Annotated in this window: 91 protein-coding genes (2 of these 91 only partly in view); 37 read left to right on the forward strand and 54 right to left on the reverse strand. The window is 72.1% G+C overall.

Annotated features, from left to right (window positions below):
- On the reverse strand, nucleotides 1-609 hold the start of the coding sequence (hemW, locus tag ABZT47_RS01935; protein WP_354835057.1) for a radical SAM family heme chaperone HemW. It extends 609 nt beyond the left edge of the window; 609 of the gene's 1,218 nt are visible here — the first part of the coding sequence; its start codon is at nucleotides 607-609; its stop codon lies beyond the left edge, outside the window.
- 174 nt (nucleotides 610-783) lie between these two features.
- Nucleotides 784-2,610, reverse strand: coding sequence for a translation elongation factor 4 (gene lepA, locus ABZT47_RS01940; RefSeq protein WP_354835447.1), 1,827 nt, complete (start codon nucleotides 2,608-2,610; stop codon nucleotides 784-786).
- A gap of 375 nt (nucleotides 2,611-2,985) precedes the next feature.
- On the opposite strand from lepA, the gene rpsT reads away from it, so the two are divergent.
- The 5 genes from rpsT (at nucleotide 2,986) to ABZT47_RS01965 (ending at nucleotide 11,774) form a co-directional block, all read left to right on the forward strand.
- Nucleotides 2,986-3,258, forward strand: coding sequence for a 30S ribosomal protein S20 (gene rpsT / locus ABZT47_RS01945; RefSeq protein WP_354835059.1), 273 nt, complete (start codon nucleotides 2,986-2,988; stop codon nucleotides 3,256-3,258).
- Between the two features lie 432 nt (nucleotides 3,259-3,690).
- Nucleotides 3,691-7,011, forward strand: coding sequence for an FtsX-like permease family protein (locus tag ABZT47_RS01950; protein WP_354835061.1), 3,321 nt, complete (start codon nucleotides 3,691-3,693; stop codon nucleotides 7,009-7,011).
- Nucleotides 7,008-9,707 (forward strand): FtsX-like permease family protein, encoded by a 2,700-nt coding sequence (locus ABZT47_RS01955; protein WP_354835063.1) that lies wholly within the window; start codon nucleotides 7,008-7,010, stop codon nucleotides 9,705-9,707. Before ABZT47_RS01950 ends, ABZT47_RS01955 begins: the two co-directional genes overlap by 4 nt.
- Nucleotides 9,708-9,741: 34 nt before the next feature.
- Nucleotides 9,742-10,722 carry an ABC transporter ATP-binding protein gene (locus ABZT47_RS01960; RefSeq protein WP_354835065.1) on the forward strand — a complete coding sequence of 327 codons (981 nt, stop codon included), beginning with the start codon at nucleotides 9,742-9,744 and terminating at the stop codon, nucleotides 10,720-10,722.
- The gene (locus tag ABZT47_RS01965) at nucleotides 10,719-11,774 is read left to right on the forward strand and encodes an ABC transporter ATP-binding protein (protein ID WP_354835067.1); all 1,056 of its coding nucleotides are present in this window, start codon (nucleotides 10,719-10,721) and stop codon (nucleotides 11,772-11,774) included. The genes ABZT47_RS01960 and ABZT47_RS01965 overlap by 4 nt, the downstream gene beginning before the upstream one ends.
- Before the next feature lie 23 nt (nucleotides 11,775-11,797).
- Here the strand turns inward: ABZT47_RS01965 and holA are convergent, their stop codons facing one another.
- Nucleotides 11,798-12,766 carry a DNA polymerase III subunit delta gene (holA, locus tag ABZT47_RS01970; protein ID WP_354835069.1) on the reverse strand — a complete coding sequence of 323 codons (969 nt, stop codon included), beginning with the start codon at nucleotides 12,764-12,766 and terminating at the stop codon, nucleotides 11,798-11,800.
- A 245-nt stretch (nucleotides 12,767-13,011) separates the two neighbouring features.
- Between holA and ABZT47_RS01975 the strand changes: the two genes are divergently transcribed.
- Nucleotides 13,012-13,539, forward strand: a complete 528-nt coding sequence (locus ABZT47_RS01975) for a hypothetical protein (RefSeq protein WP_354835071.1) — start codon at nucleotides 13,012-13,014, stop codon at nucleotides 13,537-13,539.
- 630 nt (nucleotides 13,540-14,169) lie between these two features.
- Here ABZT47_RS01975 and ABZT47_RS01980 read toward each other — a convergent pair.
- From ABZT47_RS01980 to ABZT47_RS02010, 7 genes are all read right to left on the reverse strand, one after another.
- Nucleotides 14,170-16,311 (reverse strand): ComEC/Rec2 family competence protein, encoded by a 2,142-nt coding sequence (locus ABZT47_RS01980; protein WP_354835073.1) that lies wholly within the window; start codon nucleotides 16,309-16,311, stop codon nucleotides 14,170-14,172.
- A 576-nt stretch (nucleotides 16,312-16,887) separates the two neighbouring features.
- On the reverse strand, nucleotides 16,888-18,027 hold the full coding sequence (locus ABZT47_RS01985) for a ComEA family DNA-binding protein (protein ID WP_354835075.1): 1,140 nt from the start codon (nucleotides 18,025-18,027) through the stop codon (nucleotides 16,888-16,890).
- A gap of 454 nt (nucleotides 18,028-18,481) precedes the next feature.
- Nucleotides 18,482-19,087: a TIGR03086 family metal-binding protein gene (locus ABZT47_RS01990; protein ID WP_354835077.1), complete on the reverse strand. Its 606-nt coding sequence runs from the start codon at nucleotides 19,085-19,087 to the stop codon at nucleotides 18,482-18,484.
- 511 nt (nucleotides 19,088-19,598) lie between these two features.
- Nucleotides 19,599-20,453 carry a DegV family protein gene (locus ABZT47_RS01995; RefSeq protein WP_354835079.1) on the reverse strand — a complete coding sequence of 285 codons (855 nt, stop codon included), beginning with the start codon at nucleotides 20,451-20,453 and terminating at the stop codon, nucleotides 19,599-19,601.
- A gap of 225 nt (nucleotides 20,454-20,678) precedes the next feature.
- Nucleotides 20,679-21,902, reverse strand: coding sequence for an amidohydrolase family protein (locus tag ABZT47_RS02000; RefSeq protein ID WP_354835081.1), 1,224 nt, complete (start codon nucleotides 21,900-21,902; stop codon nucleotides 20,679-20,681).
- A gap of 816 nt (nucleotides 21,903-22,718) precedes the next feature.
- A complete protein-coding gene (hflX, locus tag ABZT47_RS02005; RefSeq protein ID WP_354835083.1) occupies nucleotides 22,719-24,125 on the reverse strand; it encodes a GTPase HflX in 1,407 nt (468 codons plus the stop codon).
- Nucleotides 24,126-24,304: 179 nt separating this feature from the next.
- Complete coding sequence (locus tag ABZT47_RS02010; protein WP_354835085.1) at nucleotides 24,305-25,060, reverse strand: DUF4097 family beta strand repeat-containing protein; 756 nt, start codon at nucleotides 25,058-25,060, stop codon at nucleotides 24,305-24,307.
- A 164-nt stretch (nucleotides 25,061-25,224) separates the two neighbouring features.
- On the opposite strand from ABZT47_RS02010, the gene aceB reads away from it, so the two are divergent.
- From aceB to ABZT47_RS02035, 5 genes are read left to right on the forward strand one after another with little or no spacing between them, the layout of a single operon-like run.
- Nucleotides 25,225-26,814, forward strand: a complete 1,590-nt coding sequence (gene aceB, locus ABZT47_RS02015; RefSeq protein WP_354835087.1) for a malate synthase A — start codon at nucleotides 25,225-25,227, stop codon at nucleotides 26,812-26,814.
- Nucleotides 26,811-28,286: an FAD-linked oxidase C-terminal domain-containing protein gene (locus ABZT47_RS02020; RefSeq protein ID WP_354835089.1), complete on the forward strand. Its 1,476-nt coding sequence runs from the start codon at nucleotides 26,811-26,813 to the stop codon at nucleotides 28,284-28,286. Before aceB ends, ABZT47_RS02020 begins: the two co-directional genes overlap by 4 nt.
- Entirely contained in the window at nucleotides 28,286-29,569 is a 1,284-nt protein-coding gene (locus ABZT47_RS02025; RefSeq protein ID WP_354835091.1) for an FAD-binding oxidoreductase, read from the forward strand. Before ABZT47_RS02020 ends, ABZT47_RS02025 begins: the two co-directional genes overlap by 1 nt.
- Nucleotides 29,570-29,582: 13 nt before the next feature.
- Entirely contained in the window at nucleotides 29,583-30,842 is a 1,260-nt protein-coding gene (locus tag ABZT47_RS02030; protein ID WP_354835093.1) for a heterodisulfide reductase-related iron-sulfur binding cluster, read from the forward strand.
- Entirely contained in the window at nucleotides 30,839-31,579 is a 741-nt protein-coding gene (locus tag ABZT47_RS02035) for an IclR family transcriptional regulator (RefSeq protein ID WP_354835095.1), read from the forward strand. Before ABZT47_RS02030 ends, ABZT47_RS02035 begins: the two co-directional genes overlap by 4 nt.
- A 73-nt stretch (nucleotides 31,580-31,652) precedes the next feature.
- On the opposite strand, the gene ABZT47_RS02040 is transcribed toward ABZT47_RS02035, so the two are convergent.
- From ABZT47_RS02040 to ABZT47_RS02070, 7 genes are all read right to left on the reverse strand, one after another.
- Entirely contained in the window at nucleotides 31,653-32,294 is a 642-nt protein-coding gene (locus ABZT47_RS02040; RefSeq protein WP_354835097.1) for an IS3 family transposase, read from the reverse strand.
- 125 nt (nucleotides 32,295-32,419) lie between these two features.
- Nucleotides 32,420-33,442 (reverse strand): sigma-70 family RNA polymerase sigma factor, encoded by a 1,023-nt coding sequence (locus tag ABZT47_RS02045; RefSeq protein WP_354835099.1) that lies wholly within the window; start codon nucleotides 33,440-33,442, stop codon nucleotides 32,420-32,422.
- A gap of 90 nt (nucleotides 33,443-33,532) precedes the next feature.
- The gene (locus ABZT47_RS02050) at nucleotides 33,533-34,072 is read right to left on the reverse strand and encodes a Rieske (2Fe-2S) protein (RefSeq protein WP_354835101.1); all 540 of its coding nucleotides are present in this window, start codon (nucleotides 34,070-34,072) and stop codon (nucleotides 33,533-33,535) included.
- 430 nt (nucleotides 34,073-34,502) lie between these two features.
- Complete coding sequence (locus ABZT47_RS02055; protein ID WP_354835103.1) at nucleotides 34,503-35,087, reverse strand: CHRD domain-containing protein; 585 nt, start codon at nucleotides 35,085-35,087, stop codon at nucleotides 34,503-34,505.
- 731 nt (nucleotides 35,088-35,818) lie between these two features.
- On the reverse strand, nucleotides 35,819-36,631 hold the full coding sequence (locus ABZT47_RS02060; RefSeq protein ID WP_354835105.1) for a VOC family protein: 813 nt from the start codon (nucleotides 36,629-36,631) through the stop codon (nucleotides 35,819-35,821).
- A 135-nt stretch (nucleotides 36,632-36,766) separates the two neighbouring features.
- Nucleotides 36,767-37,717 carry an SPFH domain-containing protein gene (locus ABZT47_RS02065; protein WP_354835107.1) on the reverse strand — a complete coding sequence of 317 codons (951 nt, stop codon included), beginning with the start codon at nucleotides 37,715-37,717 and terminating at the stop codon, nucleotides 36,767-36,769.
- Nucleotides 37,718-37,866: 149 nt separating this feature from the next.
- A complete protein-coding gene (locus ABZT47_RS02070) occupies nucleotides 37,867-38,451 on the reverse strand; it encodes a hypothetical protein (RefSeq protein WP_354835109.1) in 585 nt (194 codons plus the stop codon).
- A gap of 176 nt (nucleotides 38,452-38,627) precedes the next feature.
- On the opposite strand from ABZT47_RS02070, the gene ABZT47_RS02075 reads away from it, so the two are divergent.
- The 3 genes from ABZT47_RS02075 (at nucleotide 38,628) to ABZT47_RS02085 (ending at nucleotide 41,277) form a co-directional block, all read left to right on the forward strand.
- A complete protein-coding gene (locus ABZT47_RS02075) occupies nucleotides 38,628-39,308 on the forward strand; it encodes a response regulator transcription factor (RefSeq protein ID WP_354835111.1) in 681 nt (226 codons plus the stop codon).
- Complete coding sequence (locus tag ABZT47_RS02080) at nucleotides 39,305-40,600, forward strand: HAMP domain-containing sensor histidine kinase (protein ID WP_354835113.1); 1,296 nt, start codon at nucleotides 39,305-39,307, stop codon at nucleotides 40,598-40,600. The genes ABZT47_RS02075 and ABZT47_RS02080 overlap by 4 nt, the downstream gene beginning before the upstream one ends.
- 200 nt (nucleotides 40,601-40,800) lie before the next feature.
- The gene (locus ABZT47_RS02085) at nucleotides 40,801-41,277 is read left to right on the forward strand and encodes a PepSY domain-containing protein (RefSeq protein ID WP_354835115.1); all 477 of its coding nucleotides are present in this window, start codon (nucleotides 40,801-40,803) and stop codon (nucleotides 41,275-41,277) included.
- A 266-nt stretch (nucleotides 41,278-41,543) separates the two neighbouring features.
- On the opposite strand, the gene ABZT47_RS02090 is transcribed toward ABZT47_RS02085, so the two are convergent.
- The 8 genes from ABZT47_RS02090 to miaB form a co-directional block, all read right to left on the reverse strand.
- The gene (locus ABZT47_RS02090) at nucleotides 41,544-42,260 is read right to left on the reverse strand and encodes an HNH endonuclease family protein (RefSeq protein WP_354835117.1); all 717 of its coding nucleotides are present in this window, start codon (nucleotides 42,258-42,260) and stop codon (nucleotides 41,544-41,546) included.
- Nucleotides 42,261-42,780: 520 nt separating this feature from the next.
- On the reverse strand, nucleotides 42,781-45,069 hold the full coding sequence (locus ABZT47_RS02095; protein WP_354835119.1) for a tetratricopeptide repeat protein: 2,289 nt from the start codon (nucleotides 45,067-45,069) through the stop codon (nucleotides 42,781-42,783).
- Between the two features lie 97 nt (nucleotides 45,070-45,166).
- Entirely contained in the window at nucleotides 45,167-46,015 is an 849-nt protein-coding gene (dapF, locus tag ABZT47_RS02100) for a diaminopimelate epimerase (protein WP_354835121.1), read from the reverse strand.
- Between the two features lie 11 nt (nucleotides 46,016-46,026).
- Nucleotides 46,027-46,950 (reverse strand): tRNA (adenosine(37)-N6)-dimethylallyltransferase MiaA, encoded by a 924-nt coding sequence (gene miaA, locus ABZT47_RS02105; RefSeq protein ID WP_354835123.1) that lies wholly within the window; start codon nucleotides 46,948-46,950, stop codon nucleotides 46,027-46,029.
- The gene (locus ABZT47_RS02110; protein WP_354835125.1) at nucleotides 46,950-47,477 is read right to left on the reverse strand and encodes a methylated-DNA--[protein]-cysteine S-methyltransferase; all 528 of its coding nucleotides are present in this window, start codon (nucleotides 47,475-47,477) and stop codon (nucleotides 46,950-46,952) included. Before ABZT47_RS02110 ends, miaA begins: the two co-directional genes overlap by 1 nt.
- A gap of 109 nt (nucleotides 47,478-47,586) precedes the next feature.
- Complete coding sequence (locus tag ABZT47_RS02115) at nucleotides 47,587-48,285, reverse strand: hypothetical protein (RefSeq protein ID WP_354835127.1); 699 nt, start codon at nucleotides 48,283-48,285, stop codon at nucleotides 47,587-47,589.
- A 230-nt stretch (nucleotides 48,286-48,515) separates the two neighbouring features.
- Nucleotides 48,516-49,703, reverse strand: coding sequence for a CAP domain-containing protein (locus tag ABZT47_RS02120; protein ID WP_354835129.1), 1,188 nt, complete (start codon nucleotides 49,701-49,703; stop codon nucleotides 48,516-48,518).
- A 1,045-nt stretch (nucleotides 49,704-50,748) separates the two neighbouring features.
- Complete coding sequence (miaB, locus tag ABZT47_RS02125; protein ID WP_354835131.1) at nucleotides 50,749-52,242, reverse strand: tRNA (N6-isopentenyl adenosine(37)-C2)-methylthiotransferase MiaB; 1,494 nt, start codon at nucleotides 52,240-52,242, stop codon at nucleotides 50,749-50,751.
- A gap of 194 nt (nucleotides 52,243-52,436) precedes the next feature.
- Between miaB and ABZT47_RS02130 the strand changes: the two genes are divergently transcribed.
- From ABZT47_RS02130 to ABZT47_RS02150, 5 genes are all read left to right on the forward strand, one after another.
- Entirely contained in the window at nucleotides 52,437-53,192 is a 756-nt protein-coding gene (locus tag ABZT47_RS02130) for an amino acid ABC transporter ATP-binding protein (protein WP_354835133.1), read from the forward strand.
- 328 nt (nucleotides 53,193-53,520) lie between these two features.
- Nucleotides 53,521-54,378, forward strand: coding sequence for a glutamate ABC transporter substrate-binding protein (locus ABZT47_RS02135; protein WP_354835135.1), 858 nt, complete (start codon nucleotides 53,521-53,523; stop codon nucleotides 54,376-54,378).
- 61 nt (nucleotides 54,379-54,439) lie between these two features.
- On the forward strand, nucleotides 54,440-55,123 hold the full coding sequence (locus ABZT47_RS02140) for an amino acid ABC transporter permease (protein ID WP_354835137.1): 684 nt from the start codon (nucleotides 54,440-54,442) through the stop codon (nucleotides 55,121-55,123).
- Nucleotides 55,120-55,998 (forward strand): amino acid ABC transporter permease, encoded by an 879-nt coding sequence (locus ABZT47_RS02145; protein ID WP_354835139.1) that lies wholly within the window; start codon nucleotides 55,120-55,122, stop codon nucleotides 55,996-55,998. The genes ABZT47_RS02140 and ABZT47_RS02145 overlap by 4 nt, the downstream gene beginning before the upstream one ends.
- Before the next feature lie 174 nt (nucleotides 55,999-56,172).
- Nucleotides 56,173-58,077: a prolyl oligopeptidase family serine peptidase gene (locus ABZT47_RS02150; RefSeq protein WP_354835141.1), complete on the forward strand. Its 1,905-nt coding sequence runs from the start codon at nucleotides 56,173-56,175 to the stop codon at nucleotides 58,075-58,077.
- Nucleotides 58,078-58,312: 235 nt separating this feature from the next.
- Here the strand turns inward: ABZT47_RS02150 and rny are convergent, their stop codons facing one another.
- Nucleotides 58,313-59,932, reverse strand: coding sequence for a ribonuclease Y (rny, locus tag ABZT47_RS02155; protein WP_354835143.1), 1,620 nt, complete (start codon nucleotides 59,930-59,932; stop codon nucleotides 58,313-58,315).
- Nucleotides 59,933-60,387: 455 nt separating this feature from the next.
- Between rny and ABZT47_RS02160 the strand changes: the two genes are divergently transcribed.
- On the forward strand, nucleotides 60,388-61,356 hold the full coding sequence (locus tag ABZT47_RS02160; protein ID WP_354835145.1) for a TIGR03557 family F420-dependent LLM class oxidoreductase: 969 nt from the start codon (nucleotides 60,388-60,390) through the stop codon (nucleotides 61,354-61,356).
- 125 nt (nucleotides 61,357-61,481) lie between these two features.
- Here the strand turns inward: ABZT47_RS02160 and recX are convergent, their stop codons facing one another.
- From recX to ABZT47_RS02180, 4 genes are all read right to left on the reverse strand, one after another.
- On the reverse strand, nucleotides 61,482-62,501 hold the full coding sequence (gene recX / locus ABZT47_RS02165; RefSeq protein WP_354835147.1) for a recombination regulator RecX: 1,020 nt from the start codon (nucleotides 62,499-62,501) through the stop codon (nucleotides 61,482-61,484).
- Between the two features lie 123 nt (nucleotides 62,502-62,624).
- Nucleotides 62,625-63,716 carry a recombinase RecA gene (gene recA, locus ABZT47_RS02170; RefSeq protein WP_354835149.1) on the reverse strand — a complete coding sequence of 364 codons (1,092 nt, stop codon included), beginning with the start codon at nucleotides 63,714-63,716 and terminating at the stop codon, nucleotides 62,625-62,627.
- A 385-nt stretch (nucleotides 63,717-64,101) separates the two neighbouring features.
- Nucleotides 64,102-64,296, reverse strand: a complete 195-nt coding sequence (locus ABZT47_RS02175) for a DUF3046 domain-containing protein (RefSeq protein ID WP_354835151.1) — start codon at nucleotides 64,294-64,296, stop codon at nucleotides 64,102-64,104.
- 167 nt (nucleotides 64,297-64,463) lie between these two features.
- Nucleotides 64,464-64,952 carry a VOC family protein gene (locus ABZT47_RS02180; RefSeq protein WP_354835153.1) on the reverse strand — a complete coding sequence of 163 codons (489 nt, stop codon included), beginning with the start codon at nucleotides 64,950-64,952 and terminating at the stop codon, nucleotides 64,464-64,466.
- 120 nt (nucleotides 64,953-65,072) lie between these two features.
- Between ABZT47_RS02180 and ABZT47_RS02185 the strand changes: the two genes are divergently transcribed.
- Nucleotides 65,073-69,803, forward strand: a complete 4,731-nt coding sequence (locus ABZT47_RS02185) for an ATP-dependent helicase (protein ID WP_354835155.1) — start codon at nucleotides 65,073-65,075, stop codon at nucleotides 69,801-69,803.
- An 11-nt stretch (nucleotides 69,804-69,814) separates the two neighbouring features.
- Here the strand turns inward: ABZT47_RS02185 and ABZT47_RS02190 are convergent, their stop codons facing one another.
- Together ABZT47_RS02190 and ABZT47_RS02195 are read right to left on the reverse strand one after the other, a co-directional pair.
- Nucleotides 69,815-70,480, reverse strand: coding sequence for a M15 family metallopeptidase (locus ABZT47_RS02190; RefSeq protein ID WP_354835158.1), 666 nt, complete (start codon nucleotides 70,478-70,480; stop codon nucleotides 69,815-69,817).
- 235 nt (nucleotides 70,481-70,715) lie between these two features.
- Nucleotides 70,716-71,912: an ROK family transcriptional regulator gene (locus ABZT47_RS02195; RefSeq protein ID WP_354835160.1), complete on the reverse strand. Its 1,197-nt coding sequence runs from the start codon at nucleotides 71,910-71,912 to the stop codon at nucleotides 70,716-70,718.
- Between the two features lie 220 nt (nucleotides 71,913-72,132).
- On the opposite strand from ABZT47_RS02195, the gene ABZT47_RS02200 reads away from it, so the two are divergent.
- Genes ABZT47_RS02200 through ABZT47_RS02215 form a run of 4 tightly spaced genes read left to right on the forward strand, consistent with a single transcriptional unit; the run spans nucleotide 72,133 to nucleotide 76,869 of the window.
- Nucleotides 72,133-73,473: an extracellular solute-binding protein gene (locus ABZT47_RS02200; RefSeq protein ID WP_354835162.1), complete on the forward strand. Its 1,341-nt coding sequence runs from the start codon at nucleotides 72,133-72,135 to the stop codon at nucleotides 73,471-73,473.
- 2 nt (nucleotides 73,474-73,475) lie between these two features.
- Nucleotides 73,476-74,492 (forward strand): sugar ABC transporter permease, encoded by a 1,017-nt coding sequence (locus tag ABZT47_RS02205; RefSeq protein WP_354835164.1) that lies wholly within the window; start codon nucleotides 73,476-73,478, stop codon nucleotides 74,490-74,492.
- Nucleotides 74,489-75,340: a carbohydrate ABC transporter permease gene (locus ABZT47_RS02210; RefSeq protein ID WP_354835166.1), complete on the forward strand. Its 852-nt coding sequence runs from the start codon at nucleotides 74,489-74,491 to the stop codon at nucleotides 75,338-75,340. The genes ABZT47_RS02205 and ABZT47_RS02210 overlap by 4 nt, the downstream gene beginning before the upstream one ends.
- A 47-nt stretch (nucleotides 75,341-75,387) precedes the next feature.
- The gene (locus ABZT47_RS02215) at nucleotides 75,388-76,869 is read left to right on the forward strand and encodes a glycoside hydrolase family 3 N-terminal domain-containing protein (RefSeq protein WP_354835168.1); all 1,482 of its coding nucleotides are present in this window, start codon (nucleotides 75,388-75,390) and stop codon (nucleotides 76,867-76,869) included.
- Nucleotides 76,870-76,984: 115 nt separating this feature from the next.
- On the opposite strand, the gene ABZT47_RS02220 is transcribed toward ABZT47_RS02215, so the two are convergent.
- Together ABZT47_RS02220 and ABZT47_RS02225 are read right to left on the reverse strand one after the other, a co-directional pair.
- Nucleotides 76,985-78,670 carry a substrate-binding domain-containing protein gene (locus ABZT47_RS02220; protein WP_354835170.1) on the reverse strand — a complete coding sequence of 562 codons (1,686 nt, stop codon included), beginning with the start codon at nucleotides 78,668-78,670 and terminating at the stop codon, nucleotides 76,985-76,987.
- Nucleotides 78,671-78,788: 118 nt separating this feature from the next.
- A complete protein-coding gene (locus ABZT47_RS02225; protein WP_354835172.1) occupies nucleotides 78,789-79,967 on the reverse strand; it encodes an ROK family transcriptional regulator in 1,179 nt (392 codons plus the stop codon).
- Between the two features lie 246 nt (nucleotides 79,968-80,213).
- Between ABZT47_RS02225 and ABZT47_RS02230 the strand changes: the two genes are divergently transcribed.
- Genes ABZT47_RS02230 through ABZT47_RS02240 form a run of 3 tightly spaced genes read left to right on the forward strand, consistent with a single transcriptional unit; the run spans nucleotide 80,214 to nucleotide 83,362 of the window.
- On the forward strand, nucleotides 80,214-82,097 hold the full coding sequence (locus ABZT47_RS02230; RefSeq protein WP_354835174.1) for an endonuclease/exonuclease/phosphatase family protein: 1,884 nt from the start codon (nucleotides 80,214-80,216) through the stop codon (nucleotides 82,095-82,097).
- A 20-nt stretch (nucleotides 82,098-82,117) separates the two neighbouring features.
- Complete coding sequence (locus tag ABZT47_RS02235) at nucleotides 82,118-82,567, forward strand: Rrf2 family transcriptional regulator (RefSeq protein ID WP_354835176.1); 450 nt, start codon at nucleotides 82,118-82,120, stop codon at nucleotides 82,565-82,567.
- A gap of 3 nt (nucleotides 82,568-82,570) precedes the next feature.
- Entirely contained in the window at nucleotides 82,571-83,362 is a 792-nt protein-coding gene (locus ABZT47_RS02240; protein ID WP_354835178.1) for a DNA-formamidopyrimidine glycosylase family protein, read from the forward strand.
- 91 nt (nucleotides 83,363-83,453) lie between these two features.
- Here the strand turns inward: ABZT47_RS02240 and ABZT47_RS02245 are convergent, their stop codons facing one another.
- From ABZT47_RS02245 to ABZT47_RS02270, 6 genes are all read right to left on the reverse strand, one after another.
- A complete protein-coding gene (locus ABZT47_RS02245) occupies nucleotides 83,454-83,819 on the reverse strand; it encodes a helix-turn-helix transcriptional regulator (RefSeq protein ID WP_354835180.1) in 366 nt (121 codons plus the stop codon).
- A gap of 253 nt (nucleotides 83,820-84,072) precedes the next feature.
- On the reverse strand, nucleotides 84,073-84,570 hold the full coding sequence (locus tag ABZT47_RS02250; protein ID WP_354835182.1) for a nicotinamide-nucleotide amidohydrolase family protein: 498 nt from the start codon (nucleotides 84,568-84,570) through the stop codon (nucleotides 84,073-84,075).
- Nucleotides 84,567-85,172: a CDP-diacylglycerol--glycerol-3-phosphate 3-phosphatidyltransferase gene (pgsA, locus tag ABZT47_RS02255; protein ID WP_354835184.1), complete on the reverse strand. Its 606-nt coding sequence runs from the start codon at nucleotides 85,170-85,172 to the stop codon at nucleotides 84,567-84,569. The genes ABZT47_RS02250 and pgsA overlap by 4 nt, the downstream gene beginning before the upstream one ends.
- Nucleotides 85,169-86,581 (reverse strand): 30S ribosomal protein S12 methylthiotransferase RimO, encoded by a 1,413-nt coding sequence (rimO, locus tag ABZT47_RS02260; RefSeq protein WP_354835186.1) that lies wholly within the window; start codon nucleotides 86,579-86,581, stop codon nucleotides 85,169-85,171. The genes pgsA and rimO overlap by 4 nt, the downstream gene beginning before the upstream one ends.
- Before the next feature lie 126 nt (nucleotides 86,582-86,707).
- Complete coding sequence (locus ABZT47_RS02265) at nucleotides 86,708-87,451, reverse strand: RodZ domain-containing protein (protein WP_354835189.1); 744 nt, start codon at nucleotides 87,449-87,451, stop codon at nucleotides 86,708-86,710.
- Nucleotides 87,452-87,550: 99 nt separating this feature from the next.
- The gene (locus tag ABZT47_RS02270) at nucleotides 87,551-90,106 is read right to left on the reverse strand and encodes a DNA translocase FtsK (protein WP_354835191.1); all 2,556 of its coding nucleotides are present in this window, start codon (nucleotides 90,104-90,106) and stop codon (nucleotides 87,551-87,553) included.
- A gap of 164 nt (nucleotides 90,107-90,270) precedes the next feature.
- Between ABZT47_RS02270 and ABZT47_RS02275 the strand changes: the two genes are divergently transcribed.
- Nucleotides 90,271-91,779 carry a sodium:solute symporter family protein gene (locus tag ABZT47_RS02275; protein ID WP_354835193.1) on the forward strand — a complete coding sequence of 503 codons (1,509 nt, stop codon included), beginning with the start codon at nucleotides 90,271-90,273 and terminating at the stop codon, nucleotides 91,777-91,779.
- Nucleotides 91,780-91,847: 68 nt separating this feature from the next.
- On the opposite strand, the gene ABZT47_RS02280 is transcribed toward ABZT47_RS02275, so the two are convergent.
- Entirely contained in the window at nucleotides 91,848-92,033 is a 186-nt protein-coding gene (locus ABZT47_RS02280) for a tautomerase family protein (protein WP_354835195.1), read from the reverse strand.
- Nucleotides 92,034-92,109: 76 nt separating this feature from the next.
- Here ABZT47_RS02280 and ABZT47_RS02285 point away from each other — a divergent pair, with 76 nt between their 5' ends.
- On the forward strand, nucleotides 92,110-93,078 hold the full coding sequence (locus tag ABZT47_RS02285; RefSeq protein ID WP_354835197.1) for a sugar kinase: 969 nt from the start codon (nucleotides 92,110-92,112) through the stop codon (nucleotides 93,076-93,078).
- A gap of 380 nt (nucleotides 93,079-93,458) precedes the next feature.
- On the opposite strand, the gene ABZT47_RS02290 is transcribed toward ABZT47_RS02285, so the two are convergent.
- From ABZT47_RS02290 to ABZT47_RS02330, 9 genes are all read right to left on the reverse strand, one after another.
- Nucleotides 93,459-94,223: an IclR family transcriptional regulator gene (locus tag ABZT47_RS02290; RefSeq protein WP_354835199.1), complete on the reverse strand. Its 765-nt coding sequence runs from the start codon at nucleotides 94,221-94,223 to the stop codon at nucleotides 93,459-93,461.
- A 107-nt stretch (nucleotides 94,224-94,330) separates the two neighbouring features.
- On the reverse strand, nucleotides 94,331-95,077 hold the full coding sequence (locus ABZT47_RS02295) for an SDR family oxidoreductase (protein ID WP_354835201.1): 747 nt from the start codon (nucleotides 95,075-95,077) through the stop codon (nucleotides 94,331-94,333).
- The gene (kduI, locus tag ABZT47_RS02300) at nucleotides 95,077-95,889 is read right to left on the reverse strand and encodes a 5-dehydro-4-deoxy-D-glucuronate isomerase (protein WP_354835203.1); all 813 of its coding nucleotides are present in this window, start codon (nucleotides 95,887-95,889) and stop codon (nucleotides 95,077-95,079) included. The genes ABZT47_RS02295 and kduI overlap by 1 nt, the downstream gene beginning before the upstream one ends.
- 111 nt (nucleotides 95,890-96,000) lie before the next feature.
- Nucleotides 96,001-96,804, reverse strand: a complete 804-nt coding sequence (locus ABZT47_RS02305) for an IclR family transcriptional regulator (RefSeq protein ID WP_354835205.1) — start codon at nucleotides 96,802-96,804, stop codon at nucleotides 96,001-96,003.
- Nucleotides 96,805-96,845: 41 nt separating this feature from the next.
- Nucleotides 96,846-97,595 carry an NAD(P)-dependent oxidoreductase gene (locus ABZT47_RS02310; RefSeq protein WP_354835207.1) on the reverse strand — a complete coding sequence of 250 codons (750 nt, stop codon included), beginning with the start codon at nucleotides 97,593-97,595 and terminating at the stop codon, nucleotides 96,846-96,848.
- 74 nt (nucleotides 97,596-97,669) lie between these two features.
- Complete coding sequence (locus ABZT47_RS02315) at nucleotides 97,670-98,821, reverse strand: enolase C-terminal domain-like protein (RefSeq protein ID WP_354835209.1); 1,152 nt, start codon at nucleotides 98,819-98,821, stop codon at nucleotides 97,670-97,672.
- A 106-nt stretch (nucleotides 98,822-98,927) separates the two neighbouring features.
- Nucleotides 98,928-100,244 carry a sugar ABC transporter substrate-binding protein gene (locus ABZT47_RS02320; protein ID WP_354835211.1) on the reverse strand — a complete coding sequence of 439 codons (1,317 nt, stop codon included), beginning with the start codon at nucleotides 100,242-100,244 and terminating at the stop codon, nucleotides 98,928-98,930.
- Between the two features lie 27 nt (nucleotides 100,245-100,271).
- Nucleotides 100,272-101,153 carry a carbohydrate ABC transporter permease gene (locus ABZT47_RS02325; protein WP_354835213.1) on the reverse strand — a complete coding sequence of 294 codons (882 nt, stop codon included), beginning with the start codon at nucleotides 101,151-101,153 and terminating at the stop codon, nucleotides 100,272-100,274.
- Nucleotides 101,154-101,164: 11 nt separating this feature from the next.
- The gene (locus ABZT47_RS02330) at nucleotides 101,165-102,067 is read right to left on the reverse strand and encodes a sugar ABC transporter permease (protein ID WP_354835215.1); all 903 of its coding nucleotides are present in this window, start codon (nucleotides 102,065-102,067) and stop codon (nucleotides 101,165-101,167) included.
- 250 nt (nucleotides 102,068-102,317) lie between these two features.
- Here ABZT47_RS02330 and ABZT47_RS02335 point away from each other — a divergent pair, with 250 nt between their 5' ends.
- Together ABZT47_RS02335 and ABZT47_RS02340 are read left to right on the forward strand one after the other, a co-directional pair.
- Entirely contained in the window at nucleotides 102,318-103,238 is a 921-nt protein-coding gene (locus ABZT47_RS02335; RefSeq protein ID WP_354835217.1) for a 5-dehydro-4-deoxyglucarate dehydratase, read from the forward strand.
- 125 nt (nucleotides 103,239-103,363) lie between these two features.
- Entirely contained in the window at nucleotides 103,364-104,683 is a 1,320-nt protein-coding gene (locus ABZT47_RS02340; protein ID WP_354835219.1) for a pectate lyase, read from the forward strand.
- 150 nt (nucleotides 104,684-104,833) lie between these two features.
- Here ABZT47_RS02340 and ABZT47_RS02345 read toward each other — a convergent pair whose 3' ends face one another.
- Nucleotides 104,834-106,519, reverse strand: a complete 1,686-nt coding sequence (locus ABZT47_RS02345; protein ID WP_354835221.1) for a ribonuclease J — start codon at nucleotides 106,517-106,519, stop codon at nucleotides 104,834-104,836.
- Between the two features lie 247 nt (nucleotides 106,520-106,766).
- On the reverse strand, nucleotides 106,767-107,681 hold the full coding sequence (gene dapA, locus ABZT47_RS02350; protein ID WP_354835223.1) for a 4-hydroxy-tetrahydrodipicolinate synthase: 915 nt from the start codon (nucleotides 107,679-107,681) through the stop codon (nucleotides 106,767-106,769).
- Between the two features lie 479 nt (nucleotides 107,682-108,160).
- Between dapA and ABZT47_RS02355 the strand changes: the two genes are divergently transcribed.
- A complete protein-coding gene (locus ABZT47_RS02355) occupies nucleotides 108,161-108,901 on the forward strand; it encodes a GntR family transcriptional regulator (protein ID WP_354835225.1) in 741 nt (246 codons plus the stop codon).
- Between the two features lie 261 nt (nucleotides 108,902-109,162).
- On the opposite strand, the gene ABZT47_RS02360 is transcribed toward ABZT47_RS02355, so the two are convergent.
- A complete protein-coding gene (locus ABZT47_RS02360) occupies nucleotides 109,163-110,359 on the reverse strand; it encodes an EamA family transporter (RefSeq protein WP_354835227.1) in 1,197 nt (398 codons plus the stop codon).
- A gap of 145 nt (nucleotides 110,360-110,504) precedes the next feature.
- Here ABZT47_RS02360 and ABZT47_RS02365 point away from each other — a divergent pair, with 145 nt between their 5' ends.
- From ABZT47_RS02365 to ABZT47_RS02380, 4 genes are all read left to right on the forward strand, one after another.
- Entirely contained in the window at nucleotides 110,505-111,923 is a 1,419-nt protein-coding gene (locus ABZT47_RS02365) for a PLP-dependent aminotransferase family protein (RefSeq protein ID WP_354835229.1), read from the forward strand.
- 46 nt (nucleotides 111,924-111,969) lie between these two features.
- Nucleotides 111,970-113,004 (forward strand): CGNR zinc finger domain-containing protein, encoded by a 1,035-nt coding sequence (locus tag ABZT47_RS02370; protein WP_354835231.1) that lies wholly within the window; start codon nucleotides 111,970-111,972, stop codon nucleotides 113,002-113,004.
- A 94-nt stretch (nucleotides 113,005-113,098) separates the two neighbouring features.
- On the forward strand, nucleotides 113,099-113,683 hold the full coding sequence (locus ABZT47_RS02375) for a GNAT family N-acetyltransferase (RefSeq protein ID WP_354835233.1): 585 nt from the start codon (nucleotides 113,099-113,101) through the stop codon (nucleotides 113,681-113,683).
- Nucleotides 113,684-113,929: 246 nt separating this feature from the next.
- On the forward strand, nucleotides 113,930-114,799 hold the full coding sequence (locus ABZT47_RS02380) for a 1,4-dihydroxy-2-naphthoate polyprenyltransferase (RefSeq protein ID WP_354835235.1): 870 nt from the start codon (nucleotides 113,930-113,932) through the stop codon (nucleotides 114,797-114,799).
- Nucleotides 114,800-114,944: 145 nt separating this feature from the next.
- Here the strand turns inward: ABZT47_RS02380 and dapB are convergent, their stop codons facing one another.
- Nucleotides 114,945-115,343, reverse strand: partial view of a 4-hydroxy-tetrahydrodipicolinate reductase gene (gene dapB / locus ABZT47_RS02385; RefSeq protein WP_354835237.1) — the 3' portion only. The gene runs 339 nt beyond the window's last position; the window shows 399 of its 738 coding nt (coding positions 340-738); its start codon lies beyond the right edge, outside the window; it ends in the stop codon at nucleotides 114,945-114,947.

Consider the following 115,343-nt stretch of genomic DNA (forward strand, 5'->3'; position numbering starts at 1 on the left):
GTCGTCGTCGGTCTCGCCCGGCGTGCTGTAGATGAGGTCGAGGTTGACGTGCGCGAACCCGGCGTCGCGGGCCTCGCGCACGGCCTGGGCCGGGCGGCCGGGGGTGTGCCTCCGGTCCAGGACGGTGAGCACGTGCTCGGCCGCGCTCTGCATGCCGAAGCTGACGCGGGTGAACCCGCCGGCGCGCAGCCGCTCGAGGGAGGCGGGATCGACCGACTCGGGGTTGGCCTCGGTGGTGACCTCGGCGCCCGGCGCCAGCCCGAACTCGCCGTCGATCACCCGGAGGATCTCGGTGAGATCGCGGGCGGGCAGCAACGTCGGCGTGCCGCCGCCGAAGAAGACGGTCTCCACCGCGAGCTCGGCCTCACCCAGGACCCTGCGGGCCAGCCGGATCTCCTCGATCGCGGTGGCGGCATAGTCGGCGCGCGAGGCCCCCGGGCCGAGCTCGGCCGCGGTGTAGGTGTTGAAGTCGCAGTAGCCGCAGCGGGTGGCGCAGAACGGCACGTGGACGTAGAACCCGAAGGGCCGCGAGCCGAGACCCTTCAGGGCTTCGGCGGGCAGCTCGCCCGAGGTGGGAACGGCGTCGCCGTCGAGAAGTACGGAAGGCACGCCCCCAGTCTGCCGCCCGCGGAGGCGTGCCCCCGCACCGCCTGTGGACAGGTCACGGACGACGCAGGAGAGATGTCCCCGATGTCCGGCCTGCCGGCCGCCGCCTGTGGACAACCGCGGGGCTCTGGGAGAAGACCGCCCCGTCGCCCCTCGCGGTGGGCGGCGGGGCGGAGGTCACTTCTTGGCGGCCTTGTCGGCGGCGCCGCCGCTCTCGGTGGAAAGGGCGGCGACGAACGCTTCCTGGGGGACCTCGACGCGGCCCACCATCTTCATGCGCTTCTTGCCTTCCTTCTGCTTCTCCAGCAGCTTGCGCTTACGGCTGATGTCACCGCCGTAGCACTTGGCGAGAACGTCCTTGCGGATGGCGCGGATGTTCTCACGGGCGATCACGCGGGCGCCGATCGCGGCCTGGATGGGCACCTCGAACTGCTGGCGCGGGATGAGGTCCTTGAGCTTCTTGGCCATCTCGACGCCGTAGGCGTAGGCCTTCTCGCGGTGGACGATGGCGCTGAAGGCGTCGACCGCCTCGCCCTGGAGCAGGATGTCGACCTTGACCAGGTCGGCCTCCTGCTCGCCGGAGGGCTCGTAGTCGAGCGAGGCGTATCCGCGGGTGCGCGACTTGAGCTGGTCGAAGAAGTCGAAGATGATCTCGCCGAGCGGCAGGGTGTAGCGGATCTCGACGCGGTCCTCCGAGAGGTAGTCCATGCCGAGCAGGGATCCGCGGCGGCTCTGGCAGAGCTCCATGATCGCGCCGATGTGGTCGGCGGGCGAGAGCAGCGTGGCCTTCACCACCGGCTCGTAGATCTCGGCGATCTTGCCGGGCGGGAACTCGGAGGGGTTGGTGACGACGTTCTCCTTGCCGTCCTCCATGATCACTCGGTAGATGACGTTGGGGGCGGTGGAGATCAGCGAGAGGTTGAACTCGCGCTCGAGCCGCTCGCGGACGATCTCCATGTGGAGCAGGCCGAGGAAGCCGCAGCGGAACCCGAAGCCCAGGGCCGCGGAGGTCTCGGGCTCGTACACCAGCGCCGCGTCGTTCAGCCGCAGCTTGTCCAGGGCCTCGCGCAGCTCGGGGTAGTCGTCGCCGTCGATGGGGTAAAGACCGGAGTACACCATGGGCCTCGGGTGCTCGTACCCGCCGAGGGCCTCCTGCGCCGGGCGCGCGGTGGTGGTGACGGTGTCGCCGACGCGGGCCTGCCGGACGTCCTTCACGCCGGTGATCAGGTAGCCGACCTCGCCGACGCCGAGCGACGTGGAGGGCACCGGCTCGGGCGAGATGACGCCGATCTCCAGCGTCTCGTGGGCCGCCCCGGTGGACATCATGATCGTGCGCTCGCGCTTGGAGAGCTGCCCGTCGATGACCCGGACGTAGGTGACCACGCCGCGGTAGGTGTCGTACACCGAGTCGAAGATCAGCGCCCGGGCCGGGGCGGCGGCGTCGCCGACGGGGGCCGGCACGTGCGCGACGACGTGGTCGAGCAGCTCGCGGACGCCCTCGCCGGTCTTGCCCGACACCCGCAGCACGTCCGAGGGGTCGCAGCCGATGAGGCCCGCCAGCTCCTCGGCGTACTTGTCCGGCTGGGCGGCCGGCAGGTCGATCTTGTTGAGCACCGGGATGATGTGCAGGTCGGCGTTCATCGCCAGGTAGAGGTTGGCCAGCGTCTGGGCCTCGATGCCCTGCGCGGCGTCGACCAGCAGCACCGCCCCCTCGCACGCCTCCAGCGACCGCGACACCTCGTAGGTGAAGTCGACGTGGCCGGGCGTGTCGATCATGTTGAGCACGTGCCCGTCCCAGGGCAGCCGGACGGCCTGCGACTTGATGGTGATGCCGCGCTCGCGCTCGATGTCCATGCGGTCGAGGTACTGCGCGCGCATCTGCCGGGCGTCGACCACACCGGTCAGCTGCAGCATCCGGTCGGCAAGCGTCGACTTGCCATGGTCGATGTGCGCGATGATGCAGAAGTTGCGGATCAACGCGGGGTCGGTCTGGCCAGGGTGGATGCGCACCGGGGTCCGTTTCGGCAGGATTGACGATGGATCGGGAGGCTGGCGGGCCAGCCGCCACCCATGGTGGCACGCCCGGGTGGTCACCCAGGCAGCGTCACCCGGACAGCAGATGCGCGGCAACACGCGCCCGGAGCCGCCGGCCGAATGGGCCCGCCGGCTACGCGGGCGTGTCGGTGCCGCGCTTCGCCCTCCAGTTTACCGGGCACCAAGACCGTCGAGCTCGTCACTGCGCTAGGATGACGGCGCAGGCGTATGCCATGGTCTGTCGATTTGAGGGCGGCCACGGCATGTTGGTAACCTGTTCACCTGCGTGTGGCGCGCCCTCTCTGCCCGCGCGCCCCATCCACCGACTTTCACCGAGGCTTCTTCGTGGCGAACATCAAGTCCCAGATCAAGCGCAACCGGCAGAACGAGAAGGCCCGGCTGCGCAACAAGGCCGTCAAGTCCTCCCTGAAGACGGCGGTCCGCAAGTTCCGCGAGGCCGCCGAGCAGGGCAACGCCGAGGACGCGCTCGTCCTCATGCGCGCCGCCTCGCGTCAGCTCGACAAGGCTGTCAGCAAGGGCGTCATCCACAAGAACCAGGCGGCCAACCGCAAGTCCGCCATCGCCAAGCGCGTCGCCGCTCTGCAGACCGCCGAGTGATCCGCTCGGGCATCCGCCCGAGCGATCAGGCAGTCCCGCACGTACGGGAATCCCACAACGCCGTGTCCAGGTAGGACGCGGCGTTTTGGCATGCCCGCCCTCCACCACGCGTGTACGTCCCGGGCTGTAAGCCCTGATGCCCAGACGGCTACGTCCCGGGCGTGAAGGCGGTGACGGCCGGTACGGCGTCCACGGCAAGACCGGAAGGCCGCCGCGACGGGCGTCTCACGCAGGCCGACGGTGTACGGCGTCCGCGGCACGGGCCAACCGCCATCCGCCGACGTTACACCTGGGATTGTCCCGATTTCGGTATAACACGGCCGTTGCCAGGTGATATCGGGTCCGTCACCTTCCCTTCCCCATAGCCCTTACCCCACAAAACCGCTCGTAAGGTGCATAAGACGCGAACGGCGCAGGTGGAAGGCGGGCTTCATGCGGGGGCGGACACCTTTGGTGCTGCGGCGTGCCTTCAGTGAGCCTCTGCTGTTGCTGGCGGCGTTCGGCTCGATCCTGCTGGCCACCACCACGCTGGTCGCGCTCACCATGTACGCCTCCTCCATCGCGCAGGTCGGCGTGCGCCGGGCGATGGAGACGGCCTCCCCCGACCTCACCGCGATCCGCGTCACCGCGCCCGTCCAGCAGGCGACCTACCAGCGGATCGACCGGTCGGTCCGCGACCGGCTGGCCGCGCACGTGCGGGACGGCGGCGCCGAGGTCCCGCAGCGCCTGACCTTCAGCGCCCGCTCCGACTCCTACGCCATGCCCGGGCAGGAGCGGCGCCGGCAGCCCGATCTGACCCGGTTCGGCGTCTACGACGGCATCGAACGGTCCGCCCGGCTGGTCACCGGCGCCTGGCCGCGTCCCTCGGAGACCGGGACGGTGGAGGTCGCGCTGTCCGAGCCCGCCGCCCAGGCGATGAACCTGACCGCCGGAAGCGGGTTCACCGTCGTCGGCCGGCTGGACCACAAGCCCGTGCGCGCGAAGGTGACCGGGGTCTTCCAGCTCCAGGACCCCTACTCCGACCGCTGGAACGGCGAGGACCTGCTCCGCAAGGGCACCGACCGGGGCAACTACACGACCTACGGCCCCCTGATGGTCCCGCGTGCGACCTTCCTGGCCAGGTTCACCGCCACCAGCATCGCCGCCACCTGGACCTCGGTGCCCGACCTGCGCCGCCTGCCGCCCGAGCGCCTGCGGCCGTTCGCCGCCTCGGTGTCCGCCGTCGGCGAGGACCTCCAGCGCGACTGCCGGCCCTGCACGACCTTCACCCGGCTGCCCGACATGCTCACCCAGCTCGACCAGGCCGCGCTGGTCGCCCGCTCGACCATGCTCGTGCCGGTGCTGCAACTGCTCCTGCTCGCCGCGTACGCGCTGGTGCTGACCGCGCGGCTGCTGGCCGACCACCGGCGCATGGAGATGGCGCTGCTGCGCTCGCGCGGCGCGGGCAGCCTGCGCCTGACCGTCCTCACCGGCGCCGAGGCACTGCTGGTCGCCGTCCCCTGCGCCGTCGTCGCGCCGTTCCTCGCGCCCGCGCTGCTGAGCCTGGTCAACGCGATCCCGTGGATCCAGGCGGCCGGGGTGCGCATCACCCCCCGGCCGGACGCCGCCACCTTCGCGATCGCGGCCGGCGTCGCGCTGGCCTGCGCCGTGCTGCTCGCCCTTCCCGCGCTGCGCGGCGCCCGCCGGACCTACGTCGAGGAGCAGGCGGTACGCGGCCGGGGCGAGCGGCAGGGACTGCTGGAGCGGGCCGGCGGCGACATCGCGCTGCTCGCGATCGCCGCGCTCGCGATCTGGCAGCTCCAGCACTACGGCGCCCCGGTGACCGCCACCACCGGCGGCGACCTCGGCATCGACCCGCTGATCGTCACCGGCCCGGCGCTGGCCCTGCTGTGCGGCGGGATGCTCGGGCTGCGGCTGGTGCCGCGCGTCTCCCGGCTCGCCGAACGGTTCACCTCGCGGCGTCCCGGGCTGGCGCCCGCGCTCGGCGCCTGGCAGGTGAGCCGCCGTCCGCTGCGCTACTCCGGGCCGGCCCTGCTGCTGACCATGGCGGTGGCGATCGGCGTGGTCTCGATGGCCACCGCCGCCACCTGGCGGACCTCCCAGCGGGACCAGGCCCGCCACCAGGCCGCCGCGGACCTGCGCGTGTCCGGCCCGGTTGAGGCCGCCGAGCTCGGGCCGCTCGGCCGCGGGGCCACCTACGGGGGGCTGGCCGGGGTGAGGGCCATCAGCCCCGTGTACCGGGCGGTCACCTCCTTCTCCGGCGCCAACCCCACGCTGCTCGCCGCCGACGCGGCCAAGCTGGAACGCCTGCTCATGCTGCGTCCCGACCTGTCCTCCGCCTCGGTACCGACGATCGCCGCGCGCCTGACCGCCGGACGGCCCGCGGCGCCCGGCCTGCCGCTGCCCGGCACGCCCAAAAGCCTGTCGATGACCGCGCGGTTCGGCGTGGACGTGCCCGCCGACCGGGCCGGGCACGACGGGCTGCGGATCCAGGTGCTGCTGTCGGACGCGCTCGGCGCCCACCGCGAGGTCCAGATCGGGCCGCTGCCCGCCGACGGCCGTCCCCACCCCGTCACCGTCGACCTCGCCGCCCTGGCCGGGCGGACGGGCGCTCTCAGTTACCCGCTGAACCTGCGCGGGTTCCTCATGGACGTGCCGGTGCCCGCAAGCGGCAGCGGGCTCACGCTGACGCTTTCGGGCGCGCGGACCGACACCGGCGCCCCGGTGGTCCTGCCCGAGGCGCTGCGGTGGGGCCCCGTCCTGCGCGGGGAAGGCCACGTCGACGCCTCCAAGATCACCGCCACCGGCGGCCCGGCGCTGCTCTCGCTCGCCGTCCCGGCGCCCAAGGCGCAGAAGCCGCCCCGGCAGAGCGACCCCGAGCACCTGGCCGTCGTCGCCGCGCCCGCCGCGCTACCCGCCGCCGACCTGGCCCCGCACCTGGACGGCTCCGCGGGGGCGATCTTCCGGCCGGTCCCGGTCGTGCTCACCGCCGACCTCGCCTCCGCCCAGAACCTCACCGAGGGCAGGACCGCCACCATCAACATGGAGGGCGAGCAGCTGAAGGTCCAGGTGGCGGCCATCGTCGCGTCGATGCCTGGCACGCCGGCGGGGACGCCCGCCATCCTCGCCGACCTGCCGACCATGCTCACCAGGGACGTCTTCGCCGCCCGGGTGCCGCGCGCGGCCGGAGAGTGGTGGATGGCCACCCGAGACGGCGACACCGCCGCGGCGGCGACCGAACTGGCCCACCACCCCGAATGGGACCAGACCGTGGTGGACCTCGGCTCGCTGACCCAGCGGCTGAGGGACGACCCGCTCGCCAGCGGCCTGCAAGGCGCCCTCATCCTCGGCTTCGTCGCCGCGCTGATCTTCGCCGTGCTCGGCTTCCTGGTCAACGCCGCCGTGGCGGCGCGGGAGCGGACCGCCGAGTTCGCGATCCTGCGCGCCCTCGGCATGAGCTTCCAGCAGATCTTCGGCCTGCTGGCCGTCGAGCAGACCTTCCTCATCGGGCTGTCGCTCGCGGGCGGCACGGTGCTGGCCATCGCCGTCGCGAGCCTGGTCGTCCCGCACATCGTGCTGACCGGGCAGGCGGTCTCGGTGACCCCGTCGGTACTGCTCGACATCCCCTGGCCGGCCACCGCCGCCCTGCTCGCCGTGGTCGCCGCGCTGCTGTTCGCCATCGTGGGCGGTCTCGCCCGCTCGCTCCGCCGGCAGGGTCTCGGCCGGGCACTGCGGATCGGAGAGGACCGATGAACCCGCTGCTTCTCCTCAGGGTCCACCGGGGCGCCGCGACCGTACTGGCGCTGCTGGCGCTGAGCGCGACGCTGCTGGTGTGCGCGCTGCCCCGGGCGTTCGAGCGGTCCTACGACGACGCCCTGCACGGCGTCCTGGACGACACCGCGGCCAGCCTCACCGACGTCACCGTCGAGGTGCGGGCGCCCAGCACCAGCGCGCTCGGCACTGAAAACGCCTTCGCCGCGGGCGACCGGCACTTCCGCGGCCTGCTGCCCGCCCCGGTGGCGCAGGTCATGGACCACGGACCCGGCGCCGACAGCCACTACGGGGCCAAGACCATCGGCACCCCGGTCGCGGGCCGCCTCGAAGGCGGTGCACGCCCGTACCAGTACGTCGACATGGCCTGGCTGTCCGGCGCCGACCGGCGGATCCGGTACGTGGCGGGCGCGCCGCCCGGGGCCCCGGTCACCCTCGCCCGCGTCCCCGGCCGCCCGGAGCTCACCGACGTCACGCTCTTCGAGATCGCCCTGTCCAAGCAGGCCTCCGACAAGATGGGCATCCCGATCGGCGCCACGCTCATCCTGGGCAACAGCCGTCCCTCGCTGGCACGGGTCACCGGGCTGTACCAGGCCCTGAACCCCCGCGACCGCTACTGGCAGCACAACAACGACCTGCTGACCGTGACCGTCCTGCGCCAGCCCAACTTGGACACCGAAGAGCTCTACATCACCGGCCTGACCAGCCCGCAGTCGCTGGCCAAGCTGAGCGGCGAGGCCCGGGCGCTGAGGTACCTGTGGGTCCTCGGCGTCCAGAACAGGGCGCTCACCGCCCGCAACGCCGCTCCGGTGATCGACGGCATCGGCGCATACCTGCGGACGATCGTCACCGACGCCAACGGGCCCATCACCTACGACCCGCAGATCCGCATCGCCCCCTACGACCTGGACACTGCGCTGCCGCAGGTGCTCGGAAAGTTCCTCGACCGGCTGAGCACCGCGCAGACGCTCATGTTCCTCATCCTGGGCGGCCTGATCACGGTGGCCGTCGGCGTCCTGGCCCTGGCCGTGCAACTGCTGGCCGAACGCATGCGGAGCGGCCTCACCCTGGCCCGGGCCCGCGGCGCGTCGCTGCGCCAGATCGTCCTCACCGGCACCGGCGCCGTCAGCCTGGCGCTGGTCCCCTCGGTGCTGGCCGGCTACTGCCTGACGTTCGCCTTCCCCGGGCCCGCCACGCCGATCGTGCACGTCGGCCCGCTGCTGATCACCCTGGTCACGATCGCGTTCACCGCCGCCCGCCTGGCCGCCGGCCACCGCAGTCCGATCGAGGACCGCCGCGACGACGTGGTCGCGCGCCGCCCGTCCCCGCGCCGGATCGCCCTCGAGGTCGTGGTGGTCGTGCTCGCCCTGGCCGGCGCCTACCTGCTGCGCACCCGCGGGCTCACCACCCAGGCGCTGCGGCAGGGCGCCGACCCGTTCCTCATGCTCGTGCCCGCCGCGCTCACCGTCGCCGCCGCCCTCATCACGCTGCGCTGCTACCCCTACCCGCTGCGGCTGATCGTCTGGGCCGCCGCCCGTGCGCGCTCCGCCGTCCCGTTCGTCGGGCTGACCCTGGCGGCCCGCGCCAGATCGGTCACCTCGCTGCCCGTGCTGATCCTGCTGCCCGCGCTGACCGTCTCGGTGTACGGAGCGGTCGTCGGCGGCGCGCTGGAGCAGACGCAGCGGCTGGCCGCCTGGCAGGCCACCGGGGCCGCCGCCCGGGTGGAGGCGTCCGCCGAACTGCCCGCCGACGTCGTCGAACGGGTCCGCCGCGTGCCCGGCGTTCAGCAGATCCTCCCCGCGGACAAGGGCATCGCCCAGGTCGGCCTCGGCGGCAGGACGGCGACCGTCGTGGCCGTCGACCTCGACGCCTACCGGCGCATCCTGGCCGGAAGCCCGCTGGACCCCCCGCACGCCGCGCCCGGCCTGCCGGGCGCCGCCATCCCCGCCCTCGTCTCACCCGACCTGGCCGGCATGAGCTCCTTCGAGATCGGCTGGCACGTCCGCATGAAGCTCACCAAGGCTGGCGTCATCCGCGAAGGGCTCCCCGGCGTGAGCTTCACGGTGAACAACCTGATCGTGGTGCCCTACGACGCCTCGAAGCGGGCCGGGTTCCGCACCTTCACCACCATGCTGCTCATCGCCGGCCAGGACATCGACGGCGCCAAGCTGAAAGCGGCCACGGGCAACCGTCGCGACATCCTGGTGTCCACCTTCGACGAGTCGCTGCGCCAGGTCACCGCGACGCCGCTCGCCGGCACGATCATGACCAGCTTCCGCGTCGTGACCGCCGCCCTGGCCGTGTACGCGCTGCTCACCGTCATCATCGCGCTGGTGATCGGCGCCGCCGAGCGGGCCCGCGCCCTTTCCTACCTGCGCACCCTCGGCCTGTCCGAACGCCAGGCGTCCGCCCTGACCGTCCTGGAGATCACCCCGTTGATCCTGCTCACCGCGTGCGCCGGGCTGCTGCTCGGCCTCGCGCTGCCCGCCGCGCTCGGGCCTGCCATCGACCTCAGCGCCTACGCCGGCGCCCTGACCGTCGGCGACTACCGGCTCAGCCCCACCACACCCGTCCTGCTCGCCGCCGGACTGGCCGCCGTGTCCGTGCTGGGCGCGTTCCTGCACGCGAGGTTCGGCGCCCACCGCTCCCTCGGCTCGGCCCTGCGAGTGGGCGAATGACCGCCACACCGACACCGCCCACCGGGGAGGCACAGTGAACACACCGGGCGCAGTGAACACCGGCAGCATGGACAGCGCCGGCACGATGGACACCCCGACGCTGTCGGAGCTGGAGGAACAGGCCGGCAAGGCCGGGCCCGCGTTCGGCGAGCACGCGCACATCCTGTGCGACAACCTCGTGCGCATCTACAAGACCGAGGGCGTCGAGGTGGTCGCCCTGCAGGGGCTCGACCTGCTCATCGAGCAGGGCGAGCTGATCGCCATCGTGGGCGCGTCCGGCTCGGGCAAGTCCACGCTGCTCAACGTGCTGTCCGGGCTGGACGTCCCCACCGCGGGCGTCGCACGGGTCGCCGGCACCGACCTGCTGTCCATGACCGCCAAGGACCGCCTGCGCTACCGGCGAGAGATCGTCGGCTTCATCTGGCAGCAGACGGCGCGCAACCTGCTGCCCTACCTGACCGCCCGGGAGAACGTGCGGCTGCCCATGCGGCTCGCCGGCAAGCGCGCGGGCGCGGCTCGCGCCGACGAACTGCTCGAACTGCTCGGCGTGGCCTACTGCGCCGACCGCAAGCCGACCGAGATGTCCGGAGGCGAGCAGCAGCGGGTGGCCATCGCCGTCGCCCTGTCCAACTCCCCGCAGGTCATCCTGGCCGACGAGCCCACCGGCGAGCTGGACACCGAGAACTCCGAACAGGTCTTCGCCGCGCTGCGCCGGGCCAACCGGGAGCTCGGCGTCACCGCCGTCATCGTCACCCACGACGCGCTGGTGTCGGAGCAGGTCGACCGGACGGTGGGCATCCGCGACGGGCGGACCAGCAGCGAGACGCTCCGCCGCGCCTCCTCGGACGGAAAGATCATCGCCGAGGAGTACGCGGTCCTCGACCGGGTGGGGCGCCTGCAGCTCCCCAGGGACTTCACCAACGCCCTGGACATGGAGCGCCGCGTGCGTCTGGAACTCGAACGCGACCACATCGGCGTATGGCCGGACAAGCCACAACCGGGGGACTCCGAATGACCACCCAGCCGAACGACCCCGCCCCCCACGACGCCACCCCCGGCGGCCGGGCTCCCCGCCACGACGCCGGCGCGCCCCGCCACGAGGCCGGCGCCCACGGCAGCGGCGACCACACCTCGCCGGAACCCGCCGCCGAACCCGCCCCCGCCCCCAAGGCGCCACCGGCCCAGCACGCCACCCCCCACACAGACCACCCGCCCAGCGGCCACACGGGCGAAGCACTCGACGGCCACCCGATCGAGACACCCAGCAACCGCACGGGCGAGGCACCGAGCGGCGGCACGTACGAAGCAGCGCGCAGCCGCACGGACCAAGCACCGAGCGACGACAGGGGCGAGGCGGCGACCGATGGCCGCACGTCGGAGGCGCTCGTCCTCGTCCGAGGGCTGCGCAAGGTCTACAACAGCGGCCCCAAGGAGGTCGTGGCCCTGGACGAGGTCTCCTTCGAGGCCTACCCGGGCGAGCTGATCGCGATCAGGGGACGCTCCGGATCGGGCAAGACGACTCTGCTCAACCAGATCGGCGGCCTGGACCGCCCCGACGGCGGACGCGTCGTCGTCGCCGGGCGCACCGTCACCGAACTGGCCGAATCAGGACTGCTGGAGCTGCGCCGGGACGTCATCGGCTTCGTGTTCCAGTCGTTCGGCCTGATCCCCGTCCTGTCGGCGGCGGAGAACGTCGGCGTGCCCATGCGGCTGTCCCGCGTCCCGGCCGCCGAACGCGACGATCGGGTGCGCATGCTGCTGTCGCTGGTCGGGCTCGAGAAGCACCGGAACCAGCGGCCCTACGAGCTGTCCGGCGGTCAGCAGCAGCGCGTGGCGATCGCGCGGGCGCTGGCGAACCGTCCCAAGCTGCTGATCGCCGACGAGCCGACCGGCCAGCTCGACTCGCAGACCGGCCGCCAGATCATGCAACTGCTGCGCGCCCTGGTCCGCAGCGAAGGAGTGACAGCTCTGGTCGCCACGCACGACCCGGCCCTCATCACCCTCGCCGACCGAGTCCTCCACCTCCACGACGGCGCCTTCACCGCCCCCATCCCCACCCCGGCCTGAGCCTCCCAGGGGGCCGTGGTCGGTCAGCGGCCGGTGCGGCTGGCGACGATGAGCTGCACCATTCGCTCCAGCGCGTAGGCGGGGTCGGTGCCGCCGCCTTTCACCTGTTCGTCCGCGGTGGCGACGGCCTGTACGGCGCGGGCGAGCCCCTCCGGGCCCCACCCGTTGAGCTGGCGCTTCACGCGGTCGATCTTCCAGGGAGGCATGCCGAGATGGCTCGCCAGCTGCCCGCCGCGCAGGTTGCGCGGAGCGCCGCCCACCTTGGCCAGCGACCGCACCCCGCCGGCCAGCGCGCTGACGATCAGCACGGGGGCCACACCGGTGGCTAGCGCCCACCGAAGCTGTTCCAACGCCTCGCCCAGCCGCCCCTCGACCGCCTTGTCGGCGACCGTGAAACCGCTGACCTCGGCCCGCCCTCGGTGGTACCGCGCGACGGCCGCCTCGTCGATCGCCTTGCTGGGGGTGTCGAACGCGAGCTGCCCGCAGGCCGCGGCGAGCTCGCGCAGGTCGTTGCCCACCGCGTCGAGCAGCGCCTGGGCGGCGTCGGCGCTGATGGTGCGTCCGGCGTGCCTGATCTCGTTCTTGACGAAATCGAGCCGCTCGCCGGGCTTGGTGATCTTGGTGACGGTGACGACGGCCGCACCGGCCTTCTTGACCCCTTCGACCAGGGCCTTCCCCTTCACCCCGCCTGGATGCACCAGGACGACCACGGCGTCCTCGGACGGGTTCTTGGCGTAGGTGACGATCTCGGCGATGACGTCCTTGCCCAGATCCTGCGCGGATCGGAACACGACGACGGCCCGGTCGCCGAACAGGGACGGGGAGGTGAGCCTGGTCAGCTCCCCCGGCTCGACCTTGCCGCCGAACAAGTCGTGGACCTTGGTCTCGGGGTCGTCCGCCCGCGCGGCCGCGACGACCGACGCCACGGCCCGGTCGGCGAGCAGCTCCTCGTCTCCGACGACGAGGGTCACGAGTGCTGGTTGCGTCGCCATGCGAGCAGCATCCCACGGCCGCGAGCCCCAGCGGCAACCGACCGGAGACCACCCGGCCGCACCCCGCACGGGCGACCGGACCAAGACCTTCCGGCCGATGACGGCGGCCTGGAAACCTGCCCGCCCCAAGTGTCTGCGAACGGCGAAAAAGAAAAATCAGACGGGAATCTCCGCCGCGCCGATCGGAGCGGCCGACACAGAATCGGCGTGCGTCATCGAGTTCAGCTTCAGGCCCCCTGCCGTCCTTGCTGGCCGCGACACTGCTGGCCGCCGCCGTCGGTGTGTTCGGCCTGGTGGTCTGCGCCCTGGCGCTCGCGGTCGCTTCGTCCGGTTCCGCCGCGGATCCATGGCTCAACGCCGGCACCGTCACCGCAGGGAGCGTTCTGGTGCAGATCGTCGGCCAACTGGTGGGCACCGGGCTGGGCCTGCTGGTGCGCTCGCCTGTGATCGCGTGCCTCGCCACCCTCGCACCGATGGGCCTGTGGTGGGCGCTGGGCGCCGTCGACTTCCTCCGCCCCGCCCAGGCGTTCACCCCGTACGCCACCCTTCGCAGCCTGCTCTCCGGCCACATGAACCCGCTGACATGGACAGTGGGTCGCGGTCCTGCTGATCTGGGGCGTGGGCCTGAACGTCCTCGGCGCGGCCCGGCTGAGGCGGAGTCAGCAGCCGACACCGCGAGCGGAATACGCCTGAGCCCGCGTAACGCCCTCCTCGAACTGACGCGAGCCGACGCCACCGGCCCCACGACGCGAAATACGCCGCAGCCCGCGTAACACCTTGCTCGAACTGACGCGAGCCGGCACCACCGGCCCCACGACGCGAAATACGCCGCAGCCCGCGTAACGCCCTGCTCGATCGGCGTGAACCGGCGCCACCGGTCCCACGATAGGGAGAAGGATCGCCGGAGGGGTGGGCCACCACACACGAGCAAGACGTCCAACCGGCGATTTCCCATGTTCCGGCAAAGCCTGGATCCCACGACTCACGGCTGTACCACCGGTAACGCTGCAAGTCATCAGCAATCCAACTGCAGGTAGTGTCGGGCAAGTTGGTAGCAACGGACAACGGAAGAGGAGGTGAATTCCACCATGAACAAGCGCCGTCACAGCTGTCCTCGCTGCGGAGCGATGCTCGACGAGGGTCCCATCCTGTACCGCTGCGCTCCCTGCCGTCGTTCGGTGTATGCCGCCGACCTCGACACCGAGTTCCACACCGAACACACCACCGCACTCCGCTGACCGCCATTCCAGCAGCGGTCGTCGAAGACGCCCCATGACCGCTCAGGCTCCGCTCGCCGACACCGCGCCCGGCCGCGAAGAAGCCCGGCGCGCCACCTTCAAACGGCCGCGGACAAACGGCCGCGGATGACGATCAGGTCTGAACGACGGCGAAAGACGATCGTCTCAACGGCCGTGGGTGACGATCGCCAGGTGTCCGGCGTCGGAGATCACCGCCACGTCGCCGTGCTGGTCGGTGCGGTAGACGCGCATGCCGAGGTCGTGCAAGCGGCGCATCGTCACCGGCGCGGGGTGTCCGTAGTCGTTGTCCGCGCCGACGCTGATCAACGCCGCCCGGGCGCCCGTGGCGGCCAGGAAGTCGAGATCTTGGCGTGCCGACCCGTGGTGGGGCACCTTGAGGATGTCGACCCTGGGCAGGCCCTGGCGTAACAACTCGGCCTGCGCCTCGATCTCGACGTCCCCGGACAGCAGGGCCGACCCGGACGCCCATCGCGCGTGGACGACGATGCTGGCGTTGTTGGCCATCGAGCCCTCGCCGGGGCCCGCCGACATCGCCTCCGGCGCCGGTCCGACGATGCGCAACTCGACCGGCCCGAGACGCCAGCTCATGCCCGGCGAGGCCACCCACTCGGGCACGTGCCGACGGCCGAGGTCGGTGGACACCCGCGCGCTCTCCTGATGAGGCTCATGTCCCGGACTGACGACCACGGCACCGACCCCTCTGCCGCGGAACACCCCGTCGAGCCCTCCCACGTGGTCGAGGTGCGGATGGGTGAGGATCACCAAGGGCACCTGTTCGACGCCCAGCGTGCGCAGGCAATGGTCGACGGTGACCGGGTCGGGCCCGGCGTCCACCACCACGGCCCTGCCGGCCCCCGCCGACAGCACGAGTGCGTCTCCCTGGCCGATGTCGCAGCTCACCATGAGCCACCCCCGCGGCGGCCAGGGCGCGACGGCCGGACGGACGAAGATCAAGGCGACCGCCAGGCCCACGGCGACGGCGCACGCCACCAGCCGCAGAGCCGCCCGGCGCAGCACCATCCACCCCACCACGGCCAGGACGACGAGCAGGAAGAGGCCGATCACCCCGCCGGGCCACGGAATGGCGGCCGCCGGGACGCCGGCCACCTGGCGGGCCACCACGATGATCCAGCCGACGGCGTACCCCGCTGGACGGACGAGCCATCGCGCGGTCTCCAGGTGGACGGGCGCCACGATGGACGCCGCGAACCCCAGGACCGTCGCCGGGGCCACCGTCGGCCCGGCGAGCAGGTTGGCCGGGATGGCTACCGGTTCGAGCTCCCCCGCCATCAGCACCAGCAGCGGAGTGACCGCGGCCTGCGCCGCGCAGGGCACCGCTATCGCCTCGGCCGCCCAGCGTGGCATCCGCCGGGACATGCGCTCGCGCCATCGGGGCGCGAGCGTCAGGATGCCTCCGGTGGCGAGGACCGACAGCGCGAAGCCGTACTCGGCGGCGAGCGCCGGGTCGAACATGACCAGCCCGAGCACGGCCGCCGACAGCGCGGTGACACCGTCTCCGGCGCGTCCGGTGCCGAGCACGACGGCGGCCACCGAGCCCATGACCAGCGCCCGCAGCACGCTCGGCGAAGGGCGGGCGACCACGGCGAAGCCGACCATGGCGGCGATGGTGAGCACCGCCCTCACGGCCAGCGGCAGCCCGGCGACGCGCCCGAACGCGAGCACCATCCCCGCCACGATGGCCAGGTTGGCTCCGGAGACGGCCGTCAGGTGGCTCAGGCCCGCCGTCTTGAGATCGTGCCTCACCTGCTGGTCCAGGAGGGACACATCGCCGACGACCAGCCCCGGGAGAAGTCCGCGCTCGGCCGGGGGCAGGACGGCGCAGGCCTGCCTCAGCCCGTCACGAAGAGCCGCTGCGGCTCGCTGCGGCGGCGACGGGCCGCTGAGCACCTCCGGCGGCTTGCCGGCGAGGATGACGGCGGCCGTCAAGACCTCGTCGTCCGCGGGACCGAGCCTGCCGTGGACGCGGACCCGCTGACTCGGCAACAGGGACGCCCACTGCGCCGGTCCCTCAGCGAACACCACCACCGGCGCCGACGTGGTGAGGCGCATGCCGAAGGCTTCCACCCGCTCGACGGAGCCCTCGACGATGACCCGTTCGCGGCGTACCAGCCCTCGCCGGCCGGGCAGGACGCGGGGGTCGGCCGTCAGCGACATCTCGACCGTGACCACCGCCCGCTTCCTGGCGAGATCGGCGACCGGCCCGGAGGTCACCGCATGGACCCGGAGGGCGACCGACCCCGAGAGGGCGGCCACGCACCCGAGCACGCCAAGGAGCGTGTACCTCCATCTGCGCCACCTCCCTCGCCCCGGCGTCTCACCGCCTCTGCCAGCGGCAGCGCGCAGGGCGGCGGACGGGCGACGACCGGCGACGATAACCACCACCAGCAGGATCAGGGCAGCGCAGGCCACGCCGAGACCGACCAAGGCCGGACATCGCAAAAGCACACAAGCGGTCCCCCACGCCGCCAACGCCGGCACCGCCAACCGCCACTCCCCCTGCCCAGCCGACCTCTCATCCCCAGGCACCCCTCGCAGCTCTGAGCCCCACGCCGCCCACCCCCACACCACCGACCGCCACCCCTTACGACCGACCGAACTCTCATCCCCGGGCGCCCCCCGCAACGCCGAGCACCACGCCACCCACCCCCACACCCCCCCACCGGGACGCCCTATGGCCGGCCGAACTCTCGTGCTCACGCGCCCCCCACAGCGCGGAGTTCCAGGCCTGCCACGCCCGTACCACCGACCGTGCCTTCCGATGGTCAGCCGAACTTTCGTGCTCGCGTGGCTCTTCGGGAGCGGACACCATCTCGCGTGGTTCCGCGCAGCGGCGGAAGGCGGTCATACGCGCACCTTGTCGCGCAGTTCGGCGAACTTGCGGTCGCCGATGCCGGTGATCTGACGGAGCTGGTCGACGCTCTGGAAGCCGGCATGGCTCTGCCGGAAGTCGATGATGCGGCCGGCGAGGACCTCCCCGACTCCTGGCAGGTCTTCCAACTGGCCGGAGGTCGCGGTGTTGAGGTCCACCGGCATGCCGGGAACGGCGGCGGGATCGACGGGCTGGACGGGAAGGCCCCCGGCGCCGTGGGGACGGCCGACCACGATCTGCTCTCCGTCCACGAGCCTGCGGGCGAGGTTGAGCTCACCGGTCGTGGAGCCGGCCCGGACGCCTCCCGCCGCCGCGAGGGCATCGGCCACCCGGGAACCGCTGGGAAGGGCGACGACGCCGGGCTTGCGCACCTTCCCGATCACATGGACGAGCACCTGGACGGCCACCCCGGCCCCTGTGGAGGGACCACCCAGCGCCGCACCGGACGTGGAGGTCAGAGCAGTGAGAGCGCTGGACGCGGAACTCCCGGCGGACGATGCACCCGACATGGGGCCTGCTGCTGAGGAAGCACCGGGCACGGGAACCCCGGTAAGCGGGGCACCGGGCTTGGAGCCTCCCGCAGGCCGAAGACCAGACGCGGCCGTCACGGCCGGAGGGGCGCCGGACATGGAGTCGACGGCCGGCAGGGCGCCGGATGGCATCGGAGGGCTGAGCGGCTCGACCTGCGGGCGGGAACGCCATGCGTAGACGCCCGCGACCAGGGCCGCCACAAGGCCGAGCACGAGCAGCACCCGGACGCCCGGACGGCCGAGGTCGAACCGCGCCCCGTACTCGGTGACCAGCCCGGCCAGCCGGGCGCGCGAGGTCAGAGCCGGCAACGGCTCGGAGCGCACGCGCCCGGCCGGAGCGGCCTCACCCTGCGCGGCCTCACCCTGCGCGGCCGCGCCGTGCGGAGCCGCGCCGTGCGGGGATTCACCGATGTGGGGCGACGGGCTCACGCTGCTCCTTCCGGGGGCGTCGTACTGCTCGGGCTCGGCATGGTCGTCGTGAGACGGCGGGGACGGGTGCGGGCATCGCCGGCCGAGGGGACTGAGAGCATGCAGGCGCGACTCGCCGACGTCGCTGCGCAGGAACCGGTCCGCTGATCTCACGTGGGCGACGTTAGGCCGCCCTGCGGCCGGCCATCCGACGCGAACGGCATTCTGTGGATAGAGCCTCGGGAAATGCCCGGAAGCGAGTCACAGACAGCACGAGTTGCCGGAGGACACGAAGATGCGCCGGGAGCTAGGCCGCCGCCACAATCGCAGATAGATCTGATGAGGTGGATGAAGCCGCATATCAGGTGCGGTTGGCCGGCTGGAGAGAGCCGAGCAGGCTTACGTCCACGTAGGTGCGGGTTACGTCCACGGAGGTGGTGTATGCGTTTCCGCTGGTGGTCAGCGTGGCGTCGTGAAATGAGCACGGCCATCGCGTGATTCGAACGAGGCCGAAGAGCAGGTCGGAGGAACGTCAGCGCACAATTTCCGCGTACCTGCGCCTTTGCGGCACAACACGAAAGGGCGGTGAAGGCGCGGCGAACCGCAGGTCAGAATGCTGGCGGCGAGGTCAGGGGCGTCGGCCCATGATGTTCAGCAGCCGGGCCTGCCGCGACGCGGTGGGGCCGGGCGCGCCATCGGGAGCGGCGAAGAACCGGTGGGTCGTGTGGTCACTGACGGGAGTCTCGGCCAGACCGGCGTAGATCTCGGCGAGATGGTCATCGACCCACGCCACGAGGCCGGCGTCCAGGACGTCGTCCGCCTCGACGGAGCGAGCGAGATCCCAGGTGTGAATGACGGTGTCCGCCGTGCGTACGGCGAGCGCCTGTCCGCCGGTCACCGGGCCTAGCGGGTAATCGAGCACCCGATCGAGGGCGCCCTGCCGGGCGAACGCCCCCGCGCACTCCCCCACCGACCGGATGTAGGCGCCGACCGGATCGTCACCCAGGACATCGGCTTCACGCAGCCGCAGGAACTCCTCCCTGGTGCCGCCCCGCAACAGGCCCACATAGTTGAGGTTGCCCCCCGCCATGTGAGCGACGAGCTGACGGACACTCCAGTCGGTGCAGGGCGTGGGCAGGCGCCACTGCTCAGGCCGTACCGCCCGCAGCCTCCGCTCGAACTCCGCACTGGCCAGGACGAAACGGTCGACGATCCCGTCGAATGCGTGGTTCACAGGGACGAGTCTGCTGACGCGCCAGAACCGACGCTGGCAGGAATCAGACCTCGCAGCGCGGGACCGTGGGCTTTGACCATTCAACTTCACCGCCGGCGCCACCAGCGACACGGTGATCGAATGCCGGCCATTCCGCTGCCCATAGCGGTGCGGCCATTGATGGCCGGCCGGGCATCAGCGTGAGCCATGAAGACCTCCGGCCGGTGAAGACGGCTTTCCCACCACCTCCGGGGTTCTCCCGTTGATCGACCACCTGCGCTACCGGGCGACCAACCCGCTGACCGAGTACGGCTACCCGTGAGGCGCGTGGCCGGTCAGGCGTTCGGAGGAAGTCCCTCCCAGAAGCCATGGGATGCGGGCCGTGGATGGCGAACCCTGAGCGGCAAGCCCTAAGCCGAAAGCCATGGATGCGAGCCATGAGTCGCAGGCCGTGGGCGGCGGACAGAAGACGGCAAGCCATGGGTGTAGGCCGTGAGTGGCAGGCCCTGGGGGCGGACCGTGCGTGGGGAGGTCAGGTGGTGAGGGCGGGGGCTATGGTGATGCCGAGCATTCCGGGGCCGACGTGGACGCCGACGGCCGCGCCCACCTCCACCACCCGCAACCGACCGAGGGCCGGGATGCGTTTGGCGAGGTGGTCGGCGAGCGTGCCGGCGCGGCCCGCGGCGACGAGGTGGTGGACGGCCACGTCCACCGGATCGTCGCCCGCGGCGCGGACGGCCAGATCCTCGAGTCGCGCGATGGCCCTGCCGGAGGTGCGCACCTTCTCGAGGGGGGCGATGGTGCCCTGGGTGATGTGCAGCAGCGGCTTGATCGACAGGGCGGAGCCGAGGAGGTTGGCGGCGGCACCGATGCGGCCTCCCCGGCGCAGGTGTTCGAGGGTGTCCACGTAGAAGAAGCTCTTGGTGGCCTGGGCGCACGCCCTGGCGGCCTGCGCGACCTCGGTGCGCGTACCGCCCTGGCGGGCCTTCCACGCCGCGGCGAGCACCGGGAAGCCGAGCCCCATGGCGAGCGACCCGCTGTCCACGACCTCGACCGGGATGATGGCGTCGGCGGCCGCGATGCGGGCCGACTCCACCGTGCCGGACATCTCAGCGGAAAGGTGGACCGACACCACGCCGGTCGCGCCCTGGGCCGCGGCCAGTTCGTACGCGTCGGCGAAGCGTTGCGGCGCCGGGCGGGACGTCGAGACCGGCGACCACTGGCGGAGCGCTCCGGCGACGCCCTCGGCATCGATCTCGGCCACGTCGTCGAGTGCGCGGCCTCCCACGACCACCTGAAGCGGGATCACGGTGACGCCGAAGCGCCGGATCTCCTCGGCGTCGAGGTAGGCCGTGGAATCGGTGACCACGGTGACCGCTTGCGACATGACCGAAGGTTACCCGCCGCCACATCACGCATCGCCGGTGGAGGCCACCTTGCGACGACCGGCCCCCAGGCCGTCAGGAGAGGACACCCCGCGACGGCCGGATGCGCCGTACCGCCGCTGGACGCCCTCTGCGATGGCTGGGGGTGTCAGACCGCCGGTGGCGGTCGTCCCATCACGACCTGGGGCACCGGGCCGGGGCCCATGGGTCGAGCGCGGGGCCGGGGGCTACTGGACGGGGGTGCCGCCGCGCCAGACGCGGCGGGGTTTGAGGCCGAAGCCCCAGGCGAAGGCGCCCTCGTGGTCGGCGTCCCACTGGACGATGTCGGCAAGGCGGCCCGGGGTGAGCACGCCGCGGTCGGGAGCGCCCAGGACGGTCGCGCCGCCGAGTGTGGCGGCGCGGAGTGTGGCGGCGCGGAGGGCGTCGCCGACGCTGATGCCGAACGCGGCCACCGCCAGGCTGATCACCAGCGACATCGAGGTGATGCCGCAGTGGCCGGGGTTGTGGTCGCTGCCGAGGGCCACCGTGACGCCCTGGGCGAGCATCCGGCGGACCGGAGGCAGGTTGCCCTGCTGGAGTGCCGTTCCGGGGCACACGACCGCAGGGACGCCGTAGCGCGCGAGAAGCGCGATGTCCTCGTCGGTGGTGTTGTGCAGCAGGTCGGCCGACGCGCAGCCGAGTTCGGCGGCGAGCTGGACGGCGCCGCGGCGCTTGTGGGCGCCGGCGTGGATGCGCGGCAGCAGGCCGACGTTGCGGCCGGAGGCGAGCACCCAGCGGGCCTCGTCGGTGGTGAAGTGGCCGTCGTCGCAGTAGACGTCGACGCTGTCGGCGCCCGCCGCCGCGGCGTCGGCGCACCAGGAGCCGACGGCCTCGACGTAGTCGCGCTGGCGGCCGAAGTACTCGGGCGGCACCACGTGGGCCGCGAGGAAGGTGACGTGCACCCGCGGCATCATCGGCTCTTTCTCGAGCTCGCGCAGCAGCCGCACGTCGGCCAGTTCGCCGTCGCGGGTGAGGTGGTAGCCGGTCTTGGCCTCGACGGTGGTGGTGCCGTTGAGGATCCAGTCGCGCAGGCGCTCGCGGACGCCGTTGCAGAGCGTCCACGGGTCGGTGCCGCGGGTCACGGTCACCGTGGAACCGATGCCGCCGCCCGCCGCAGTGATCGCGCTCGGCGTGGAGCCGCCCGAGCGCATGGCCAGCTCGGCGTAGCGGTTGCCCGCGTACACCGGGTGGGTGTGCGCGTCGATGAGACCCGGCGTCACCAGGGATCCGCCGAGGTTCTCGACGTGATCGACGTCCGTGATGTCGTCCACGACACCGGGCACGCTCTGCGGCAGATCGGCGGCACGGCCGACCCATGCGATGCGGTCGTTGTGAACGAGGATCGCGGCGTTGCTGCAGACGTCGTTGCCGGTCCAGAGCCGGCCGATGTTCGTGAGAAGCCTGACCGTCATGGCATCACCGCCCGGCCCAGGGCCGTGGAAGCATCCGGGAACGCCGCCGGAGCCCAGGTGGTGCCGGGCGCCACGCCCGCTGGGTCCGCTCCGTTTCCGGACGTCATTGGGGGGTCTCCTGATCTCATCCGCACTGGTGTGCGATGACGGTATCGTCCGGATCTTGGCCGGGCGATTTCAGTTCAGTTACGTTATTTCACAGGTCGGCTCGCTGTACAGGGTTATTGAGAAGAACGGCGGTTCGTCTCCCCTGCGGCGCGTCGAGGCCCTCTGCACCCCGGCATGTCAGTATCCGTCCCCGGGAACGCCTGGTGCCGACCTATGCCCCTGCTGTAGCAGCAGTCACACGCGTCATCATGCGAAACCAGCGCCAGAATGTCTTGTCAGGGTGCCCATATCGTAGCAATAATCAAGCCCCGCGGGCCACAGGCACCTTCCTGCGCCTTTGCGAAGTTTCTCTCCCGCGTCGCGCTTCTGTACCTTTTCGGATACTTCATCACGACATCAAGCCGGGACTCCCGTCTCCCCCCGGACGACGGGACGATCTGCGATCGCCGCGCGAAGGCTCCGAGCGAACGCCGCGCCAAGCCCTCCCCGGCACGCCGACCCGGCTCATCGAGCCTCCGCCGCAGGCCGCCGAGAGCCGTTCACGGCTATCGTTGACCTTTCAACAGAATAGCAGCACGATCTCCGCACCGGGCGGAATCACGCGAGAACGGACCGAGCCGGCCACCGCGCGCAGCGGGCCGGGCCGCTCCCGTTCCACGCCCGACCTGCGGCCGGGAATCCCGGCCGGGGACAGAGCCCCGGCCGAGATCAGACGGTTTCGACCGGCTTGGCGGTGCGCTCGAGCTCGGCGTGCAGGCCGGCCGGCACGTGGGCGTGCAGGATGGTGCCGTCCCCCGTGTGGTGGACCGAGTGCACCTCGCCCTCCTTGTGGGCGCGGGCGATGAGGTCGCCGCGCTCGTAGGGCACCAGCACGTGCACCTCGTGGTCGAGCCGGGGCAGCTCGCGCTCGATCACGGCCATCAGCTCGTCCAAGCCCGCGCCGGTGCGGGCGGAGACGACCACGCTGTGGCGCTCCCGCGTGGCCAGCCGGGCCAGCACCACCGGGTCGGCGGCATCGGACTTGTTGACCACCACGATCTCGGGGATGTCGCCCACCCCGTCGATGTCGGCGAGGACCTCGCGCACCGCGGCGATCTGGGACTCCGGATCGGGGTGCGAGCCGTCCACGACGTGCAGGATCAGATCGGCGTCGCCGACCTCCTCCAGCGTGGACCGGAAGGCCTCGACGAGCTGGTGCGGCAGGTGCCGGACGAACCCGACGGTGTCGGCCAGCGTGAACAGCCTGCCGTCGGGCGTGCGGGCGCGCCGGACCGTGGGGTCGAGCGTGGCGAACAGGGCGTCCTCCACCAGCACCCCCGCGCCGGTGAGCCGGTTGAGCAGGGACGACTTGCCGGCGTTGGTGTACCCGGCGATCGCCACCGCCGGCACCTCGCGCCGCGACCTGCGTGAACGCATGGTCTCGCGGGCCGTCGACATGCCGCTGATCTGCCGGCGCAGCTTGGCCATGCGCTCGCGGATGCGGCGGCGGTCCAGCTCGATCTTGGTCTCACCGGGGCCGCGGCCGCCGATGCCGACGCCTCCGGCCGCCCGGCCGCCGACCTGGCGGGACAGGTTGCCACCCCAGCCTCGCAGGCGCGGCAGCAGGTAGCTGAGCTGGGCCAGCTCGACCTGGGCCTTGCCCTCGCGGCTCTTGGCGTGCTGGGCGAAGATGTCCAGGATCAGGGCCGTGCGGTCGATGACCTTGACCTTGACGACCTCTTCGAGCTGGCGGAGCTGACCAGGGGTCAGTTCGCCGTCGCAGATCACGGTGTCGGCACCGGTGGAGGCCACGATGTCGCGCAGCTCGACCGCCTTGCCCGAGCCGATGTAGGTGGCGGAGTCGGGACGCTGGCGCCGCTGGATGAGCCCTTCCAGGACCTGCGACCCGGCGGTCTCGGCCAGCAGCTTCAGCTCGGCCAGGGAGTTCTCGGCGTCGACGACGGTGCCGCCGGTCCACACTCCGACCAGGACGACCCGCTCGAGGCGAAGCTGGCGGTATTCGACTTCGGTGATGTCCTCGAGCTCGGTCGAGAGGCCGGCGACACGCCGCAGGGCCTGCCGCTCTTCGAGGTCGTAGTCACCGTTGACGAGATCTTCGTCGGACTCGTTATACATATACGTCTTCTCTGTGGCTATGGTCGCGCTCCTCAGCGCTCGTGGGTCACCGCTCGCGGTCGACCGCTCCGCTTAATTCAACACGGGGACCCCTCTGCTGTCTTCCCCCGATGGTGCCACGCCGGTCCCGGCGGTTCACCTGGTTATCGCCCCGCCCCTTTTCCCCGTGCGCAGGCGGCTCAGGTGGTGGCGAGAACCTTGGCGTCGCCCGACCCGGTCTTGACGACGATGGTGCGCGGCGAGGAGTCGTCGTCGGTGACGTCGATCTTCTTGTCGCCGGAGCCGGTGCTCGCGGTGACGTTGTAGGCACCCTTGGGCACGCGCACGGTGCCGGTGCCGGAGCCGGTCTGGACGTCGACCTTGTCCGGCGTGGCGGCGAAGCGCAGCTCGACGTCCCCCGAGCCGGTCTTGGCGGCCGCCTGCTTGGCGCCCAGCTCGTTGGCGTCGACGGTGCCGGACCCGGTGTCGGCGGTGACGACTCCGGACAGCGAGCGCAGCGTGATGTCGCCCGACCCGGCCCGGACCTTGACCTCGACCCCGCGCGGGACCTCGATGAGGTAGTCCACGCCGCAGCTCCACCCTGAGCGGCAGGTGTAGTCGAGGGTGAGGGTGTCCCCTTCGACCGGGTGCCGCGTGACGGGTTTGTCGCCCTTCCAGTAGAGCTTCTCGGTCACGTGGTACCCGGCGCGGTCGGACTCGGTCACCTCGATGTCCCCGGCGCCGCTGTCGACGCGGAGCACGGGGGCCTTGCCGGTCACGTCGTAGGAGTTGGTCTGGTTCTTGGTGGGCGAGGCCAGGTCGGTCACGCCGCACCCGGTGAGCAGCAGCCCGGCGCCGAGCACGGCCCCGGCGGCCAGGACGCGTCCCGCCCTCGCCGGCAGGAGTGCGGGGCGGGTACGGGGGGAGGTGTCGGTGGGGGAGGTCGGATTCTTCATGGTCCAAGACTGCTGGCCGCGGGCGTGCGGGCCCATCGGGGAAGGCCCGGAGACAACCCTTGGCGATCCCTCAGGGTTGCCGGGCGTTGACCCCCGAGACGGGCACCCGGTAGCGTCGATTCCACAATCTAGAACTGTTTTTCCGCATTATGGAAAGGATGGCCATGGAAGGCGTTGAGATCACCGGCCCCTCGCTGGACCGCTTCGACCAGATCCTCACCCCCGAGGCACTGCGCTTCGTGGCCACCCTCCAGCGCGAGTTCGAGGGCCGCAGGCGCGAGCTGCTGGAGGCCCGGCGGGCCCGCCAGGCCGAGTTGTCCGCGGGCGGCACCCTGGACTTCCTGCCCGAGACCAAGGCCGTCCGCGAGGACGAATCCTGGCGCGTGGCCGAGCCCGCCCCCGGCCTGGTCGACCGCCGGGTCGAGATCACCGGCCCGGTCGACCGGAAGATGACCATCAACGCCCTCAACTCCGGCGCCAAGGTCTGGCTCGCCGACTTCGAGGACGCCAACTCCCCGCTCTGGGAGAACGTCGTCAACGGCCAGCTCAACCTGCGCGACGCGCTCGACCGCGCCATCGACTTCGAGTCGGGCGGCAAGCGGTACGCCCTGCGGCCCGACGAGGAGCTCGCCACGGTCGTCGTGCGGCCGCGCGGCTGGCACCTGACCGAGAAGCACGTGCTGGTGGACGGCGAGCCGTTCTCGGCCTCGCTGTTCGACTTCGGTCTCTACTTCTTCCACTGCGCGCAGCGGCAGATCGACAAGGGCAAGGGCCCGTACTTCTACCTGCCCAAGATGGAGTCCCACCTGGAGGCCCGGCTCTGGAACGACGTGTTCACCCGCGCGCAGGAGCTGCTCGGCGTCCCGCACGGCACCATCAGGGCGACCGTCCTCATCGAGACCTATCCGGCCGCCTTCGAGATGGAGGAGATCCTCTACGAGCTGCGCGACCACTCGGCGGGGCTCAACGCCGGGCGCTGGGACTACCTGTTCAGCGTGATCAAGAAGTTCCGCACCCGCGGCCGCGAGTTCCTGCTGCCCGAGCGCAACGCGGTGACCATGACGGCGCCGTTCATGCGCGCCTACACCGAGCTGCTGGTGCGCACCTGCCACCGGCGCGGCGCGCACGCGATCGGGGGAATGGCCGCCTTCATCCCCTCCCGGCGCGACCCAGAGGTGAACAAGGTCGCCCTGGAGAAGGTCCGCGCCGACAAGACCCGCGAGTCCGGCGACGGGTTCGACGGGTCCTGGGTGGCCCATCCCGACCTGGTGCCGATCTGCCAGGAGGTCTTCGACTCCGTCCTGGGCGAGCGGCCGAACCAGCTCGACCGGCTCCGCGAGGACGTCGTGGTCCCGGCCGCCGATCTGCTGTCGGTGTCCAAGACGCCCGGCGACATCACCGAGGCGGGCCTGCGCAACAACGTCGACGTGGCCCTGCGCTACCTGGCCGCCTGGATGGCCGGCAGCGGCGCGGTGGCCATCCACAACCTGATGGAGGACGCCGCGACGGCCGAGATCTCCCGCTCGCAGATCTGGCAGTGGGTGCACAACGACATCGAGCTGGCCGACACCGGTGAGGTGGTGACCAAGGAGCTGGTCGAGCGGGTCATCTCCGAGGAACTGGACAGGATCCGCCAGGAGCCCGGTTTCGACCAGGCCCTGTACGGGCAGGCGGCGGAGCTGTTCACCGAGGTCGCCCTGGACGACGACTTCGCCGAGTTCCTCACGCTCCCGGCGTACGCTCGGATGCCATGACACCGGCACCGGCCGAGCCGTCCGGCCGACTCAGCGCCCTGGTGGACCGCCTCACCTCCGTCCTCGGGCCCGACGGGGTGATCACCGATCCCGTGCGGCTGCGCACCTACGAGTGCGACGGGCTGACCTACCACCGCGCGACCCCGGCCGTCGTCGTGCTGCCCGAGACGGCCGAGCAGGTGGCGGCGGTGGTCAGGCTCTGCGACCGCACCCGCACCCCGTTCGTGGCGCGCGGCTCGGGCACCGGACTGTCCGGCGGGGCCCTGCCGCGCGCCGACGGCGTGCTCATCGTGACCTCCCGCATGCGCCGCATCATCAAGATCGACATCGAGAACCGCCTGGCGGTGGTGGAGCCGGGCGTGACCAACCTGGCGATCAGCGAGGCGGCCCGCCCGTACGGCTACTACTACGCGCCCGATCCCTCCAGCCAGCAGGTGTGCTCGATCGGCGGCAACGTCGCGGAGAACTCCGGCGGCGCGCACTGCCTGAAGTACGGCTTCACGGTCAACCACGTCCTGGCGGTCGAGCTGGTCGCCCCGGACGGCGAGATCGTGGAACTGGACGCGATGGACCCCGGCTACGACCTGCTCGGGGCCTTCATCGGCTCCGAGGGCACGCTGGGCATCGCCACAAAGATCACCGTACGGCTGTCGCGGATCCCCGAGACGGTGACCACGCTGCTGGCCGCCTTCGCCACCGTCGAGGAGGGCGGCCGGGCGGTGTCGTCCATCATCGGCGCCGGCATCGTCCCCGCGGCCATCGAGATGATGGACGCCCTGGCCATCGAGGCCGCCGAGGCGGCGGTGCGGTGCGACTACCCCGCGGGGGCGGGCGCGGTGCTCATCGTCGAGCTGGACGGCCCCGCCCCGGAGGTCTCCCACCAGTTCGCGCAGGTCGAGGCCATCTGCCGCGACACCGGCGCCTTCGAGCTGCGCGTCGCCGACGACCCGGCCGAGCGCGCCGCCATCTGGCGGGGACGCAGGTCGGCGTTCGCCGCCGTGGGGCGCATCAGTCCCGCCTACCTGGTGCAGGACGGGGTCGTGCCGCGCACCGCCCTGCCCGAGGTGCTCGCGGGCATTGAGCGGCTGTCGCGGCAGTACGGCATCCGGGTCGCCAACGTCTTCCACGCCGGGGACGGCAACCTGCACCCGCTGGTGCTGTTCGACGACGCCGAGGAGGGCGCGGGCGAGCGGGCCGAGCTGGTGTCGGGCGAGATCCTCGACCTGTGCATCGAGCACGGCGGGTCGATCACCGGGGAACACGGCGTCGGGGTGGACAAATCCCGGTACATGCCGAAGATGTTCACGGCGGACGATCTGGACACCATGCAGCTCGTCCGCTGCGCCTTCGACCCGAAGAACCTGTCCAACCCCGGCAAGATCTTCCCCACCCCACGGCTGTGCGGCGAGGCCCCGGGCGTGCGCAAGGGCGTGCATCCCCTGGTGGCCTCCGGAGAGGCGGAGCTGTTCTGATGCCCCTTCCCCCCGAGGAGGCCCTGGCCGCGAGCGGCGTGGAGGTCCGCGCCGCCACCCCTGACGACGCGGCCGCCCGCGCGCCCGGCCTCGGGCGGCTCGCCCCCCGCTGGATCGCCCTGCCGGAGACCACCGGCCAGGTGGCCGCGCTCATGCGGGCCGCCGCCGAGCACGGACTCGCCGTCGTCGCCACGGGCGGGGGCACCAAGCTCGGCTGGGGGGCGCCCCCCGACCGGTGCGACCTGCTACTGTGCACCCGCCGCATGGACCGCGTCCTGGAACACGCCGCGGGCGACCTGGTGGCGCGGGTGCAGGCCGGCGTGCCCACCGAGGCGCTCGCCGGCGCGCTGGCCTCCTCGGGCCAGGAGCTCGCCCTGGACGTCCCCGTCGAAGGGGCCACCGTCGGCGGCACGCTCGCCGCCGCCACCGCCGGCCCCCGCCGCCTGCGGTACGGCACCGCGCGCGACCTGCTGATCGGCATCACCGTCGTGCTGGCCGACGGCACCGTCGCCCACTCGGGCGGCAAGGTCGTCAAGAACGTCGCGGGCTACGACCTGGGCAAGCTGTTCACCGGCTCCCTGGGCACGCTGGGCGTCATCACCGAGGCCACCGTCCGCCTCCACCCGCTGCCGGCCGCGCGCGCCTGGATCGGCGTCACCGTCCCCGGCCCGGACGCGCTCCCCGACCTCGCGGCCCTCGCCGGGTCCCAGACCGAGCCGAGCGCCGTGGAGATCGACCGGCCCTGCGCGGACGGCCCGCTGACCGTCGCCGCGCTGTTCGAGGGCGTCGCGGCCGCCGAGCGCGCCAAGGCCGCCGGCGAGCTGCTGGGCGGCGCCCCGGTCGCCTCCGAGCCGCCCCCCTGGTGGGGCCGGCTGCCCGGTGAGGAGTTCCTGCTGGAGCTGCGCGTCCGGCCCGCGTTCGCCGTTCCCGCGCTGACCGCGGTGGCCCGCGCGGCCCGGGAGGCCGGCGACCTGCCGGTGCACGTGCGCGGGTCGGCCGCCTCCGCCGTCCTCCACCTCGCCCTGCCTTCCGACGCCGCCCCCGCCCGCGCGGGGACGTTCGTGTCGGTTCTGCGTTCCGACCTGGCCGCGCACGGCGGCAGACTGGTGGTGTGGACCGCACCGGCGGACGCGGCCGACCGGCTCGACCGCTGGGGCCCGGCCGGGGCCGCCACGCTCATGCGGCGGGTCAAGGAACGCTTCGACCCCGGCGGCCGCCTGTCACCGGGCCGCCTGCCCACCGGCGGGCCGCCGCCTGAGGCCGGGAGCGGGGAACGCGCGTGAGGAGCCGACGGTGATGAACCCCGAGTTGATCAACGACTGTGTGCACTGCGGGTTCTGCCTGCCCACCTGCCCCACCTACGAGCTGTGGGGCGAGGAGATGGACTCCCCGCGTGGACGCATCCACCTGATGAAGCAGCACGTCGAGGGCACCCCGATCACCCCTGAGATGGCCGGCCACTTCGACGCGTGCCTGGGGTGCATGGCGTGCGTCACCGCCTGCCCCTCGGGGGTCAAGTACGACCGGCTGATCGAGTCCACGCGGGCCGAGGTGGAGCGGGCGCACCACCGCCCGCCGGCCGAGCGGGCGTTCCGCGCGCTCGTGTTCGCCCTGTTCCCCTACCCGCGGCGGCTGCGGGCGCTGCGCCTGCCGCTGCGGCTGAGCCGCAGCCTCACGCCGCGGCTGCGCCCCCTGCTCGAACGGGTCGACCCCCGGCTGGCCGCCATGGCCGAGCTCGCGCCGCCCGTCCCGCGCCACCGGGCACGGCTGCCGCGGCGGGTGGCCGCGCGCGGCGAGCGCCGGGCGACCGTCGGACTGCTCACCGGATGCGTCCAGGGCGAGTTCTTCCCCGGCGTCAACGCCGCCACGGCGCGTGTCCTGGCGATGGAGGGCTGCGACGTGGTCATCCCGCGAGGTCAGGGGTGCTGTGGCGCGCTGTCGGTGCACTCCGGCCGTCCCGAGGAGGCGGCGAGGTTCGCCCGCCGGACGATCGAGACCTTCGAGCGGGCGGGCGTCGGCACGGTCGTCGTCAACGCCGCCGGTTGCGGGTCCAGCACCAAGGAGTACGCCGACCTGCTCGCCGACGATCCCGCGTGGGCCGCGCGGGCGCGGGCCCTGCGGTTCGCCGACCTGGCCGAGTACCTGGCCGAGCTCGGCCCGATCGCCGAACGGCACCCGCTGCCGATCACGGTCGCCTACCACGACGCCTGCCATCTGGCGCACGCCCAGGGCATCCGCGCGCAGCCCAGAGCGCTGCTGGCGGCCGTCCCGGGGCTGCGGCTGCGGGAGATCCCGGACGCGGCGATGTGCTGCGGCTCCGCCGGAACCTACAACCTGTTCCAGCCGGTCGCCGCGCGCGAGCTGGGCGACCGCAAGGCCGCGCGGGTGCTCGGCGTCGGGGCCGACCTGCTGGTCTCGGCCAATCCCGGGTGCACCATGCAGATCGCCGCCGCCGCCCGCCGGCGAGGCGAGCACATCCGTGTCGCCCACACCGCCGAACTCCTCGACGCCTCCCTGCGCGCCCTGTCCCCCGTGACCCTCGGCCGGGCGCGATGAGCACGGTCCAGAGCGTCGACCGGGCCCTGGACGTGCTGGAGGCGCTGGCCGACCAGGGCGGGGAGGCGGGGCTGTCGGAGATCGCGGCCCGCACGGGGCTGCCCTACGGGACGATCCACCGGTTGCTGCAGGCGCTGCTGAGCCGGGGATACGTCCGGCAGGAGTCCGACCGCCGGTACGCGCTGGGCGGCGCGCTGATGCGGCTGGGCGGAGCGGCCGAGCGCATGGTGGGCGTGTGGGCGCAGCCGTACCTTTCCAAGCTGGTGGCGCTGTCCGGCGAGACGGCCAACCTCGCGGTGCTGGAGGGCGACTTCGTGGTGTACGTGGCCCAGGCGGCCTCCCCGCGGCGGCTGCGGATGTTCGCCGAGGTGGGCAGGCGGGTCCTGCCGCACAGCACCGCCGTCGGCAAGGTGCTGCTCGCCGACCGGCCGGACGCGGCCGCCATCCTTGCGCGCACGGGCCTGCCCCGCCGGACCGAGCACACGATCACGACGGTCGAGGCGGTGCTGGCCGAGCTGGACGCCGTGCGGTCGCGGGGGTACGCGATGGACTTCGGCGAGGAGGAACTCGGCGTCCACTGCCTGGCGGTGCCGGTGCGGGACGGGAGCCGGGTGATCGCGGGCATGTCGATCTCGGGACCGGTGGAGCGCATCGAGGCGCTGGACCGCGAGGAGCTGGCCGAAGGCATGCGCGAGATCGCCGCGGACTTCGGGCGCGAGATCTTCCCGGCCCACTGACACCGGGCCGCCCGGGGCCGGGTCGTCCGGGGCCGGGTCGTCCGGGGCTGGGTCGTCCGGGGCGCCTGGCGCCTCATGCTGAGGGGCGGGGCCCGGGGCGGGCGCGGGCCGCGGACGAGGGCGAGGGCGAGCCGTGGGCGCCCCGCAGGCCGGCTTCGCGCATGAGCCGTTCGACGCGCTTGCGGCTGACCTCTTCGCCCAGATCCGACCGTAGTTTGGCGTAGACGCGCGGCGAGCCGTAGGTGCCGTCGGAGTCGGCGTGTATCCGCCGGATCATCTCGGTGAGTTCTTTGTCCCGGAGGGCGCGCGGCGGCTCCGGACGCCCGAGCCAGTCGTAATAGCCCGATGTCGACACCCGGAGCAGCCGGCAGGCCACCGCGACCGGAACACGGCCGTCGGCGAGCTTACGGATCAGCGAGTAGACCACCTTGGGGGAACGCTCTCCCAGGGCCAGTTCGACCGCCCGCCTGAGAACGTCGTTCTCCGTCTCCAGCCGCTTGTTCCGGCCACGGAGCTCGGCGAGCTCCTTCCTGACTTCGCGGGCCGGCCGATCCCCGGTGCCGGACCTCGCCTCGGCGGCGTCCCGTTTCAGCCATGTCCGAAGACACGAGCGGCTGATGCCGAGCTCTTTCGCGAGCCTCAGGTGCGATATGTCACCTCGGCGCGCGAGTTCGACCGCACGGCGGCGCAACTCGGGGGGGTGCGGAGGGGGCATGGGCGGTGTGATCTTCTTCTGCTGAGTGCCTGCGGGGCGTCCCAGGGCGCGCACGCGTGCATCCCCCGGTCATCTGACACAGACAAGATGCGTCGCTCACGCGGAGAGTTCGATTTCCGGATCGGTCAACGTGCGGAGTTCCCGGCGGGACGCGGATGGACGAGCCGGATCTTCCGGACCCGATCCGCGTGCAGGAAGTTCACCCAGACGACGGTGGGCGGGCAGTGGAAGGGATCGTCGGGCGGGTTGATGAGGTCGTTCTCCCAGATGACCACGTCACGGCCGACCACGAGGTCGCCCAGGCGCTGCTGCACACCGGCCTCGAGATCACGGTTCATCGCCCCCAGCAGCCAGCCGAAACCCGGCGTGGTCTCGCCCTTCACCGTGGTGATCTCCACCGCGGGCGAGCAGAGATCCGTCAGCGCCTCCGCGAACGAACCGCTTCCGGCCGCCCGCAGCGTCTCCTCGGCCTGCCTGCGGCGCCTGGTCTCCTGGGCGGCCACGTCGTCGTGGGCCAAGCTCGCCGTCGCCAGCAGTGCCTGCGACAGCTTGGCCCGCGCCTGGCTGAGCCGGCTCCGTACGGTGCCGACGGGGATGCCGCACACTTCCGCGATGTGCTCATAGGCGGTGACCTGGGTGAAGTACCGCAACATCGCCACCAGCCGCAGGCGCGGCGAAAGCTCGTCGAGGGCGTGCCAGACCCAGTCCCGCTGGACGTGCCGTTCCAGCAGTTCCGCCGGATCGGGCTCCTCGCGTGGGAGGACCAGCCTCTCCACCGCCTCGACGGGCATCGCTCTGGTGGCGCGCAGGTGCATCCGGCAGACGTTGCGGACGATCGCCCGCAGCCACGGCCCCAGGGCATCGGGATCACGAAGATCCCCGATACGGCGCAACGCGATCAGGACGGCTTCCTGGACGGCGTCCTCGGCATCGGGACCGTGCCCGAGGATGCTCATTGCCACCGCCCGCATGTCCGCCTGGTGCCTGGCCAGCAACAGGCCGAGCGAGCAGGCGTCGCCGGATTGGGCCTCGCGAACGAGATCTGCGTCGGCGAACGTGACGGTCCCTCCATATCGGTCAGGTCGGTGACACCGCGACACTGTGCCGAACGCCCGCCGATCTCGCCTCATGGGTCGAGACCGGGACATGGACACGGCCGCGGTGCTCACATGGAGTGCCGGAGCCTTATGACCGGCGGCCGTGCCGCGTCCACCGCGACGGACGGCGGCCCGCCTGGTTCAGGCGAGCGAGATGGTGTCGCCGTCGACCTTGATCGGAATCTCGGTCAGGGGTCTGGTGGCCGGGCCGCCCATGACCTTACCGTCGAGCCAGAACATGCTGCCGTGGCACGGGCAGTTGATCATCCCGGAGGAGACGTCGTCCACCAGGCACCCTCGATGTGTGCAGACGGCGCTGAAAGCCCGGAACTTGCCCGCGGCGGGCTGAACGATGACGATCTTGTGGTCCGGGAAGACCTTGCCGCCGTCCTTCGGGATGTCGGAGGTCTTGGCGAGGCTGGTACCGCTCGTCATGGCGGTGGGTGGGGTGGCGCCCCCGCTAGGTGCGGAGGCACCGGAAGAGGAGGAGCCGATGTCGGCGCTGATCGCGCCTTTGCCGGCGCAGGCGGCCAGGACGGTCGCCAGGCCGGCGCCTCCCACGCCCACGATGGCGGCCCGGCGGGAGGCGCCCGCCGCGGCATCCGTCGTGGACGGTACCTCTCGCCGGTCATCGGTCACGGCGCTGAGCGCCTGGCATTCCTGACCGGACTTCGTGCACATACGGTGGTCCTCCAGGTGCTTCCCCTCCGTCGGTCGTGACGCGTGCCGGAGCGGCGTCCCGTGACGGCCAGGGGTGTGTCGGATGGTCGTTCGACTCTCGTCCGAGGTCATCGCGCCTGAACGGCGGCTCCTGAGCGGAACGTCGAGCGGAACACTGAGGAGCTTGCCGGAGTCCCCGTGAAGGTGACCACGTACTTTTCCACACTTACCGGACTGTCCGAAAAGCCGTTACCTGCCTGGGCGCGATGACGGAGGCGAAGAGTCGCCTCGGGGCGGCGACCGGGCTTGCCGGCGCCGCCCCGAGCCTTCCACGCGCGGCGGGAGTCACCCGATCATCGGAAGTCCTCCCCTGCCATGGCATACGCCGTGCGCATCCGCGACACGCCGTGGCCGGAGCCCGTGTACGTGGCCCGGCGGTCCGGGAAGCGGACTACCAGCGCCTGCCCGTGTGCAGCTGGCCACGCACCGCGCCGTCGGGGAACTGGGCGGTGTGCAGGTTGGCGTACCACTTCGTCGGGTGGTTCTTGATGTCCCTGAGCAGACTGCTGCCGGCCACGGCGGAGCCGCGCGCGATGTTGCCGCGGATGTCGCCGCTGGACAGCAGGTTGATGACCACAGGGCCGTTCACGCCCGCCTTGCCCCGGTGGATGTGGAAGGCCGTCGGCCTGCCGGTCCTGCTCCACTGGACGATGTAGTAGATCCGCTTACCGCTGATGCGGAAGCGGGCCACCGCCCTGCCGTCACGGTCATTGACCTTCTTGCCCGGCTCAGGCACCTCGTTGCGGCCCAGAAGCCCAGCCTCGAAGTAGTACTTCCTTGACGAAGCGGACGTCGCCGTAGTGGCCGTGTGGGCCGTGTGGGCCGTGGCCGCGAGAGTGTGCGCGGCCGACTGGGGGGCTGCGCCGGCGGGCGCGGCGATCACCGCGCAGGCGGCCGTCCCCGCGACCGTCCCGGCCGTCACTCCGACCATGAGCCGCCGCCACGAAATGTGCCTGTTGCCGATCTGTTCGCCCATGTTAACCATAATCCTCTCCACTGTGCCATGAGTTGTCTGTTTTGTCGCTGCGGACAGCAGAGAAGACAATAGCGGTACTTCTTGACATAAGGCACGTGATCAACGCCACATGGCTCACCATAAGACCATTCCCCGCGGAAAGGCCCGCGCCGTCATCATCGATCGCCCATACGCCTGACCTGGGGAAAGCCTCTCAGAAAGTGATCCTTCTGGACAGTTTTCCTAGAATGATCTTCATTTCGTCCCATGTCCGCTGGTGTCACAGAAGGCCGCCCACCCTCGTAAAGCGCTGGGCGACGCGAGAATATCCCCCGATTCTCCGGACACCTGCCTTGAGGCCATTTCGGCAAGGATGCGGGGGGCGAGGATGCGTCGCTTTTCCGGCGTGATGGACGATCGACGGAAAGGCGTGGAATTCAGGAGGAGAACGAATCGGCTCGAATTCCGTTGCGTCGAGACCTGGGCCACCTCGGGATGAACCGGCCAAGGTCGTCCTCCACAGAGATCGCCGCGCCCACCCCTGCAGACGACACTCCCGCGGGGAGAGCACGGTCCCGTCCCCGGCGAAACGGCTCGGGCCGTCCGCCCGGCACCGCGAGATGACCTCAGCTCAGATGTCCGTGCCGCGGGGGGAAGGGCGGGGCCGGGCCCGCCGGACCTCCCGATGTGTCTCCGGGCGGCCTGGCGGGAACGATCGGACGCCCCCGCCACCGCCACCGCCGGAGCGGGTGTCAGACGGAGGAGAAGGGCATGGTGCCGACAGGGTGTTCGTTGTAGGGGTGCTGGCACAGGGCGAAGTCGGCGCCGAAGGGATCGGACACGACGGCGACCGGCCCGCTGCGTGACTCGTACTCGGGGATGTGCACCGACCCGCCCGCCCGGACGACGCGGGCGACCGCCTCGGCGCAGTCGTTCACCCGCAGGTACAGCATCCAGTGGCGGGGCACCCATTCGTACTCGTACGGGACGCGCAACCGACCGCAGACCGGTACCTCCCGGACCTTCCAGATGACGTAGTCGTAGTCGACCCCGTCGCCGACCTGGCACTGGCTGTAGCCGAAGATCGAACGGTAGAAGTCATCGGTCACCCGGGCGTTCCTGGCGTTGACCTCGTTCCAGCACATGGCGCCGACCTCCCCGTACAGGCGCGACCCGATGTGGGTGCCCGGCTGCCACAGTCCGAACAGCGTGCCTTCGGGGTCGGCGGCCTGGGCGAACCGTCCCTCTCCGGGCAGGGTGGTGGGGAGTATGACCAGCTTGCCGTCGTTGGCCTCGACCCGCACGGCCGAGGCCTCGACATCGGAGGTCGCGAGGTAGGTGTTCCAGGCCGGGTCGACGTTCTGCAGACCGACCGCCGGCGGGGTGATGGCGGCCACCGGCACGTTGTTGACCAGGCACATCGTGTAGTGCCAGACCTGGGGACCGAGATCGCGACAGGTCCACCCGAAGACGTCCGCGTAGAAGCGGGCGGCTCGCGGGACGTCGTGCGTGGTGAGCTCCGGCCAGCAGGGCGCGCCGTCCGGGTAGCGCCAGCGCTCCGACATCACGATTCTCCCCCCAGAAACGGTGCCATGCCCTCAGGGGCATACTTCCATCCACGCCGGACCGTGCTCGCGCCGGACCCCCAAGCTTGCCACTATCTGGACATACCCCCACAAATCAACGCATATGCCGTGGGGTCAGCGTGACTGGGGGGTGATGTTGATGGAGCCGTTCTGCGGCACCGGCACCACCTGCACCCTGCCGTCCTGGATGGCCTTCCAGAGGATGGCGCCCTGTGGGCCGAGCACCTTCACCAGGTCCTTGATGGACTCGAGCTCGGTCTTGACCTTGGTGTTGATCTGCTGCTGAGCGAGATTCTGCTGCTTGGCCGCCTGCTCGGCGGCGAGGGCGTCGATGAGTGTCTGCGGCGGCTCGGGCTTCTGGATGGTCAGCACGACATCCCCGCAGTCACCCGAGCCCGCGAAGTTGGGCTGACAGAAGTAGTCGGCGCCGGCGGTCTCCTTGATGAACTGCCGGGCCAGCTGGCCGACCCGCTGCTCCCACTGCTGCTTGGCGTCGGGATCGTTGAACAGCTTCTTCCACTCGAACTCCTGGGAGGCGGCGTCCATCGCGCGGTCGAGGGGCTGCTTGAAGTAGAAGTTCAGCATGCGCCGCCAGCCGTCGGAGGACTGGGAGCCCTCGAAATACGACCCGTACTTCAGCCCGATCTTCTCGTGGAAGCGGCGCAGGGTCTCACACGAGGTGTTGAGCGTGAACGTCGCCGACCCGGCGACCTCCATCTCCACGTTGTCCTTGGAGACGATGGTGATCGGCTTGGACTCGGCGTCCGGCGAGCCGGAGAAGTCGAAGGTGCGCTGCCCGAACGGATAGGAGTAGGAGGTGTCGCCCGGGCCGAGGTAGACGGCGCCGCTGGAGGGGTTGATGCACTTCACGAACTTGATCGCCTCGAAGGGGCCCCCGGCGTAGTGCAGCCTCACCTCGTCGGGCGCCGTGCTCACCTTGGTGCACCCTGTCGCGACGAACCCCAGGACCACGATGGCGATCACCGCGAGCAGGACGCCCCGCAGCAGTAACCGTCCGCGCCTCCCGCCTTGCGCGGCGTCACCGGTGCTTTTACGTGCGTTCATCGGCCACCCAATCCTTACTCAGGCTTTACGGTCGGCCGATCCTAGAACACCGGGCCCGAGCGGCGGAGCCACTCTCGAGCCCCTGTGGACAAGCGCCTCCCGCCGCCCGGCGCCTGTGGACGAGCGGCCCGGAGCGCGGAGAGGCGGCCTCAGTCGATCTTCACCCGGGAGACGGGCCTGCCACCGGAACAGTGGACCTCGATCTCGGTCCTGGACTCCCCCTCGAACCGCACCCGCACCTTGTCCCGAGGTCCGCGCTCGGCGTCCTTGACCTCGTAGCCCTGGGCCGGCGTCCACGACAGCAGCCTCACCAGGCCGTCCTCACAGCGGGCCACCACCACTCCCCCTCGCGCCGCGATGACCTTGCTGGTCCCCGCCGGCATCGACGGCGAGGCGACCGGGCCGGACGGCGAGGCGGACGGGGTGGCCGACGGAGTGGTGGAGGGCGCCGGTGAGGCGGCCCCTGACCCGGGGGACGAAGCGGCGTCCGGCGAAGCGGCGGCCTGGGCCGCGGAAGAGGACAGGGCCGCGGCAGGGCCGTCGGACGGCGACGGGCCCGCAGAGAGTGGTGCCGCGGCGTCCAGGGAGCGCCGCACGTCGGCGGGCGAGAGCGCCCTGGTGGCCGAGCCCGTGACGGCGTCCCCGAGGAAGGTGGTCACGACGACGCCGGCGCCGGTGGCCACGGCCGCGGTGACCAGCCAGCCCCCCACCACCAGAAGCGGCCGCCGGTTCACGCCGACCGCCCCCTCAGGTCACCCACGCCCGTGGAGGTGTCCTCGCGGCCGTTCACGTGTGCCTCCGTGGTCGTGGACTCATACGGCCGATGTTCCCTGGCCGAACCCTAAGGCCGGGTTAAAGGCGACATAACACGGTTCATACCTGTGAGCCGGACCGGTTAGCGTAACCGCTCATGGCCACTGTCCTGCTCGTCGAGGATGACGCGACGATCCGCACCGCCCTCATGCGAGGTCTGCGTGACCGCGGTCACGCCGTGTCCTCCGCCCCGACCGCGCTGGAGGGGCTGCGCATGGCCGTCGCCGAGCGTCCCGACCTGGTCGTCCTGGACCTCGGCCTGCCCGACCTGGACGGGACCGAGATGCTGCGCATGCTCCGGGCGGTCAGCCGGGTGCCGGTGATCGTGGCGACCGCCCGGGACGGCGACGCCGAGATGGTCCGCCTGCTCGACGCGGGAGCCGACGACTACGTGGTGAAGCCTTTCAGCGCGGCCCAGCTCGACGCCCGCGTCCGCGCGGTCCTCCGGCGCACCGCCGAGAGCCGCACCGACACCTCGGTGACGGTGGGCCACCTGCGACTGGACCCCCGCAGCCGCGAGGCCGTCCTCGCCGGAACCCCCCTGGACCTCACGCCGCGCGAGTTCGACCTGCTGCACTACCTCGCGGTCCGCTCGGGCCAGGTGGTCACCAAGCGGGAGCTGCTCACCGAGGTGTGGCAGGTGCCCTACGGCGGGGCGGACAAGACCGTCGACGTCCATCTGTCGTGGTTGCGCCGCAAACTTGGAGAAACCGCCCAGGAACCCCGCTACCTGCAGACCGTGCGCGGCGTCGGAGTGAAACTGGTCGAGCCGTCATGAGGCGCTGGCTCGCCCTGCTGGTCGCGGCCACCACCTCACTGGTGTTCATCGCGCTGCTGGTGCCGCTCGCGCTGCTGGTCCGGGCGCTGGCCGAGAGCAGCGCGGTCACCCAGGCGACCGCCGAGGCGCAGTCGGTCGCGGCGGCGGTCGGGACGGCGGACCTCGCGGGACTCACGCTGACCGCCGAGCGCACCTCCGCCGCGAGCGGGCACGCGATCACCGTGTTCCTGCCGGACGGGCGGCTCGCGGGGGCGCCGGCGCCGCGGTCGGCCGCCGTGGAGCTGGCCGCGCGCGGGCAGAGCCTGACGGCCGAGACTCCGGCGGGGCTGGAGGTGCTGGTCGCGGTGCAGGGAGTGCCCGGCGGCACGGCGGTGGTCCGGGCGTTCCTCGGCGAGGACGACCTGCACCGCGGCGTCCGCGAGGTGTGGCTGGGCATGCTGCTGCTCGGGCTCGCGCTGATCGGCGTCGGCATCCTGGTGGCCGACCGCCTGGCCCTGGCGCTGACCCGGCCCATGAGCGGGCTGGCCCGCGTGTCGCACCGGCTGGCCGCGGGGGACCTCAAGGCGCGGACCACCCCCGGCGGGCCCGCCGAGGTGCGCGCGGTGGGACTGGCCCTGGACCATCTCGCGGGACGCATCAGCGACCTGCTGGCGGAGGAGCGGGAGACGGCCGCCGACATCTCCCACCGGCTGCGCACGCCCCTCACCGGGCTGCGACTGGAGGCCGAATCGCTGGCCGATCCTGAGGAGGCGACGCGGCTCGGCGTCCGCGTGGACGCGCTGGAACGCGCCGTGACCTCGGTCATCACGGACGTGCGCCGCCGCTCGCGCGAGCAGGCGAGCTGCGACGCGGCCCAGGTGGTGGCCGAGCGGGTGAGGTTCTGGTCGGTGCTGGCCGAGGACCAGGGACGGACCACGGAGGTGGACGTGCCGCCGGGGCCGCTCACGGTGGCCGTGAGCGCGGCGGAGCTGTCGGCCTGCGTGGACGCGCTGCTCGGCAACGTCTTCGCCCACACCCCCGAGGGCGCGGCCTTCTCCGTGCGGCTGGCGCCCGCCGAGGGCGGCGGCGCGCGGCTGGAGATCGCCGACTCCGGTCCGGGGTTCCGTCTCGCCGTGGAAGACGGGCATCTCCTGGAACGGGGCAGAAGCGGCGCCGGCTCGACGGGCCTTGGCCTGGACATCGCCCGGCGCACCGCCGAGGCGTCCGGCGGTTCCCTGTCCCTGGGATCCGCCCCCACCGGCGGCGCCCGGATCACCCTCCACCTGGCCGCTCCCACCTCACCGGTCACCTGACGCCGCGACCGCGAACGCCCACCAGGTTCCCCGCCGCACAGCGGCGCCGAAACCGCCGTCTCTCCGCCGCAGCGGCGCCGGATTCGCCGCCTTCCGCCCCGCCGCCCGGCCCCTCGGACGAGAGCTCGGCGCGTCGGTCTTAGGGGGGCCTTAACGTCGCCGCAGCGCGGGGTTAGGGCGGACGGCGGGAGCCTTGGCGCATGACGAACACACACCACTTCGGCAGGACCGCCAGACTCGCCATCGCCGGCGCCGGGATCGTCGCCGTCCTCGGCACCGGAGCCGTCGCCGCCTCGGCCGCATCGGCCCTGGGAATCTCCTCCGGGAGGACCTCCACCGGCGCCCTGACCTCCACCGGGACCGGCGGGAGGACCGCCTCGACGGGCTCCACGGGCTCCACGGGCTCCACGGGCTCGACCGTCTCGACCGTCTCGACGGCGACCGGGACGACGACCGCGGGCCAGGTCACCGGCTCGTCGATCAGCTACCGGCAGGCGATCAGGATCGCCAAGAAGCGCGTCCCCGGCGCCCGGGTCGGCAAGGTCGAGCGGGAATGGGAGCACGGCCGGCGGGTCTGGAAGGTCGAGTTGCACAAGCGCGGCGTCGAGTACCGCGTCTACGTCTCCCTCAGGACCGGCGCGATCGTCAAGTTCCGCCAGAAGCACGACGACGACTGATCCCGCATCCGTCCCCTACCCCGCGGCGGACGACCGCCGCGGGGCACGGGATGGAGGAGATCCACACCACGGCCGGCGGACACGACCAGGCCGGCGGCCGTTCCCGCCCCCTGAGCCCGCCGCAGCCGCCCGCGTCCCCAGGCCGGCGGGGTCCGGCCTCTGGGGCATCCGCAACGGCCCGCGTCCCGGTCGGCGACGGTGGTCCGGCCTCTGGGCATCCGCGGCCGCCCGCATCCTGGATCAGCGACGGTGGCCCGGTCTCCGGGTCAGCGGCACTGGGTGAGCATGGCGTCTTTGTCGGGGGCGGTGACGGGGAGGTCGTACTTCAGGGCCACCTGGGCGAAGCGGACGGCGTAGGAGCACCGGATGCTCTTGGACGGGGGAAGCCACGTGGCGGGCCCCGAGTCCCCCTTGGAGGAGTTGGTCGAGCCGTCCACCGGCAGCAGGTTCAGCGGGTCGTTGGCGATCTGGACGCGCTGGGACTTGCTCCACCGCGACGCGCCCATCTGCCAGTCGTACGAGAGTGGCATGACGTGGTCGATCTGCACCTCGGCGGCGTCCTGCTTGCTCCACTCGATCGTCTTGTCGGTGTAGGGGTCGTGCAGGGTCATCGAGGTCAGGACGCACTTGGAGCCGGAGCGGTACTTGAGCTTCTCGCCGTCGCGCGCCAGGACGTCGTTCCTGGTGTCGCAGCCGTTGTGCGCGAACGGGATGGACTCGGCGTTGTCCGCCCAGGCATACCCGAACTCGTCGCGGCTGTAGCCGGTCTTGGGGCCGCGTCCCTTGGTCGGCACCTTCTCGATGATCGCCACCGCGGCGGCGCGGTCCTTGGCGGACTTGATCGTCCCGAGGCCGCGCTCGGTGCCTTTGGGATTGTCGAGCGGGCTGACACCGGTCGAGCCTCCGCCGCCATCTCCGCCCGGCCCGCCGTCGGCCCCGATCCCCGCGTTGCCGGCATCGATGGAACCACATGCCGTGAGCATGACGGCCGCCGCCGCTCCGGCAACGATCGCGCGAGATCCACGCAGGCGCACTGCCACCCCCAGGTAAACGAGAAGTAATGCCTAGGTATAGCAAGTACCCACGAAAGTAGCGATTACGGCAAACCGCGACAGCAAGATCCGCCGACCGGCAGGCCACCCCGACGTCACTACCGACCTCCGAAACGATCAAGCGTGCCGCGCCGGAGGAGCTCAGGACGATCGCGACCTCATGGGGCGACCAGGCTCCCGTCCGCCGGCGGAATCGCCCGTCGAGCCGGAACCGCGCCGGCGACGCGGGGAGGACGAAGCGGCCCCCGGCGAGCGTGACGCTCGGCCGGGGGCCGGCCGGCGCCCCTGAGGTGCTCAGGGGTGCCGCGGTGGATCGGATTCCGCACCGGACTCAGACGCCGCGAAGGATCAGAACCCGTTCTGGATCAGACGCCGCGGTGCGGCAGAAGCCCCGGTGGAACGAAACGCCACCGTGGATCAGACGCCACCGCAGGTCGGACACCGCGATGGGTCAGAGCCCGTACTCCTTGGTGATGCGCTCGTGGCGCTCGACCTCGATGCCGGCGCTCCTGGCCAGGTCGAGCCAGGCCAGAGGGTGGCTCCAGCGCTCGGTGGCGTCGTCGAGCAGGGCGTCGAGCTCGACCGCCTCGACCCCAGGCGGCACGGCGATCCAGCCGTAGACGCCCTGGAGGCGCTCGCCGCTGGAGGGGTGGGTGACCGAGTAGTTCTCGTCGCTGTAGACCCACATGGGCCAGCCGCGCTCGGCCAGGACCTCGTTGAACTCGGTCCAGTCTTCCTCGCTCGGGGCGGCGCCGTCGAAGAACCAGCTGGTGTAGCCGCCCGGGCGCAGCATCGCCACGCCGGCGAACGGGATGACGTAGTTCTCCTGCTCCTCGGCGTTGTCGGGCACCGGCTCCAGCGGGCGCGGGTCGATGACCACGATGTCGCCGGCGTTGTAGTCCATGCCGCGGGGCTGCGGGATGAGCAGCCGTGCGGTGGCCGGACCGGTGCGCACCGAGAGCACCTCGCGGCGGCTGCCGTCGGAGACGGGCAGGACGACCCGGACGAGGTGCCACTCTTCCTCGATGGGGCCCTCGGCGGACTCGATCGGCATGCCGAGCTTGGCCGCGCCCTCGCGCACGAGCGTCCAGTCTTCCGAGGCGGTCGCCATGACGATCATGCGCCAGACGTCCTCCTCCTCGCCGGCGTCGGACTCGACCAGCTCACGCAGGATGGCCGCGCCCTTGACGTTGTCCCCGAGCTGCTGGGCGGCCCCGGCGAGCAGCCGGCGGGCCTCCAGGGCGACCGTGCCCTGCGCGCCGGAGGAGAGCGACTGCTCGGCCTCCGCCGCGGTCTCGGCCCAGCGCTCGCGCGCACGGTGCAGACGGGAAAGCGCCAGGTGGGACGAGGCCGGGGGCAGCATGGCCGCGAAGCGCTCGAGCCGCTCGTCCTGCTCGGCCTCGATCAGCACACCGGTGAGGTAGGCGACGTCCTCGTCGTCCGCGGCGGCCGGGTCGGCGTCATCGACGATCGTCTTCCACAGGATGTCGGCGCCCAGCGGCGCGTACCCGAGGAAGCCGAGGGTGGTGGTGTGCCGGCGGGTGGCCTCCAGGTCGGTGCCGGACAGCGGCCACAGCCAGCCGACCCAGCGCTCGGGGTCGGCGTTGTGGCCGTCGGCGGCGTCGAAGTAGGCGACCAGCTCGGGCTGCGGGCCCGGCGGCGGGGGCGGCACGGCGGCGTCGGCCGCGGAGCGCAGAGCGGCCACCCGCTCGGGCAGCCCTTCGGTGACGCGCAGGTCGCCCAGCCACGCCTCGGCGAGGTCGGCGAGCGCGCGGACCTGCCAGACGCCCTGACGGGCCACGGCCAGTTCTCCGGCGATGAGCGCCAGCTCGACCCGCCCGCGGTGCACGCCCATCGCCTCGAAGTAGGACATCCACTGACGCAGCACCCGGCCGAGCTGCCAGGTGTTGCTGATCACCCCGTCGAGCAGGCGGACGGCCCTGGCCCACTCGACCCAGTCGCGCGGGTGCTCGCCGACCACGTCCAGGTCGGGAAGGGCCTCCAGCCCCTCGGCCTTGCGGCCCGCCGAGGCCAGCACCAGCGCGCGCAGCACCCCCTCGCGGTGGTCCTTCGCCACCGGGTCGTCCGCCGGGAACTCCTTGGCGGCGTCGAGCTCGGTGAGCGCCTCCATGGTGCGGCCGGCGGCGAGCAGCGCCCGCACACCCGCGGCCGCGAGCTCCCAGCTCACCTGCCCGTCGGCGCTCCTGCGCCCGGCAACGGCGGACTCGTAGTAGGTGACGGCCTGCTCGACCTCGCCCTTGTCGGCCAGCGCCGCGATGTACTGGGTGACCAGCCCGCAATAGGCCGGGGAGTCGGGCCGCAGGCCGTCGAGCGCGGCGCCCAGAGCGGCCAGGCGCTCGGCGGCGTACCCGGGGCCGTCGGTGTTGGCCTGGGCGACGGCCAGCGCCTCGATGGCGGCCGGAACGGAAGGACACTCTTTGGTGTCCTCACGGTGCGCGAACTCGACCAGCGCCTCGGCGTCGCCGAGGGCGGCCGCGCCCTGGGCGCGGTCGCCGATGCGGCTCACCAAGTGCCAGTGGCGGGCGAACAGCTCCAGCCAGGGCAACTCCAGCGTCTCCGCCTGCTGGGCCACCGCCGGCGCCATCACGTCGAGCTGGGCGTACCGGCCCTCGAAAGCCTGCGCGGGCAGGTCACCCAGCGCGATCGCCAGCCCGGTGTTCCCCGCTTCGTGCAGTTGCCGCTGGGTGTCTGCGACCCAGGCCCAGATGTCCACGTCCATGGCAGGTCAGTCTGCCAGTTCACAGAGCATGTCCCAAACATGCGGGCGGTGCGGTGGGGATAACTCGCCGCGCGCCCCGCCGGGCGGGCGGCCGGTGTCAGAGGAGGTGAGCGGCGGGGATGTCGCCGGAGGCCACCAGGACGGCCGGGCCGGTCAGCAGGCTGGTGTTCTCTGTGAGCGTCACCGACAGCAGGCCGCCGGGAACCTCGACCGCCCAGGTGCCCAGCGGGTCGCCGCCGAGCCGGGCCGCCGCGACCGCCGCCGCCACCGCGCCGGTGCCGCAGGACGGCGTCTCGCCGGAGCCGCGCTCGTAGACCCGCATGACGACCCGGCGCTCCCCCACCGCGTTGAGCAGTTCGACGTTGACGCCCTGGGGGAACACCGCCGGGTCGAACGCCGGCGGGGCCGACAGGTCGAGCTGGGTGACCGGCTCGCCGGTGACGCAGGCCAGGTGGGGGTTGCCCATGTCGATGACGAGCCCGTCGTACTCCTTGAGGCCGATGCCGGCCTTGCTCTCGCCGAGCACCTTGGGCATGCCCATGTCGACGGTGACGTCGCCCTCGCGGTCGAGCCTTACGCGGCGGACGCCCGCCCGGGTGACGACGTCGAACTCGCCCGGCTCGGCCAGGCCGGCGTCCACGAGGTAGCGCGCGAAGACCCGCAGGCCGTTGCCGCACATCTCGGCCATGCTGCCGTCGGCGTTGCGGTAGTCCATGAACCACTCGGCGGTGGTGGGGGCGCCGGCCTCGCGGGCGCGCTCGGCGATCTGCACGGCCTCGGGGCTCAGCTTGACCGGCACCACCCGCAGGACGCCGTCGCCGCCGCCGATGCCGGCCCGCCGGTCGCACAGCTCGGCGATCAACGGGGCGTGCAGGTCGAGCCCGCCGTCACGGTCGGGGAGGATGACGAAGTCGTTCTGGGTGCCGTGGCCCTTGACGAAGCGCATGTCACCACACCCTACGCCCCGACGAGGGCCAGCGATCGTTCCAGCAGGTCCGGGGCGTCGAAGGGCAGCCAGATGACGCGGGGGTCGCGCCGGAACCACGACTGCTGGCGCCGGGCGAACCGCCGGGTGGCCCTGACGGTCTCCTCGCGGGCCTGCTCCTCGGTCCACTCTCCGTCGAGGAACCGCAGCACCTGCGCGTAGCCGAGGGCACGGCCGGCCGTACGGCACTCGGGGAGCCCCTGCGCGGCCAGCGTCCTGACCTCCTCGACCAGCCCGGCCGCCCACATGCGGTCCACGCGGAGCGCGATGCGCTCGTCCAGCACCGGCCGCGGCACCTCGACCCCGATCTGCACGCTTTCGTACACCGCGTCGTAGGAGGGCATCGTGGCCGAGAACGGCTGCCCGGACAGCTCGATGACCTCAAGGGCGCGCACGATGCGCCGGCCGTTGCTCGCGAGCACGGCCTCGGCGGCGACCGGGTCGCGTTCTTTCAGCCGCTGGTGGAGCGCCTCGGGGCCGGCCTCGGCCAGCTCGGCCTCCAGCCTGGCCCGGATGCCCGGGTCGGTGCCGGGGAAGCGCAGGTCGTCCAGGGCCGCCCGCACGTACAGCCCGGAGCCGCCCACCAGGACCGGCACCGTGCCCCTGGCCACCATGGCGTCGATCAGCGGGCGGGCCATGCTCTGGTACTCGGCCACGCTGGCCGTCTCGGTGATGTCCCAGACGTCCAGCAGGTGGTGGGGGACGCCGCGCCGCTCGGCGAGGGTGAGCTTGGCGGTGCCGATGTCCATGCCGCGGTAGAGCTGCATGGAGTCGGCGTTGACCGCCTCGCCGCCCAGGCGCAGGGCCAGGTCCACGGCCAGGTCGGACTTGCCCGCCGCGGTCGGCCCGACGACCGCCACCACCGGAGGACGCCCGCGCCGCCGCTCGCCGTTCATCACAGCTCCCAGTCGAGGGTGGGCGGGAGATGGCCTTCGAGGGTCAGCAGCCAGCGCTTGGAGTCGACGCCGTCACCGCCGCTGAACCCGCCCAGGCCGTTGCCCGCGACGACGCGATGGCACGGCACGATGATCGGGATGGGGTTGCTTCCCATGACCGACCCGATGGCGCGGGCCGGGACGCCCGCGCCGCTGCTCACCGCCAGCTCGCCGTACGTCGTCACCTTCCCGTAGGCGACGCTCTGGTACAGCGTGCCGAGCACGCGCCGCTGGAGCGCGGACATCAGGCGCCAGTCGACCGGAACCGTGAACCCGGTGAGCCGCCCGGCGAAGTAGGCGGCCAGCTCCTCGCGGGCAAGGGCGGTGCGGCCGGGGTCGTCCACCGCGCGGGCGCCGAGCCGGTCGAGGATCTCACGGCGGACCCGGTCGCCGTCCTGGAAGGCCGTGGCCGCCACGCCGTCCGGGGTGAGGGCCGCCAGCACGTCACCGAGCGGTGTCGGCACGCTGCCGAAGGCGACGTCTACCATTCGATCATGTCCATCCGCGCGTCGTCGGTCGCGGGAACGGCCCTCGCCGTCCCCCTGTCTTCACCGTAACCACACTCGGAGGCGCCCTCGTCCCGATCGGAGGGACGGCCTACCCGAGGCTCCAGCGGGCCACCAGGTATCCGACGCCGTAGGGGGCGTCGTGGTAGAGCAGTTCCCCGCGCGGCCGGGCCTCCCCGGCCGCACCGGCGAGCACCTGGAACGCCGCCCGCCCCGCCACCCACAGCTCGGCCGCCTCGGCGGCGTCCAGCGCGGCCAGAGCCCGGGCGTCCGCGCCGCCGAGTGCCCGCGCGAGCGCCTCGTCGTAGACCTCGGCGCGTGGATCATGGTAGCCCGGGGACTTGACGGTCAGCTTGGCCGAGCCGTCGCCCATGACCAGCAGGCCCACCCGCCCGGCCCGCCCCGCCAGCTCCGCGCCCGCGCGCAGGCACTGCTGCGGCGAGGCTCCGGAGGGCACCGCCTGGTACCCGGCCACCGGGCCGGCGCCGGCCAGGTCGGCGAGCAGCCGGCCGACGGTCAGCGACAGCGGCAGGACGGGCGTCCCGGCGCCGGTGCGGACGTCGGCGCCCCAGGGGGCGAGGCTTCCCGCGGCGTCCGGGCCGTACGCGACCGGCTCGGCGATCTCCTCGGCGGCGCCGACGGCGATGAGCACGTCCGGCGCCGCCTCGGCGAGCGACCGGAGCGCCGACACGCACGCCTCCCGGAGCCCGTCCAGCTCCGGCGCGGCCGCGCCCGCGAGTTCGGGCGCGATCAGCGGAGGATGGGGGCACACGGCCGCGGCGACGAGCACAAGATCAGGCTAGCCCCGCCCGTCCACCGAGCGAGCGCCGGGGCACACACGGGCCGGCAGGTCCGTCGGGGATCCGGACCGGCCCTGACACGCGACGCGGACGGGCCGGTCACGCGCGGCGGGATCACAGCAGGCCGAGGACGGGCCGGCGTCGCGCGGGAGAACGCGGACGGGCCGGCCGGGTCCGTGGGGAACCCGGCCGGCCCGTCACGGGCGTCGGCGGTCGGGGATCAGGTGCCGCCGAAGTCCTGGGTCCACCAGGGGCCGCCACTGCCGAAGTGCACGCCCACGCCGATGGCCTTGAGCTTGCAGTTCATGATGTTGGCGCGGTGACCGGGGCTGTTCAGCCAGCCCTGCACCACGGCCGCCGGCGTGGCCTGGCCGCGCGCGATGTTCTCGGCGAACATGTTGGAGCTGTAGCCGGCCGCCTTGATGCGGTCCCACGGGGAGCGCCCGTCGGCCGAGGTGTGGTCGAAGTACCCCTTGGCCGCCATGTCGTCGGAGTGGCCGCGGGCGGCCGCCCGCAGGTGCTCGTCGATGCGCAGCGGGCCGCAGCCCTGCTCCTGCCTGGCGGCGTTCGTCAGGCGCGCCACCTCGTTTTCTGCGGCCACGACCGACGAGGACCCGCCCGTCGACTTGGTCGGGCTCTTCGACGGCTTCGGCGTCGGCCGGGGAGACGGCTTGGCGGAGGGCCGGGGAGAGGGCCGGGGGGACGGCTTGGTCGAGGGCTTGGACGAGGGCTTCGCGGACGGCGACGCCGAAGGCTTGGCCGACGGCGACGCGGACGGCCCGGGACCGGGGTCGTCGCCGAGCCCCGCTGACCGTCCGGGCTGCTGCGGGTAGGGCTCGACGTAGCCCGCCGGACCGTCCGGGCCGGGGCCGCCGCTCTGGCCCTCGGCCTGCTGATCGGTCTTCGTGCCGGTCTGGCCGGACATCTTCTGCTTGGTCTCGACCTTTCCGACCGGCTCGGCCTGGTCGGCGTGCGGCGCGGACTGCGTGCCGCCCTCGTCGGCCTGTCCGGAGCCGGCGGAGCCGTCGGCACCGCCGCCCGAACCGGTCGAACCCGGCGAACCGCCGTCGCCCGAGGAGGCGTCGCCGTCGGACGCGTCGTCCGAGGTGGCGTCGTCCGCCGAGTCGTCCGCAGCGTCGTCCGTGGCGTCGTCCCCGGCCGCCGCGACGTCGCCGGAGCCCGGCCCCTGCTCGGACGAGCGCTGGCTCACCGGCTCGGACCCGCCGGTCAGCGTGATGACCCCTCCGGCGGTGACGGCGGCGGCGAGCACGGCCGCCGCGGCGCAGATGGCGAGGGTGCGCTTCCGGGAGCCCGATGGGGAGGGGGGCTCGGACGAGAGGTACTCGGGGGGCAGTGCAGAGCTGGACTCGTTGTAGCGGCCCGGCGACCGATGGTCGTGCCGATCCATGTGGTGACTCCTGCGGCCTATCGGGGGGAAAGCACTCCGGCTTCCGCGGGCGGTCGTCACACTAGCCCCATAGGACGAATTACCGCACCTCAATCACGGAAGAATCACGACTTGTCATCACTTGGACCGATCTCATGTCGAACTGTGACCCCGCGCGGCGGCTCGGCGGTGATCTTCGGAATATTGGGGCTCGGCGTGATCCTCGGAGCCGGCGCCTGCGCGCCGGGATCCTCGGCGGCACCGGCCGATCCGGCTTCCCGGTCAGTGCGCGCGCAGGCCTCCCCCGCGCCCCGTCCGGGCCCCGCGGCGCTCCCGCGCGACCGCGCTCCGCTCGGCGGAGTATTCGAACACCGGACAAGGCCAGGTCAACCGCCGTCCGTGGCGTCCGGACCACGAACGGGCGCGGCCGGGCACGGATGGACCGGAGCGATGCCGCCTCCCCGGCGGCCACCGGCGCACGAAGACGGCCGCACCCTCGCGGCGGGCCGTCCTGGGAGCGGCGGCCAAGCGGGTCACAGGCCGTCGGGGAGGGACGCCGGACGCCGTCGCTCGCGCCCGGCGCCGGACGGAGGGCGGAATCCCGACCGCCGGCCGGGCCCGCTGGAGCTCGTGGACCGTCCCAAACCTCCGCCGACGGCCCGGGAACGTCCGCGCCCCGCGCCGCGCGCGCCCCACCGCCCGAACACACCCCGCACGCCCCGCGACCTGCCCGGACCGCCTCCAGAGGCGAGGCCGGGCCCCACGCCGACACGCCCGCCCCGCCGTCTCGACGTGCCTGAGGCACCCGGCGGGCCAGAACGCCGGACGCCGAACCCCTGCGCCACCTTCACCGATTTCCGCAGGGACTACTGCGAGCGCCTCTTCCACGACTAGTGCGCCCTCCGCGACCGTTCACCGGCTCAGGCACCGCAACAGGCGCCGCCATCGCCGCACCACGCCCCACCGACCCGGCGCCGATGCAAGTCCAGCACGTGACCGGGATGGGGAGCCGCGGTGGGCCGCCGGTGCGGCACGTCGGGCTGAGCCGGGGACGGGGTGGGCGGGGTCAGGGGCGGCGGAGGGAGGGCATGCCTAGGGACACCGCGCCCGGCTTCGCCGAGCCGCCGGTGCCGCAGGCCGCGCTCTCTCTGGCCTCCCACGCGTCGCCGGCGCGCGTGCGCCGCAGCCCCAGCGCGGGGCCGTCGGCCACCAGGTGGTGCGGCGCGGCGTAGGTGACCTCGACGGTGACCATGTCCCCCGGCCGCGGCGGAGCGGCGTCGGCGCCGCCGTCGCGCAGGGTGGGCACGAAGTGCACCAGGCGGTTGTCGGGCGCGCGGCCGGACATGCGCTGCGTCGCCTCGTCCTTGCGGCCCTCGCCCTCGGCGACCAGCACCTCCAGGGTGCGCCCCACCTGGGCCTTGTTCTCGGCCCACGAGATGTCGTTCTGCAGGGCGACCAGCCGCTCGTAGCGCTCCTGGACGACCTCCTTGGGCACCTGGCCGTCCATGGTGGCCGCGGGCGTGCCCGGCCTGATGGAGTACTGGAAGGTGAAGGCGTTGGCGAAGCGCGAGGCGCGGACGACGTCCAGGGTGGCCTGGAAGTCCTCCTCGGTCTCGCCGGGGAAGCCGACGATGATGTCGGTGGAGATCGCGGCGTCCGGCATGGCGGCGCGCACCCGCTCGATGATGCCGAGGTAGCGCTCGGCCCGGTAGGAGCGGCGCATGGCCTTCAGCACGCGGTCGGAGCCCGACTGCAGCGGCATGTGGAGCTGGTGCATGACGTTCGGCGTCTCGGCCATGGCGGTGATGACGTCGTCGGTGAAGGCCGCAGGGTGCGGGGAGGTGAAGCGCACCCGCTCCAGGCCCTCGACGTCGCCGCAGGCGCGCAGCAGCTTGCCGAAGGCGAGCCGGTCGCCGAACTCCACCCCGTAGGTGTTGACGTTCTGCCCGAGGAGCGTGACCTCAAGGACGCCGAGGTCGACCAGGGAGCGCACCTCGCCGAGGACGTCGCCGGGGCGGCGGTCCTTCTCCTTGCCGCGCAGCGCCGGGACGATGCAGAAAGTACAGGTGTTGTTGCACCCGACCGAGACGGACACCCACGCGGCGTAGGGCGACTCGCGCTTGGTCGGCAGGGTGCTCGGGAAGACCTCGAGCGACTCCTTGATCTCGACCTGGGCCTCCTGCGCGATGCGGGCCCGTTCGAGCAGCACCGGCAGTGAGCCGATGTTGTGGGTGCCGAAGACCACGTCGACCCACGGGGCCTTGCGGACGATCTCGCCCTGGTCCTTCTGCGCCAGGCAGCCTCCCACGGCGATCTGCATGCCCGGGTTGCGCATCTTGGCCGGCCGCAGATGGCCGAGGTTGCCGTACAGCCGGTTGTCGGCGTTCTCGCGGACGGCGCAGGTGTTGAACACGACCACGTCGGCCGTCTCGCCCTCGCCCGGGCGGACGTACCCGGCGTCCTCCAGCAGGCCGGAGAGCCGCTCTGAGTCGTGGACGTTCATCTGGCACCCGTACGTGATGACCTCGTACGTGCGGGTGCGCTCCTCGGTGACAGTCATCTCAACAGACAAGGGTAGGCGCTCCTCGCGGCCGCGCGCACGCGGAGCGCCCCGGCGCCGCCCCGCAGGCGGCCGGCGCCCCCGCGCCTGATGAATCGTTCCATCCGCCGGGGCGTCCCGTCGTGACCAGGCCGTGATGCGATCGGTACCGCCTGGTTAGTGACCAGTGCCCCGGACCACTTACGTTGTCCACCATGGAGGACAACGGGGACGCGACTCCTCTCGTCAGAGTCGAGAACGTCAACAAGAACTTCGGTGCCCTGCACGTGCTCAGGGACATCAACCTGACGGTCTCCCGGGGGGAGGTCGTCGTGGTGATCGGCCCTTCCGGGGGCGGGAAGTCGACGCTGTGCCGCGCCATCAACAGGCTGGAGACCATCGACTCGGGCACGATCGTCTTCGACGGACAGCCGCTGCCCTCCGAGGGGAAGGCGCTGGCCCGGCTGAGATCCGACGTCGGGATGGTGTTCCAGTCCTTCAACCTGTTCGCGCACAAGACGATCCTCGAGAACGTCACCCTCGGCCCGGTCAAGGTCAGGGGCGTGCCGCGCGAGCAGGCCGAGAAGCGCGGCATGGAACTGCTCGAACGCGTGGGCATCGCCAGCCAGGCGGGCAAGTACCCCGCCCAGCTCTCGGGCGGCCAGCAGCAGCGGGTGGCCATCGCCCGCGCGCTGGCGATGGACCCCAAGATGATCCTGTTCGACGAGCCCACCTCCGCCCTGGACCCCGAGATGGTCCAGGAGGTGCTCGACGTCATGATCGAGCTCGCGCGCGAGGGCATGACGATGGTGGTGGTCACCCACGAGATGGGCTTCGCCCGCCGGGCCGCCAACCGCGTCGTGTTCATGGCCGAGGGCCAGATCGTGGAGGAGAACACCCCCGACGAGTTCTTCACCAATGCCCGCACGGACAGGGCCAAGGACTTCCTGTCCAAGATCCTGACACACTGACCTGGGCCGTGGACGCGCACGGGCGGCCCGTACGGCAGGCGGCACGGGGCCGCCGCGCCGCCGCACTCCAAGATCGCCCGAGCGAGCACCTAACGTCTCGCGATCACGGGTCGGCAAGGTGGGGCGAGGAAGGCCGTCCGTCCGGACGTCGCCCGTGCGAGAACCGCTCGTCCGCACGCACCGCCGGTCACGCCGTTCCGCACCTGGAACACCGCAGGTCACGCTGTTCGCACGTCACGCTGTTCGCAGGTCACGCATGTCAGGCACGTCGCACGTCGCGCTCGTCACGCTGTTACGCACGTCACCAAGAAAGCTGAGGTACACGCATATGCGTTCACGACGGTTCGGGGCCCTGCTCCTGTCCGCCGCGGCACTGGCCGGCAGCCTCGCCGCCTGCGGCAACAGCGGCCCGACGACGGCTCTCCAGAAGGCCAAGGACGACAAGAAGCTCACCATCGGCGTCAAGTACGACCAGCCGGGCATGGGCCTGAAGAAGCCGGACGGCACGGTCGAGGGCTTCGACGTCGACGTGGCCACCTACCTGGCCGGCAAGCTCGGCGTCCCGCCGGAGGGCATCACCTGGAAGGAGGCGCGTTCGGCCAACCGCGAGACCTTCCTCCAGCAGGGCCAGGTCGACATGATCGTCGCCACCTACTCGATCACCGAGGCGCGCAAGCCCAAGGTGACCTTCGCCGGCCCGTTCTACATCGCCCACCAGGACACGCTGGTGCGCGCCGACGACTCCTCGATCAACTCCCTGGACACCCTCAAGGGCAAGCGCATCTGCCAGGTCAGCGGCTCCAACTCCTGGAAGAACATCGCCGAGGGCACCAACAAGGAGAACAAGAAGGTCGACGTCCAGCTCGTCCCGGCCGGCGCCTACGACGAGTGCATCACCAAGCTCAAGGGCAACGCGATCGACGCGGTGACCACCGACGACATGATCCTCGCCGGCTACGCCAAGCGCGAGGGCTCCTCGCTCAAGGTCACCGGCGCCCCGTTCACCGACGAGAAGTACGGCGTCGGCCTGAAGAAGGGCGACAAGGAAACCTGCGAGGCCGTCAACAAGGCCATCACCGAGATGTACTCCGACGGGACGATCCAGAAGCTGTTCGACAAGCACTTCTCGGGCACCGGTCTGAAGTTCACCGCGACCGGCGCGCCGCCTGCCGAGGGCTGCAGCTGATCCCCTGTCCACGCGCCGGTGAGGTCACCTCACCGGCGCTCCCCGTCTCCGGTGGAGCCCGATGGAATCGTTTCTCGACTTCAGCCCCCTCGTCGAACAGTTCGGCACGATCCTCACCGGTTTCTGGTCGACGATCCGCCTGACCCTGATGAGCGCGATCCTGGCGCTGATCCTCGGCACGGTCCTGGTCGCGATGCGGGTGTCCCCCACGCCCGTGCTCCGCGCCGCCGGGACGATCTACGTCAACACCCTGCGCAACACCCCTCTCACGCTGGTGCTGCTGCTGTGCGCGCTCGGTCTGAGCGACACCCTGCAACTGTCGCTGTCGGGTGACTCGGCCACCAACTACTACTGGTGGGCGACGCTCGGCCTGTCGGCCTACACCGCCGCGTTCGTCTGCGAGGCGCTGCGGGCCGGCATCAACACCGTGCCCTCCGGCCAGGCGGAGGCGGCCCGCGCCATCGGGCTGACCTTCACCCAGTCGCTGCGCATGGTCGTGCTCCCGCAGGCGTTCCGCTCGGTGATCGCGCCGCTCGGCAGCATCCTGATCGCGCTCACCAAGAACACCACCATCGTGATCGTCGCCGGCTACATCGAGGCGTCGGCGGTCATGAAGCAGATGTTCGACGACTACGGGGGCACGCTGCCGATCTTCCTCGGCTTCGCCGCCGGGTACATGGTCCTCACCCTGCCCACCGGGTTCTTCTTCGGCTGGCTGGCCAAGCGGATGGCGGTGGCCCGATGAGCACGAGCGTCCTGTTCGACGTCCCCGGCCCCCGGGCCCGGCTGCGCAACAACGTCCTGACCCTCCTGTCGGCCGTCGTGGTGCTCGGCATCGCCTACCTGCTGATCAAGGGACTGGCCGACAAGGGGCAGTTCGCCGGGCGGCTGTGGGAGCCGTTCCTGCGGCTGGAGGTGTGGACCGGGCAGATCCTCCCCGGCCTGCTCGCCACGCTCCAGGCCGCGCTCGTCTCGGCCGTGCTCGCGCTGGTCTTCGGCGTCGTCTTCGGGCTCGGCAGGCTCTCCGACCACGCCTGGATCCGCAGGCCGGCGGGCGCGGTCGTGGAGTTCTTCCGCGCCATCCCGCTGCTGCTGCTGATCTTCTTCGCCCAGGCCGGGGTCGCGACCATGAGCGGCTACACCATCAGCGTGCCGGCGTTCGCCGCCGTGGTCGTCGGCCTGACGCTGTACAACGGGTCGGTGCTCGCCGAGGTGTTCCGCGCGGGCATCCAGGCCGTGCCGAGGGGCCAGTCGGAGGCCGGGTACGCCCTCGGGCTGCGCAAGGGCGGCGTCATGCGGCTCATCCTGCTGCCGCAGGCCACCACGGCGATGATGCCGGCCATCGTCAGCCAGATGGTCGTCCTGCTCAAGGACACCGCGCTCGGCTGGGTCATCGCCTACGAGGAACTGCTCAACTTCGGGCTCAAGCAGATCCCGGCCAACTTCGGCAACCTCATCCCGAGCGCGATCGTCATCTCGCTGGTGTACATCGCGATCAACCTGGCGCTGAGCTACCTCGCCAACGTGCTGGAGCGGCGCAGCAGGCGCAGCCGCCGTACGAGCGCGGGCGTCGTCACCGCCCCGGCGGCGGTCGGCGTCGGGGTCGAGACCAGAGTCTGACCCGCCTTCACCGACGGCCGGGGTCCCCTGCGGACCCCGGCCGTTCGCGTTCCTCCGCCCGCGGCACGTCGGACGGGGAAAACATCCCGCCCCTGAGTGCTTTGCGGCGATACGTGAAACACGATCAGTGGCGTAGCCGCCACGCGGAGCGGGGTTTTCCGGCAGGATGCGGCTATGCCCCCCGATCGCACGTCCGGGCACCCGCAGTCGCCGTTCGGTGCCTGGCCCTCGCCGATCTCCACCGCCGACGTCGTCCGCTACGGACTGCGTCCCGGATACCCCACCGCGCACTCCGGACAGATCTGGTGGGAGGAGGACCGCCCCACAGAGGGCGGGCGGCGCACCCTGGTCCACCACGCGGCGGGCGGCGCCCGGCGCGAGCTGCTCAGCCCTCCCTGGGACGCCCGCACCCGCGTCCACGAGTACGGCGGACGTTCCTACGCCGTGGCACCCGGGGTCGGCGTCGTGTTCGCCGGCCACGCCGACCAGCGGCTCTACCTGGTCCGCGACGACGGCTCCGGTCCGGCGCGCGAGCCGGTGGCGATCACCCCCGAGCCGGACGCGCCCGCCGCCCTGCGCTACGCCGACCTCACCGTGCACGGCGACGAGGTGTGGTGCGTCCAGGAGCGCCACGCCGGCGGCGGGAAGGTCGTGCGGTCCATCGTCTCGATCCCCCTGCGCGACGGCGGTGAGCCCCGGCAGCGCGTCGCGGGCAGCGACTTCTACGCCTCTCCCTCCATCTCCCCCGACGGCGAGCACCTCGCCTACATCTGCTGGGACCACCCCCGCATGCCCTGGACCGGCACCGAGCTGCGGGTCACCCGGCTCGCCGACGGCGCCTCGCGTCAGATCATGGGCGGCGCCGCGGAGTCCGTGCTCGCCCCCCGCTGGAAGGACGCCTCCACGCTGTACGCCCTGTCCGACCGGTCGGGGTGGTGGAACCTGTACCAGATCGGCGACGGCGCGCCGCGCCCGCTCTACCCGGCCGAGGAGGAGTTCGCGTGGGCGCCCGCCGAGCTCGGCGGCGCCCCGTACGCCGTGCTGGCCGACGGCAGGCTCGCGGTCCTGCACGGCAGGCCCGACCTGCGGCTCGGTGTGCTCGACCCGCGCACCGGCGTGCTCACCGACCTCGACCTGCCCTACGACGGCTGGGTGCCGTGCCTCAGCGCCGACGGAGCCACCGTGTGCGGCGTCGCCTACGGGGCGCGGGTGCCCCGGTCGGTGGTGCGGGTCGACACCGCCACGGGCCTCGCCGAGAGCGTGCGCAGCGACACCGGCGCGCTGCCCGACCCCGCCTACCTGCCGTCCTGCCGGCCGGTGGAGATCCGCGGCCGTTCGGGACGGCGGGTGCACGCCTACGTGTACCCGCCCGCCAACCCCACGGTGAGCGTCGGGGAGGCCGCGCCGCCGTATGTGGTGTTCGTCCACGCGGGCCCCGCCTCCCACGCCACCTCGGCCCTGGACCTGCGCAAGGCGTTCTTCACCAGCAGGGGCATCGGCATCATCGACGTCAACCACGGCGGCTCCACCGGGTACGGCCGCGCCTACCGCGACCGGCTGCGGGGCCACTGGGGCGTCATCGACGTGGAGGACACCATCGCCGCCGCCGAGTGGCTCCTGTCGGACGGGCACGCCGACCCGGCCCGCATCGCCGTCAGGGGCGTCGGCGCGGGCGGCTGGACCACCATGGCGGCCTGCTGCTCCTCCGGGCTGTTCTGCGGCGGCGTGGCGATCGCCGGCGTCAGCAGCCTGGGGCCACTGGCCTCCTCGACGCACGACTTCGAGTCGCGGTACGCCGAGTGGCTCGTCGGCCCGGCGGACCCTCTGCTGTACGCCTCGCGCGAGCCGCTGGCACGGAGCGGTCAGATCGACTGCCCGATGCTGCTGCTGCAGGGCCAGGACGACCCCGTGGTGCCGCCGGCGCAGTCGGAGGCGTTCGTGGCCGCGCTGAACGAACGCGGGGTGCCGTGCGTCTACCTGGCCTTCGAGGGCGAGGGGCACGAGTTCCGCAGAGCCGAGACCAAGAGCGCCGCGCTCGCCGCCGAGCTGTCCTTCTATCAGCGCCTGTTCCGCCTCTGACCTTCCCGCCGGCGTCCGTCCCCGTCTCAGGGGCCCCTCCACGTCAGCGGAGCCGGTTCGGCGGGCACGGAGTCGGCGGGCACGGAGTCGGCGGGCACGGAGTCGGCGGGCACGGAGTCGGCGGGCACGGAGTCAGCGGGCACGAGGCCGGCACTGCCCAGATCACCGCGGCCCGGCCGGCGGGCGAAAGCCGGCGCGGTCGAGGCCGACGCGGTCGAGGCCGGCGCGGTCGAGGTCAGCGGGCGAACTCGGTGGCGCGCGACTCGCGGACGACGGTGATGCGGATCTGACCCGGGTAGGTCAGCTCCTCCTCCACCTGCTTGGCGACGTCGCGGGCGATCACCTGCGCCTGGATGTCGTCGATGGCCTCCGGGCGCACCATGACCCTGATCTCGCGGCCGGCCTGCATCGCGAAGACCTTCTCGACCCCGTCGTAGGACTGCGCGATCTCCTCCAGGCGCTCCAGGCGCTTGACGTAGGCCTCCAGCGACTCCCTGCGCGCGCCGGGACGGCTGCCGCTGATCGCGTCGGCGGCCTGGGTCAGCACCGCCTCGACCGTGCGGACCTCGACCTCGTTGTGGTGCGCCTCGATGGCGTGCACGACGTCCTCGTGCTCGCCGTAGCGCCGGGCGATCTCGGCGCCGATGAGGGCGTGGCTGCCCTCGACCTCGTGGGTGAGCGCCTTGCCGATGTCGTGCAGCACCGTGCACCGCTTGAGCAGCATCGGGTCCAGACGCAGCTCGGAGGCCATGATGCCGGCGATGTGCGCCGACTCGATGAGGTGCTTGAGGACGTTCTGCCCGTAGGAGGTGCGGTAGCGGAGCTGGCCGAGCAAGGTGATGAGCTCGGGATGCATGTCGGTGATGCCGAGCTCGACCAGCGCGTCCTCGCCGGCCCGGACGCACAGGTCCTTGACCTCCTCCTTGCTGCGCTCGTAGGCCTCCTCGATGCGCTGGGGATGGATGCGGCCGTCCAGGACGAGCTTCTCCAGCGTGAGCCGCGCCGTCTCGCGCCGCACCGGGTCGAAGCAGGACAGCAGCACGGCCTCGGGAGTGTCGTCGATGATCAGGTTGACGCCGGTGGTGGACTCGAAGGCCCGGATGTTGCGACCCTCGCGGCCGATGATGCGGCCCTTCATCTCGTCGCCGGGCAGGTGCAGCACGCTGACCACCGACTCGGCGGTCTGCTCGGTGGCCACCCGCTGCACGGCCAACGTGACGATCTTGCAGGCGCGCTTCTCGCCCTCTTTGCGGGCCTCGCCCTCGATCTCGCGGACGATCAGCGCCGCCTCGCGCTTGGCCTGGTTCTCGATGGTCATCACCAGCTCGGCCTTGGCCTGATCGGCGGTCAGCCCGGCGACCCGCTCGAGCACCTCGCGGCGCTTGTCCTCGACGTGGTCGAGCTCGGCGCGGCGGTCGGCGAGCTGGGACTCGGTCTCGGCGAGCTCCCTGCCGCGCTCGGCCTGCCGGCGGGCCTCCTCGTCCAGACGCTGCTCGCGCTCGGCCAGGCGGTTCTCGCGGCGCTCGAGGTCGGACCTGAGCTCCTTCAGCTCGTGCTTGAGGGAACGGGTCTCATCTTCGACCTCCTTGCGCATCCGCAGGGCGCCCTCGGCGGCGGCCTCGGCCCGGCGGAGCATCTCCCCGGCGTCCGACTCGGCCTTCACGCGGATCTCGACGCCTTCACGGCGGGCCTGCTCCAGCTCGGACTGGACGTCGGCGATCTCCTCGGCGGTGGGCCCCCGCGTGCCGGACCGGCCGGCACCAGTGCGGCGTATCAGCACGACGAGCGTGACAATCGCGACAAGCGCCAGCAGGACAACGGCTATCGCCAGCATGATCACGACTGTCGAACCCATGCGCGCCCACCCCTCCTCGCGTCGCGAGCTTCAGCACGCGAGGGTTACACGCACAGCACGGACCAGCCCGACCGGGCGATCCTGGTCAGACGAATATGTCCAACGCGTCGGCGCCAAGGCGCCGGTCCGCTGGGTGTGATCGGTCTTGATCGTCCGTCGTGCACCGTTATGGCAATCCGCACTGCGCGGAGTAACTCCTCACTGTGGTCGAGATTAAGCGTCAGAGAGGTAACGAGCAAGCAAAGTCCGCCCGTCAAGCCAGTTTTGTCCTCTCACGGGAACGGGCGCTCGACGGCGCCGCGCCGGATTTATCCCGATATGCAGCGGTAAGTAGTGAAAACGATCTTCTGTCGAGTGACGGAGGTCTCCTTGGTGGTCCGTCTGGTCCTCGACCCGATTCGGGAGATTTTCCGGGCGTCCGGCACGATCCGGGGACGCCGGGGTATGGGGCGGCCATGGTACAGATCGGTTACTCGCTGATGTGCGAGCAGACACCGCCCAAGCGGCTCGTCGAGGACGCCGTCGCCGCCGAGCGCGCGGGGTTCGACTACGAGACCATCTCCGACCACTACTTCCCGTGGCTGGAGGACATGGGCCACTCCCCTTACGCCTGGTCGGTGCTGGGAGCGGTGGCGAACGCCACCGAGCGCATCCCCTTCATGACCTACGTCACCTGCCCGATCATGCGCTACCACCCCGCCGTGGTGGCACAGAAGGCCGCGACGATGGGCGCGCTGTCGGACGAGCGGTTCACCCTCGGCCTCGGCGCGGGCGAGCACCTCAACGAGCACGTCGTCGGGCGGGGCTGGCCGCCGGTCAACATCCGCCACGAGATGTTCGGCGAGGCCATCGAGATCATCCAGGCCCTGTTCGGCGGCGAGTACGTCAGCTACCGCGGCGACCACTTCACGATCGACTCCGCCAAGCTGTACGACCTGCCCGCCGAGCCGGTGCCCGTCGGCATCGCCGCCTCCGGGGCGCAGTCGGTGGACCTCGCGGCCGAGTACGGCGACGCACTCATCGCCGTCCAGCCCGATGCCGACCTGGTGTCCCGCTTCCACGCCACCGGCGGCGCCGGCAAGCCCGTGTACGGCCAGCTCGCGGTCTCCTACGACACCGACGTCCAGGCAGCCACCGAACGGGCCCACCGGCTCTGGAAGTGGTTCTCAGCCGGGTGGAAAGTGCTGTCAGAGCTGCCCGGTCCGGTGAACTTCGAGGCCTACGCGCAGTTCGTCCGCCCGGAGGACGTGACCAAGAACGTCCCGTGCGGCTCCGACGTCGACGCGGTCGTCCGCGCCGTCAAGGAGTTCACCGACGCCGGCTTCACCCACGTGGCCCTGGTGCAGATCGGCGCGGACCACCAGCGCGAGTTCCTCGCCTGGGCCGAGAAAGAACTCCTCCCAGCCCTCCGCGACCTCAACTGATCAGCCGCCCGAGATCGAGGTGGTTCCTCCCCACCTGCGCGATCACGTCGCACTACCATCCTGCCACGGATCGTGACAGCGGGGCACTCGAAGACATCCGAGAGGTCACCCGCCGCCACAGCGGGTCACTCGAAGGCGTCGGGGAGGTCGTCCGTGGGGTGGCCTTCGCTTTCGAGGGCCTCACGGACGACGCGGTAGGCGAGGCCGCCGGAATAGCCCTTGCGGGCGAGCATGCCGGCGAGCCGCCGCACCCGCGCGGCCGGTTCGAGGTGACGGGTGCCGGAGAGCTTGCGGGCGACGAGCCGGCGCGCGGTCTCCAGCTCCTGGTCGGGGTCGAGCTGGTCGACGGCGTCGCGCACGGTCTCTTCGTCCACGCCCCGGGTGCGCAGCTCGGCGGCGAGCGCTCGCCGGGCCAGCCCCCGCCCGGCATGCCGTGAGGTGACCCATGCCTCCGCGAACGCCTCGTCGTCGATCAGGCCGACATCGGAGAAGCGGGCGAGAACGGCCTCCGCCGCCTCGTCGGGAATGTCGCGCTTGCGCAGCGCGTCGGCGAGTTGGGCGCGCGTGCGGGGCGCCAGCGTCAGCAGCCGCAGACAGACCGCCCGGGCAACCGCCTGCGGATCCGCCGCCGGCCCCTCAGCGGCCGGCGACCCTTCGACCGGCCCGTCGAACCCCTTCCACCGAGCCGACCCCCTGTCCCGCCGTGAGCCCTCCCGCCCCCGGGCCGAACGCCCACCCGGACGGCCGCCGAACACCTCACTCTCCGATGCCCCATGGGACGAGAGACCGTCGTGAAGACCGGACCCGCCATGGGAGGGGAAGCCGTCGTGAAGACCGGACCCCCCATGGGACGAGAGACCATCGTGGAGACCGGACCCCCCATCGGACGGGAAGCCGTCGTGAAGACCGGACCTCCCATCGGACGAGAGACCGTCATGGAGACCGGACCCCCCGTGAGACGGGAAGCCGTCGTGGGGATCCGGCGCCCAGAGGGGGGCGCCGGTGTCACCGGCCGGGAAGTCGCCTTGGTCGCCCCGGCCGCCTCGGCGGCGACGGCGGGCGGGCTTGCCAGCCGCCTCGTCTTCGACCCAGGCACCCCAGTCTCCCGGCCGTAGCCGGCCGGGTTCGTCGTCGCGCGCGGGCATCGCGGATCAGCTCGGATCGAACATCGACGCGGCGGATCGGCTAGAGACAGGCGTCGGCCTCGAAACAGGTGTCGGCATGGCAAGACGGTTCGGATCAGGCATCGGCATGGCGGATCGGCTCGATCAGACGTCGCCCGGCTTGGGCGCCTTGGAGCCGCGCCCGGACGGGGCGGCAGCGGCGGGGACCGGAGGCGCCGCGGGCTCGACCGGGGTGTCGAGGCGAGGACCGACGCCGAGCTTCTCCTTGATCTTCTTCTCGATCTCGTTGGCGATGTCGGGGTTGTTCTTCAGGAAGTTGCGGGCGTTCTCCTTGCCCTGGCCGAGCTGGTCGCCCTCGTAGGTGTACCAGGCGCCGGCCTTGCGGACGAAGCCGTGCTCGACGCCCATGTCGATCAGGCCGCCCTCGCGAGAGACGCCGAAGCCGTAGAGGATGTCGAAGTCGGCCACCCGGAAGGGCGGGGCCATCTTGTTCTTGACGACCTTGACCCGGGTGCGGTTGCCGACCGGCTCGGTGCCGTCCTTGAGCGTCTCGATGCGGCGGACGTCCAGGCGGATGGAGGCGTAGAACTTCAGCGCCTTGCCGCCGGTCGTGGTCTCGGGCGAGCCGAACATGACGCCGATCTTCTCGCGGAGCTGGTTGATGAAAATGGCGGTCGTGCTGGTGTTGTTGAGGGCGCCGGCCACCTTGCGCAGGGCCTGCGACATGAGGCGGGCCTGCAGGCCGACGTGGCTGTCGCCCATCTCGCCCTCGATCTCGGCCTTGGGCACCAGGGCCGCCACCGAGTCGATGACCACGAGGTCGATCGCGCCGGAGCGGATCAGCATGTCGGTGATCTCGAGGGCCTGCTCGCCGGTGTCGGGCTGGGAGACCAGCAGGGCGTCGGTGTCGACGCCGAGCTTGCGGGCGTACTCGGGGTCGAGGGCGTGCTCGGCGTCGATGAACGCCGCGATGCCGCCGGCCCGCTGGGCGTTGGCGACGGCGTGCAGCGCCACGGTGGTCTTACCGCTGGACTCGGGACCGTAGATCTCGACGATGCGCCCGCGGGGGTAGCCGCCGATGCCGAGAGCGACATCGAGTGCGATGGCCCCGGTGGGGATCACCTCGATGGGAGCTCGGGCGTCATCGCCGAGGCGCATGACAGAGCCCTTGCCGAACTGCCGCTCGATTTGGGCGAGCGCGGTCTCAAGGGCCTTCTCGCGGTCGTTGGCTGCCATGGAGTGCCCCCCTGGAGGGTGAGTCGAAGTCGTTTCCGTCGCTGGCAAGCTACGGGGTGCCACCGACAATTTCCCGGAACGGGCCCAGGGCGCCGGCGGCGCCGGCATGCCCAATATAGCCGAACGACTGTTCGATCACAGCTCAACGGCACGGTCCTCATCCGACTGGCACCTGTGTCAGGGCCTGGCGACGGGGATGGGCAGCCATGCTGGGCCGCACACCTGCTTGCGGGGTGGGCTCATTCGATGCTCTGGTGACGGCTCGGCCCGGCCAGGTGGGCCGACGGTCGCGAGGAAGCGGGCGCGGCGTGGTCGTCGTCGACATGCTCAGCTCAGAGATGGTGAGCGCAGCTCGCGAGTCGGTCAGCTGCCCAGCCGAGTCGGGTCAGCGCAGCCGGGAGTCGACGTCGGTGACTCCGCAGACCGCGCGCCACACGTCCTTGGCGGACTCGCCGTCGGCGAGGGCCTGGAGCACGGTGCGGCCGCCCAACTCGGCGATGACGTAGTCACGCGCCCAGGACTCGGCGTACATCTCGCCGAAATGGCGGTTCATCCGGCTCCAGAAGTCCGTCAAGCGCATGGTCCCAGTATGGTCCCCGGCCCGCCGTGCCCACGTCGCCCCGTAGCCTGCGGCCCGCCGTACCCAGGCCACCCCCGTAGCCCCCGGCGCGACGTGCCAGACCGCCCGTGGTTCCCGGCCCGCCCGGCTGCGCCGGTCGTGGTGGGGGTCCGGAGTGTTCGCGCCGGTCAGAGGACGCGGGAGCCGTACATCTCTCCCAGGGGGTCGGCCAGCAGTTCCAGGCGCGCCCCGTCAGGGTCGCGGAAGTAGATCGACGCGTCGCTCTCCACCTGGTAGGGCACCCCGGCGGCGTCCAGCTTCTCCCTCAGCCTCTCCCACTTGCCTCGCTCGACGGAGATCGCGATGTGGTGCAGGCCGCCGAGCACCTCCTGATACGGCCCGAGGTCGAGCCCGGGGAGGTCGAAGAAGGCGAGCAGGTTGCCGTTGCCGATGTCGAAGAAGAAGTGGTTCGAGCCCTTGTAGTCACGGTTCTCGAAGATCTCCGTCAGCGGGAACTCCAGCACGTCCTGATAGAACTGGATGGTCCGCTCGACGTCTGAACAGATCAGTGCGAAGTGGTGCAGGCCACGTGCGCTGCTCTCTGGCCGTCGTGCTTGGAGGTAGTGCCCGCGGATCCGCTCTCGAGTCGCCTCGATGGCCGCGTAGTCGATGCCCATAGGTCCACATGACGTGCCGGGCGTAGGCCATGTCAAGCCCGCACGGCGTGGCGGGCCCGGTGAGCACGTCGGCCGGACGGGGTGGCGCGTTCTGTCGGTGGCGAGTTGCATGATGAAGCGGTGACCGGATCCGCGCTCGACCACTTCACTCCGGTGACCCGGCAGTGGTTCACCGACGCCTTCGCCATGCCGACGGCCGCCCAAGAGGGCGCGTGGCGGTCCATCGCGCGCGGCGACAACACCCTGGTCGTCGCGCCCACCGGGTCGGGCAAGACGCTCGCCGCGTTCCTGTGGTCGCTCGACCGCCTCGCCGCCGACCGCATGGCGGCCGGCTCCGATCATGACGCCGGCGGGGGCCACGAGAGCGGCACGAGCGCCCCGGCCGGTGAAGGCCGCCAGAGCGGCGCGGGCCGGGGGAAGGGCGCGCGCGGGCGCGCGCGCGACAAAGGCGCTCCCCGGCGGTGCCGGGTGGTGTACGTCTCGCCGCTGAAGGCGCTGGCCGTGGACGTCGAGCGCAACCTGCGCGCCCCGCTCACCGGCATCAAGCAGACGGCGCGGCGTCTCGGGCTGCACGCCCCCGAGATCTCGGTGGCCATCCGTTCGGGCGACACCACGGCCGAGGACCGCCGGCGTTTCGCCGCCGCCCCGGCCGACATTTTGATCACCACGCCCGAGTCGCTCTATCTGATCCTGACGAGCCAGGCCCGCGAGGCGCTGCGCGATGTCGAGACGGTCATCGTCGACGAGGTGCACGCGGTGGCGGCCGGCAAGCGGGGCGTCCATCTCGCGCTGACCCTCGAGCGGCTGGACGCGCTGCTGGCCCGCCCGGCACAGCGCATCGGCCTGTCGGCCACGGTGCGTCCCGTGAGCGAGGTGGCGACGTTCCTGGGGGGCTCGCGCCCGACGACGGTCGTCCAGCCGCCGTCAGAGAAGGTCATCGAGGTCGACGTGGTCGTCCCCGTGGAGGACATGACCGAGCTGGACGCCGCCCCCCGGCAGGGCCCGCCCTCCGATGACGAGACGGCCTGGCTCGAGCCCGCGGCCCGGCGGTCCATCTGGCCGCACGTCGAGGAGCACCTGCTCGGGCTCATCCAGGCGCACCGCTCGACCATCGTCTTCGCCAACTCCCGGCGCCTGGCCGAGCGTCTGTGCACCCGGCTCAACGAGCTCGCCTACGAACGGTCGAACGGGGGCCCGGCCGGGGCCTTCCCTCCCGACGACCTGTGGACCACCCCACCGGAGGGCGGCGCCGGCACGCCGGTGCCGGCGGCGTCGACCTCCACGCCCGCGGCGTCGGTCTCCACGCCCGCGGCGATGATGGCTCAGGCCGGCGCCTCCTCCGGGGCGGTGCCCGAGATCGTCCGCGCCCACCACGGGTCGGTGTCCAAAGAGGAGCGCGCCCAGATCGAGGAGGCCCTGAAGTCCGGGCGCCTGCCGGCCGTGGTCGCCACCTCCAGCCTCGAACTGGGCATCGACATGGGTTCGGTCGACCTGGTCGCGTGCGTGGAGGCGCCGCCGAGCGTGGCCAGCGGCCTGCAGCGCATCGGCCGGGCCGGTCACCAGGTGGGGGCCGTCTCCAAGGGCGTCATCTTCCCCAAGTACCGCGGCGACCTGCTCCAGACGGCCGTCGTCTCCGAGCGCATGAAGTCCGGCGAGATCGAGGAGATGCGCTACCCGCGCAACCCCCTCGACGTGCTCGCCCAGCACATCGTGGCCATGTGCGCGCTGGACGAGTGGACCGTAGACGAGCTCGAGAGCCTGGTCAGGCGGGCCGCCCCGTACGCCACCCTGCCGAGGACCGCGCTGGAGGCGACCCTCGACATGCTGGCCGGGCGCTACCCCAGCGAAGAGTTCGCCGAGCTGCGCCCGCGCATCGTGTGGGATCGCGTGACCGGGCGGGTCACCGGCCGCCCCGGAGCCCAGCGCCTGGCGGTCACCAACGCCGGCACCATCCCCGACCGCGGCATGTTCGGCGTCTTCCTCGCCGGAGGCGACGCCGGGCGGGGCGGCAGGCGGGTCGGCGAGCTGGACGAAGAGATGGTCTACGAGTCCCGGGTGGGCGACGTCTTCGTGCTGGGCGCCACATCCTGGCGCATCGAGGACATCACCGCCGATCGCGTGCTGGTGTCCCCCGCGCCCGGCCAGCCGGGCAAGCTGCCGTTCTGGCACGGCGACACCCCGGGCCGTCCCGCCGAGCTCGGCCGGGCCCTCGGCGCCTTCACCCGCGAGCTGTCCGAAGGCAAAGCCGACCGGCTCGCGGAGGCCGGGCTGGACGCCTTCGCCACCGGCAACCTGCTGTCCTACCTGGCCGAGCAGCGCGAGGCCACCGGGTACGTGCCCGACGACCGCACCCTGCTGATCGAGCGCTTCCACGACGAGCTCGGCGACTGGCGGGTGGTCGTGCACAGCCCGTTCGGCGCCCGGGTCCACGCGCCGTGGGCGCTGGCCATCGGCAGGCGGCTGCGCGAGCGCTACGACGTGGACGTGCAGGCCCTACACTCCGACGACGGCATCGTCCTGCGCATCCCCGACACCCTCGACGGCGCGCCCACCGACGTCGCGGTGTTCGACGCCGACGAGATCGAGCAGATCGTCACCGAGGAGCTCGGCGGCTCGGCGCTGTTCGCCTCCCGGTTCCGCGAGTGCGCCGGCCGCGCCCTGCTGCTGCCCCGGCGCAACCCGGGCAGGCGCTCTCCCCTGTGGCAGCAGCGCCAGCGGGCCGCCGACCTGCTCAAGGTCGCCAGCCGGTACGGCTCGTTCCCGGTGGTGCTGGAGACCATGCGCGAGTGCCTGCAGGACGTCTTCGACGTGCCGGGGCTGGTGCGGCTCATGCGCGACATCGCCGCCCGCCGGGTGCGCGTGGTCGAGGTCGAGACCGCCCAGGCGTCGCCCTTCGCGGCCTCGCTGCTGTTCGCCTACGTCGGCGCCTTCATGTACGGGGGGGACGCCCCGCTGGCCGAGCGGCGCGCGCAGGCACTCGCCCTGGACACCCACCTGCTCGCCGAACTGCTCGGCGAGGCCGATCTGCGCGAGCTGCTCGACCCCGACGTCGTGGCCGACACCGAGCGCGAGCTGGCGCGGCTCGACCGGCCGCTGCGCGACGCCGAAGACCTCGCCGACCTGCTGCGCACCCACGGTCCGCTGCGCCCGGAGGACATCGCCGTGCGCGGCGGCGACCCGGCCTGGGCGGCCGACCTCGAGGCGGCCAGGCGGGCGATCCGCGTCCGGGTCGCCGGGGCCGAGCAGTGGGCGGCCGTCGAGGACGCCGCCCGGCTCAGGGACGCGCTCGGCGCGCCGCTGCCGATGGGCCTCCCCCACGTGTTCCTGGAGCCCGTGGCCGACCCCCTCGGCGATCTGCTCGCCCGGCACGCCCGCACGCGCGGCCCCTTCGCCGCCGCCACCGCCGCCACCCGCTTCGGGCTGGGCGTCGCCGTCGTGACCGACGCGCTCAGGCGGCTGGCGTCCTCGGGCCGGGTGGTCTCCGGCGAGTTCCGGCCCGGCGGCTGGGGCGAGGAGTGGTGCGACGCGGGTGTGCTGCGGTCGCTGCGGCGCAGGTCGCTGGCCCGGTTGCGCAAGGAGGTCGAGCCCGTCCCGCCCGAGGCGCTGGCCGCGTTCTCCCCGGCCTGGCACGGCATCACCGAGGGCCGGTCGGCGCGCGGCATGGACGCCCTCGTGCACGCCATCGAGCGGCTGCAGGGCGCCGCGGTGCCGGCGTCCGCGCTGGAGACGCTGGTCCTGCCGAGCCGGGTGCCGGGCTACGAGCCGGCGCTGCTGGACGAGCTGACCGCCTCCGGGGAGGTCCTGTGGGCGGGTCAGGGGTCGCTTCCGGGCGGCGACGGCTGGGTGGCCCTGTTCTTCGCCGACACCGCTCCGCTGCTGCTGCCCGCACCGGCCGAGGTCACGATGACCCCGTTGCACGAGAAGATCCTCGACGCCCTGGGCGGCGGTGGGGCGCTGTTCTTCCGCGATCTGTCCACCCGGGCCGGCTCGCTCGACGACATCGCGCTCGCCGGCGCTCTGTGGGACCTGGTGTGGTCCGGGCGCGTCTCGGGCGACACGCTGGCGCCGTTGCGCGCGGCGCTGGGCTCCGGTCGGCCCGCGCACCGGCCGACGACGGCGCGCAGGCGAAGGGCCGTGCTGCCGACCCGGTCGGGGCCGCCGACGGTGAGCGGCCGCTGGTGGTTGCTGCCCGAGGCCTCTGCTGACGCCACCGAACGCGCCCACGCGCAGGCCGAGGTGCTGCTCGAACGGCACGGCGTGGTGACCAAGGGCGCGGTGGCGGCCGAGCGCCTCACCGGTGGGTTCGCCGGCGTCTACCCGGTGTTCCGCGCCTTCGAGGAGACCGGCCGCTGCCGCCGCGGCTACTTCGTGGAGGGTCTGGGCGGCGCCCAGTTCGCCCTCCCCGGCGCCGTCGACCGCATGCGCGCCTCCGCCGCCGGTCCGTCCGCCGCCGGCCCGTTCGCGGCCAACCCTTCGGCGGCCGAGCGGCGGGCGGTGGTGCTGGCGGCGACCGACCCGGCCTGCCCGTACGGGGCGGCGCTGCCGTGGCCGGCGCATCCCGGAGACCTCACGCACAAGCCCGGTCGTAAGGCCGGGGCGCTGGTGGTGCTGGTGGACGGCCGCCTCATCATCTACGTCGAGCGCGGCGGCAAGACCCTGCTGTCCTTCGCCGACGACGACCGCCTCCAGCCGGCGGTGGACGCCCTCGCGCTCGCCGTCCGCGACGGGGCGCTCGGCAAGCTCACGGTCGAGAAGGCCGACGGCGCCGCGATCGTCGACTCCCCCCTCGCCGCCGCCCTGGAGACCGCCGGCTTCCACCCCACCCCCCGCGGCCTCCGTCTGCGCGCCTGACGCGCCGGCGGTCAGGTAAGGGTGCGGGGGCCGTAGAGGGCGGCGGGGGTGTTGGTGGTCATGGCCCAGTAGCGGTCGCCGTAGGACCAGTGCCACCACTCGGTGGGGTAGTTGACCAGGCCGGCGGACTCCAGGGCCGCGCCGAGGATCTTGCGGTGCTCGCGCGCGGCGGCCGAGATGTTGGGCGCGTCGGTGTAGCAGGCGCCGTCGCTCTGCTCGGGGTTGGCGTTGACCGGGGTGCCCATGTCCAGCTCGGCGCCGTCGTCGGTGGCGAGGGTGAGGTCGACCGCCGCGCCCGCCGTGTGCGGGGCGACCTCGATGGGCGAGACGTACCGGCTGGCGGCCACGTGCAGCTCTTGCGGCGACATCTCCGGGAAGGCCGCCCGCAGTTCGTCCTTGTACTGCTCGAAGTAGCGCCGCTGCAGCACCGGAGGCCGGTATCCCTCGACCACGAGCAGCCGGTAACCGTAGGGCAGTTGCCGCTGGGCGTCCGAAAGCCGCAGCAGCAACCCCTCCCGCAGGTGGGCGTAGGCGCCGGCGGGGTCGGCGAGCCTGCCGTCGACACCGAGCACGCCGCGTACGTCGGCCAGCGCCTCACCGTTCTCCTCGACGGGGATGGAGGTCACGCGGGGGTCAGAGATGAGCACGATGTTGCGCATGGCCAGCCAGTCTGACATAACCGACTTTTGACCCCGTTTACCTGGTACCCCGCACCGCGAAGACGTCCTACGGCATGCCGCCGGCACCGGCTTCTCCGCGGTCCACCTGGTCCCGCGGCCGCCCCAGGGCGTCAGTACGGCATGTCGCCGACACCGGGTTCTCCTCGATTCGCCCGGGCCTGCGGCCGCCGCGAGGCGTCGGCAGGACATGCCGCCGGCACCGTCCGCACGGCCCTGCGGCTGCGGTGTGGCGTCAGTACGGGATGCCGTCGACGGTGCTGGAGAAGACCTCCTCGCGGGCCTGGTCCAGGGCGGCGGCCAGGGCGCCCCGCAGGACCGGGTTGCCCTCGACCTCGGTGACCGCGACCTTCGGCCGGCTCGGGCAGATGCGGGCGACGGCCTTCTCGACCCGCCCGGCGAGCGCCTGACCGCCCGCCCTCCCCACATCCCCGCTGAGCACGACCAGTCCCGGGTCCAGGACGACGGTCACGGCGGCGACCCCGATGGCCAGCCGCTCGGCCACCTCGTCCAGGAAGCCGTCCTTGCCGGTCTCGACGGCGGCGCGGACCATGTCGGCGGCCTGGACCATGTCGGCGCCGGGCCCGGACCGCAGGCCGTGGGCGGCGGCCAGGCGGCCCATGGCGACGGCGCCGACCAGGCGCTGGAAGGAGCCTGACTGCGGCTCTGTGACGTTGACCGGGAGCGGTTCGCCGGGAACGGGGAGCCAGCCGATCTCGCCCGCGCCACCGGTGGACCCGCGGTGCAGTCGCCCGCCGAGCATGACGCCGAGCCCTTGCCCCACACCCGCCCACACCAGGACGAAGTCCTCGACTCCGCGCGCTGCTCCGTACGCGTGCTCGGCCAGCGCGACCAGGTTCACGTCGTTCTCTATGGTCACCGAGGACCCGAGGGTCGCCCGCAGGTCGGCGAGCACGCCCGCGTGCCAGGAGGGCAGGTCGAAGGAGAAGCGCACGTCCCCGGTGCGCGGGTCGACCACGCCGCGCGTCCCGATGACCAGGGCCCGCAGCCTGCCGAGCGCGATGCCGGCCGCGTCGCAGGCTCGGCCGACGGCGCTGTGCACGGTCTTGACCGGTTCGCCGGTCTCGCGCGGGTCCACCGCGACCTCGGCGATGAGCTCGCCGGTGATGTCGGCGACGCCGGCGGTGACCTGGCCGGGCAGCACCTCCAGCCCGGCGACGTAGGCGCTGGAGGGCACGACCGCGTACAGCGCGGCGTTGGGCCCGCGGCCGCCGGGACGCCGCCCGGAGACCTCGACCAGGCCGCGCTCCTCCAGCCTGGCCAGGAGCTGGCCGGAGGTGACCTTGGACAGGCCGGTGTGCTCTCCCAGCTCGCCGCGGGTGAGCGGTCCCTGGGCGAGCAGGAGCTCCAGCGCCGCGCGGTCGTTGAGCCGGCGCAGCAGCCGCGGCGTTCCGGGGTGTCGTCTGGGCATGGGGCCGCCCCTCTCGTCACGATCCGCTAACAGGGTTTTTTTTAAGAAAGTTTCTTGTTAGTTTAGCGGCAGTCACCCCGCGGGCAAGCGATCAGGGCCTTGGGGATGTCGCAGCGCAGAGCGCGAGGACGGCGCCTTCGCCGTGGCGTGCGGCTCACCCCGCGCGCCCTGCTCCGAAGAGCGCGAGCCCGACGCGAAGCCGGGAAGGGAGAACCCACACGTGAACATCGCAAGGATCGCCACCGCGACGGCCACCACCGCCGCTCTCGCCATTGGTGTGGCCGCCTGCGGAGGCGGCGGCGAGCCCGCCGGCCAGGCCGCCGCGCCCCAGGCGTCTGCCTCCTCAGGGCCGGCGTTCGCCGGCCAGAAGCTGACCGTCTGGCGGCTCGGCGCCCCCAACGACGTGCAGGACAAGTACATGTCGGAGCTGAACGCGAAGTTCAAGGAGCAGACCGGCGCCGACGTCGACCTCCAGTGGATCCCCTGGCCCGACGCGCAGAAGAAGTGGACCGCCGCGCTCGCCGGCGGCGTGGGCCCGGACGTGACCGAGTTCGGCAACGACCAGGTCGCCGCCTGGGTCGCCGAGGACGCCCTCGCCGACATCTCCGACGTGGTGAAGTCCAGCCCCGACTTCCAGCAGATCCCGCAGAACCTGTGGGGCTACGAGACCATCGACGGCAAGGTCTACGCCGCTCCCTGGGGCGGCGGCACCCGCGCCGTCCTCTACCGCAAGGACTGGTTCAAGGACCTCGGCATCGAGACGCCCAAGACCTGGGACGACCTCGTCGCGGCGGCCAAGAAGATCGTCGCCAAGAAGGGCAAGGACGTCGACGGCTTCGCCTTCAACGGCGGCTCGGACGCCAACATGTCGCTCTCGCCGTTCGTCTGGTCGGCCGGCGGCGACTTCGCGGCCTTCGAGGGCGGCAAGTGGGTCGGCAAGCTGACCGAGCCCGGCTTCAAGGAGGGCTTCCAGTTCTACACCGACCTGGTCGCCAAGGACGGCGTGTCGGGCAAGGGCCGGCTCAACCTGAACTCGGTGGAGATCAGCCAGCGCTTCGCGGCCGGCAAGGTCGGCATGTACGTCACCGGCGGCTGGGACATCGCCACCATCAAGGAGCAGAGCAAGGGCAAGGTCGGCGACGACCAGATGGCCTTCTTCTCGCTTCCGAACAAGGACGGCAGCGGCCCCGCGCCCGCGTTCCAGGGCGGCAACGACATCGCCATCTGGAAGGACGCCAAGAGCCCCGAGCTGGCCGCCGAGTACCTCAAGCTCGCCGCCGGCAAGGAGTACGGCACCCGGTACGCCAAGGAGGGCGGCCTGCTCCCGCTCTACCCCGACGCCCTGGCCGAGTACGCCAGTGACCCGGTGCAGGCGCCGTTCGCCGAGACCTTCAAGGTGGCCAAGGGCTTCCCGGCCGACCCCGACTGGGCGCAGGCCAACGACACCAAGGCCGTGCTGCAGAACGCGGCGCGGGCCGTCATCGAGGGCAAGAAGAACATCGACACGGCCCTCGGCGACGCCAACACCGAACTCGAGACGATCCTCAACCAGCAGCAGTGACGATGGCGCAGACCTCGACCATCGCCCGGGGCGGGGGCACCCCTCCCGCCCCGGCGGGGCGCGCGTCCCACCGCCCCGCCCGCCGGCCGCGCCGGCTGTCCGCCCGGGCGGTCCCCTACGTGCTGCTGCTGCCCGGCCTGCTGGTCATCGGGGTCCTGCTGCTCTACCCGCTGTACCAGATGGTGGAGATGTCCTTCCACAAGGTGGGACTGCGGCAGATCCGCCCGAACCCGCGGCCGGCCGAGTTCGTGGGGACCGGCAACTACACCCAGGTCTTCCAGTCGGAGCTGTTCTGGACCTCCCTGCGCAACACGGTGGTGTTCGCCGTGGTCACCGTCGCGCTGACGCTGCTGCTCGGCACCCTGGTCGGCCTGCTGCTGAACCGGCTGGGCCGCAGGATGTCCACCTTCGTCGTCGTGGGCATCATGGCGGCCTGGGCCACCCCGCCCACCGCCACGGCGATCATCTGGAAGTGGCTGTTCGACGCCGACGCGGGCGTGGTGAACTGGACGCTGAACCTGCTGCCCGACGGGCTGTCCAACCTGGTGTTCGGGCGGTCGGACTGGTCGGGCCAGCCCTGGCTCAACTCCGCCTCGACGATCTACCTGGTGCTGATCGTCGCCGTGGTGTGGGCGTCGTTCCCGTTCATCGCCGTGTCGGTGCTCGCAGGGCTCAAGAGCATCCCCTCGGAGCTGTACGAGGCGGCGCGGGTGGACGGATCGGCGCCGGTGACGACCTTCTGGAAGATCACCTTCCCGCTGCTGCGGCCGGTGTTCTCGGTCCTGCTCGTCCTGTCGATCATCTGGGACTTCAAGGTCTTCACCCAGCTCTACGTGCTGGCCGGCGGCACGACCAACCGGGACGCCTTCAACCTGTCGCTGTGGGCCTACACCGAGGCGTTCAGCGCGCCGCCCAAGATGGGCTTCGGCGCGGCCATCGCGGTCATCCTCACCGTGATCATGCTGCTGATCACCGCCGTCTATGTCCGCCAGATCGTCAGAACGGAGGACGTGCGATGAACCCGCGGACCGCCAGGCGCCTCAAGACGGCCGCCCTGAACGCGGCCGGCGTCGCGGTGTTCCTGTTCGCCGTGTTCCCCGTGTACTGGATGGTCGCGACGGCGTTCAAGCCCAACGACGAGATCTTCACGACACGGTTCATCCCCTTCCCGCTGTCGCCGACGATGGAGCACGTGTCCCGCGTGCTGACCAGGGGCGTCGCCGGGCACTCGGTGTGGCGGTACCTGATGAACAGCGCCGTCGTCGCGGTCGGCACCGTGCTGGTCGGGTCGGTGTTCGCGCTGCTCGCCGCCACCGCCGTGGCGCGTTTCCGGTTCCGGTTCCGCACGAGCTTCCTGATCCTGCTGCTGATCGTGCAGATGGTGCCGGGCGAGGCGCTGCTGATCCCGCTGTTCCTGATGGTCAAGCGGCTCGGCCTGTACGACCAGCTTCTCGGCCTGATCGTCGTCAACGTGGGCTTCACGCTGCCGTTCGCGATCTGGATGCTGCGGACGTTCGTGGCCGCGGTGCCCAAGGAACTGGAGGAGGCGGCCGCCATCGACGGCGCGGGCCGTTTCGTCACCTTCTGGAGGGTGCTGTTCCCGCTCGTCGCGCCGGGCCTGGTGGCGACGAGCATCTTCTCGTTCATCACCGCGTGGAACGAGTTCGTCTTCGCGCTGACGCTGATCAACGATCAGGGCACCTACACGATGCCCGTGGCGCTGGGGTTCTTCACCAGCCAGCGTTCGACGGACTGGGGCGGCATCATGGCCGCCTCGACGCTGATGACCATTCCGGTCATCGCGTTCTTCCTGCTGGTGCAGCGGCGCATGGTCTCGGGCCTGGTCGCCGGCGCCGTGAAAGGCTGACGACGACAGTCGGCCCATTTATCGCAACGAAGGAGTCGAGTACAGCCATGTCTGAGTTCTCCGCGGGCGCGTCCCAGGGCGAGTCTCCCGTGGGCGGCGGTGACCGGGGGCTGCGCCGCCTGGCGGCCGGCACGCTCCTGGCCGCCTTCCCCGGGACCACCGCCCCCGACTGGATCCTGCGCGATCTGGAGGACGGCCTCGGCGGGGTGACGCTGTTCGGCTTCAACGTCGCGGGGGCCGAGCAGCTCGCGGGCCTCACGGCGCGGCTGCGCGAGGCGGGCGACCCGGTCATCAGCCTGGACGAGGAGGGCGGCGACGTCACGCGGCTCGCCTACCACGTCGGCAGCCCGTACCCGGGCAACGCGGCGCTGGGCGCCGTGGACGACGTCGAGCTGACCCGCCGGGTGTACCGGTCGATCGGCGACGACCTCGCACGCTGCGGGGTGAACCTGGACATGGCGCCCGACGCGGACGTGAACACCGCCGACGACAATCCCGTGATCGGCACCCGGTCCTTCGGCTCGGACGCCCCTCTGGTGGCGCGGCACACCGTCGCGGCGGTCGCCGGGCTGCAGGACGCCGGCGTGGCCGCCTGCGTCAAGCACTTCCCCGGCCACGGCGCCACCCGGCAGGACTCCCACCTGGAGGTTCCCGTGGTGGACGTCTCGCGCGAGGTGTTGTGGGAGCGTGAACTCGTCCCGTTCCGCGCCGCCATCGAGGCCGGCACCCGGTCGATCATGACGGCGCACGTGCGGGTCCCGTTCCTCACCGGCGCGGCGCCCGCCACGCTCTCGGCCCCGGCGCTGACCGAGCTGCTCAGGGGTGAGCTCGGTTACACCGGCGTCGTCATCTCCGACGCCCTGGACATGCACGCGATCACCGAGAGCGTCGGGCTCGGCGGGGGCGCGGTGCTGTCGCTGGCCGCCGGTTCCGACCTGCTGTGCCTGGGGCCGCTGCCGACGCGCGAGCAGATCGAGGCGATCAAGGACGAGATCGTGGCCGCCGTGCGCGACGGGCGCCTGCCGCTCGCCCGCCTGGAGGAGGCCGCCGAGCGCGTCGCGCGGCTGCGCGGCTGGTTCGGCGCGCCGCGCGAGGAGGCCAGGGACGGCAACGTGATCGGCCTGACCGCGGCCCGCCGGGCGGTGCGGCTGTCGGGCACCGCCGCCCCGCTGGTGGATCCGCTGGTCGTCGAGGTGGACACCCCGCCCACGATCGCCGTCGGCGACGTGCCCTGGGGCTTCGCCCCCTGGCTGCCGGAGGCGGAGATCACCCGGGTCAAGCCGGACGCGGCCGACGCGAGCGGCCTGCTCGAACGGGCCCGCGGCCGGTCGCTGGTGATCGTGGTCAAGGACGCCCACCGCCACCGGGCCAGCCAGGAGATCGTCTCGGAGCTGCTCGCCGTGCGTCCCGACGCGATCGTCGTGGAGATGGGCCTGCCGATCTGGCGTCCCACGGCCGGCGCCTACCTCGCGACGTACGGGGCCGCCCGCGCCAACGCCCAGGCCGCCGCCGAGCTCCTCACCGCCTGACGACCGGACGGCGCAGGTCAACGGGTCAGCGCAGCTCAGCGGGTCAGCACGGGGCAGCGGATCAGCGGGTCAGGGCAGATCAGCGGGTCAGGGGAGGACAGCGCAGGTCGGCGGGTCAGCGCAGGTCGCACAGTTCCCGGGTGGCCGGTGAGGCGGTGCAGGGCTGGAAGCCCGTGGCGCTGAGCCTGGCCTGCGCGCGGACGTGGGAGCGGACGAACTCGACGAAGGACGCCTTCAGCGATCCCGGCTCCAGCGGGCCGCGGAAGTACAGGTACTCGGTGGTCCAGAAGGGGTAGCCCTCACCCGGCCTGGCCGCGGTGGCGGAGGCGAACGCCCGGCCGTCCAAGGTCAGCGCGGTGACGCTGCCCGCTCCGCGCGCCTCGGCGATCGACACCTCGTCGGCGTAGCCGATCGCCCCGGGGATCGTGCTGATCTTCTGGATGATCTCGGCGTTGTCGTCGCGCTCGCAGCGGATCACCGGCGCGGCGGGGTTGCGGTCCTTCTCCAGGCAGGAGTTGGACGACAGCAGGCCCTCGCCGGTGCCCGGGCCGAGCACCTGCCTCTCGAACAACTGCCGCGTACCGGAGTTCTGCCCGCGCCCCACGATGCGGATCGGCAGGGACCTCCCGCCGGTGCCGGGCACCTGCTTCCAGTCGGTCCACGTGCCGTCGTAGATCTTGCGCAGGTCCGCGGCGCGCACCGCGGACAGCCCGACGCCGCTGTTCACCACCACGTGGTAGACGACGATCGCGATCTTGTACGACCGGAGCCCGCCGCCGGTCTCGTCGCTGCGTCCGTCCGACAGCGCGACCAGCCCGCGGGACGGCGCCGGATCGGCCTCGATCACGCCGCGGACGCCTTCGAGCGAGCCGGTGGCCTCGGTGGTGACGCGCGCGTCGTCCCCGCACGCGCTGCGGTACTCCTCCGCGAGCGCCCGCATCGCCGGCATGAACACGCTGGACCCCTCGACGCGCAGGTCGCCGGCCGCGCACGCCACGGTGCCGTCGACCGGCCGGGACATCAGGCCGAGCACCAGCACGGCGGTGAGCACCCCGGCGAGCGCGCCGCTCACCCGTGGAAGAGTGACGCGGCGCCTCTCCCCCTCGTCCTTGATCAGGCCGGTGTCGCGCATCTTGCCCGACGTGCGGACGACCTTGGTGATCTCGCCCTCCGGGCCGTTGGGCTCACGCAGGACGACGACGAGCTTGGCCTTCTGCCCCCGCTTCAGCGACAGCCCGTCGATGCGCACCCCGTGCCAGCCGGGCTCGGCGACGTCCTGGCCACTCTGGGGCACCACCCAGCGGGTGAGGCGCTCGCCGAGCCGCTGCCGGACGGTGAGCAGGTTGTCCCGAGCCGGCCGGCTGTCCTCGGCGGGGAAGAAGCGCAGGCCGTTCCTGAGCTCCTCGCGCAGCTCCGGCGTGCTCGCCTCGGAGATCCTGGCGTTCCACACCACGCGCCCGCCGAAGGTGAACGACAGCGGGCGCTCGAAGTCCTCGGGTTCGATGTCGTAGGTGCCGCCGTTGCGGATGCGGATGACGACCATGCTCATCCGGTCGAGCAGCCGGGCGACCTGGCGCAGCTGTGGCGGCCCGTGCGCGGCGGGGTCGGCGCCGTCGTGCAGCGTCTCGGGCCCCACGCCGATCTTCGAGTTGTACAGAACACGGAAGATCACACGCTTGCGCCGGACGAGCAGCCGGTCGACGAAGGGGGTGGCCACCAGCAGGACGATCGAGAAGATGACCGGGCCGGCGCCGCCGAAGAAGCCGACCAGGCGCGCCAGCCACTCCAGTACGGCCGCCACCGAACTCCCTCCCCACCAAACCGGTTCAATTCTCCCGGCCCGCCAGGGACAGCGGCTCGCATGGTCGATCAGTTCATCGGGAATTCAGCCGGCGGACACGAAGGGGCGGTCGCGGGGATCAGGAGGCGAAGATCTCCTCGCGGGCCTGTTCGAGGGCGGCCAGGACGGCGCCGCGCAGCACGGGGCGGCCCTTGACCTGGCTCGCCACCACCTCGGGCCTGATCGGGCAGATGCGCGCCACCGCCTCCTCCACGCGGTGGGTCAGCGCGGCCCCGCCGGCCCGGCCGATCTCGCCGTTGAGCACGACCAGCGTCGGGTCCAGGACCACGCACACCGAGGCGACTCCGAGGGCCAGCCGGTGGGCCAGCTCGTCCAGGAACCGCGCCCCGGCGTCCCCGCCCTCGACGGCCGCGTGGACGGCGTCGGCGGCCGAGCCGCCCGCGAAGCCGTACGGGCCCGCCAGCTCGGCCACGGCCTCGGCGCTGATCAGGGCGTGCAGGCCGCCGGCCAGGGCGGGCATCCGGCCGGGGACGGCCTTGACGTCCTCGGCCAGCGGCACGCCGGGGACCGGCAGGTATCCGATCTCGCCCGCGCTGCCCGAGCGCCCCCGGTGCAGCCGGCCGCCGAGGACGACGGCGAGGCCGACGCCGCGTTCGACCCACAGCAGCACGAAGTCGTCCACGCCCTTGGCGGCGCCCTCGGCGCGCTCGGCGATCGCCGCGAGGTTCACGTCGTTCTCGATGGACACCGGCCGCCGCAGGTCCTGGGCCAGGGCCTGGTGGCTGCCCTCGTGCCAGCCCGGCAGGTCGAAGGAGAACCGGACGTCGCCCGAGCGCGGGTCGACCACGCCGGGGGTGCCGATCACGATGGCCCTGAGGCGGGAAAGGGCGACCTTGCCCGAGCGGCAGGCCTTCACCACCGCGTTGTGCACCATCGCGACCGGATCGTCGTGCCCATTGGGGGAAATGACGGCCTCGGCCACGATTTCGCCATTGATATCGGCGATGGCGGTGGTCACCGTTTCCGGGCCGACATCGAGCCCGGCCACATAGGCCGACGACGGAATCACCCCGTAAAGGGCGGCATTGGGCCCCCGGTTACCGGCCTGCTCCCCGACCACCTCGACCAGGCCGCGATCTTCCAGCCGCGACAGCGTCTGGGAGGCGGTGACCTTGGAAAGGCCGGTCATCTCCCCGATCTGGCCCCTGGTCATCGGGCCGGAGGCGAGCAGCAGCTCCAGCGCGGCCCGGTCGTTGATCTCCCGTAGCAACCTGGGCACGCCAGGACGTCGCTCCATCGCAGGCTTTCTTGTCGTCGGTCCCCGTTGGTTTCATCACAAAACGCGCGCGTGGCGTGACACAACCAGTACTCAGTAAAGCTTCCTGCCAGTTTAGCGGCAGCGTTCCCGCGCGAAAGGCCACCGCACCTCCGGTTCCGCCGTTCGCCCGCCGTCATCCGCCGTCCCGGTCTTCGCCGCGCCGGACGCCTTGCGTTTCGCCCGGCTTTGACCCGAGGATCACTCATGTCTTTCTGAGGAGCATTCATGGGCGCCGCCACCGACACCTCCCCCGCCTTCCGGATCCCGCTCCGCCCACTCGCCGCGCACCACAGGTCGATGGTCGTCCTCGCCCTCGGCGTCGTGTTGCTCACCGACGTGCTGCGGGTGCTGCTGCCGTCGCTGATCACGCTGTTCGGCCGCGCGGGCGACACTCCCCCCGAACGCATGGGCCTGTTCGCGGCCCTGTGGTTCCTCCTGCCGTTCGCCGCGGCGCCGCTCGCCCGGCGGTGGGGACCCCGGCCGGTCACGCTCGGCGGCGCGGCCCTGCTGGTGGCCGCCCGGCTGGCGCTCCAGGCGGCCGACGGCGGGGCGCCGCAGCTCTACCTGGCCGGCGCCGGCGTCGGCTTCGGCCTGGTCTTCCTGTACGGATGCGCGCTGAGGCTGCCGCGCCGCACCGTCCCGGCCGGCCTGGCCGCCGGCATGGCCGCCTCGGCCACCGCCCATCTCGCGCTGGACCAGGTGGACCTGGTCTGGCGGGACGGCGTCCTGCCCTGGCTCCCCGTCCTGGCCGTCGGCGCCGCCTTCCTCCGGCTCGCGTGGGCGGCGCCCGCGTCCGGCGACCCCGCGCCACCGGGGGTGTGGTTCGCCTTCGGCCCCGCGCTGGCGCTGCACGGCATGTATCTGGCGACGCTGGGCCTGGCCGAGCATCCCGGAGGCGAGCAGGGCGGCCCGTGGCGCATCGCCGTCGTCGCGGCGGCGCTGGTCTGCGCCCAGTTCGTCATGGTCTCCTACGCCGCGCGCCCGCCCTACCGGCGCTGGGTCGTCGTCGTCCTGCTCCCGGCGGCGGTGGCGGCGCTGGCCGTCTCGTCGGCGCTTCCGTTCGCCCTGTTCGCCGCGGTCGCGCTCGGCGGCTGCCTGGGCATGGCGGCCCTGCCCGCCACCTCGCCCGCCTCCGCCCGGCGCGGCGGGATCGCCCTGCTCGGCGGCGCGCTGGTGTTCCTGGCCGCCGTCTTCCTGTACTACGCCGCCTACGACGCCGACCTCGGCTTCCCCAACGGCGTGGTCCCCGTGCTGCTCGCCGGCACGGTGGCCGCGATCGCCGCCGCGGCGGCGCGCGGGCGGGCCGTCCAGCACCTCGCCCGCCCCCGGCCCCGGGCGGTCGTCGTCGCGGCGCTGGTCACGGCGGCCGCCGTCGCCGCGCTCACCTGGCGTCCCCTGCCGGAGACTCGGCCCATTCCGCGGAGCGAGTTCACGCTGATCGCCTACAACATCCGGATGGGGTTCGGGCTGAAGGGCACCCTGGACCTGGACCGCATCGCGGCCTGGGCCCGGGCCGAGCGTCCCGACGTGGTCCTGCTCAGCGAGGTGGACCGCGGATGGCTGCTCAACGGCGGCCACGACGACCTGGCGCGCATCGCGCGGGGGCTCGGCATGCGCTACCACTTCGCGCCCGCCGCCGACCCGCTGTGGGGCGACGCGATCATCACCAACCTGCCGGTCCGGCAGGTCGTCTCGCATCCGCTGGGCCGGCACGACCATCCGACCGGCGCCCAGGCGCAGGCGGCCGTCGTCGAGGTGGCGGGAAGGCAGGTGGGGATCGTGGGCACCCACCTGCAGGCGCCGCCCGGCCAGGCGCCCGAGGTGGCCGCCGTCGTCCGCGACCTGGGAGGCGGCCGGCCGGTCCTGCTGGCCGGTGACCTCAACACCAGGCCGGGCGACCCTGCGATGCGCGTGCTGTCGGCCGCGGGCCTGTCCGACCCGCTCACGGCCCTGGGCGACCCGCTCACCTCCCCCGCCGACGCGCCGGTCGAGCGCATCGACCACGTGCTCGTGGGACCGGGGCTGGCGGTCACGGCGGCACGGGCGCCGGGGGTGGAATTCTCAGATCATCGGCCACTCGTGGTCAGGTTGCGTGTAACCGGGGTTTAGCAGGCGGGATAATCGACAACATGCGTCTCTCCGCCCGTGTCGACTACGCCCTTCGCGCCGCCGCCGAGCTGGCCGCCTCCGGCAGCGGCCCCACCACGGTGGGCGAGCTGGCCAAGGAACAGGAAATGCCTCCGAAGTACCTGGAGAACATCCTGCTCCAGATGCGCCGGGCCGGGCTGGTCCGCGGCCAGCGCGGCCCCGAGGGCGGCTACGTCCTCGCCCGGCCCGCCTCCGAGATCACCCTGGCCGACGTCATCCGCGCCGTGGACGGGCCGCTGGCCAACGTCCGGGGCGAGCGGCCCGAGCACGTCGGCTACCGGGGCGCGGCCCGTTCGCTCCAGCAGGTGTGGATCGCCCTGCGGGCAAGCGAGCGCGCCATCCTGGAGGAGGTCACGCTGGACCAGATCGCCTCCGACGCCCTGCCCGAACGCGTGATGGAACTGGCGGCCGACCCCGCCGCCTGGGACTGACCCATGCCCGAGGGCGACGCCGTCTACCGGGCCGCGGCCAGGCTGCGGGCCGCCCTCGACGGACGGGTGCTGACCCGCTCGGACTTCCGCGTCCCCCGGCACGCCACCGCCGACCTGACCGGCCGCGCCGTGCTCACGACCGCCTCCCGCGGCAAGCACCTGCTGACCAGGGTCGAGGGCGGGCTCACCGTCCACACCCACCTGCGCATGGACGGAAGCTGGCGCGTGGAGCGGGCGGGGGCGCCGCTGCGGGCCGGGCATCTGATCCGGCTGGTCCTCGCCAACGAGCGATGGCAGGCGGTCGGGGTCCGGCTCGGCATGGTCGACCTGCTGCGCACCGACCAGGAAGACCGGGTGGTCGGGCATCTGGGGCCCGATCTGCTCGACCCGGAGTGGGACCAGGAGCAGGCGGCGCGGGCGGCGCGCAACATCGCGGCGCGGCCGGGGACGACCATCGGGGAGGCGCTGCTCGATCAGCGCAACGTCGCGGGCATCGGCACGATCTGGCGGGCCGAGACGCTGTTCCTGTCGGGCGTCTCGCCGTACCGGCCGGCCGGGGAGGTGGACGACCTCGCGGGAATGATGGGGCTGGCCCACCGGCTGATGGACGCGGGAAAGAACCAGTCCGGCGGTCCGGTCACCACCGGCGACAGACGCCCAGGACGGCGCCTGTGGGCGTACGGCCGGGCCGGGCGGCCCTGTCTTCGCTGCGGCAACAAGGTGATCGGCGACGAGCTCGGGGCGCAGCCATACGAAAGAGCGATCTTCTACTGCCCGGTGTGCCAGCCCCGCTAGCGGGCCCGGTCACAGGCAGCGCGATGACACAGACCATCACGCGGAGTGCGTGACGGTCCGAACTTCAGGACGGGAACGCTGCGGGCGTGACCTACGCGGCGACCATGTCCTTGACTTCGGGGAAGCCGTCGAACTCGGGACCGGAGATCGTGGTGGACACGGTCTCGGCCATGGGCAGACGCTCGTGCTCGGGCGCATCGGCCAGCACGGGTGCGTGTTGAAGCTCGGCCAGCGCGAACTGGTCGGAGACCTCCCGGAGCACCTGCGACAGCGGAACGCCCAGGGCGCCGCAAATCGAGGCGAGCAGCTCCGACGACGCCTCCTTCTGGCCACGCTCAACCTCGGACAGGTAGCCAAGGGAGACACGTGCCAGCGTGGAGACTTCACGCAAGGTGCGCGCCTGCCGCACCCGCAGCCGCCGCAGTACGTCACCGAGCAGCTGACGCAGCAGGACCATCTGTCGCTCCCTCCCAGGCGCGGGAGCTTTCACGGCGCTCCGCGCGGTCGGTTCGTATCGCCCGTTCTTCGGGTGCCCTTCGTACATACTCCTCGCCGTCATCATTGGTTCGCTCGGCCCCTTTGCCGGGCGTACGCCGGACCTGCTCCTCACCGATGGGTCACGAACCTCACTCACAGCTCCACCGTACCTGCATAGGCCAACGGGGCGGCAGACCATGGGGAGCATGTTCGCTGGTGACGTAACGCGGTAATCATCCTGATTGTTCCCCCACATACGCCTCCAGCACACCTCTCAGGAGATCTAAACCCTCCGTAACGGTGCTTTTGCGGATGTCTTCCCGTGAACCAGGTAAAAGTACGTCTCGGTGCCATATGTCGCCATCCGGACCGGCGACGGCGAGATGGACCGTGCCCACGGGCCGGCCGTCCTGCTCGTCCGGACCGGCCACTCCGGTCACCGCGAGCCCGTACGACGAGCCGGTCACTCGCCGCACGCCGGCCGCCATGGCCGCGGCGACGTCCGGATGGACGGCACCCTCCCGATCGAGGAGATCTTCGGGGACGCCGAGCAGGCGCGCCTTCAGATCGGTCGCGTAGACGATCACGCCGCCGCGGAACGCGGCGGAGGCTCCGCTCGGGACGGTGAGCGTTGCGCCGATCAGCCCGGCGGTCAGCGACTCGGCCACGGCCACCGTGGCCCGCCCGCGCACCAGGAGGGCCAGCACCTCGGCGGCGAGCCCGGCGCTCACCCGCCGCGGGCCTTCTCCGCGACCTTGCGCAGCCGCATGGCGCGGATGACGTAGTCGAGCCCGGTCACCACGGTCACCGCGAGGGCGAGGCCGATCAGCCCCCACCTCAGCGACTGCGGCACCCCCGGCAGGATGTAGAGCGCGATCGCCGCGATCTGCAGGACCGTCTTGACCTTGCCGCCGTAGCTGGCCGGGATGACGCCGTGGCGGATCACCGCCACCCGCAGCGCCGTGACGCCGACCTCCCTGCCGAGGATGGTGCAGGTCACCCACCAGGGCAGCTCCCCCGCCGCCGACAGCGTGACCAGCGCCGCGCCGATGAGCGCCTTGTCGGCGATCGGGTCGGCGATCTTGCCGAAGTCGGTGATCAGCCCGTACCGCCGGGCGAGCCAGCCGTCGAGCTGGTCGGTCAGCGAGGCGAGCAGGAACACCACCAGGGCTGCGTACCGCCAGCCCGTCCCGTCGACGAGCATGCAGGCGACGAAGAACGGGACGACCACCAGCCGGAGGACGGTGAGCACGTTGGCGATGTTCCACGGGCTGACCTGCCGGACCACGGGCGTGGTCACCGGCTCGGTCCCGGTCTCCGGCGTGTTCGTCATGGTCCGGCCTTGATGCGGGCGATCAGGTCGACCCCCTCGGCGTCGACGACGGTCGCCCGCACGATCTGCCCGGGCGCGAGGCCGATGCCCTGGACGGTCACCGAGCCGTCCACCTCGGGACCCTGGTGGGCGGCCCGGCCCTCGTAGCCGCCGTCGCCGAGGTCGTCCTCGACCAGCACCTCGATGTCGGCGCCGATGCGCTCCTCGGCGCGCTGCGCGGTGAGCTCCTCGGCCAGCTCGGTGAGCGCCGCCACCCGCTCGTCCACGGTGTCCTGGTCGAGCTTGCCGCCCATCTTGGCGGCCTCGGTGCCGTCCTCGTCGGAGTACCCGAAGACGCCGATGACGTCCAGGCGGGCCTCCTCCAGGAAACCGGCCAGCTCGCCGAACTCGGCCTCGGTCTCGCCGGGGAAGCCGACGATGAAGTTGGAGCGCACACCGGCCTCCGGGGCGAGCTCACGAATGGTCTGGAGCAGGTCCAGGAAGCGCCGCGGGTCGCCGAAGCGGCGCATGCGGCGCAGCACCGGGCCGCTGGCGTGCTGGAAGGAGAGGTCGAAGTACGGGGCGACGCCCGGCGTGCCGGCGATCACCTCGATGAGACCGGGACGCAGCTCGGCGGGCTGGAGATAGCTCACCCGGACCCGCTCGATGCCGTCGGTGGCCGCGAGCCGCGGCAGCAGCTTCTCCAGGGCACGCAGGTCGCCGAGGTCCTTGCCGTAGGAGGTGGAGTTCTCGCTGACGAGCACCAGCTCGCGCACCCCCTCGCCGGCGAGCCAGGCCGCCTCGGCGAGGATCTCCTCGGGCCCGCGCGAGACATAGGCGCCGCGGAAGGCCGGGATGGCGCAGAACGTGCACCTGCGGTCACAGCCGGAGGCGAGCTTCAGCGAGGCCACCGGGCCGCCGGACAGCCGCTTGCGCAGCGTCCGGGGGCCGCTGGCCGGGGCCAGGCCCTCGGGCAGCTCGCCGTGGCCGGGGATGTGGGCGTGCGCCCCGCCCGCGGACCGCTCCACCGGCGAGATCGGCAGCAGCGTGCGCCGGTCGCGCGGGCTGTGCGGCACCAGCGGCCGGCCGGACAGCACGTCGTCCAGCCGGGCCCCGATGTCGGTGTAGTCGTCGAAGGAGATGACGGCGGAGGCCTCGGGCAGCGCCTCGGCCAGCTCTTTGCCATAACGCTCGGCCATGCAGCCCGCGGCGACGACCTTGGCGCCGGAGTCGGCGGCCGCGAGCAGCGTGTCGATGGAGTCCTTCTTCGCCGAGTCGATGAAGCCGCAGGTGTTGACGATGACGACGTCGGGGTCGCCGTCGTCGAGCCGCCACCCGGCAGCCTCCATGCGCGCGGCGAGCTCCTCGGAGTCGACCTCGTTGCGCGCGCAACCCAGTGTGATCAGCGATGCGGTTCGGCGGGAAGACATGATGGGCTCTACGGTATCGGGAGTTGGCCACCGCGTGACGCACTCCCCCCGTACTTCCCCGCCGGACCGTCGCGCGCGGCGCCCCGGGGCCTCACCCCGGGGCGCGTCCCTGGCGGGCGGCGCCGGTCACCGCGACCCCGGTTCCTCGGGGCCGAAGGACTTGCGCACGAGCTCGCCGGGCTTGCCGGGCACGCCGAGGTGCTTGCCGTTGACCTCCAGGTCGACGCCTCCGGCGTTGCCGATGGTGACCTTCATGTGCTTGCGGGTCTTCCACGTCTCGGAGTCGCCCGCGCGCATGGTGCCGCGGAACATCGCCTTGCCCTTGTCGTCGCTGACCTCCACCCAGGACGGCTTGTTGGCCTTCACCCGCAGCGTCACCAGGTCGCTCGCCGGTCGGGCCGCATTGGGGTGGGTGGAGGCCCTGACCGTGGCGGTGGGCTTGGGCGCGGGCGGGTTCTTGAGCTCGGCGCCGGTGGCGAGGTTCTCGCCCGGCCGGCTCATGACGCGGGTGACCCCGAAGACCGCGACGATGGCCAGCGCGATCGCCATCGCGGTGGACCAGTTGGGGCTGCGGCGCTCGCGCAACTTGATCTGGCTCTCGGCCTGGAAGACGGCCGCGGCCCGCACGGGGAGGGGGACGCCGCCGTGTTCCTCGTCGAATTGGTGCACCACGGCGTCGGGGTCGAGCCCCACCGTCTTGGCGATGTTGCGGACGTGACCCCTGGCGTAGAAGTCGCCCCCACAGAGCGAGAAGTCGTCCCGCTCGATGGCGTAGATGACCGTCTCCCTTATCCGCGTGCGGCCGCTCAGCTGAGCGACCGTCATCCCCGCCGCGTTCCGTGCCGCGGCCAGCGTCACTCCAATGCTCATACGTCCCCCTCGCCGTGCACCTGCGCTACGCGCCCGTAATCCGACGATGCGTAGTCATTCACATTCAACCAGTAACCGAGGGGGTCGGTCGCGGAGGGGTCACTCTCCCCGCAAGTCGGCGAGCAGGCCGGGCAGTTCGTCGGGTTTCACCATCACTTCGCGGGCCTTGGACCCTTCGCTCGGCCCGACGACGTTCCGGCTCTCGAGCAGGTCCATCAGGCGGCCGGCCTTGGCGAAGCCCACCCGCAGTTTGCGCTGGAGCATCGAGGTGGAGCCGAACTGGGTGGAGACGATCAGCTCGGCCGCCTGGACGAGCAGGTCGAGGTCGTCGCCGATCTCCTCGTCGATCTCGCGCTTGGCGCTCGCCACGGCGGCGACGTCGTCGCGGTACTCCACCTGCATCTGCGCCTTGCAGTGGGCGACGATCTCGTTGATCTCCTTCTCGGAGAGGAACGCGTTCTGCAGGCGCATGGGCTTGCTGGCGCCCATGGGCAGGAACAGCGCGTCGCCCTGGCCCACGAGTTTCTCGGCGCCGGGCTGGTCGAGAATGACCCGGGAGTCGGCCAGGGAGGAGGTGGCGAAGGCCAGCCGGGACGGCACGTTGGCCTTGATCAGGCCGGTGACCACGTCGACCGACGGGCGCTGGGTGGCGATGACCAGGTGGATGCCGGCGGCGCGGGCGAGCTGGGTGATGCGGACGATGGAGTCCTCGACGTCGCGCGGGGCGACCATCATCAGGTCGGCGAGCTCGTCGATGATCACCAGCAGGTAGGGGTAGGGCTGGTAGACGCGCTCGCTGCCCGGCGGCGGCACGAGCTTGCCGGCGCGCACGGCCTTGTTGAACTCGTCGACGTGCCGGAACCCGCTCGCGGCCAGGTCGTCGTAGCGGCGGTCCATCTCGCCCACGACCCATTCGAGGGCCTCGGCGGCCTTCTTCGGGTTGGTGATGATCGGGGTGATCAGGTGGGGGATGCCCTCGTAGGTGTTGAGCTCGACGCGCTTGGGGTCGACGAGCACCATGCGCACCTCGTCGGGCGTGGCGCGCATGAGGATCGAGGAGATCAGCCCGTTGACGCAGACCGACTTGCCCGCGCCGGTGGCGCCGGCGATGAGCAGGTGGGGCATCTTGGCCAGGTTGGCCACTATGGTGCGCCCCTCGACGTCCTTGCCCAGCCCGACGATCATGGGGTGGTGGTCGGCCTGGGCGACCTGGGAGCGCAGCACGTCGCCGAGGCTGACCAGGTCCTTGTCGGTGTTGGGGATCTCGACGCCGATCGCCGACTTACCGGGGATCGGCGACAGGATGCGCACGTCCGCCGACTTCACGGCGTAGGCGATGTTCTTGGTGAGGGCGGTGACCTTCTCGACCTTGACCGCCGGGCCGAGCTCGATCTCGTACCGGGTGACCGTCGGGCCGCGGGTGAAGCCGATCACCTGGGCGTCGATGGCGAACTGCTCCATCACGCTGGTGAGGGCGTTGACCACGGTGGTGTTGGCCTTGGTCTGCGGCTTGGGCGGGGTGCCGGCACGCAGCACCTGAAGGTCGGGCAGGGCGTACGGGCCGGCCTGCGGCGACAGGACGAGTTGCTCCACCTTGCGCGGGGCGGGGGTGGGCTGGGGCGGCTCGGGCAGGGGCGGCGCCTCGGGGGGCTCCTCGTCCACCAGGCCGGGGACGATCTCGGGCGAGTGGTCGGCCATCTTGCCGGCCCCGTCCGCGATGACCGGAGTGTCGTAGGGCTTGACGTGCTCGCCGACCTCGACGTCGGCCTCGCCGTCCTTGCCGGAGCCCCGCGTGCGGCTCTTGCGCGGGGCGCGGGGCGCCCGGGCGGGGCGCTCGCCCGGCGCGGCCTCGGGGCCGGCGGAGCCCTTCTGGAACAGCATGTGCTGGATCTCGGCCAGGCGCTCGGGCACGCGGTGCACCGGCGTCGCCGTGACCACCAGGACCCCGAAGCCGGACAGCAGCAGGAGCAGGGGGATGGTGATGAAGGCCGGCAGGATGCTCGCGGGAGGCGCCGAGACGATGAAGCCGACCATGCCTCCGGCGGCCGACACCTTGTCCATGCCGTCGGTGGCGGCCGGGCCCGAGGGGTAGGGCGTGGCGTGCGCGACGTGGATGATGCCGAGCAGGCCGGCCAGCAGGGCGGTCCAGCCGATGATCATGCGGCCGGTGTCGGCGTTCTGGTCGGGGTGACGCAGCAGGCGCCAGGCGACCAGCGCCAGCAGGACGGGCACCGACCAGGCCAGCGAGCCGACCGCGCCGCGCAGCACGGCGTCGACCACGGTGGCCGCGGCGCCCTTGGTGGTGCGCCACGTCATGGCGGCCAGGACGATGGCGCCGCCGAGCACGGCCAGGCCGAGGCCGTCGCGGCGGTGGGCGGGGTCCAGTTCGCGCGCCTGCTGCCCGAAGGCCCGCGCGGCGGTGCCGATGCCGTTCGCGAACAGCAGCCACACGCCGACGAACAGCTTGCCGATGGCCAGGAAGACCCAGCCGATCGGGTCGGGCTGCTGGGCGGCGGGACGCCGGGCCGGCGGGCGCCCGCCGGCGCGTGGGCTCGCGGACCGCGCGGCGGCCGGCCGCTTGGCGGAGGACGGGCGCGATGACGTGGACCGCTTCGCCGACCCCTTCGGGGTGCTTTTCGACGTACGGGTGGCCATGGTACCGAGGGTACGCATGGGACGACGGCGCCGCGGGGAGGCGCGCCGGGGCTGTCGTGATCGTCGGGGAAAGTCCGGATCTGGCCAGGAGTTGCGTTTTATGTATTGACATCATGTTTCATGTAATGGAACCTCCATCCAACAGGACGTTGGAAGGAGAAGTGATGTCCGCACTCGACTGGACCGTGCTGGGCGCATACTTCGCCGTGATGATCGTCATCGGCGTGTGGTCGAAGAACCGCATCAGGACCGTCATCGACTACTTCACGGCCGGAGGGAAGATCCCCTGGTGGCTGTCGGGGATCTCCCACCACATGTCGGGTTACAGCGCGGTCATGTTCGTCGCGTTCGCCGCCGTCGCCTACGACTACGGGCTCACCGTCTACGTCTGGTGGGCGATGACCATCGGCATCGGCGTGGGCATCGGCGCCTTCCTGTTCGCCGCGCGGTGGAACCGGCTCAGATCCAGGCACGGCGTGGTCTCGCCGCTGGAGTACCTCACCCGGCGCTACAACCTGCCCACCCAGCAGGTCATGGCCTACAGCGGCGCGCTTCTGAAGGTCGTGGACATCGCCGCCAAATGGGTGGCCATCTCGGTGCTGCTCAAGGGCTTCGCCGGCATCCCCATCCAGTACGGCATCGCCATCACCGGCGCGGTCACCGTGGTCTACGTGACGGTCGGCGGGCTGTGGGCCGACGTGCTCACCGACTTCGGCCAGTTCGTCATCCAGGCCGTCGCCGGCGTCGTCATGTTCGCGGCCGTCCTCGGGCACCTCGGCGGGATCTCGGCGCTGTGGACCATGTGGGGCGACCTGCCCGAGGGGCACGGCGACCCGCTGAGCGGGCCCTACACCACGACGTACTTCTTCGCCTTCCTGCTGATCAAGACCTTCGAGTACAACGGCGGGATGTGGAACCTCGCCCAGCGCTACATGGGCGCCCCGTCGGGCTCGCAGGCCAAGCGGGCGGCGCTGCTGTCCAGCGCCCTGTGGCTGCTCTGGCCGCTGGTGCTGTTCATCCCGATGTTCGCCGCGCCGCTCATCGTCCCGGGCCTGACCAACTCCGACCAGTCCTACGTGCGGCTCGCGCAGGAACTGCTGCCGACCGGCCTCATCGGCCTGGTGCTGGCCGGGTTCTTCTCCCACACCATGGCCATGGTCTCCTCCGACGCCAACGTGATCTCGGCGGTGATCACCCGCGACATCCTGCCGGTCTTCGTCCGCCGGCTGCGCGAGCTGCCGGCCGCGGGCGCGCTGCGGCTGGCCCGGGTGACCACCTTCATCTTCGTGGTCGTCAGCATGACCATCGCGATCACCACCCAGGGGCAGGGCGTGGTGCTGAAGATCGTCGTGGACGTGGTCGCCGCCACGATGGGGCCGATCTCGATCCCGCTGATGCTCGGCCTGCTCCCCTGGTTCAAGCGCAGCGGGCCCACCGCGGCCATCACCTCGTGGGCGGCGGGCCTCGCGGTGTGGGCCGTGATCAAGTGGGTGATCGCCTCCGCCGACCAGACCCTCGTCGTCGCGGCCCCGCTGGTGACGTCCTTGGTCCTGTACGTCGTCATCGGGCTCCTGCGCCCGGAGAACACCCCGTCCCGCGACGAACTGGTCGACTCACTGAACACTGATCTTCCTTCGGCGTCTCCCGATCGGCCGACCGCCACCCTCGCGTGACGCGCGCCGGTGGGCGGGGTGAGAGGATCTCTCACCCCGCCCACCGGCTTGTACCGTGACGTGTACGGCTATTTGTCCGACTCCAGGATGCCGCCGTTGGCGACGTCGGTCTTCTCGATCTCGGTGAACACGATGCGCACGGCCTCGGGCCGGGCCTTGAGGATGCCCACGGCGGCGTCCGTCACCGCCGCCACGAACTCGCGGCGCTGGTCCATCGTCCGCCCCGACAGCAGTTCCACAGTGATGTTCGGCATAATGCCCTCCGGATTCCATGTGTTGCATCACATGAAATCAGATTCCACTACATGAACCAAGAAGGAGGCAGCCGGCGTGGACGTGATAGTGATCGGCGAGCCGCTGGTCGAGTTCTCGGCGTCCGCTCCCCTCACCGAGGCGGACACCTTCCGCCTGTCGTTCTCCGGGGACGCGCTGAACGCCGCCGTGGCGGCGGCGGCCGCGGGCGCGCATGTCGCCCTGGTGACGCGGGTGGGCCAGGACGAGTTCGGGGAACGGCTGATCCGGTTCGCGGCCGCGCACGGCGTGGACACCCGGTGGATGCTGCCGGGCGCCGGGTCCACGGGGGCCTACGCCGTTGGGGCGGACCCCGGCGGCGAGCGGGCCTTCGCCTACATGCGGGCGTGCAGCGCCGCCTCCAGGCTCGGCCCCTCGGACGTGGCCGACGCGCCGCTGGCCGAGACCGCCGTGCTGCTGGTCAGCGGCATCACCGCCGCACTGTCGGCCTCGTGCGCCCACGCGGTGCGTCATGCGGCAGAGATCGTGCACGCGTCCGGCGGCAAGGTCGTGTACGACCCGAACTTCCGCTCCCGGCTCACCACGCCCGAGCAGGCCGCCGGCGTGCTCGCCGACATCGCGCCGATGGCCGCCCTCGTGGCCCCGTCCTGCCCGGGCGACAGCCTTCCGCTGCTCGGCACCGCCGACCCGGCCGAAGTGGTGCGTGCCTGCCTGAAGCTCGGCGCCCGCGCGGTCGCCGTCACCCGCGGCCCCGAGGGCGTCCTGCTCGGCCTGCCCGGCGGGGGGGACACGTGGCCGGACGGGAGCGCGGGCCCACTGGTGGAGATCCCGGCGGTCGCCGCCCAGGCGGTGGTGGACCAGACAGGGGCCGGTGACGCCTTCATCGGCACGGTGGCGGCGCGACTGGCCACGGGGACGGCGCTACGCGACGCCGTACGGGCGGGAACGGCGGCCGCCGCCATCAGCCTGCAAGGCCAGGGCGGCACCGGCCGCGTCGCCACCCCCGAGGAGATCGACCGCCTCCTCACCCGCCCCAAGGAAGCCTGACCCCGGTCCGCCGAGGTCGACCGTCCGCCGACGCCGGCCACCCTGACCGCCGTACAGGGGCGCCGGCATCGCCGTACCCCTTCCCGCCGACGCGGCGCCTCCCGGGAGCCAGCAGCGAGACCGAAGAACGGGACCCCGCCCGCCTTGGGCCCGTCCGGGTCCGTCCTTGGGGCCCGTCCTTCAGAGGGCAACGGGGAAACCCAGATGCCTGACTGACCCGTCGGCGCGGGCCATCTGCCCGCCGTACAGGGCGCCGGCATCGCCGTACCCCTTCCCACCGACGCGGCGCCCCATGGCAACCAGCAGCGAGACCGGAGGAGGGGCCCGCCTGTCCCGGGGTACCGGCGGGTGGGTCACTGCGGTGGCGGGGTGGGCGGGGGTCAGCGGGTGGGGGTGGTGGTGGGGGCGCCCAGGGCTTGGGAGACGTCGCGGGCGGCGGCGGTGACGATCGGGGCGAGCTCCTCCAGGGCGGCGCGGTCCATGTCCATGGCGAGGGTGGAGATGGAGATGCCGCCCAGCACCTGGCCGGTGTGGTCGAAGACGGCCGCGCCGACGCAGCGGATGCCCGGCTCGTTCTCCTCGTCGTCCATGGCGTAGCCGAGGGCGCGGATCTTCTCGAGGTGGGCGAGCAGCTCCTCCACCCCGGTCAGCGTGTCCGGGGTGAGCCGCGGGAGGCCGGTGCGCCCGGCGATGGCGCGCACCTCGTCGTCGTCCAGCCCGGCGAGGATGGCCTTGCCGATGGCCGTCGTGTGCAGGCGCAGGCTCATGCCGACCCGGGAGGGCATCTGGTAGGGCCTGCGGCCCTCCAGCTTGTCCACGTAGACCGCCTCGTCGCCGCTGCGGATGCCGAAGTGGGTGGTGTAGCCGGTGCGTTCGTGCAGGGCGCGCAGCGCCGCCGAGGCCTGCCGGGACGGGTCGAACCTGGTCATGACCCGGCCGGCGAGGGTGAGGATGCGCGGCCCCGGCTCATAGCCCCCCGCGCCGTCGGCGCGGGCGAACCCCCACTCGACGAGCGACTGCAGGATGCGGTGAACGGTCGACTTGGAGACGCCGGTCGTCGCGGCGATGTCGGTCACGCGGTGGTGCTCGGCGATCGCCTCGAGCACCGCCAGCGCCTTGTCGATGGAGCTGCCTTCCCTGACCACGTCCTGAGCCTACTAACAGCCACCGCCCGGCACGCTCCGCACGACCGTGCGAGGGCCGTGACAGGGCCGTGACAGGGCGGGGTCGTGCGGCCGGCGGGCGAGCGAGGTCACCGGGCGAGCCAGCCGCCGTCCACCGCCAGAATGTGGCCGTTGACGTAGTCGGAGGCCGCGGAGGCGAGGAAGACGGCCGCGCCGGCGAGGTCCTCGGGGGCGCCCCAGCGGCCGGCCGGGATGCGGGCCCTGATGGCGGGCTCGCGGTCGGGGTCGGCGCGCAACGCGCGCGTGTTGCCGGTGACGATGTACCCGGGGGCGATCGCGTTGACCTGCACCCCCCGCGGCGCCCACTCGCAGGCCAGCGAGCGGGTGAGCCCGGCGACGCCGTGCTTGGCGGCGGCGTACCCGGCCGCGTTGATGCCGCCCTGGAACGACAGCATCGACGCGATCATGATGATCTTCCCCTGCCCGCGGTCGAGCATGGGGCCGCCGAGAGCCCGGCTGAGCAGGAAGACCGCGTCGAGGTTGACGTCGAGCACGGCCCGCCAGTCGGCGTAGTCGTGCTCGACGGCAGGCGCCCTGCGGATGATCCCGGCGTTGTTCACCAGGATGTCGACCCGGTGGCGGGCGGCCAGCTCCTCGGCGGCCTCGGGCAGCCGGGCGACGTCGGACAGGTCCAGGACCCACCGCCAGGCCTCCCTGCCGGCCTTGCGGACCTCGGCCTCTACCTCGTCCAGGTCGTCGCGGTGGCCGTGCAGGACGACGTCGGCCCCCGCCCTGGCCAGGCCGGCCGCGATCGCCCGGCCGATGCCGGTGCGCGAGCCGGTGACCAGCGCCGTCCGGCCTTCCAGGGAGAACATCACCGCATCTCGCCGATCGCGACCTGCTCCATGTCGTCGTAGGCCTGGTTCTCGCCGCCCATCGCCCAGACGAAGGCGTAGTTGCGGGTGCCGAACCCGCAGTGCACCGACCACGGCGGCGAGATGACGGCCTGCCGGTCGGCGACGATCAGGTTGCGCGTCTCGTCCGGCCTGCCCATGAGGTGGACGACGCGGGCGTCCGGCGGCACGTCGAAGTACAGGTAGACCTCGGTGCGCCGCTCGTGGGTGTGGCAGGGCATGGTGTTCCACATGGAGCCCGGCTCCAGCACCGTGACGCCGAGGACGAGCTGGCAGCTCTGGATGCCTTTGGCGTGGATGTACTTGTAGATGGTGCGGTCGTTGGAGCCCTCCTGCGAGCCCAGCCGCACCGGCTCGGCGTCCGGCAGCCCCGCCCTGACGGTCGGGTGCCCGGCGTGCGCGGGGGTGGACACCAGGTAGAACGCCCCGCCGCTGAAGGACACCGCGCGCGAGCCCATGCCCACGTACAGGCACTCCTTGGTCCCGAGCGGGTGCTCCTCGCCGTCGACGGTGACGACGCCGGGCTCGCCGAGGTTGACAACGCCGAGCTCGCGGCGCTCCAGGAAGTACCCCGCGCGGAGCGCATCGGGGCAGGGAAGGTCCAACGGCGCGTCGCCGGGCGCCGCGCCCCCGACGATGATGCGGTCCTCGTGGGAGTACACCAGGCGGATCTCGCCGGGGACGAAGAGGTCCTCGGCGAGGAAGCGGCTCCTGAGCCGGTCGGTCGTCATGCCCGGCACCTGGTCCGGTGCCGTCGCGTACCGTACCTCCACCACGCCTCCTATTCCGTTACATAAAATGCCATATCGCTATATAGAACAGCGCTGGGCGTGCCAGGTCAAGCCGCCGGGAGGACGGCGTGGCGGGACCCGCCCGGAGGGCGTCTAGTACGTGCGGCGGACGCCGCGGGCGGCCACCTCGATGCGGTCGCGGGCCTCGAGCAGGCAGGCGGCGATCTCGCGGTCGCGGCCGGCCGTCAGCCGGGGCACCGGGACCGACACGCTCACCGCGTCACGCGGCGGATAGGCGATGTCCAGCGCCACCCCGAAACAGCGCAGGCCCTCGGTGTTCTCCTCGCGGTCGATGGAGTACCCCCGCTTGCGGATGCGCCGCAGATCGGCCATGAGCTGCGCCTGGTCGACGATGGTGCTCTTGGTGAGGCGGGGCAGCTCGGCCGGCAGCAGGCGCGCCACCTCGGCGTCGTCGCGGGTGGCGAGGATGGCCTTGCCGAGCGAGGTGGTGCTGGCCGGCAGCCGCCGGCCGACCCTGGTGAAGGGCCGCAGGTAGTGGCGCGAGGCCCGCGTGGCGAGGTACACCACGTCGAAGTGGTCGAGCCGCGCCAGGTGGACCGTCTCGCCCGTGACCTCGGCGAGCCAGTCGAGCGCGTCGCGCGCGATCTGCACGACCGGGTCGCCGTCGATGTAGGTGGCGCCCACCAGCAACGCCCGCATGCCGATGCGGTAGAGGGTGCCCGTGACGTCGGTCTCGATCCACCCGAGGCCGACCAGGGTGCGCAGCAGGGCGTGCAGGCTGCTCTTGGGATAGCCGAGCTTGCCCTGGAGGTCGGACAGGCTGTGCAGGCCGGGATACTGGGCGAAGAAGTCGAGCAGCTCGACGGTCCGCACGGCGGACTTGACGTGCGGCACCGCGGTCCCCTCTTGCGGCACCGCGGTTCCCTGCTCCGTCATTTGCGCCCTCCCTGCCGCACGTTACCTCCATTGTCGCCCGGTCACGACTCGACGACGCGACCGCCGAGCCAGGCGTACTCGGGATCGGACGCATCCAGCTCCGCCAGCTCGGCCGCGTAGGCCTCGGCGTCGTCCACCGGCTCGTAGCCGAGCGCCCGTCCCGCCGACAGGTCCCACCAGTTGCGGGTGTTGGCCGACACGCCCCAGACCACCGCGTAGGTCAGATCCGGCGAGGTCAGGCAGGCGTGGGCCAGGCGCACCATGTCCCCCGGGCTGAGCCAGGTGGACAGCGCGCGCGGGCTCGGCGGGCGCTGCTCGAACGTGCCGATGCGCAGGCACGCGACCCGCATGCCGTACCGGTCGGAGTAGTAGCGGCCGAGGGCCTCGCCGTAGGCCTTGGACACGCCGTAGTGCGAGTCGGGCGCCACCGGGGTGTCGGCGGGCACCGACTCCCGCCGGGGCGTGAACCCCGCCGCGTGGTTGCTGCTGGCGTACACGAACCGCTCGACCCCGGCCTGCCGCGCGGCCTCCATCACGTGGTAGGTGCCCTCGATGTTGGCCGTGAGCGCCTCCTCGAACGTGGCGCCGGTGGAGGGGACGCCGGCCAGGTGCACGACCGCGGACACCCCCTTCATCGCCCGGTCGAGCACCGCCGGGTCGGCGATGTCCCCGCAGATCACCTCGAAGCGCTCGTGCTCCATCGGGGTGCGGTCGAGCAGCCGCAACGTGTGGCCGTACTCGGGCAGACCGGAGGTCAGGCAGGCGCCGATACGTCCGGCGGCACCGGTCACAAGAACGTTGTTCGCCGGGTTCACTGGGGTCGCCGTGTTCGCTGGATTCGCCGTGTTCGCTGTGCTCGCCGTGTTCACCATGTGGCCACCGTATGGGCGGCGATGTGGTCCACGTCAAGATCGTCACCCAGTCCTGGACGACACGGGAGTGTGACATTTCCTGAATCGTCCAAAGGATCGATGATCGAGCGGAGATGCGGCGGCGGGGCGTCGTAGTCCGAGTGCGGGTGCAGCAGGCCGCGCTCGTACCACTCGCCGCACAACGTCGCCCCGATCACGGCGAGCGCGCCCGACCCGTTGCCGTGGATCTCACAGCCCATCCCGAACGACTCGGCGGTGTGCACGGCCTTCAGCGCCGGGATGATCCCTCCGGAGCCGACGACGCCCACGCGCAGGATGTCGCACGCCCCCGCCGCGATCCACTCGGCCCGCGCCATGTGCTTGCCCCAGGAGGTCTCCGGCCCGAGGATCGGGGTGGCGAGCTGGTCGGCCAGCCAGCGGTAGGACTGCACCGACGCCTCCTCCATCGGCTCCTCGTACCAGGCGAAGTTCAGCTCGTCCAGCGCCCGGCCGAGCCGCAGGGCCTCGGTGCGGCTGTACCAGTGGTTGCTGTCCAGCATCAGGGCGACGTCGGGGCCGACCGCGTCCCGCACGGCCGCGCACGCCTTGATGTCCAGCTCGACGCCATGACGCATCGGCGGCATCCAGGTGTGCAGTTTGATACCCCGGTAGCCCCGCGCCACCAGATCCTTGGCGAAGCTCGCGTAGTCCGACAGCGTGGCCAGGCCGCCGGGGATGTCGTCGCCGCACATCGTGCTGGCGTAGGCGGGGACGACCGAGCGGGCGCCGCCGAGGAGTTTCCAGACGGGCAGACCGAGCCTGCGGCCCGCCAGGTCCCACAGGGCCTGGTCCACGGTGCTCAGCAGGCGGTCGGTGAGGTGGCCGTGGGCGCCGCGCTGGCGCCGCGCGAGCGCGTGCCACAGCCGCTCGCGCTCGAGGCCGTCCTGGCCGGTCAGCACGGGGCGCACGTGCGCCTGGATCATGCTCTCGCGCAGCGTCTCGGGCTGTCCGAGGCAGTACCCCTTGGCGCCGTCGCTGTCGGTGATCTCCAGCAGCGCCTCCTTGACCTCCCGCGGCGGGCCCGGATGCCGGTGACCGTGCCCGTCCACCACCGATCTGGCGACGGTCGTGAACACCGTGACGCCGACGCGCTCGATGACGGCCATGACCTCTCCTTCCGCTCGATCGGCCCCCGGCCTCGCCGGGGTGGAACCGGGACCGGCGCCCGCGGTCAGGTGACGGGTGCCGGTCCCGGGGTCGTGCCGGGCCGGGCTAGGAGTGCGACTGCTTCCACTCGGCCTGCGCCTCGGTGAGCTTCCGCGCCAGGGTGTCGAGGAACTCCTGCGGCTTCATCCGGCCGAGCAGGACCTTCTGGAACAGCGGCTCGGTGTCGGCCTTGGTGATGGAGGAGAACTGCGGCAGGTAGTACGGCGGCGAGACCACCACGGTCGAGGGGTCGCCCAGGACCTGCACGGCGTTCTTCAGGTAGGGCCGCTCGTCGAGCCAGGAGTCGGCCTGGGCGTCCTTGTTGGCCGGGATCTGGCCGGTCTGCTGGTTCCAGTAGCTGTTGCTGTCCTTGGAGACCAGGAAGTCGACGAACTTCCAGGCCGCGTCCTTGTGCTCGCTGTTCTTGAACACCGCGAACCCGTCGACCGGGTTGGCCACGATGGTGCGCTTGCCCGAGGCACCGACCGGCATCGGGAAGGCGTCGATCTTGTCGGCGCCGAACGCCTTCACATGGTCGTTGTAGGACCCCAGGTTGTGGTGCATCATCGCGACCTTGCCGCTGGTGAACTGGGCCACCATCTTCGGGAAGTCGTTGGTGACGTCCGCCTCCGGCGTGTCCTTCTTGTACAGCGCGGCGATCTTGGACACCAGCTCGACGTTCCTGGGGTCGTTGACGGTGCTCTTGCCGGAGGCGTCGAAGAACTCGGTGACCCCGGAGTAGGCGTAGGCCTCGGCCAGGAGCTGGAAGATCGAACCGGCGCCGCCGCGGATGGTCCAGCCGTACTGGTCGGGGGCCTTGGTCAGCTTGTCCGCCGCCGCGAAGAACTCGTCCCAGGTCTTGGGCGCCTGGACCCCGGCGGCCGACAGCTTGTCCTTCTGGTACCAGACGACGTCGAGGTTGGAGGTCGCCGGCACCATGTAGAGCTTGCCGCCGGGGTCGGTCCGCTTGACCGAGGCGAGCATGCTGTCCAGCAGCTTGCCGTTCGCCGGGCTCTTGGCCAGCCAGTCGTCGGCCGGCTCCAGCGCCTGCTGCCCGGTCAGGCCGGCCAGGTAGCTGGTGGTCACGCCGCCCACGTCGGGCGTCTCGCCGCCGGCGATCGCGGTGTCGTACTTCTGCTGGACCGAGGCGATCGGGATGCCCACGTACTCGACGTGGATGGTCGGGTTGGCCTGCTCGAACCGTTTGATCAGCTCCTGGTAGAGCGGCGTGCGGACGCCGCCGTTGTTGTCCCAGAAGGTGATCGTCGTCTTGCCGCCGGACGCCTGCCCGCCGCCTCCGGAGTCCGACCCGCAGGCCGACGCGGTGACCGAAAGGGCGAGGACGGCGACGGCCGCCGCGCAGACCTTGGTGATGGTTCTCATGGTGTGGTGTCCTCCAGGCGGGGGTGGCTATCCCTTCACGGCACCGGCGCTGATGCCGTGCACGAGATAGCGCTGGATCACTGCGAACACGCAGACGACAGGGACGGCCGCCACCACGCCGCCCGCCGCCAGGGCCCCGAAGTCGGCGCTGTACTCCCCGATCGTGTAGCTCAGGCCGACGGGGATGGTGAAGTTGGCCTGCTTGCTGATGAACATCAGCGCGAACAGGAAGTTGTTCCAGGTGTGGATGAAGGCGAACGACCCGACCGCGATGAGGCCGGGACGCAGCTGCGGGAGCACGACCGCGAAGAAGGCACGGACGCGCGTGCAGCCGTCCACCATCGCCGCCTCCTCCACCTGGAAGGGCACCGCGGCGACGAACCCGCTCATCAGGATGATCGAGAGCGGGAGGTTGAACACCGTGTCCGCGATCACCAGGCTCCACAGGGAGTTGATCAGCCCGAGGCCGCGGAAGATCGTGAACAGCGGGATCAGCATCATGGCGCCCGGGATGAACTGCGTGCACAGCAGGGCCACCATGAACACCGTCCGGCCGCGGAAGCGGAAGCGCGCCAGCGCGTACCCGCCCATGAGCGCGACCACCGTCGTGAACAGCAGCGACAGCACGCCCACGACCACGCTGTTCCTGAAGAAGACCGCGTAGCCGATGTCGTTCCACACGGTCTCGAAGTGCTCGAAGGTGATCGGCCAGGGCACCGGCGCGGTGGAGCCGGTCGGCCGCAGCGCGAAGACGATCATCCAGTAGAACGGCACCAGCGTGAAGATCAGGTAGAGGCCCAGCGGGACGTACAGCCGCAGCACCCTGCCCGGATCCTTGCGGGGCCGCGGCCCGGGGGCCGTCCGGACGCCCACCTTCCCGGGGCGCCGCACGATGGTCTCGGTTGCCATGGAAGCGCCCCTCATGCCTTGTGGTCCGCGCCGAACCGGCTCAGCCGGAGGTACAGCAGCGAGCAGAACAGCAGGATCAGGAAGCCCGCCGTCGTGAGCGCCGAGCCGTACCCGAAGTCCTTGGAGTCGATGGCGCGCTGGGCCACGTACAGCGGCAGCGTGGTGGTGACCTGGGCCGGGCCGCCGCCGGTGAGCGTGTAGATCAGGTCGACGTTGTTGAACTCCCACACCGAGCGCAGCAGTGTGGCCAGCACGATGGCGTCGCGCAGGTGGGGCAGGGTGACGTGCAGGAAGCGGCGGGCGCGCCCCGCCCCGTCGACGGCCGCCGCCTCGTACAGCTCGCCGGGGATGCCCTGGAGCCCCGCGAGCAGCAGGATCGCGAAGAAGGGCACGCCGCGCCACAGCTCGGTGACCACGACGGCGCCGAACACGGTGTCGGGATTGCCGAGCACCGCGGCCTCCGGCGCGCCGAGGTAGCGGACGATGCCGGTGGTGGGGTTGTAGAGCAGGATCCAGATGCCTGTGGTGAGCACTCCGGAGACCGCCCACGGGGAGAAGACCATCGAACGGGCGAGCCCCCGGCCGATGAAACTTTCATTGACGATGAGCGCCAGCGCGAGGCCGAGCACGAGTTGCAGCGCGATCTCGACGACCACCCATTTGGCGGTGAAACCGAGGCTCGTCCAGAACAGCGGGTCCTCGAAAAGCATCTCCCGGAAGTTCGCCAGCCCGGCGAAGCCGTTGGACCACGGCTTGGTCAGGTTGTAGTGCTGGAGGCTGTAGTACAGGACGCTGCCGATCGGGTAGACGAGGAACACCGTGATCAGCAGGACGGTCGGGGAGATCAACAGGTACGGGGCCCAGCGCAGGGCCCGGGGACGCCCCCTCGCCGCCGCTGTCCTGGCGAATGCCACCTGGCGCTCCGTTCGGTCGGCCGTCGAATGAGTGACACATTCTTGAACAAGGTTCACACTTGTGGACGCGCCGTCAACGTAGGAAGGCGGCACGCGCGATGTCAACCCTTCGCCAGGTAACCAAAGCATTTCGGATGCCGGGCACGCAGGTTTCCCCCGCTCCCTTGACTGGCGGGGCATGGCCACCATACGTTCCCTGTGTTCATATACGTGAATACAGTCCTGGCATGTGTACGCGAGAGAGGACCGTATGACTTCGCTGGTGGATCGGCTCGACGGGCCGCTCTTCTTTCCCGTCACCCCCTGCGACGACCGGGAGCGGCTCAACCTCGACGCCTTCCGCGAGCACGTCCGCGACGGCGTGGCCGCCGGATGCGGCGCGGTGTTCGCCTGCTGCGGCACGGGCGAGTTCCCCTCGCTGAGCCTCGCCGACTACGCGGCGTGCGTCGCGGCCGCCGTCGAGGAGACCGCCGGGCGGGTGCCCGTCATCGCCGGCACCGGATACGCCACCGCGCTCGCCGCCGGCTTCTCCGCGGCCGCCGAACAGGCCGGCGCCGACGGGCTGCTCGCGCTGCCGCCCTACCTCGTGCAGCCCGACCAGGAGGGCCTGCGGCGCCACTACCAGGCCCTCGCCGACGGCACCCGGCTGCCGGTGATCCTCTACCAGCGCGACAACGCGATCTTCGAGCCGCGGACCGTCGTCGAACTGGCCCGCCATCCCGGCATCATCGGGTTCAAGGACGGCCACGGCGACCTGGACCTGCTCCAGCGCGTCATCAGCGCCGCGCGCACCGCCTCGGCGGATCTGCTGTTCTTCAACGGCCTGCCCACCGCCGAGATGTCCGCGCTCGCCTACCGCGGGCTCGGCATCACCCGGTACTCCTCCGCGGTGTTCTGCTTCGTCCCCGGCGTGGCCCTGGCCTTCCACAAGGCCCTGCTCGCCGGGGACGACGCCGTGACCGACCGGCTGATCGACGAGTTCTACCGGCCGCTGGTCGAGCTGCGCCGCCAGGGCGCCGGATACGCGGTGTCGCTGATCAAGGCCGGCGTGCGCCTGCGCGGCCTGGACGCCGGCCCCGTGCGCGCCCCGCTGTGCGAGCCGGCGCCCGAGCACGTCAAGCGGCTCGGCGAGCTGATCGAGCGCGCACTGTCGATCACCGAGAGCCCCTGACCCGCACGGCGCCGCGTCGGGGAGGCGCCCGCCCGGGCCCCGCGGGCACGCCCGCCCGGGGCCCGGACCCCCTGGAGGCCGCCCTCCGCCGGAGCGGGGGCCTCCCTGACCCAGGAGGTATCCCCTTGCCAGCACCCACCACGGCCGCGACCGTCCTGGCCGCGGCCCTGTGCGCCGCCACGCTGACCGCCGTCCCCGCGGCCTCGGCCGCCACCGGCCACGACGTCCCGCTCGGACGGCGCACGCTGCCCGCCGGCGACGGATGGGCCGCCGCGACCACCGGCACCACCGGCGGCGCCGCGGCCGACGACGCCCACGTGTTCACCGTCCGCACCCGCAAGGAACTGGTCACCGCCCTGAACAAGGGCGACGCCACTCCCAAGATCATCTACGTGAAGGGTGTCATCGACGGCAACACCGACGACACCGGCGCCCGGCTGACCTGCGACGACTACGCGACCGGCGGCTACACGCAACCCGCCTACCTCGCCGCCTACGACCCGGCGGTGTGGGGCCGCGACGCCGAGCCGTCCGGGCCCCTGGAGGACGCGCGCGCCGCCTCCGCCGCCCGCCAGACCGCCCAGATAAAGCCGAAGGTCGGCTCCAACACCACCATCGCCGGCCTCGGCAACGCCGTGATCAAGGGCCTGAACCTGCACGTCGACAAGGCCGACAACGTCATCATCAGGAACATCAGGTTCCAGGACGCCTACGACTGCTTCCCCCACTGGGACCCGACCGACGGCTCCGAGGGCAACTGGAACTCGCTGTACGACAACATCTCGGTCACCGGCTCCACCCACGTCTGGGTGGACCACAACGGCTTCGACGACGGCGGCAACCCTGACTCGGCCCAGCCGCTGTACTTCGGCCGGCCCTACCAGGTGCACGACGGCGAACTCGACATCACCAGCGGCTCCGACCTCGCCACCGTCTCGTGGAACCGGTTCGCCGACCACGACAAGACCATGCTGATCGGCTCGACCAACAACCCCGCCGCCGACCGCGGCAAGCTGAACGTGACCGTGCACCACAACGTGTTCGACACCATCCTGCAGCGGGCGCCGCGCGTGCGGTTCGGCCAGGTGCACGTGTACGACAACTACTACGACATCCCGGCCGGCGACGAGTACGTCTACAGCTTCGGCGCCGGGGTGGAGTCGAAGATCTACGCCGAGGACAACTTCTTCCGGCTCGGCGCCGGGGTGGACCCGGGCACGATCATCTACAACTGGGGCGGCACCGCCCTGCACGCCACCGGCACGCTGGTGGCCTCGGGCGGCAGGGTGCGCCAGGTGGACATCCTGGCCGCGCACAACGCCACCCACGACCCCGATCTGTCCGGCGACGTCGGATGGACCCCGGCCCTGCACACCCGCGTCGACCCCGCGGCCGTCGTGCCGCTGACCGTGCCGCTGCTGGCGGGCCCCGGCCGCCTGCGCTGACCCGGCGCGGGCGGCGGCGTGCCGCCACGCCCCGCCCCGGACCCCTGAGCCGAGCGCCCTGTCAGGTCAGACCTGACGGGCCCCTTCCCCGGCGGCCAGGCACCCCCCGGACCGTCACGCCGTCGAACCGCGGCGTGACGGTCCCCGTGCTCACACCTCGACGATGACCGGGACGATCATCGGCCGGCGGCGGTAGGTGTCGTTGACCCAGCGCCCGACGATGCGGCGGGTGACGCGGCGCATCTGCTGAATGTCGGCCACGCCGTCGGCGGCGGCGTCCTGCAGCGCCTTCTCGATCAGCGGGATGACCGCCTCGAAGGCGTCGATCTCGATGCCCGACCCCCGCGCGTACATCTCGGGGCCGCCGCTGACCTTCCCCGTCGTGGAGTCGACCACCACGACCACCGAGATGAAGCCCTCGTCCCCGAGGATGCGGCGGTCCTTCAGCGCGACGTCGGTGATGCCGCCGACCGACGAGCCGTCCACGTAGACATAGCCGCACGGGACCGCGCCGACGATGCGCGCCCGGCCGTCGACCAGATCGACGACCACGCCGTCCTCGGCGATGACGATGTGGTCGTCCGGCACGCCGGTGAGCGCGGCCAGCTTCGCGTGCGCCCGCAGGTGGCGCCACTCGCCGTGCACGGGCATGAAGTTCGACGGCTTGGTGGCGTTCAGCACGTACAGCAGTTCACCCGCGGCGGCGTGACCGGAGACGTGCACCAGCGCGTTGCCCTTGTGGACCACGCGCGCGCCCCAGCGGGTGAGCCCGTTGATGACCTTGTTGACGGCCGTCTCGTTGCCCGGCACCAGCGACGACGCCAGCACGACCGTGTCGCCCTCGGCGACCCGGATGGGGTGGTCGCGGTTGGCCATGCGCGACAGCGCCGCCATCGGCTCGCCCTGCGACCCCGTGCAGATCAGCACGACGTCCTCCGGCGGCCACTCCTCGATCTCGCGGGCGTCCACCAGCAGGCCGGCCGGCACCCGCAGGTAGCCCAGCTCGCGGGCCACGCCCATGTTCCTGACCATCGAGCGGCCGATGAGCGCGACCTTGCGGCCGTTCTGCTCGGCGGCGTCGAACACCTGCTGCACGCGGTGCACGTGCGAGGCGAAGCAGGCCACGATGATGCGCTTGGTCGCGCTGCGGAAGACCTCGTCGATCACCGGGCTGATGGTGGCCTCGCTCGGCACGAAGCCGGGCACCTCGGAGTTGGTGGAGTCCGACATCAGCATGTCGACGCCCTCGGCGCCGAGTCTGGCGAACCCGCCGAGGTCGGTCAGCCGGCCGTCGAGCGGAAGCTGGTCCATCTTGAAGTCGCCGGTGTGCAGGACGATGCCCGCGGGCGTCCTGATCGCCACGGCGAGGGCGTCGGGGATCGAGTGGTTGACCGCGAAGAACTCGCACTCGAACGGGCCGAACCGCTGCCGCTGCCCCTCGGCCACCTCGACCTTGACCGGCTGGATGCGGTGCTCGGTGAGCTTGCTCTCGATCATGCCCAGGGTCAGGCGGGAGCCGACCAGGGGGATGTCGCGGCGCTCGCGCAGCAGGTACGGGACGGCGCCGATGTGGTCCTCGTGGGCGTGGGTCAGCACGACCGCCTCGATTTGGTCCAGGCGGTCCCGGATGTAGTCGAAGTCGGGCAGGATCAAATCGACGCCCGGCTGGTCGGGCTCCGGGAACAGCACGCCGCAGTCGACCACCAGCAGCCGGCCGTCGAACTCGAAGACCGCCATGTTGCGGCCGATCTCACCGAGCCCGCCGAGCGCGACGATGCGCAGGCCGTGCTCCGGCAGGGCCGGAGGCGGCCCCAGCTCGGGATGCGGATGACTCATGCTCTCCCCCCGTGTACATCGGCCCGCCGCGCGTATACGGCTCCCTCGCCGAGCCGTCCGGCGCGTCGCGGGCCGAGATCGTCGTGTCTCTCTCTCAAACTCTCAGTTCCTCCCCGCCGCGAACAGCGCGCGGCGACTCGTTCAGGTGGGTGCTCCGCCGCTCACGACGTGCGCGCGGCGGCCTCGGCCCGGCGCGCGCCCGGCCAGGCGCGCGGTTTCGTCGGCCGCACCCAGAGTAGGCGGCATTTCAGTCGGACAACTTCACCCCGCCCGCGACCAGGTCTTCGCGCAAAGTCGCGACGAGCTCCCCGGTGGCGTCGACGAGCGGCGCGCGCACCGGGCCCACCGGCCTTCCCATGAGGCCCAGCGCGGCCTTCGCCATGATCGCGCCCTGGCTGCGGGTCATGATGCCCGTGACCACCGGCAGCAGGCGCTGGTGCACCGAGCGGGCGCCCTCCACATGGCCCGACTGGAACAGGCCGATCATGGAGGCCAGCTCGGCGCCCACCACGTGGCCGACCACGCTGACGAACCCGGCCGCCCCGATCGACAGCCAGGGCAGGTTGACCGCGTCGTCCCCGGAGTAGTACGCCAGGTCGGTGGCGGCCATCACCTGCGAGGCGGCGAACAGGTCGCCCTTGGCGTCCTTCACCGCGGCGATGCGCGGGTGGGCTCCAAGGCGCAGGAGCGTCTCGGTGGCGATCGGGGTGCCCGTACGGGCGGGGATGTCGTACAGCATGACCGGCAGGCCGGTGGCGTCGGCGACGGCCGTGAAGTGGCGGTACAGCCCCTCCTGGGGCGGCTTGCTGTAATACGGGGTCACCACCAGCAGGCCGTGGGCGCCGGCGCGCTCGGCGGCCCTGGCCAGCTCGACCGAGTGGCGCGTGTCGTTGGTGCCCGCGCCGGCCACGACGGTCGCCCGGTCGCCCACCGCCTCGAGCACGGCCTTCAGTATGAGCTCTTTCTCGGCATCGCTGGTGGTCGGGGACTCCCCCGTGGTGCCGCTGACGACGAGACCGTCGTTGCGCTGGTCGTCAACGAGGTAGGTGGCCAGGCGCTGGACACCGTCGATGTCCACGGCGCCGTCGGCGGTGAACGGCGTGACCATCGCGGTCAGCATGCGCCCGAAGGGCGCGTCGGAGGTTCCGGTTGGCGATGCCATAGACGGAACGGTACCCGGATCCGCGAAGACGGTGGACCCCGCCACCCCGGTTCGTGACGGCACGTCGGTCGATCCGGGTGTGCACCGGTTCCTGGGGAGATGGTGTGACATGGACAGAGGCCGTCGATATGTGCTCGGGGGTACACACATCGACGACCTCTATCCGTGCAATCGGCCCCGCTTACGGCGGCGTTACACACATCTGAGAAGAATTTTCCGATCGTCCGCGCGGGCGGTGCCGGCGGGGGCTACGGCCCGCCCGCCGGACGCGCCCCCGTCCCGCCCGGCCGCGCGCCCGTCCTGGTGGCGGGCGGTGTCCCCCGTACCGCTCCTCACCTTTTCCGTCCAGGCGGAACGCAATGTCGCCACAGAATCACGTTTCGTAAAGTTGGGACTCCAAGTGTTCGCCATTACTCCTAGTTGTCCTTCGATTACGGCAAGATAGGAAAACGATCTCGAACACCCATAGGGATGGACGGATGACTGGCAACGATCCGGTGTACCTCCGTGTGGTCGAAGAGCTGCGGGCGCAGATAGTCGATGGCACCCTGCCGCCGGGCGCGCCCATCCCGTCCCGCGCGCAACTCACCCAGCGCTTCCGCGTCGGCGAGACCGCCGCCCGTCACGCCCTGCGCGTCCTGGCCGCCGAAGGCCTCATCATCGGCAAGGTCGGCTCCGGGCATTACGTCCGCGAGAAGTCCGTGCTCTACCCCCTCCAACGGTGCCGCAACATCGACCACGACGCCCCGTTCGCCGCCGACATGCAGGCCGGCGGCCACCGCGCCACGTGGGACTGGCGCAGCGAGCCGGTCAAGGCCGGGCCCGAGATCGCCCGCCGCCTCCGGCTCGACGCCTCCGAGCCGGTCACCCGCACCCGCTACGTCTTCCGCACCGACGGCAAGCCGATGCAGCTCGCCACCTCCTATGAGCCGGTCGAGTTCGGCCGCCCCCACTCCTGCCCCGAAGAGGGCACCAACGGGCGCAAGAGCCTGCTGGCCCGCATGTCCGCCGCCGGAGTCAAGATCACCGACATTCGCGAGAGCGTGCACACCCGCGTCCCGCAGCCGACCGAGAGCGACCTGCTCGACCTGCCCACCGGCGTGCACGTCCTGCACATCGAGCGCACCCACTGGTCCGGCGACCGCCCCGTGGAGACCAGCGACATCGTCGTCCCCGGCGACCGCTTCCGCCTGGTCTACTCCGTCCCCCTAGGCGCCTGACCCCTTCCTCCCCCCCCGGCACCCGACTCCACAAGCGCCCACCACCTCATCCGCCCTCCGTTGGCCGCCGCTCCCCGCCCCCGCGCGGCAGGAACGGGTAGCACCGAACGGCCGACCACCCACCTCCCCCGGCACGACCCTCTCCCCGCCTCGACCGGGCCTTCCTCCGGCGCCGCGTCGGCGGGAAGGAGTACGGCGAATTCGGCGCCATGTGCGGCGCGCGGCCGTTCCCCGGACACGGAGTCGTTCTCCGGACGTCGGTCAACGGGCGCGCTGGGTCAGGGCTACGCATACCAGCACGGCCACGGCGGCGGTCAGGGTGGCGGGGTCCAGGCTCTCCCGAAGCAGCCACCATGCCAGCAGCAGCGTCAGGAGCGGCTGGAGGAGCTGGGTCTGACCGGCGCGGGCGATGCCGCCTCGCGCGAGGCCCGCGTACCAGGGGATGAAGCCCAGGAACATCGACACCAGTGACACGTAGGCGAACCCGGCCATCACGTCCGTCGACAGACGGTGAGCGGTGGTGAACCACAGGATCACCGCGACCGGCACGGTCACCGGGGCCGCCAGCACCAGGGCGTAGGAGATCACCCGCCAGCCGGCCGTGTGCCGCGCCAGGCGTCCGCCCTCGGTGTACCCCACCGCGGCGCAGACCAGTGCGGCGACCATGAGCAGGTCCGCGGCGGCGAGCCGGCCGCCTCCCCTGGTGAGCGTGAAGACCGTGACCGAGGCCGCGCCCGCCGCGCTCGCAACCCAGAACAGCGGGCGCGGCCGTTCTCCGGCCCGGAGAACGGCGAACACGGCGGTAGCGGCCGGGAGCAGGCCGACGACGACGGCCGCGTGCGAGACGCTCGCCCCGGCGGCCAGAGCCAGGCCGCTGAACAGGGGAAACCCGAAGACGACGCCGAACGCGATCGCGGCGTAGGACCGGAACTGGGCCCGAGGAGGCAGCGGCGCGGCGCCGGCGGCCAGCAGGCAGACCACCGCCGCCACCGCGGCCACGGCGGCCCGGCCGACCGCCACGAAGTACGGGTCGAAGCCCCGCAGGGCGAAGGCGGTCGCCGTCAACGTCCCCGAGAACGCCACGACCCCCAGGCCCGCCAGCGACGTCCCCGCCCACCGGCTCGCACCGGCCACCATCCGGCCACCGGGCACGGACGGCTTCCCCGGCACCACGCCGTCCCCTACTCCGGTCAGTACTCCCAGCTCGGCGCCCCGCGCCACTCCGGCCCGCACCCCCGGCTCGACGCCCCGCGCCACTCCGGCCCGCACCCCCGGCACCGCGCCGTCCCCTGTGCCGGCCTGCACTCCCGGCTCGACGCCCCGCGCCACTCCGGCCCGCACCCCCGGCACCGCGCCGTCCCCTGTGCCGGCCTGCACTCCCGGCTCGGCGCTCTGCGCCACTCCGGCCCGCGCTCGCGGGACTGCGCCGTCCGCCGTCCCGGGCCCTGATCCTGGCACGGCATCCTCCGCGACTACGGCACGTTCTCCCGCCGTCGCCGCTCGGGGGACGTCGCTCTGGTCGCCGGTGGGCCTGCGCCGGGAGCGGAGTAGGCCGAGGGGGATCGCTACTGCCGTGCGAGCAGTAGCGCTACTCTTATCTTTCATGAATGACGATAGCAGTATCGTCCGGATCGCCGCATCGCTGCGCGAGGAGGCGGCGCGGCTACGGCCGGGCGACCGGTTGCCGTCCAGCCGCGAGCTGGTGCGACGCCACAAGGTCAGCCCTGTCACCGTGTCCCGGGCGTTGGCGGCGCTCGCGGCCGAGGGCAGGGTCGTCACCCGTCCGGGGAGCGGCGCCTTCGTCGCGCCTTCCGTCGCCGCGACGCCCGGAGAGGCCACCGACCTGTCATGGCAGACGGTCTCGCTCGGAGACCGGTCCGTCGACGACGCGGCGGTCGCCGGACTGCTCACCCCGCCTCCCGAGGGCGTCATCCCACTCGCAGGCGGCTACCTCCACCCGGGGCTGCGCCCGTCCAAGGCCCTGGCGAACGCCGCCGTCCGCGCCGTGCGCCGCGCGGACGCCTGGGCGATCCCGCCGTTGAACGGACTGGCCGAGCTGCGGCGCTGGTTCGCCGGCGAGGTGGGCGGCGGCGTCACCCACGCCGACGTACTGATCGTCAGCGGCGGGCAGGCCGCGCTGACCCATGCCTTCCGTGCCCTGTCAGCGCCCGGCGCCGCGATGCTGGTCGAGACGCCCACCTACCCCGGAGCGCTGGCCGCCGCCCGCGCCGCCGGGCTGCGCGCGGTGGCCGTGCCGATGGACGCCGACGGAGTGCGTCCCGACCTGCTGGCCGAGGCGTTCGCCGTCACCGGCGCGCGGGTGTTCTACTGCCAGCCGACCCTGCACAACCCCACCGGCGTGGTGCTGTCGGCCGAACGCCGCGGCCAGGTCCTCGCCGTGGCCAGGGCCGCCGGGGCGTTCGTGATCGAGGACGACTACGCGCGCTACCTGGCCACGAGCCCCGTCCCGCCCCCGCTGGTCACCATGGACGCCCACGGCACCGTCGTGCACGTCAACTCGCTCAGCAAGGTCACCTCGCCGAGCCTGCGGGTGGCCGCGGTGATCGCGCGGGGCCCGGCGGCGCGGCGGCTGCGAGCCGCCCAGCTCGTGGAGTCGTTCTTCGTCGCCCGCCCCCTGCAGGAGACCGCGCTGGAGCTGCTCGGCTCCCCCGCCTGGCGGCGTCACCGGGCGGCGGTGACGGCGGAGCTGGCGGTGCGGCGTGACGCGCTGGCCTCCGCCCTGGCCCGCCACCTGCCCTCCGCGCGCGTGCCCTACATGCCCCCGGGCGGGCTCCACCTGTGGGTGCGGCTCCCCCGGGACGTCGACGAGACGGCGCTCGTCGAGTCCGCCCAGCGCGCCGGGGTCCTGGTCAGCCCAGGGGCGATCTACCACTCCGCCGAACCGCCCTGCCCGCACATCCGGGTCACCCACATCGCCGCCGCCCATGTCGCCGAGCTGACCGAGGGCGTCCGTCGCCTCGGCGCGACGCTGGACGCCCAGCTCGCGCCGGGGTCCGGCTGAGCCCGGCGCAGGCGGACCGTACCGGAGGCTGCCCTACAGTGGTCGCATGGACGGGCCCGTCGAGCTGCTCCGCGACTTCATGAACACCTACGACGCCGAAGCGGACACAGACGAACTGGCCTCCCCCGCCGAGCTGGCCGTCTGGCTGCGCGAGCGCGGCCTCATCTCCGCGACCGACCGCGCGGTGGACGATGACTGGGCGCTCGCGATCGCCCTGCGCGAAGGGCTGCGCACGGCGCTGCGCCAGCGCCCCTCCGAGCATCCGCGCCCCGCCGGGCAGGACACCGCGCAGAACCCTGCACCCGCCGAACCGGACCCGGCGCGGAACGACCTCCACCCGCCCGCCGAACCGGACCCGGCGCGGAACGACCTCCACCCGCCCGCCGGCCCGTACGCGACGGGCGCCCTCAGCCCGACCACAGACCTCGGCGCAACCACCGCCTCTGGCCCGACCGCCGACCCCGGCCCGACCGGAGATCCCGGCATGACCGGAGATCTCGGCCCGACGGAAGACCTCGGCGCAACCGTGGCCCCCGGCGCGACCGCCACCCCTGGCCCAACCACCACCCCTGGCCCAACCGCCGACCCCGGTCCGACCGCAGACCTCGACACGGCCGACGACCTAGACGGGGCCGATGACCTCGACGCGGCAGACGACCCCGACGCGGCAGACGACCCCGACGCGGCGGACGACCTGGACGCGGCGGATGACCTCGGCGCAGCGGCCCACCTGAGCGAGACGCCGGTCGAGCCTGACGCGATGCCGGGCGAATTGGAGGGGGCGCTGGCGGCGCTTCCTCTGCGGGTCAGGATCGGCGCGGGGCGGGTTCCCGTCGCCGAGCCGCTGAGCGCCGGCGCCGCCCGAGGCGTCGGGATGCTCGCCGCGGCCATCCTGCGGGCGCACGCCGAGGGCGGCTGGCCGCGCCTGAAGGTCTGCGCCGAGGATTCCTGCCAGTGGGCGTTCATCGACGCCTCCAAGAACCGCTCGCGTTCGTGGTGCTCCATGCGGGTCTGCGGCAACCGCACCAAGACCCGCGCCTACCGCGCCAGACGCCGCCGGCACGACCCTCTCCCCTCCTGAGGCCTCCCCGCCGCGGTTCGCCGAGGCCCACGGGTCACCGGTGGGCACGGGTCCCGATACGGTGTTGGAAACCGGAGGAGAAGGGGGCGGCCCGATGGCTGACGTTGGGGTGCGCGCGGCGCGGCGCGAGGACGTCCCGGCGGTGACGGGCACCCAGATCCGGGCGTGGAAGGCGGCCTACCGCGACGTCCTGCCCGAGGGGCCGCTGGAGCAGATGACCGGCCAGGCGTCCCAGGAGATCTGGAACCGCCAGTGGGAGGAGGCCGTGGTCTCGCCTCCCTCTCCGCGCCACCGCGTGCTGGTCGCCGTCGAGACCGACGACCCGCTGACCTCCCTCGCCGAGGGGCACGCCGAGCCCGGCGGGCAGCGCGTGGTCGGGCTGGCCTCCCACGGGCCCGCCGAGGACCCCGACCTCGATCCGGCGACCACCGCCGAGCTGCTCACGCTGCTCGTCGACCCCGACCACACCCGCCGCGGGCACGGCAGCAGGCTGCTGAACGCCACCGTGGACCACCTCCGCGAGGACGGCTTCACCACGGTCGTCACCTGGGTCTTCGCCGAGGACAAGGCGATGCTCGACTTCCTGTCCTCGGCCGGCTGGGGCCCCGACGAAGCCGAGCGCATCCTGGAGATGGACCGCGCCGTGCGCATGATCCGCATGACCACCGACATCGGCTGACCGATCCGCCCCAGCCGGCGCCCCCGTCCCGACCGGCATCCACTCCTCCCCGCGCACCCGCCGGAGCGTCCCGCAGCGGGCCGGTGGTTCGGCGGCGCGGTGGGATGTGGTGTGGTCGGCACCCCGGCGCCGGTCATGGAGTCATCATGATTTACCCTGCATAGGCACTTTCCTGGGCGGCTCCGGCGCGCGCGTACCACCGTGGAGGCCAGGCCGCGCAGGACCGGACTCGTGGAAGAGGCGACGTTGGCGACACCCGCTCAGTGGCTCGCGGGGGCACGGCCCCGCACCCTCCCCGCCGCGGTGGTCCCCGTCGCCGTCGGCACGGGGGTGGCCATCTCCTACGGCGGAGCGGTCTGGTGGCGGGCGCTGCTCGCCCTGTTCGTCGCGCTGGTCCTGCAGGTAGGCGTCAACTACGCCAACGACTACAGCGACGGCGTGCGCGGCACCGACGAGCAGCGCGTCGGGCCGCTGCGGCTGGTCGGCTCCCGCGTCGCCGCCCCTCGCTCGGTGCTGCTCGCCGCGCTGGGATGCTTCCTGGCCGCCGCCGTGGCCGGGCTCGCGCTGGTCGTCGCGACCGGCGCCTGGTGGCTGCTCGCCGTCGGGGCGCTGGCGATCGCCGCCGCGTGGTTCTACACCGGAGGCTCGCGCCCGTACGGCTACCGGGCCTTCGGCGAGATCTCGGTCTTCGTCTTCTTCGGCCTGGTGGCGGTCGCCGGCACGACCTACGTCCAGCTTGAGTCCCTGCCCTGGCTCGCGGTCGTGGCGGCCGTGCCGGTGGGGCTGCTGGCCTGCGCGCTTCTGGTGGTCAACAACCTGCGCGACATCGCCACCGACGGCCCGGCCGGCAAGCGCACGCTCGCCGTCGTGCTCGGCGACGCGCGCACCCGCACGCTGTACGCCGGCTGCCTGCTGCTGCCCTTCGCCGTCGCGCTGGCCCTGGCATTCGCACGCCCCTTCACGGCGCTCACCGTGCTGGCGCTGCCCCTGGCGCTGATGCCGGTGCGGGCGGTGCGGGACGGTGCGACGGGGCCGGCCCTGATCGCCACGCTGCAGCAGACCGGGCGCCTGCAGCTCGCCTTCGGCCTTTTGTTCACGATCGGGCTCGCGCTGTAAGCGGCTAGGACGGCGTATGACCCGTTATAGGTAGCAATCCCGCCCCGAGGGCTGAATGCCGCTCTGTGGCGCCTGGGGACGCCGCCAGGCCGGTCTCACGGCCACCGCCAAGAGGTGCTTGCCGGGGGCCCGGCACGCCGAACGGTCACAGGTCGAGCAGGTGCTCCAGGCCGACGGTGAGGCCGGGCAGGTCGCGGACGCGGCGGACGCCGAGCAGGACGCCCGGGGTGAACGACGAGCGGTTCATGGTGTCGTGGCGGATCGTGAGGATCTCGCCATCGCCACCGAGCAGGACCTCCTGGTGGGCGATCAGACCGGCCAGGCGGATCCCGTGCACGCGCACTCCCTCGACGTCGGCGCCGCGCGCCCCGGGGAGCTCGGCGGTGGTGGCGTCGGGCATGGCGCCGAGACCGGCTTCGCGGCGGGCGGCGGCGACCAGCTCGGCCGTGCGACGGGCCGTGCCGGAGGGGGCGTCGGCCTTGTTCGGGTGGTGCAGCTCGATGATCTCGACGGAGTCGAAGTAGCGCGCGGCCTGCTGGGCGAA

The sequence above is a fragment of the Sphaerisporangium sp. NPDC005289 genome, assembly GCF_040607455.1.
Lineage (GTDB): Bacteria > Actinomycetota > Actinomycetes > Streptosporangiales > Streptosporangiaceae > Sphaerisporangium > Sphaerisporangium rhizosphaerae.

Coding starts and splice junctions, on each gene's coding strand:
- ABZT47_RS02225 (WP_354835172.1), bottom strand. CDS start 79,967: ATGGAGCGACGTCCTGGCGTGCCCAGGTTGCTACGGGAGATCAACGAC.
- ABZT47_RS02095 (WP_354835119.1), bottom strand. CDS start 45,069: ATGGACGTGGACATCTGGGCCTGGGTCGCAGACACCCAGCGGCAACTG.
- ABZT47_RS02055 (WP_354835103.1), bottom strand. CDS start 35,087: ATGGGCGAACAGATCGGCAACAGGCACATTTCGTGGCGGCGGCTCATG.
- ABZT47_RS02035 (WP_354835095.1), top strand. CDS start 30,839: ATGAGCACGGTCCAGAGCGTCGACCGGGCCCTGGACGTGCTGGAGGCG.
- miaA (WP_354835123.1), bottom strand. CDS start 46,950: ATGAACGGCGAGCGGCGGCGCGGGCGTCCTCCGGTGGTGGCGGTCGTC.
- ABZT47_RS02140 (WP_354835137.1), top strand. CDS start 54,440: ATGGAATCGTTTCTCGACTTCAGCCCCCTCGTCGAACAGTTCGGCACG.
- ABZT47_RS02215 (WP_354835168.1), top strand. CDS start 75,388: ATGTCTGAGTTCTCCGCGGGCGCGTCCCAGGGCGAGTCTCCCGTGGGC.
- ABZT47_RS02045 (WP_354835099.1), bottom strand. CDS start 33,442: ATGTCCCGGTCTCGACCCATGAGGCGAGATCGGCGGGCGTTCGGCACA.
- ABZT47_RS02355 (WP_354835225.1), top strand. CDS start 108,161: ATGACTGGCAACGATCCGGTGTACCTCCGTGTGGTCGAAGAGCTGCGG.
- ABZT47_RS02230 (WP_354835174.1), top strand. CDS start 80,214: ATGGGCGCCGCCACCGACACCTCCCCCGCCTTCCGGATCCCGCTCCGC.
- ABZT47_RS02270 (WP_354835191.1), bottom strand. CDS start 90,106: ATGGCCACCCGTACGTCGAAAAGCACCCCGAAGGGGTCGGCGAAGCGG.
- ABZT47_RS02130 (WP_354835133.1), top strand. CDS start 52,437: ATGGAGGACAACGGGGACGCGACTCCTCTCGTCAGAGTCGAGAACGTC.
- ABZT47_RS02065 (WP_354835107.1), bottom strand. CDS start 37,717: ATGAACGCACGTAAAAGCACCGGTGACGCCGCGCAAGGCGGGAGGCGC.
- ABZT47_RS02240 (WP_354835178.1), top strand. CDS start 82,571: ATGCCCGAGGGCGACGCCGTCTACCGGGCCGCGGCCAGGCTGCGGGCC.
- ABZT47_RS02145 (WP_354835139.1), top strand. CDS start 55,120: ATGAGCACGAGCGTCCTGTTCGACGTCCCCGGCCCCCGGGCCCGGCTG.
- ABZT47_RS02110 (WP_354835125.1), bottom strand. CDS start 47,477: ATGGTAGACGTCGCCTTCGGCAGCGTGCCGACACCGCTCGGTGACGTG.
- ABZT47_RS02025 (WP_354835091.1), top strand. CDS start 28,286: ATGCCCCTTCCCCCCGAGGAGGCCCTGGCCGCGAGCGGCGTGGAGGTC.
- recA (WP_354835149.1), bottom strand. CDS start 63,716: ATGGCAGCCAACGACCGCGAGAAGGCCCTTGAGACCGCGCTCGCCCAA.
- ABZT47_RS02195 (WP_354835160.1), bottom strand. CDS start 71,912: ATGCCCAGACGACACCCCGGAACGCCGCGGCTGCTGCGCCGGCTCAAC.
- dapA (WP_354835223.1), bottom strand. CDS start 107,681: ATGGCATCGCCAACCGGAACCTCCGACGCGCCCTTCGGGCGCATGCTG.
- ABZT47_RS01965 (WP_354835067.1), top strand. CDS start 10,719: ATGACCACCCAGCCGAACGACCCCGCCCCCCACGACGCCACCCCCGGC.
- ABZT47_RS02275 (WP_354835193.1), top strand. CDS start 90,271: ATGTCCGCACTCGACTGGACCGTGCTGGGCGCATACTTCGCCGTGATG.
- ABZT47_RS01955 (WP_354835063.1), top strand. CDS start 7,008: ATGAACCCGCTGCTTCTCCTCAGGGTCCACCGGGGCGCCGCGACCGTA.
- ABZT47_RS02235 (WP_354835176.1), top strand. CDS start 82,118: ATGCGTCTCTCCGCCCGTGTCGACTACGCCCTTCGCGCCGCCGCCGAG.
- aceB (WP_354835087.1), top strand. CDS start 25,225: ATGGAAGGCGTTGAGATCACCGGCCCCTCGCTGGACCGCTTCGACCAG.
- hflX (WP_354835083.1), bottom strand. CDS start 24,125: ATGTATAACGAGTCCGACGAAGATCTCGTCAACGGTGACTACGACCTC.
- ABZT47_RS02000 (WP_354835081.1), bottom strand. CDS start 21,902: ATGACGGTCAGGCTTCTCACGAACATCGGCCGGCTCTGGACCGGCAAC.
- ABZT47_RS02325 (WP_354835213.1), bottom strand. CDS start 101,153: ATGGCAACCGAGACCATCGTGCGGCGCCCCGGGAAGGTGGGCGTCCGG.
- ABZT47_RS02150 (WP_354835141.1), top strand. CDS start 56,173: ATGCCCCCCGATCGCACGTCCGGGCACCCGCAGTCGCCGTTCGGTGCC.
- ABZT47_RS02075 (WP_354835111.1), top strand. CDS start 38,628: ATGGCCACTGTCCTGCTCGTCGAGGATGACGCGACGATCCGCACCGCC.
- ABZT47_RS02160 (WP_354835145.1), top strand. CDS start 60,388: ATGGTACAGATCGGTTACTCGCTGATGTGCGAGCAGACACCGCCCAAG.
- ABZT47_RS02030 (WP_354835093.1), top strand. CDS start 29,583: ATGAACCCCGAGTTGATCAACGACTGTGTGCACTGCGGGTTCTGCCTG.
- miaB (WP_354835131.1), bottom strand. CDS start 52,242: ATGACTGTCACCGAGGAGCGCACCCGCACGTACGAGGTCATCACGTAC.
- ABZT47_RS02060 (WP_354835105.1), bottom strand. CDS start 36,631: ATGTCGGAGCGCTGGCGCTACCCGGACGGCGCGCCCTGCTGGCCGGAG.
- recX (WP_354835147.1), bottom strand. CDS start 62,501: ATGCCCGCGCGCGACGACGAACCCGGCCGGCTACGGCCGGGAGACTGG.
- ABZT47_RS02040 (WP_354835097.1), bottom strand. CDS start 32,294: ATGCCCCCTCCGCACCCCCCCGAGTTGCGCCGCCGTGCGGTCGAACTC.
- ABZT47_RS02315 (WP_354835209.1), bottom strand. CDS start 98,821: ATGGCCGTCATCGAGCGCGTCGGCGTCACGGTGTTCACGACCGTCGCC.
- dapF (WP_354835121.1), bottom strand. CDS start 46,015: ATGCGCTTCGTCAAGGGCCACGGCACCCAGAACGACTTCGTCATCCTC.
- ABZT47_RS02245 (WP_354835180.1), bottom strand. CDS start 83,819: ATGGTCCTGCTGCGTCAGCTGCTCGGTGACGTACTGCGGCGGCTGCGG.
- pgsA (WP_354835184.1), bottom strand. CDS start 85,172: ATGACGAACACGCCGGAGACCGGGACCGAGCCGGTGACCACGCCCGTG.
- ABZT47_RS02295 (WP_354835201.1), bottom strand. CDS start 95,077: ATGTTCTCCCTGGAAGGCCGGACGGCGCTGGTCACCGGCTCGCGCACC.
- ABZT47_RS02090 (WP_354835117.1), bottom strand. CDS start 42,260: ATGCTCACGGCATGTGGTTCCATCGATGCCGGCAACGCGGGGATCGGG.
- ABZT47_RS02365 (WP_354835229.1), top strand. CDS start 110,505: ATGAATGACGATAGCAGTATCGTCCGGATCGCCGCATCGCTGCGCGAG.
- ABZT47_RS02280 (WP_354835195.1), bottom strand. CDS start 92,033: ATGCCGAACATCACTGTGGAACTGCTGTCGGGGCGGACGATGGACCAG.
- ABZT47_RS02190 (WP_354835158.1), bottom strand. CDS start 70,480: ATGTCAGACTGGCTGGCCATGCGCAACATCGTGCTCATCTCTGACCCC.
- ABZT47_RS02135 (WP_354835135.1), top strand. CDS start 53,521: ATGCGTTCACGACGGTTCGGGGCCCTGCTCCTGTCCGCCGCGGCACTG.
- ABZT47_RS02010 (WP_354835085.1), bottom strand. CDS start 25,060: ATGAAGAATCCGACCTCCCCCACCGACACCTCCCCCCGTACCCGCCCC.
- rimO (WP_354835186.1), bottom strand. CDS start 86,581: ATGTCTTCCCGCCGAACCGCATCGCTGATCACACTGGGTTGCGCGCGC.
- ABZT47_RS02085 (WP_354835115.1), top strand. CDS start 40,801: ATGACGAACACACACCACTTCGGCAGGACCGCCAGACTCGCCATCGCC.
- ABZT47_RS02305 (WP_354835205.1), bottom strand. CDS start 96,804: ATGACGGAGCAGGGAACCGCGGTGCCGCAAGAGGGGACCGCGGTGCCG.
- ABZT47_RS02175 (WP_354835151.1), bottom strand. CDS start 64,296: ATGCGCTTGACGGACTTCTGGAGCCGGATGAACCGCCATTTCGGCGAG.
- ABZT47_RS01995 (WP_354835079.1), bottom strand. CDS start 20,453: ATGTCGCAAGCGGTCACCGTGGTCACCGATTCCACGGCCTACCTCGAC.
- ABZT47_RS02375 (WP_354835233.1), top strand. CDS start 113,099: ATGGCTGACGTTGGGGTGCGCGCGGCGCGGCGCGAGGACGTCCCGGCG.
- ABZT47_RS02210 (WP_354835166.1), top strand. CDS start 74,489: ATGAACCCGCGGACCGCCAGGCGCCTCAAGACGGCCGCCCTGAACGCG.
- ABZT47_RS02265 (WP_354835189.1), bottom strand. CDS start 87,451: ATGAGCATTGGAGTGACGCTGGCCGCGGCACGGAACGCGGCGGGGATG.
- ABZT47_RS02205 (WP_354835164.1), top strand. CDS start 73,476: ATGGCGCAGACCTCGACCATCGCCCGGGGCGGGGGCACCCCTCCCGCC.
- ABZT47_RS01950 (WP_354835061.1), top strand. CDS start 3,691: ATGCGGGGGCGGACACCTTTGGTGCTGCGGCGTGCCTTCAGTGAGCCT.
- ABZT47_RS02320 (WP_354835211.1), bottom strand. CDS start 100,244: ATGAGAACCATCACCAAGGTCTGCGCGGCGGCCGTCGCCGTCCTCGCC.
- holA (WP_354835069.1), bottom strand. CDS start 12,766: ATGGCGACGCAACCAGCACTCGTGACCCTCGTCGTCGGAGACGAGGAG.
- ABZT47_RS02080 (WP_354835113.1), top strand. CDS start 39,305: ATGAGGCGCTGGCTCGCCCTGCTGGTCGCGGCCACCACCTCACTGGTG.
- ABZT47_RS02050 (WP_354835101.1), bottom strand. CDS start 34,072: ATGTGCACGAAGTCCGGTCAGGAATGCCAGGCGCTCAGCGCCGTGACC.
- ABZT47_RS02335 (WP_354835217.1), top strand. CDS start 102,318: ATGACTTCGCTGGTGGATCGGCTCGACGGGCCGCTCTTCTTTCCCGTC.
- ABZT47_RS02370 (WP_354835231.1), top strand. CDS start 111,970: ATGGACGGGCCCGTCGAGCTGCTCCGCGACTTCATGAACACCTACGAC.
- ABZT47_RS02020 (WP_354835089.1), top strand. CDS start 26,811: ATGACACCGGCACCGGCCGAGCCGTCCGGCCGACTCAGCGCCCTGGTG.
- ABZT47_RS02180 (WP_354835153.1), bottom strand. CDS start 64,952: ATGGGCATCGACTACGCGGCCATCGAGGCGACTCGAGAGCGGATCCGC.
- rny (WP_354835143.1), bottom strand. CDS start 59,932: ATGGGTTCGACAGTCGTGATCATGCTGGCGATAGCCGTTGTCCTGCTG.
- ABZT47_RS02120 (WP_354835129.1), bottom strand. CDS start 49,703: ATGGATCGGCACGACCATCGGTCGCCGGGCCGCTACAACGAGTCCAGC.
- ABZT47_RS02345 (WP_354835221.1), bottom strand. CDS start 106,519: ATGAGTCATCCGCATCCCGAGCTGGGGCCGCCTCCGGCCCTGCCGGAG.